Raw genomic sequence first — 115,343 nt, 5'->3', positions numbered from 1 at the left:
CGGGCACCCGGAATCCGAGCCGCCGCGCGAGCCCTCCGCAGATCACCTCCGCGACGAGCGTCTTGCGGCCCTGTCCCGCTCCGGTGAACTTCATGACATAGGGGGCGAGATCGTCGGCCTCGACGAGCCCGGGGAGCGATCCACCCTCCCTCATCGGGGTGACATAACGGGTCGCCGTGACTTCGGTGAGCATTGCCCCAGGTTAGGCGAGACATCATCGCCGTACGAAAGTCCGTCCGGTGTTGAACACTCCGGCCCCGCGGCCCGTACGGGAGTGGGCCACCCCCTCGAACCGAAGGGAAACACCAGTAATGACCGCTTCGCACGAATCCGTATCCGCCCCGACCCGCCGCACCGTCGTCGCGGCCGTGGGAGCCGCCGGCATTGCCGCCGCGCTCACCGCGTGCGGGAGCTCGGACGATTCGTCGTCCTCCGAGCCGGCGGGAAACGGGGCCAAGGCCGGCGCGGCCAAGGACGGGGCGGGCAAGGAGCTCGCCAAGACCGCCGACATCCCCGTCGGCGGCGGAAAGATCTTCGGTGACGCGGGCGTGGTGGTCACGCAGCCGAAGAAGGGCGAGTTCAAGGCCTTCACGAACATCTGCACCCACAAGCAGTGCCCGGTCACCGCGATCGAGGGCGGCACCATCAACTGCCCGTGCCACGGCAGCAAGTTCTCCATCGAGGACGGCAGCGTGAAGCACCCGCCCGCCGCGCAGCCCCTGGCCGCCAAGGAGATCACCGTCTCCGGCGACTCGATCACGCTCGCGTAGCGGCGCGGGTCAGCGGTCTCGGCGCGGGCGCTTCCAGCAGGTGAGCACATCGTGTGTGGATGTCACGGTGGCGACGAGGGCGAGCGTGTTGCGGATCATCGCGGGGGTGTAGTCGGACGGCACCCCCGCGACGGCGTCGGCGGGCACGGCGACGGTGTAGCCGCGGTTCACCGCGTCGAAGACGGCGTTCGGTATGGCGACGTTCGCCGAGACGCCGGTGACGATCAGCGTCCGGCAGCCGAGGTTGCGCAGCAGGGCGTCCACGTCGGTGCCCGCGATGGGCGAGAGGCCGTGCAGCCGGCGTACGACGATGTCCTCGTCCGCCACCTCGACGGGCGGCGCGATCCTGACCGCCTCGGTGCCGGAGATCTGCTGTACGGGCAGGCGCGCGGCGGCACGGAACAGCCGTCCGTTGTGGTTGGCGCCGCGCCCGTCGGGCCGCCGCTCCGCCACGGCGTGCAGCACCTGTACTCCGCTCTCGTGGGCGCCCGAGACGAGTCGCGCCACATTGCCTAGCGCCCCGGACGACCTGGCCTCCCGGGCGAGTTCGGGCAGGGCGCTGTCGGGGCCGACGACCCCCTGCTGGCACTCCACGGTCAGCAGCACGGTGGTGGCCGGATCGAGCAGTTCGGCGAGCTCTTCGTACGACGGCACGGGGTCCCCCTGTCGCAGGCGTCCTGAGCGGCGAGAGATTAGCCACCATTGCGCCATGGGGGAAGACACCGCATGCTTCTGATCTGACACACCGTCAGCGCGAAGCCCGCGAAGGGGAGTACGCATGGCTGCCACACAGCGCCGGGGCCGCAGGATCATGATGACACCGGCCGAGCTGGACGAGTTCCTGGCATCCCAGCGCACCTGCCGCGTCGCCACGGTCTCGTCCGACGGCTCCCCGCACGTCAGCACCCTGTGGTTCGTCTGGGACGGTACCTGTCTGTGGCTGTACTCGATCACGCGCAGCCGCCGGTGGGCCGACCTCCTCAAGGACCCGCGCATCGCTGTCGTGATCGACGCGGGCGAGGAGTACGGGGAGCTGCGCGGCGCCGAGCTGTCGGGCGCGGTGGAGTTCGTCGGGGAGAGCCCGCGCACCGGCGAGCCCGTACCCGAACTGGACGCCCCCGAGCGGCTGTTCGCCCGCAAGAACTTCGCGATGGACGAGATGGTGCACGACGGCCGGCACGCCTGGGCCCGGCTCACGCCCGACAAGATCGCTTCGTGGGACTTCAGGAAGCTGGCGTCGCTCTAGCTCTCACTTGGGGAGCCATCTCCTGGGGCGACGTCCCCGCCCAGACTCGCGCCCACGCTCCGGAGTGCCTTCACCGCCGCTCTGATCGACGGCCGCCGGTCCGCGTCGGCCCGCCACACGACGTAGACGTGCCGGCGTACGCGCCGACGCACCGGCACGGTCACCACCCCGTCCGGCACCGGATCGCGCCCGAGGAGCGGTGCCACGCACACACCGAGCCCGGCGGCGACGAGGCCGAGCTGGGTGTGGGTCTCGGCGGCGCGATGGCCGATGCGGGGCTCGACGCCCTTGGCGCGCAGCGTGAAGAGGAGCCACTCGTGGCAGAACTCGCCCTCGCCCCATGTGATCCACTCGTCGTCGGCGAAGTCCTCCAGGCCCACCTCGCGGCGACCGGCGAGGGGGTGGTCCGCCGGCATCGCGACATCGGCGGGATCGTCGAGGATCGACGCCTTGACGAGGCCGTCGGGGAGCGGCATCGGCTTGTTGTACCAGTCGAGCACGACCGCCAGGTCCAGGTCGCCGCGCACGACCCCGGCGACCCCCAGCTCGGGCTCCAGCTCCTGCGAGCGCAGCCGCAGCCCCGGGTGCTCCGCGCGCAGGGCCGCGAGGGCGCGCGGAAAGAGACCGCGGGCGGCGGTCGGGAACGCGGCGATCCGCAGCTCCCCCACGACCTGCCCGCGGTGCGCCTCCAGGTCCGACTGCGCGAGCTCGGCCTGGGACAGGATCCGTCCCGCATGCTCGGCGAGCAGCCGCCCGGCGTCGGTGAGGCGCACTCCCCTGCCGTTCTTGGCGAGAAGCTGCTGGCCGACCTCGCGTTCCAGCTTGGCCATCTGCTGCGAGACGGCGGACGTCGTGACGTGCAGCCCTGCCGCGGCGCCGCTGACGGACCCGTGGCGGGCGAGTGCGTCGAGGGTGCGCAGGCGCTCCAGGTTCAACATGTAAGCGATGCTAAGCGATACCAGGGATCAAGTCTCGCTTGTGCTAAGAGGTTGTGGGGCGGCACTCTTACGCCCATGAGCACCGTCGCCCCCTCGTCGCCCCCTGCGACTCCGGCCCCCGCGCCTTCCGGCATTCCTACGGAAACACCTGCCTCCGCACAGCCCCGCCGCGCCCTCGACTGGCGCGTCCGCTTCGGCGTCCTGTCGCTGATCTGGGGCTTCAGCTTTCTCCTCATCAAGGTCGGCACCGACGGCTACGCACCGTTCCAGGTGACGCTGGGGCGGCTCGCGTTCGGTACGGCGGTGCTCGCCGTGGCCATGGCCGTGAAGCGTGAGCGGCTGCCGAGGGGCGTGCGGACCTGGGGGCACATCGCGGTGGCGGCGCTGCTGCTCAACTCCCTGCCGTTCTCGCTGTTCGCGTTCTCCGAGCAGACGATCCCGTCGACGCTCGCCGGTATCTGCAACGCCACGTCTCCGCTGTGGGGCATGGCCCTGTCGCTGGTGGCGCTCTCCGAGGACCGGCCCACGCGCCGCCGGGTGGCGGGCCTCGGCATCGGCTTCCTCGGGGTGCTCACGGTCCTCGGCGTGTGGCAGGGCTTCCACGGCCTGGACCTGGCCGGCACGGCGATGGCGCTGCTCGCCTCGCTGAGCTACCCGGTCGGCTGGATCTATCTGCGCCGTACGCTGGCCGGGACCGGCCACTCGAACCTGTCGCTCTCCGGCGCGCAGCTCCTGATGGCCACGGTCCAGCTGGCCGTCGTCACCCCGGTGTTCACGACCCTCCCGGCCCACCTGCCGGTCGTGCCCCTGCTCGCGATCGTCGCCCTGGGCGCGCTCGGCACCGGCCTCGCCTTCCTCATCCAGTACGGCCTGGTGGCGGAGGTCGGTCCGACCACGGCGCAGATGGTCACCTATTTCATCCCGGTGATCGCGACGGCCGCGGGGGTCGCCCTGCTCGGCGAGTCCCTGACCTGGTCCACCCCGATCGGGGCGGTCATCGTGCTGGCGGGCGCGGCGCTCACACAGTCCAGGGCGCGGACCCCTCGGCGTAGCGCTCAGCCGTAACGGCGCGCGGGGGCCGGCCCGGTGGCGGACGCGACGGCGTCGGCCACCGGGCCGATGTCGTCCGCGCCGAGCGTCGACACGGTGATGCGCACCCCGGGCGCCGCCCCCATCCGGAAGCGCGCCCCGGGCGCGACGGCCCACCCGGCGTGCAGCAGCCGCGCGACCGCCCCCGTCTCGTCCGGTACGGGCACCCACACGTTCATGCCGCTGCGCCCGTGCGCCTCGACCCCGCGCTCGGCGAGGGCCGCGATGAGCGCGTCGCGGCGCTGCCCGTACGACGCGGCGACGGCGCGCGTGTCCACCACGCCTTCGGTCCACAGTCGGGCGACGGCTCGCTGAAGGATGCGGCTCACCCAGCCGGGGCCGAGGCGCTGCCGCCCCTGCACCCGGTCCACCGTGACCGCGTCGCCCGTCAGCACGGCGAGCCGTAGGTCAGGCCCATAGGCCTTGGCGGCGGAGCGGACGAACGCCCAGTGCCGCGTCACACCGGCCAGCGGATACAGCGCTAGGTCGACGATCCCGTGCCCGTGGTCGTCCTCGATGAGCAGTACGTCCTTGTGGGCCGCCAGGACTTTGCGCAGCGCACGCGCGCGTGGCGCGGTGACGGCGGCGCCGGTGGGGTTCTGGGCGCGGTCGGTGACCACCAGGGCCCGCGCCCCCGCGCTCAGGGCCCGCTCCACCTCGTCGGCCAGCGGCCCGTCGTCGTCCACGCCGACGGGCACCAGGCGCAGCCCGAGCGCCGGGACCAGGTCGAGGAGGCTGCCCCAGCCCGGGTCCTCGACGGCGACGGCGTCGCCGGGCTTGAGGTGCGCGGCGAGCACCCGCTCGATGGCGTCGAGGGAGCCCGACGCGACGGCGACGGGGCCCTCCGGGATCCCGTCCTTGTCGAAGGCCACGCGCGCGTGGCGTGCCAGTTCCGGCTCCAGGGGCCCGTCGCCGTAGAGGACGGGCGCCCTGTCACCCTGCGCGGCCGCCCAGGCGAAGGCCTCGGCGAGCGGGGGCAGCAGGGCCGTATCGGGGTTGCCGTTCGAGACGTCGCGCACCCCCGCCGGTACGTCGACGCGGATCAGCTCGCGCGCCGTCGTGGCGGGCTTGGACCGCACGCGGCTGCCGCGGCGCCCCGCGGTCTCGATCACCCCACGCTCACGGAGCGTGCGATAGGCGGCCGCGACCGTATTGGGATTGACCCCGAGATGCTGGGCCAACTCCCTCATCGGCGGCAGAAGTTGACCCGGCTGCAGGTCGCCCTCGCCCACCGCGCGCTCCACGCTGGCCGCGATCTCCGCTGCGCGCCGTCCTTTGATCGGATACTCTCCTAGCACAAATCAGATTATGCACTAGTGCAATGGAGTTCGCAATGAGCGTGGCATCCGAGCCCGGCACCGTCGCTTCCGGGGACGCCTCCGCCTCCTACCCGGCGACCGACCGCACCGTCCCGGCCCGCATGCGCGAGCGGACGCACTACGACCGCGAGCTGGTCCACTCGATACTCGACGAGGCGTACATCTGCCATCTCGGGTTCGTCCGCGACGGCTCCCCCGTCGTACTGCCGACTCTGTACGGACGCGTCGGCGAGACCCTCTACGTCCACGGTTCGACCGGAGCGCGCGTCCAGCGCATGGCGGGCGCGGCCGACCCCGGACTGCAGGTCTGCCTGACAGTGACCCACGTCGACGGTCTCGTGCTCGCGCGCTCCGCCTTCCACCACTCGCTCAACTACCGCTCCGTGGTGGTGCACGGCCTCGCCCACCAGGTGACCGACCCCGACGAGAAGCGCACGGCGCTCGACGCGCTCGTCGACCACGTGGTGCCGGGCCGTTCCCAGGACTCGCGCCCCGGGAACGACAAGGAGCTCGCGGCGACGTCCGTCCTGCGCCTCGACCTCGCGGAGGTCTCCGCGCGGGTCCGCGCCGGCGGCCCGAACGACGACGAAGAGGACCTCGCCCTGCCGTACTGGACCGGCGTCGTCCCGCTCACCAAGGGCCACGGCGCGCCGATCCCGGCCGACGACCTCGCGCCGGGCATCGCGGTGCCGGACTACCTGACGGTTCGGTAGGACGCTTCCATCACGCCTCTTGGGACGAGCCCGCCCCGGTGAGCGTCGGTACGCGCACCGGGGCGCGCCCTCGCCGGCCACCTCGCGCGCGCCTCGGCGACGGCGAGCCCGGTCACCGCGGCCGGCATCAGGAATGGCCCCGCGTCCCACGGATGGGGGCGGGGCGGGGACACGGACTGTCATCTGCGGGCAGCCTTGACCCGCTCGGGTCGTCCCGAGCCGGATCTTCGTCGGACGGGCCGCCGGAGCACGATGCTCCGGGCGGCCGCCGCCCGCGTCAAGCGGCCTGCGGCGGAAGCACGCGTGCGCGTGAATGCATGATCAACGCCTCAGTTCGCGCTGCCCCGGCCGGACAACGTCTTGTCCGGCGACTCCGGCGACGCCTCCGTTCGGGGCGGCCCTGTCCGGGGCGGCCTCGACCGCGACGGCGACGATCTCGGGCTTCGCCGGAGCCGAGGACTGCGCGATGAACGCCCCGACCAGGACGACCGCGCCGCCGACGATCTGCGGTGCCGACAGATGCTCGCCCAGGAGCACCCAGGCCAGCACGGTCGCGATGACCGCTTCCAGACAGGCCACGACTCCGGCCACCTGGGGCGAGAGCCGGCGCACCGAGAGGACTCCGGTGACGTAGGCGATGACCGTGGCGATCAGCACGATCCAGCAGAGCAGCAGCCACGCGGGCACGGAGGTGCCGTTCATCGAGGCGCTGCCGCCGAGCACCGACCAGTCCATACCCCAAGGACGCGCCACGACCGTCAGGACGAAGGCGCCGACGAGCAGCCCGTACGCGATCACGCCGAGCGGGTCCGGCGCCCGGTCCCCCGCGTCGCTGCCCTGGTCGGACAGGACGAAGTAGCCGACCTGGCAGCAGGCGGCGGCGAGGGCGAGCAGCAGGCCGATCAGGTCGACGCTGAGGCCCGCCCACACCTCGACGACACAGGCTAGGCCGCCGACGGCGAGGACCACGCCGAGCGCGGCGGCGCGCGTCACGGGCCTGCGCTGCACGAAACGCACCCAGCCGAGGACGAGCGCGGGGGCGAGGTACTCGATGAGGAGCGCGACGCCGACGGGGATACGGGAGATCGCTGCGAAGTAGCAGGCCTGCACTCCGGCGACGGCGAGCAGTCCGAAACCGGCGAGCAGCGCGGGCCGCTGCACGACCAGGGAGCGGTGCCGCCAGGCGACGGGCAGCATGACGAGCGCGGCGCCTGCGACGCGCAGCCACACCACGTGGAGCGGGTCGAGACCCGCCTCGATCAGCGGCTTCGCCGCCACACCGGAACCGCCGAAGGCGAGCGCCGAGACGAGGGCGAGCCCCAGTCCGACACCTCGCCCGCGGTTCGCCTGAATCCCCTGAGACGCATGCACCGGCACATCATGACAGCCGGCGTCATGACCGTCATCCCCGATGACCCCTGTCTCACGTGCCGGACGCGCCGGGCATGACGAACGGGGCACGGCCGCATGAGCCGCACCCCCAACAGAATCAAGCCTCGGCACGAAGCCGGACCTCAGCCCACAACCGCTCGCCTCAGCACCCGGCCTCGACATGCCGCCGCAGGCTCTCCGCATCGACCCCGGCCCGCCCCAGCACCTCGACGGCGCGGCACGCCCGGTCCGCCGCGAGCGAGGTGAGGAGGTCGACGCCGCGCGCACGCGGGTCGACGCGACGCTGGGCGCGGTCGAGCGCGGCTTCCATCGCGGCAGCCGCGGCGGGCGACCAGCCGAGCCCCGTCACGACGGGCACGGCTCCGGAGTCCTCGACCGTGCCCTGCCACTGGAGGCCGTAGCCGATGCTCCGCTGCACGAGGTAGCCGAGGAGGCGGGCGAGCTGCGGTCCGCCCTCGAAGGCCTCGCGCACCTGCGGGTCGGTCTCCAGGAGCGAGTGCAGGAGATGCGCGGTGTCGATCTGGCGGTCCCCGTCACGGACGGCTCTGCGGCGCGCGCCGGCCACCACAGACGCGAGCTCGGGACTGAGCCTGGCGTCAACATCTGCACGACTGTGGCCGCTTGCGGCGGCCTCGGACGGGGTAGGGCTTTGCACATCTCCCACCTCATCAGCCCCTGTCCGGCCGGACATCCCCGGCGGGGAGCATTTCCACGTCCGACACAAGGTGGGCACGCATGAGCGGGTTCTCCTCCTTACGGATGAGATCGCGCCTTTTACCCCGAGGGGCGCGCGCCGCCTTGCATCGCGCCCCTCACGCAACCGCAGCTGTACCGGAACTCGTCCTTCACAAGTATGAAGAGGAGGTGCTGGCTCGTGGCCCTGCCGGCGATCGACGGCAGACAGTACGTGTACCGGGTGTACGCACCTGACGACGCGCTGCTCGCCGACCTGTTCTGGGACGCCTGGCACTGCCACGACGAGGGACCGTTCCCGCGCGCCTCGGACCTCTTCGACGCCGCGGTCATCGAGAAGCTCGGCTGACCGCGGTTCCTCCCCCATCCGTTTCTGACGCTTCATCAGTATTGAATGTTCGAGGCCCTGCGGCTACTTTCCGCGACACCACGGCTGCGCCCGCCGCAGCTCTCGTCGAGAAGGGGTGGTCGCATGGCCGAAGTCAGCGCGGAAGCACGGATCGGGGCGCCCGCGGAGAAGGTCTGGGCCCAGCTCACCGACTTCACCGCGTACGGGGAGTGGAACGCCACACACACGAGCTTCCCGAAGGGCGCCCCCACGTCGCTCGAAGTGGGCGGCACCTTCGAGGAGAACATGAAGCTCATGGGCTTCCCGGCGGAGGTGACCTGGACCGTCGAGGACCTGGAGACCACCCGCACCCTCGCCATCAGGGGCAAGGGCCCGATGGGCGTCAACGTCGGCACCCGCTACACCCTGACCGCGGACGGCGACGGCACGACGGTCCGCATCGACGGCGAGTTCACCGGCGCCGCGGTGTCCCTGATGGCGGGCAAGCTCAAGGACTCGGCGACGGCCGCCCTCAACGAGTCGCTGCGCAAACTGGCCGGCCTCGTCGCCTGAGCCGGACACGCCGGCGAACACGCGAAGGCGCCCCGCACGCTCGGTGCGGGGCGCCTTCGTCTGTCGGTACGGGGCATCACCGCGAGGACGTCAGTCCTCGTCGGCGAGGATCAGGTACAGCTTCTTGCGGGCGTCGTTGATGACGGTCAGCGCCTTCTCGCGCTGCTCCTTGCTACCGGTCTTCCAGACCTGCCCGAACGCCTCCATCAGACCGAAGCCGGCCTGCCGGATCTCGTTCAGGGTGTCCCAGTCGACCCCGCGCCCGGCCTCTTCCCAGGGGGCGTCGGGTCCCTCGTCGGCCGCGGAACGGCCCGACTCGGTGAGCGCGAACAGCTTCTTGCCACCCTCGCTCTCGCTGGCGATCAGACCCTCGTCCTCCAGCAGCTGGAGGGTCGGGTACACCGAACCCGGGCTGGGCTTCCACGCCCCGCCGCTGCGCTCGGCGATCTCCTGGATCATCTCGTAGCCGTGCATCGGACGGTCCTTCAGGAGGGCCAGGATCGACGCGCGTACGTCGCCGCGCCGCGCCCTTCCACGAGGTCCGCCCCGGCCGCCGCGCCCGCCACCCCAGGGTCCCGGGCCGAAGCCCGGCCCGAAGGGGCCGAAGGCGGCGCGCCGCCCTTCGAAGCCGCCCCGACCGGGATGGCCGGGCCCGCACTGTCCATGTCCGTGTTCATGTTCGTAGCCATGGGAACGCATCGCAATCATTCCTTCCATCATTGATCGGTCGCGATGCGTCAACGATATATCGGAACTGTTCGACTGACAACCCTCTTCCGGTCCAGCTGTTCCGAATTGGCCTTGGCCTGCGCTTTCGCCGTCCCCGTAGCGTCGGCCCCATGCGCATTCGAATCGTGGACGCCTTCACCGACCGCCCCTTCGCCGGCAATCCGGCCGGCGTACTGCTCCTCGACGCCTTCCCCGACGACGCCCGGCTCCAGGACATCGCCACCGAGGTCAACCACGCCGAGACGGCCTTCGCCCACCCGCTGCCCGCCGGCGGCGGCGCCGACTGGGCGCTGCGCTGGTTCACCCCCGCCACCGAGGTCGACATGTGCGGCCACGCCACCCTGGCCACCGCGCACGTGCTGCACAGCACCGGCGCCACCCACGGCCCGGTCCGCTTCGCCACCCGCAGCGGCGTGCTCGTCGCGACCCCGCGCGAGGACGGCACGATCACGCTCGACTTCCCGACCGCGCCCCTGACCCGTATCGACAGCCCCGAAGGGGTCGCTGCAGCCCTGGGCGCCGAGCCGCTCTCGGTGCACGACACCGGCCGCCAGGTGGGCGACCTGCTCGTCGAGCTCGCGGACGAGAAGACCGTGCACGCCCTCGCACCCGACCTCAAGGCACTCGCCGCCCATTCGGAGCGCGGCGTGATCGCCACCGCCCGCGCCGCGGACCCCGACGGCGCCTACGACTTCGTCTCCCGCTGCTTCTTCCCGCGCGTCGGCATCGACGAGGACCCGGTCACCGGCAGCGCCCACACGGCCCTCGCGCCGTTCTGGTCCCCGCGCCTCGGCCGCGCCGAACTCACCGGCCTCCAGGCCTCCGCCCGCACGGGCTTCGTGCGCACCGAACTGCGCGGCGCCCGCACCCTGCTGACCGGCCGCGCCGTCACGGTCATCGAGGGCGACCTGCTCGCCTAGGGCCTTTCGCCCGATCCGAAGGAAAGGCCCTGGCACGCCGCAGGGGGCGTACGAAGATCTCGTACGCCCCCTGCCTCCGGCACCCGTCCCGGCCTCACGCCGTGGGCAGCCACCCCACCTTCCCCGCGAGCAGCGCGTATCCGACGAACGCGCCGATGTCGAGCAGCGAGTGCGCCACCACCAGCGGCCCGACCCGCCCCCACCGCCGGTACAGATACGCGAAGACCAGGCCCATCGCGAGGTTCCCGAAGAAGCCGCCGATGCCCTGGTAGAGGTGGTACGAGCCGCGCAGCACCGAGCTGGCCACGATCGCCGTGCCCGGCGTCCAGCCCAACTGCCCCAGCCTGCGCAGCAGATACCCGACGACGATCACTTCCTCGAGGACGGCGTTCTGGACCGCCGACATGATCAGGACCGGGAACTTCCACCACACGTCGGGCAGCGCCTCCGGCACCACCGTGAGGTTGAAACCGAGGCCACGGGCCGCCAGGTAGAAAGCGATGCCCGTGCTGCCGATGACCGCCGCGATCACCGCGCCGCGGGTCGCGTCGAAGAGCGGTCTCGTACGGTCGAAGCCGATCGTCCGCATCCCGACACCCTCGCGCAGCAGCAGGTGCGCGACGAGCGCGACCGGGACGAGCGCGCTCGCGATCCCGAACAACTGCCACGCCAGATCAAGCCACGGGCGCCCGGGAGCCGCCGAGGCGTTCAGGGTCGCCGCCTGGTCCTTGAGACCCCCCGGTTTGGTGACCGATCCGACAAAGCTGATCAGCGCGGACACTCCGCTCGCACCGAGCGAGAGCGCCAGGACGAGCAGTGTCTCGTTCCGAAGAATCTGTCGCGAGAGCCGCTCGTTCGGAAAAGAATCGGCCACCGCACCCGCCTCCGCCTGCACACCTGCCTCCAGTTGAGTAATCCCGCCTCATCCCCCACCTAGCCCCGCTAGGGTCTCGAATACAGGTACGAAGATCGCGCGCGACAGGCCGGGGGGACGCAGGCCGTTCTTTGGTGTACCTCTCCCTTTCCGTCGGGCCGGGACCCGAGGAAGGGCACCACCGCATGGGACGTCACAGCTTGCCCGACGAGTATGGGGCGGACGCGGTCGCCCCCCGCCGGCGCACGCGCGGCCGGACCGTCGCCATCGCCACGGCCCTCGTCCTCGTGGTCGCCGGGGGCACGGCTCTGGCGGCCAGGAGCGGCCTGCTCTCCTTCGGCGGGACCTGCGACGGCAGGACGGTCCACCTCGACATCGCCGCCTCGCCCGACATCGCCCCCGCACTGCGCGACGCCGCGGACCTCGCCCGCAAGAACCACCTGACCTCCGACGGACAGTGCCTCGACACCCGCGTGCAGGCGGGCGACTCGTACAAGATCGCCGATGCCCTGCGCAAGGGCCGGAAGGGCACCGGGGACTATGAGGCGTGGGTGCCGGATTCGAGTCTGTGGATCCAGCGCGCCGACCTCGGCGGGAACGCCACTCCGGTCACGGCGGTGGGCAACACAGCCTCCTCCCCCATCGGCATCAGCATGGTGCCGTCGGCCGCGAAGAGCATGGGCTGGCCCGCGAAGAAGTACACCTGGGCGCAGTTGACCGGCGCGGCCATGGAGGGCGACAAGCTGCGGCTCGGGACCGCGGACCCCGCGCGCAGCGCGACCGGTCTCCTCGCCCTGACCCGGCTGGGCGCCTCCGCCAAGAAGTCCGGGCCGGAGGGCGACACCCAGGCCGCCGCCATGGCCAAGGCTCTCTCGCAGCGCACCACCGACAGCGACGGCCGGCTGACCGACACCCTGGCGCGCGACTCCTCCGGCACCGAGCAGGGCAATCCGCGCCGCAATCAGGCGCTGATCATCTCCGAGCAGTCCTCGTACCGGTACAACGCGACCGCCGGCGACAAGGACGGGCTCGAACTCTTCTACCCGAAGGACGGCTCGCCGCAGCTGGACTACCCGTTCGCGCTGGTCGACGAGGGCGTCAAGTCGACGGACGAGCGACGGGCCGCGCTCCGCTTCATGACCCTGCTCGGCGAGGACGCCGGCGTCAGGATCCTGGACAAGCACGGCTTCAGGACGGACGACCAGGAGCCCTCGGACGCGCTGGTCGCCGGGGCGGGAGGCCGCAGCCCGCAGCCGTACGCGGCGTCGGAGTCCGAGCCGCCGACGGACAAGGAGCTCCAGGAGACCCTCGGCATGTGGACGATCACGGTGCAGAGCGCCCGGATCACCGTCGTCGTGGACGCCTCCGCCTCCATGGCGAACTATGTGCCGGGCCGCAACCAGTCCCGCATGGAGGTCACGAAGGCCTCGATGCTCCAGGCGCTCGCCACGTTCACGCCCGAGGACGAGATCGGCCTGTGGGAGTTCGCCACGCTCCTCGACGGGAACCGCGACTACCGCAAGCTCGTACCCACCGAGCGTCTCGGCGACCGCAAGAGCGGCGGCACTCAGCGCGACAGGCTGTCCGATGCCTTCAGCGGCCTGCAGCCCGTGCCGGGCGGCGCCACGGGTCTCTACGACACCACGCTCGCTGCCTACGAGGAGGCCACGTCCTCCTACCGGAACGGCAAGTTCAACGCCCTCGTGGTCGTGACCGACGGCGCGAACCAGGACCCCGGATCCATCTCGCGCAGCACCCTCGTCTCACGGCTGCAGAGCCTCGCCGACCCGCAGCACCCGGTGCCGCTCATCGCCATCGCGGTCGGCCCGGACGCGGACAAGGACGAGGTCGAGCAGATCGCCGGGGCCACCGGCGGCTCCGGGCACCAGGTCAGCGACCCGGCCGAGATCCACGCGGTGATCCTCAAGGCGATCGTGGAGGCGGGCGCCAAGGGCTGACCGAGCGGAACCGCCGCGCCGGTCAGCCCAGTTGCACCGCCGGCGCCGGAAGCCCCACCGGCCACGTGTGCACCGGGTCGCCCGCGTGCATCAGCTCGCAGTAGCGCCGTGTGGTCGCCGCGAGCGCCGCGTCGCGCTCCAAGCCGCTCTCCAGCGCGCTGTGGAACGTGGCCGCCTGCCACGAGGCGCCGTTGACCCGCCGCCGGCAGCGTTCCTCGATCACTCCGAGGTAGAAGTCACGGTCGGCCGCCTCGATGCCCCAGGCGTCGAGCCCGGCGGCGGCCAGCGGCAGCAGCTCGTCCCGTACGAGAGTGACGGCGGCCACCTTCTCGATCCCGCCGAAGCGGCCCCGGCGCGGCCAGTCGAGGCGCGCCTCTATCCCGTACCGGCAGGCCTCGTCGAAGTTGCGGGCCGCCGCGTCGAAGGGCAGGCGGGTCCAGACGGGGCGGGCGTCCTCGGCCAGGGCGCGTACGACGCCGTAGTAGAAGGCGACGTTCGCGATGACGTCGGTGACTGTGGGGCCCGCGGGCAGGACCCGATTCTCCACGCGCAGGTGTGGCCTGCCGTCGGCTATGCCGTACACGGGCCGGTTCCAGCGGTAGACGGTGCCGTTGTGCAGGACGAGCTCGCCGAGCGCCGGCACTCCGTCGTCGTCGATTACGCGCAGCGGCTCCTCGTCGTCGCGCAGGGGCAGCAGCGGGGGGAAGTAGCGCAGGTTCTCCTCGAAGAGGTCGTACGCGCTGCTGATCCAGCGCTCGCCGAACCAGGTGCGTGGCCGGACCCCTTGGGCCTGGAGCTCGGGCGGGCGGGTGTCGGTCGACTGCTGGAACAGGGGCGGCCGCGATTCGCGCCACAGCTCATGTCCGAACAGGAACGGCGAGTTGGCGCCGACCGCGACCTGCACGGCCGCGACGGCCTGCGCCGCGTTCCACACGTCGGCGAAGCGGGCGGGCGTGACCTGGAGGTGCAACTGCACGGAGGTGCACGCCGCTTCGGTCGCTATGGACCCCGAGCTGCAGCGCAGGTGCTCCACCCCGTCGATGTCGACCACGAAGTCCTCGCCGCGCGCGGCCACCATCTGGTCGTTGAGGAGGCTGTAGCGGTCCACGTCCGACAGGTTCGCGGAGACGAGATCATCGGGCACGAGCGTCGGGAGAATGCCGATCATCACGATCCCGGCGTCCACCTCGTTCGCTTTCCGGTGGGCATAGGCGAGGCCGGTCCTGAGCTCCTCGGCGAGCCGGTCGAGAACGCGGCCTTCCAATCGATGAGGGGCAATGTTCACTTCCAGATTGAACATTCCGAGTTCGGTCTGGAAATCACGGCTCGCGATGCGCTCGAGAACTTGCGCATTCATCATTTTCGGCATGCCGTCGGGTCCCGCGAGATTCAACTCTATCTCCAGACCCATCAGATTCCTCGGACGATCGAACCTCTCCTCCTCCAGGAGCCTCGCGAGCCCCGCCAGGCACTGCTGCAGCTTCCTGCGGTAGTGCCGCCGATCGGACAGGTCGAACGCGCCCGCCACGACCTTCTCCCCCATGGAAGCGTCCCTCCTTACATGGACGACACGGCCACCCGGCCGCTGTTTCACGGTGGATGATGCCCAGGCAATGTGATCGATAACGCCCCGCTCCCCGCCACGGGCGAGTAGGCTCGCAGCAGTTGTCACGGGGCACATTCACTAGGCATGCAGCATGTCGAAGAGTCGATTCCACCTAGCCTGGTGATAAACGCCGACGAGAATCGGCCGTCCGCTCGCCGTGAAGATTACGAGGTCACGGACCCGAGCCCGCTGGAAATCGGGAGATTCCCCTCATCTCGGCGGCCGGATAACGCCTTGCCGAGCATTTTCGCGACGGCTAGCCGAAACACTGCGTGAACACGTGTCGTATAAACTTCGCGAACGAGGCAGAGAGTTGGCGCTCGCGGTACCTGCCCCCGCCCCCTCTGGCCCGGTCAGCAGACAGCGCCGTCCGCTCGTCCCGCCACGCCCTCGATCCACCGTGCCTGTCGAATGAGAGGCGACCCACCATGCCGCTGCATGTCCCTCCGGCTCCCGCGCCCGCCCTGCGCACCGTCCTCACGGCCCTCGGTTCCCCCACCGCAGTCCGTGAGGCCCGCACCCCTTCCCTGCGCTCCGCCCAAGGACCGGCGAGCCCCGAACTCCCGTTGCCCGTCCACGTACTGGACCGGGTCACGGGCAGCGCGGGCCCCTCGCCGACCCGACTCGCCGGCTGGCGGTTCCTGATCCGGTGCGGGGAGCGCGCGGTCGCCGCCGCCGACACGATGCTGACCGCCGACGGCTGGGCGTTCTCGCGCTTCTTCGAGGGCCCGTACGTCGCGGCCACCGAACGCGCGCTGCGCCAGGCCGAGTCCATGCCCGCGGCCTACCAACCGCGCCTGCTCTCGGTCCCGGAGCTGTACATGCTCACCCTCTGGCTGCACGGGGACTGCAACGCCGACGCCTCCACGGGACATCCCGCGGCCAGTGACCTCCTGGTCCCACTCGCGCCCGCGCCGCCCGGTATCGCCGCCCATCGCCCCCACCGGGTCGCCGAACTGCTGCCCGTCCTCACCCATCGACTGACCCCCGCGCCACTTCTGGGCTCACCCGCCTGACGCGACCGGGCCGTCCGACGCGCCCGCGCCCCGCTGCCGATGCCGACCGGTCGCGGGGCGCAGCCATGCTCTCGCGGGCCCGTCCGGACTAGCCCGGTCAGGCCACCCCGAACCACCCGAAGGGACAGTGCAGTTGGGGTGAACCGTCCGCACGGGTGACGCGTCCTCATCCAGTGAGGACCGCTGCGACGAAATCCCTGCGGATTGACGCCCGTGGGGCAACACTGGGTTCCGGACCGACCGACAAACGGGGGGCGGCCATGAACAACGCTTCGAGCCGCAGGACAGACAGCGACATCGCACCCATCACCGACATCACTTCACAGGGAAAGATCCCATCCATGTGCCAGCACCAGCCACCGTGCCCGTCCGCAGACTCCGCCGACCGGGAGGCCGCGCTCCCTGTGGCCCACCACCCCGAACAGGGCTGGAGTCTGCTCTGCAACGGCGTCCTGCTCTTCGAGGACACCGGTGAGCTGCTGCCCGACGGCCAGATCATCGCTCCGCACCGCCCGGCGCACGTCATGACCGCGGCCTGAGCGCATCCGGACGCCGACGGCGTCCCCAGTACGAAAGGGCCGGCCCCGGGAAACCCCGGAACCGGCCCTGACGCATGTCAGCGTGAGTATCAGTCCTCGTACGCGTCCATGGGCGGGCACGAGCAGACGAGATTCCGGTCGCCGTACGCCTGGTCGATGCGGCGGACCGGCGGCCAGTACTTGTCGGCGGCCACGACACCGGCGGGGAAGACGGCCTCCTCGCGGCTGTACGCGTGCTCCCACTCGCCGCCGAGCGCGGCCGCGGTGTGCGGCGCGTTGCGCAGCGGGTTGTCCTCGGCGGGCCACCGGCCCGAACCCACCTTTTCGATCTCTCCGCGAATGGCGATCATCGCCTCGCAGAACCGGTCGAGCTCGGTCAGGTCCTCGCTCTCGGTCGGCTCGATCATCAGCGTCCCGGCAACCGGGAACGACATGGTCGGCGCGTGGAACCCGTAGTCGATGAGCCGCTTGGCGATGTCGTCGACGCTGACGCCGGTCGCCTTCGAGATCGGGCGCAGATCGATGATGCACTCGTGCGCGACCAGGCCGGCGGGACCCGTGTACAGCACCGGGAAGTGCGGCTCGAGCCGCTTGGCGATGTAGTTGGCGCTGAGCACCGCGACCTGCGTGGCCCGCTTGAGGCCCTCGCCGCCCATGAGACGCACGTACGCCCACGAGATCGGCAGTATGCCCGCGGAGCCCCACGGCGCCGCCGAGATCGGGCCGACGCCGGTCTCGGGTCCGGCGGCGGGCTGCATCGGGTGGTTGGGCAGGTACGGCGCGAGGTGCGCGCGGACGCCGACCGGGCCGACGCCGGGGCCGCCGCCGCCGTGCGGGATGCAGAACGTCTTGTGCAGGTTGAGGTGGGAGACGTCGCCCCCGAAGTGGCCCGGCTTGGCGAGGCCCACCAGGGCGTTCAGGTTGGCGCCGTCGACGTACACCTGACCGCCGGCGTCGTGCACCTGCGCGCAGATGTCGGCGACGTGCTCCTCGAACACACCGTGCGTGGACGGGTAGGTGATCATCAGGACGGAGAGCTCGTCGGCGTACTGCTCGATCTTGGCGCGGAGGTCCGCGACGTCGATCTCGCCGTCGTCGGCCGTCTTCACGACGACGACCTTCATACCGGCCATCACGGCGCTCGCGGCGTTCGTGCCGTGCGCGGACGACGGGATGAGGCAGACGGTGCGCTGGTCGTCGCCGTTCGCGCGGTGGTAGCCGCGGACGGCGAGCAGACCGGCCAGCTCGCCCTGCGAACCGGCGTTCGGCTGGAGCGACACGTTGTCGTAGCCGGTGACCTCCGCGAGGCGCTCCTCCAGCTCACGGATGAGCGTGAGGTAGCCCTGCGCCTGCTCGGCGGGCGCGAAGGGGTGCAGCTGGCCGAACTCGGGCCAGGTGACCGGCTCCATCTCCGTCGTCGCGTTGAGCTTCATCGTGCAGGAGCCCAGCGGGATCATGCCGCGGTCGAGCGCGTAGTCACGGTCGGCCAGCTTGCGCAGGTAGCGCAGCATCGAGGTCTCGGAGCGGTGCGCGTGGAACACGGGGTGCGTCAGGTAGTCGTCGCCGCGCAGGAGGCCCGCGGGCAGCGTGTCCACGGCCGCCGCGTCGAGCGCGTCGACATCGGCCTCGACACCGAACGCGGTCCAGACGGCGCCCAGTTGGGTACGCGTCGTGGTCTCGTCGCACGAGATCGACACATGGTCGGCGTCCACGAGGTGGAGGTTGACGCCACCTTCGCGCGCGGCGCTCACGACGTCGGCGGCCCGGCCCGCGGCCTTCACGGTCAGGGTGTCGAAGTACGCGCCGTGCACGACCTCCACGCCGCCGGCCTTGAGGCCCTCGGCGAGCAGCGTCGCGAACCGGTGCGTGCGCCGCGCGATGCCCTTGAGGCCGTCGGGCCCGTGGTAGACGGCGTACATGCCGGCCATGACGGCGAGCAGCACCTGAGCGGTGCAGATGTTGCTGGTGGCCTTCTCGCGCCGGATGTGCTGCTCACGGGTCTGCAGCGCGAGGCGGTACGCCTTGTTGCCGTCGGCGTCGACGGAGACGCCCACGAGGCGGCCGGGCAGGCTGCGCGCGAACTTCTCGCGGACGGCCATGTAGCCGGCGTGCGGACCACCGAAGCCCATGGGGACGCCGAAGCGCTGGGTCGTACCGACGGCGATGTCGGCGCCGAGCTCACCGGGCGAGGTCAGCAGCGTGAGGGCGAGCAGATCGGCGGCGACCGTGACGACGGCGCCCAGCTCGTGGGCCTGCTCGATGACGGGCTTGATGTCGCGGACGGCACCGGAGGCGCCCGGGTACTGGATCAGGACGCCGACGACACCGCGCTCGGCGACCTCGGCCGGGATGCCCTCGGACAGGTCCGCGACGACGACCTCGACACCGGTCGGCTCGGCACGCGTCTGGATGACGGCGATGGTCTGCGGCAGCGCGTCCGCGTCGACCACGAAGGCGCCGTTCTTGACCTTGCCCATGCGCCGGGACAGCGCCATGGCCTCGGCCGCGGCCGTGCCCTCGTCGAGCAGCGAGGCGCCCGAGGTGGGCAGGCCGGTGAGCTCGGCGACCATCGTCTGGAAGTTGAGCAGCGCCTCGAGCCGGCCCTGCGAAATCTCCGGCTGGTAGGGCGTGTACGCCGTGTACCAGGACGGGTTCTCCATGACGTTGCGCAGAATGACGGGCGGCGTGAACGTGCCGTAGTAGCCCAGTCCGACCATCGAGTCGAGGACCTGGTTGCGGTCGGCGAGGGAGCGGAGCTCTGCGAGCACCTCGGCCTCGGTGCGGGCCCCGGGAAGATCGAGCGCCTCGGCGCTCTTGATCACGTCCGGGACCGCGGCCGCCGTCAGCTCGTCGAGCGAGCCGTACCCGACCTGCGCGAGCATCTTGGCCTGCGCTGCTTCATCCGGACCGATATGGCGCTGCTCGAAGGGGATTCCCTGCTCCAGATGGGAGAGCGGAATACGGTTGGCGGTCATTGCGGAGGCCTCCTGGTCATTGCGACCTGCGAGGGGCACCACGGCGCGGGTGCCCGGACGGCCTCCCCCTCTGTCATCTCAACCTGAGAGTTTCACCGGCACACCCCCATCACGAGGGGCATGACGACTTTCACCGTCGGTGAGAGCGGAGGCCTGAACGCCCGCCCTGCTTTCCAGAGTGACCTCGTCCGTGCGGTACAGGGGCCTGAGAGATTCCGGGGAGGAGTTGCTCCTTCGGCGCCTCCGGTGTCATCCGGAGGACTCTCCCGCACGGGGTCGGCAGCCATCGCCAGCCTACCAGCGGCAACAACACCCCCGACCTCGAGTGGCCGCCTTCCCCAATGTGCACTTTGGTAGTGCTTACGGATGAGTTGCGAGCAGCTGGAGGGCCCCGTGCAGACCGATGTCGATCCGCGCAACCTGATCGGCCGCAAGGCGTTCGACCGCAACGGGGCCAAGATCGGGACCGTCGACGAGGTCTACCTCGACGACGCGACCGGCGTCCCCGAGTGGGCGGCGATACGCACAGGCCTCTTCAGCCGGGACGCCTTCGTCCCCCTGGAGCCGAGCGAGCTCGTGGAGGGCACCCTGCGCATCCCCTTCGAACGCTCCCTGATCAGGGACGCCCCCGACTTCGGCGTCGGCCGTCACCTCTCCCCCGAACAGGAGCTCCAGCTCTACCACCACTACGGTCTCGACATCTCGGCCCCGGACGACCCCGTGCCCCCCAAGGACCGCGACTTCGGCAAGATCGCCCGCCCTCCGTCAGACGACACCTGACCCGGCATCCGGCTCCCGCGCCGCACAGCGCCCGGCCCCGCCCTCCACCAGCGGCAGCGGCTCTGCTCCTACGAGCGCGGGGTCATCGGTCCGGAACGTGCGCACCCGCCCCGGTTCCGAGTACGGCGTCTCGAAGCGCACGGTCACCCGCCCGAGCCCGCTGCCCTGCACCCACCCGTGCCCGAACTGCTCGTGCCGCACGTCATGCCCGGCCACCCAGCGCCGGTCCGCGGCCTCGACGACCTCTCCGGCAGCCGCCTGCCCCTCGTCCCCAGCACCAGCCGCCCCTTCCGCCTCGCCCTCACGCTCCCCGTCGGCCGCGTGTGCGTCGGCCTCGGCCTGCGCGCGCGCCTGCGCGAACAGGTCCTCCTGCGTGTAGTCGGCCAGGCCTGTCACCCCCACGCCGAGCAGTCGCACCCCGCCCGTCGTATCCACGGACTCCAGGAGCCGAGCGGCCGCCTCCCGCACCACTGCGGAGTCGTCGGTGGGCCCGCGCAGCGTCTCGGATCTCGTCAGCGTGGAGAAGTCGTAGCGCCGCACCTTGAGGACCACGGTCCGCCCGGACCGCTCCGCCCCCCGCAACCGCTGCACGCACCGCTCCGCAAGTCGCTGCACCTCGGTCCGCACCCGCACCCGGTCATGGATGTCCACGTCGTACGTGTCCTCGACCGACACCGACTTGGCGTCACGCTCGGCCACCACGGGCCGGTCGTCGTGCGCGAGGGCCATGGCGTACAGCGACGCCCCGTGCGACTTCCCCAGCAGCCGCACGAGCTCGTCCTCGCCCGCCTCGGCGATCTCCTCGACCGTGGTGATCCCGGCACGTCTCAGATGGTCCCCGGTCGCCGGCCCCACGCCGGGCAGCGTGCGCACCGACATCGGCCCGAGCATGGCGCGCTCGGTGCCGGGCACGATCAGCATCAGACCGTCCGGCTTCGCCTCCTCGGAGGCGATCTTCGCCAGCATCTTCGACGCCGCGAGTCCCACCGACCCGGTCAGGCCGGTCACGGCTTTGATCTCGTCCCGCAGCCGCTCTCCGACGAGCCGCGCCGACGCGGCGTCCCAGGCCGCCTCACCGGCCTCCAGATCGACGAACGCCTCATCGAGGCTCAGCGGCTCCACGAGCGGCGACAACTCCCGCAGCAGGCCCATCACCTGCTCACTGACCTCCCGGTACAGCCGAAAGCGCGGCGCGAGATACGCGGCATTGGGCGCGAGCCTGCGCGCCTGGCCTATCGGCATCGCCGAGTGCACCCCGAACACCCGGGCCTCGTACGAGGCGGTGGCCACCACCCCACGAGGCCCGATCCCGCCCACGACCACGGCTTTCCCGCGCAGACTCGGCTTCGACGCCTGCTCCGCCGAGGCGTAGAAGGCATCCATGTCGAGATGCAGGATCGTGGGCGCGGTTCTCACATGTCCGATGCTGCCCTACGGCACTGACAATGCCCCGGCTGACGCATCGGCCCCGCTCACACCGCGCGGTGGCGCCGTCTCGCCAGCTCGTCCGCCGGGTTGTTCCCGAGGAGCGTCTCGCCGGTGTCGATGCGCTCCCCGTGCAGCTGCGACAGCGCGCTCTCGACGTCCCGCCACACCACACCGACAGCGATACCGAAGATTCCCTGACCGCCCTGGAGCAGATCGTGGACCTCCGCAGGGGAGCTGCACTCGTAGACCGTGGCGCCGTCGCTCATGAGGGTCAGCCGCTCCAGATCGCTGAAGCCGCGCTCCCGCAGATGCTGCACCGTGGTGCGGATGTTCTGCAGTGAGACACCGGTGTCCAGGAACCGCTTCACGATCTTCAGGACGACGACGTCCCGGAAGCTGTAGAGCCGCTGGGTCCCCGACCCGTGGGCCGGGCGCACACTCGGCTCGACCAGTCCGGTCCTCGCCCAGTAGTCCAGTTGCCGATACGTGATACCGGCCGCCGCGCACGCGGTGGGTCCCCGGTATCCGACCTGCTCGGGCGTCGCGTCGTCATCTCTCTGAGCGACCACCGGCAACACCGTCGGCCGACGCGGAATGTGATCGGCCGCGTGGCCGTGAAGCGAGTACGGGCCGCTCTCCGCCGGACTGTGTCCGCCGCCCCCAGCCGTACCGTCGCCGCTGCTTCTCACGCCGACCTCCTCTTTGACCTGCCTTCTCGACGGTAGGCAGTCACCAGGGGTGCGTCAACGATCGCCACACTCGGCACGCCGAGTGATAATCACCCTACGAGTGGTTTCCCGTACCTCACCGCGGGGAAAGGCTAGCCGAATGGTCCGGCCGGGCCCCCGGCGCGGCAGCGGCCGCCTGACGACGGCCGCTCGCGTCACTGACTGTTGGTCCCGAAATCCTCGGGCGAGATCTGGTCGAGGAACTCGCGGAACTTCTCCACCTCGTCCTCCTGCTCATCCGGGATCGCGATCCCGGCATCGTCGAGCACACCGTCACTGCCGTAGATCGGCGTACCGGTGCGCAGCGCGAGCGCTATGGCGTCCGACGGGCGCGCACTGACCTCGACCCCGCTCGAGAACACCAGTTCCGCGTAGAAGACGCCTTCGCGCAGGTCCGTGATGCGTACTTCCGTGAGCTCCTGCCCGACCGCTTCCAGCACGTCCTTGAAAAGGTCGTGCGTCAGCGGGCGTGCGGGGGCCATGCCCTGCTGTGCGAAGGCGATGGCCGTCGCCTCCCCCGGTCCGATCCAGATGGGGAGGTAGCGGTCGCCTCCCACTTCACGCAGGAGCACGATCGGTTGGTTGGAGGGCATTTCGACCCGGACACCTACGACGTCGAGCTCGTTCACACAGCAACCCTAGGACGTGCCCGGCAGGTTTGGGTAGTCGGGCACCCGTCGATCGCCGGACGCACACCGCGCGAGCACCCCTCGGATCAGGGCAGACGCACGCCGAGCGCGGTCTGCACAAGCGCGCCGTGAAGCTTCACCGTCAGCCCCGCCAGCTCCTTCGCGCGGGCCTGCGCATGCGCCCTGGTCTGGGGATTGCGGTGCCGTCGCAGCGGCGCGACGACCTGCTCGACCAGACCGGCCTCCCGATCGGCAGCGGCCTTCATCGCCCGCAGATGCCGCGGCTCGATCCCGAAGCGGCCCAGTTCCATGACCAGCTCGGCGACGGTGACCGCCTCAGCGTCGTATCCGCCGTCGGGCAGGGGCGCAATGAGGCCGTACGACTCCCACTCGTCGAGCTCGGGAGACCCGATGCCGGCGGCGGCAAGCAGCTCGTCACGGCCCACACGGGCCACTGTCGGCCCTTCGCCGCCCTCCGGGGCCCTGCCGTCCTCGCCGTCGCCCGACAGACCCGGAGAGGGCAGCGTGATCGCTTCTCCCCGCTCCAGGGCGTCGAGCTGCTCCTTGATGACCTTCAGCGGCAAATAGTGGTCCCGCTGCATGCGCAGTACGTGGGCAAGTCGCTCGACGTCGTCGGGACTGAACTTGCGGTACCCCGAGGGGGTGCGCTGCGGCTCGATCAGCCCCTCCGACTCCAGGAACCTGATCTTGGAGATGGTGACTTCGGGGAACTCGTCGCGCAGCACGTTCAGCACGGTGCCGATGCTCATCAGCCGACTGTCCGTGAGGGCGATGCCGTGACCGGCACCGCCCTTCGGTGTTTGAAGCATGGACCTTCCTGACAGGTCAGATGCCCCGCTGGCTCGCGTAGAAGACCAGCCGGTACTTGCCGATCTGCACCTCGTCGCCGTTCGACAGCGTGACCGCGTCGATCCGCTCCCGATTGACGTACGTGCCGTTGAGGCTGCCCACGTCGCTGACGGTGAAGGCACCGTCGGCACCGCGACGGAACTCCACGTGGCGGCGCGAAACGGTCACGTCGTCAAGGAAGATGTCGCTCTGCGGGTGCCGTCCCGCCGTGGTCAGTTCGCCGTCGAGGAGGAAGCGGCTGCCCGAGTTCGGACCGCGTCGCACCACCAGGAGCGCCGAGCCGAGCGGCAGGGCGTCGACGGCAGCCTGGGCCTCCGGGGAGAGCGCCGGCGACAGCGTCTGACCGGTGACTTCGGCGTCGTAGGCCTCAAGGCCCGAAATGGAAATCGTCGAGGTCGTCTCGGACGGACGCTCGGCCGTGGCGCGCAGAGGCGCCCCACAGTTGGAGCAGAACCGGCTCGCCTCGGCGTTGCGGTTTCCGCACCTCGTACACACCAGTGCCGACATGGACGGATCCTCCTGCCGCGGCTGCCCCGCGGGGGCATGGGACGCATACGGATCGGGGGTAAACCCTCCACCCGCACTTGAGGTTGACGGTTCCCCGAAACCTATGCGGCCGGACGCGGCAGGGTCAACAGACGACGCGCCCTGTCCGCCCGAAATGTCACCACCCTGAGAACCGACCTGATCACGGAACAGCGGACGCTCCGCGCCCTGCACCTCCGCGTCCTGGGTGCGCGGTGCACGGTGGCGGGCAGTGGCATTGGCATTGCCGCTGTCCTCACGTGCGCTCTTGCCGAACAACTTCGCAAACAACTTCACGGGCGATTCCCCTTGACCGAAACAGACCCGCCCGTGGGGCAGGACGAACCCTGATTGCACACACCGCCGTACATCGGCGACACAGACATCCTCACAACGTCCGTATCCGCCAAACAGTTTCCACCACGCACCCCACTTACGGTGCGCCGACCCCCCGCAACGTCATGCCCTGGCCTGAACGCCCCCATGTGCCCCCGCCTCACTGGGACGACGACTGAGCGTAGTCAGGCCGCTTCGCCGGTCGCAAGGCATCCACAACGATCTTCTGCGCCTGCGTCACGGTAACGGTGGCCTGCTCCTTCTCCAGAGTCTGAACCACCCCACCAGGGATGTTGAGCGCCGGCTCCAGGTCCTGCGGCTTGCCGATGACCTTGAAGACGAAAGGCTCGCCGATCTTGTGACCGTCCACACTCACCTTCCCTCCGCTCGCATCCGTCAAATAGGTGTCGGCCACGACCCGGACGTCGTTCACCTGGATCGCCTCGGCGCCCGCCGCGCGTAGCTCCTGGATCGCATCGAGCAGCATGTCCGCCTGCACCGCGCCCTTCTTGTCGGTGATCGTCAGCGTGATCCCGGGGCCCTGCGCCGCCACGGTGCCCGCCAGAATGCCGAGTTGCCGTTCCCTCTCGACCGTCTGTTTGCGGGCCTCCTCGGCCTGGTCCGAGCTGTTCTCCAGCTCGGTGCGCTGCCCCTCGAGACGCTGCTTCTCATCTCCCAGACGCTGAGTACGGTCATCCAGTTCATCGAGGATGCGTACGAGATCTTCCTGACGTGCGCCGCGCAGCGCGCTGCTGTCGCTGTTGGACCGCACCTGGATGGCCAGACCCAGACCGAGCACGAACAGCAGGACGGCGACGATGAGTTGCGCACGGGAGACCCGCGGCGGCCACAGCCCCTTGGCCAGCCGCTGGCGTCCGGTCAGTGACGGCTTCTTCGTCTCCGCGGCCGGCGTTTCTGCATCGTCTGCGCCGTCTGCGTGGCCCGCGCCGTCCGCCGCTTCGGGAGCGACTTCGTCCGGCAGTTCCTTGCGCAGGCGGTGCTGCTCGTTGTTCTTGTTCTTGTTCTCGTCCTCGGACATCGGCCTCACGCCCGGAAGATGTGCCGCCGGATGGCGGCCGCGTTGGAGAAGATGCGGATTCCGAGCACCACGACGACGCCGGTGGACAGCTGCGCGCCCACGCCCAGCTTGTCGCCCAGGAACACGATCAGGGCCGCCACGACGACGTTCGACAGGAACGACACGACGAAGACCTTGTCGTCGAAGATCCCGTCGAGCATCGCCCGCAGGCCGCCGAACACCGCGTCGAGGGCCGCCACCACGGCGATCGGAAGATAGGGCTCGACCACCGCCGGAACCTCGGGCCGGACGAACAGTCCGACCACAACTCCCACGACGAGGCCCAGTACGGCGATCACGATGTGCCCTTCTCTGTTCTCGGCTTTGCTGTACGTACGGTCACGCTCGGCGCTGCGGGCAGGCGGACGTCGTCCTGGGCGGAAATGCTGGTCCGGATCCCGAAGTTCTCCTGCAGGGCGTGCAGGTACAGGCCGTCGGGGCTGTTCTGGAACCGGGTGCTCAGCCGTTGGCCGTCCCCCACCGCGAGCACCGTGTACGGCGGCACGAGCGGTCTGTTGTCGACCAGTATCGCGTCACCCGCCGCGCGGATGGCGGACAGGGCCGTCAGCCGCTGTCCGTTGATGGCGACCGCTTCGGCACCGGACTGCCAGAGCCCGTTGACGACCCGCTGCATGTCCCGGTCGCGCACCCGCCCGGTGTCCGAGAAGCCGGCGCTCTCGCGCGGCCCCCCTCCGCCCTGGTCGGCCTCCTTGGCGTCGTCGACGACCAGCTTCACTCCCGGGCCGTGCACTGCCGTGGCACCGGAGAGCAGACCGACCAACTCGCCTTTGTCGCCGCCGTGTTTCTTCAGCGCCTCACGCTGGCGGTCGCTCACGTCGTTACGGAGCGTGTCCACCTTGCGCTCCAGCTTGTCCGCGGCCGCCGTCTCCCGGTCGATACGGGCGATGAGCTCCTCGCGCTCCTTCGCCACGACCGGCGCCGCGACCCGCGCCTGCGCCGCCCCCACCGTCACCACGAGCGCCGCGAGAACGAGGCCCGCCGCGAGGCCGAGCTTGGCCCGCAGGGTGCGCGGCATGCCTCCGCTGCCCTCGGCCTTCTTACGGGCCGCCGCCTCCGCGTATCCGTCGTCGAGGCTGTGGTCCATCACGTTCGTCAGCAGCGACATGGAGGCATCGGGACGCCTCGGGCTCACGGGGCGTGAGGGACTGCTCCGATCGGGGGGCTGCTGCGGCATGCCGCACATCGTCGCACGTGCTGGCCCCTACCTCCGAATGGCCCCACCGGCGTACCGGTCGGCGCCCGTGACAGGCGCCGACCGGCCCGTACGACGGCTCAGTGACCAGCGCTGTCCACGACGGCCGCCCACTCGTCGAGCAGCTGCTGTGCCGACGCGTCGTCGGGCCCCTCGGCCCACAGATGGGTGACGGCCTCGGCCGGGTCGGGCAGCACCATGACCCAGCGCCCGTCCGCCTCGACGACCCGCACGCCGTCGGTCGTGTCTACGGACCGGTCGCCGGCCTCCTCGACGACCCGCCGCATCACGAGCCCCTTCACCGCCCACGGAGTCGCAAGGTCCCGCTTGAGCACGTGAGCCCGCGGGATCCGCGCATCGATCTGGCTCAAGGTCAGCTGCGTCCGCGCCACGAGCCCGATCAGCCGGACAAAGGCGGCCGCGCCATCGAAGACGGAGCTGAACTCCGGAATGATGAACCCGCCGCGACCGTCACCGCCGAAGATGGTCCCCTCGTCCCGTCCGACCCGCGTGAGGTCGTCGGGCGACGTGGTCGTCCACTCCACCTGCGTCCCGTGATACGCGGCCACCTGCTCGGCGATACGCGTCGTGGTCACCGGCAGCGCGACCCGGCCGCTGCGCCGCTCGGCGGCCACCAGGTCCAGCATGACCAGCAGAGCACGGTCGTCCTCGACGATGCGGCCCTTCTCGTCGACCAGCGAGAGCCGCTCGCCGACCGGGTCGAACCGGACACCGAACGCGGCCCGCGCGGACGCCACGATCTCACCGAGGCGCACGAGCCCGGACCGGCGCGCGTCCCGCGTCTCCGTGGGCCTGGACTCGTCGAGCCCCGGATTGATCGTCAGCGAGTCGACACCGAGCCGTCCGAGCAGGCTGGGCAGCACCAGACCGGCACTGCCGTTCGACGCGTCGACAACGACCTTGAGCCCCGCCTCGGCAATCCCCGTCGTATCGACATTCCGCAGCAGGGAACCGGTGTACGAGTCGAAGACGCTCGACGGGAAGTGCAGATCGCCGATCTCTCCGGGGAACGCCCGCCGGTACTCCTGACGCGCGTACACCCGGTCCAGCTTCCGCTGACTGGCCTGCGAGAGATCCGCTCCCCGCTCGTCGAAGAACATGATGTCGACGGAGTCCGGCACCCCAGGCGTCGTACGGATCATGATCCCGCCGGCGCTACCCCGCGCGGTCTGCTGCCGCGCGACGGGCAGCGGCACGTTCTCCAGGTCGCGCACGTCGATGGCGCTCGCCTGCAATGCGGAAATGACCGCCCGCTTCAAGGCTCGCGCACCACGGGAGTGGTCACGGGCCGTGGTGACGGTGGAGCCCTTCTTGAGCGTCGTGGCGTACGCCCCCGCGAGCCGCACGGCGAGTTCCGGAGTGATCTCCACGTTGATGATGCCGGAGACGCCGCGGGCGCCGAAGAGATGCGCCTGCCCCCTGGACTCCCAGATCACCGACGTATTGACGAAGGCGCCCGCCTCGATGGTCTTGAACGGATAGACCCGGACGTTGCCCTGGATAATCGATTCCTCGCCGACGAGGCACTCGTCGCCGATGACGGCGCCGTCCTCGACGCGGGCGGCCCGCATGATGTCGGTGTTCTTGCCGATGACGCAGCCGCGGAGATTGCTGTGCTGCCCGATGTACACGTTGTCGTGGACGACGGCCTTGTGCAGAAAAGCCCCGCTCTTCACGACGACGTTCGAGCCGATCACGGTGTGCTCGCGCATCTCCACGTCGGCTTCGACCTTGGCGTAGTCGCCGATGTACAGCGGACCGCGGAGCACGGCGTCCGGATGGACCTCAGCACCTTCGGCGACCCACACTCCGGGCGAGATCTCGAATCCGTCGATCTCGACATCGACCTTGCCTTCGAGCACGTCGGCCTGCGCCTTGACGTAGCTCTCGTGTGTGCCGACGTCCTCCCAGTAGCCCTCGGCGATATAGCCGTAGACCGGCTTGCCTTCCTTCATCAGCTGCGGGAAGACATCGCCGGACCAGTCGACCGACACATCGGCCTCGACGTAGTCGAATACCTCGGGCTCCATGACGTAGATGCCCGTGTTCACGGTGTCGGAGAAAACCTGGCCCCAGGTGGGCTTCTCGAGGAAGCGCTCGACCTTGCCCTGTTCATCGACAATGGTGATACCGAATTCAAGGGGGTTGGGAACGCGTGTCAGGCAGACCGTGACGAGCGCGCCCTTTTCCTTGTGGAAATTGATGAGGTCGGTGAGGTCGAAATCGGTCAGAGCGTCACCGGAGATCACAACGAAAGCGTCGTCCTTGAGTGCTTCCTCTGCGTTCTTCACGCTGCCGGCTGTGCCGAGTGGCTTCTCCTCATTGGCATAGGTGAGCTCCATTCCGAGCTCTTCACCGTCCCCGAAGTAGTTCCTGACGAGAGATGCCAGGAACTGCACGGTGACGACGGTCTCGGTGAGCCCATGCCGCTTGAGCAACCGCAGCACATGCTCCATGATCGGCCGGTTCACAACCGGCAGGAGCGGCTTGGGCATACTCGAGGTCATGGGGCGCAGGCGCGTGCCTTCGCCTCCAGCCATTACGACGGCCTTCATGTCGGAAGCGTCCTCCTTGAAGAGACGACTGTCTAGCCGACTTCGCCCGTCCGGATGGACCCGCAGATCTCAGACTGCGGGCCGACCTGGCCTCGAATACCGCCACATGGAGAGCTCAATCGGCCGTGGAGTCCGCCCTGACCAGTCGGCGGACCTGTACTACGTAGAGGATCCCTGCCCACCAGTAGAGCGTTGTACCCCATCCTGCGAACGCCCATCCGAAAATAGCAGCGAGCGTGTTGATCCAGCCACTTCCGTCACTGAGGAGCAACAGGGGGAACGCATACATGAGGTTGAACGTGGCGGCCTTGCCGAGGAAGTTCACCTGCGGCGGCGGATAGCCGTGCCGACGGAGGATACCCACCATCACCAGGAGAACCAGTTCCCGGGCAAGCAGTACGGCCGTCAGCCAGATCGGCAGAATCTCGCGCCAGGTGAGTCCTACCAGCGTGGACAGAATGTAGAGCCGGTCGGCGGCAGGGTCGAGCAGCCGGCCGAGGTTGCTGATCTGATTCCAGCGCCGGGCGAGCTTCCCGTCGAGATAGTCGCTGACGCCGCTGAGCATCAGGACCAGGAGGGCCCAGCCATCGCTTTTGGGCCCGCCGAACTCGGGCCTGAGGATGAGCCACAGGAAGAGGGGTACGCCAAGGAGACGCGCCATGCTGAGGATGTTCGGGATGGTGAGCACCCGGTCCGTCTGGACACGGGTCTCCTGGACCTCCACCCGGGGGCCTCCTGTGGGGAAATGAGCCAACGATGCCCCCTGACCCTACCCTCAGCTCACATGAGGCCGTGCAGAGGGGTGCACAAGAATTGCCGCACAATGCTTGGCGTACAACGCAGAAAACCCCCGTAACAGGATTCTCATCCGTTACGGGGGTTTTCTTCAAAAATAGTTCGGCGGCGTCCTACTCTCCCACAGGGTCCCCCCTGCAGTACCATCGGCGCTGTGAGGCTTAGCTTCCGGGTTCGGAATGTAACCGGGCGTTTCCCTCACGCTATGACCACCGAAACACTATGAAACTGTCAACCGCACCACGCTCTGTGACAAACGTGGGGTTGTTCGTGGTTTCAGAACCAACACAGTGGACGCGAGCAACTGAGGACAAGCCCTCGGCCTATTAGTACCAGTCACCTCCACCCGTTACCGGGCTTCCAGATCTGGCCTATCAACCCAGTCGTCTACTGGGAGCCTTAACCCCTCAAGGGGGTGGGAATACTCATCTCGAAGCAGGCTTCCCGCTTAGATGCTTTCAGCGGTTATCCTTTCCGAACGTAGCCAACCAGCCATGCCCTTGGCAGGACAACTGGCACACCAGAGGTTCGTCCGTCCCGGTCCTCTCGTACTAGGGACAGCCCTTCTCAATATTCCTACGCGCGCAGCGGATAGGGACCGAACTGTCTCACGACGTTCTAAACCCAGCTCGCGTACCGCTTTAATGGGCGAACAGCCCAACCCTTGGGACCGACTCCAGCCCCAGGATGCGACGAGCCGACATCGAGGTGCCAAACCATCCCGTCGATATGGACTCTTGGGGAAGATCAGCCTGTTATCCCCGGGGTACCTTTTATCCGTTGAGCGACGGCGCTTCCACAAGCCACCGCCGGATCACTAGTCCCGACTTTCGTCCCTGCTCGACCCGTCGGTCTCACAGTCAAGCTCCCTTGTGCACTTACACTCAACACCTGATTACCAACCAGGCTGAGGGAACCTTTGGGCGCCTCCGTTACTCTTTAGGAGGCAACCGCCCCAGTTAAACTACCCATCAGACACTGTCCCTGATCCGGATCACGGACCCAGGTTAGACATCCAGCACGACCAGAGTGGTATTTCAACGACGACTCCCCCTGAACTGGCGTCCAGAGTTCAAAGTCTCCCACCTATCCTACACAAGCCGAACCGAACACCAATATCAAACTGTAGTAAAGGTCCCGGGGTCTTTCCGTCCTGCTGCGCGAAACGAGCATCTTTACTCGTAGTGCAATTTCACCGGGCCTATGGTTGAGACAGTCGAGAAGTCGTTACGCCATTCGTGCAGGTCGGAACTTACCCGACAAGGAATTTCGCTACCTTAGGATGGTTATAGTTACCACCGCCGTTTACTGGCGCTTAAGTTCTCAGCTTCGCACACCCGAAAGTGCACTAACCGGTCCCCTTAACGTTCCAGCACCGGGCAGGCGTCAGTCCGTATACATCGCCTTACGGCTTCGCACGGACCTGTGTTTTTAGTAAACAGTCGCTTCTCGCTGGTCTCTGCGGCCACCCCCAGCTCGAGGAGCAAGTCCTCTCACCAGTGATGGCCCCCCTTCTCCCGAAGTTACGGGGGCATTTTGCCGAGTTCCTTAACCATAGTTCACCCGAACGCCTCGGTATTCTCTACCTGACCACCTGAGTCGGTTTAGGGTACGGGCCGCCATGAAACTCGCTAGAGGCTTTTCTCGACAGCATAGGATCATCCACTTCACCACAATCGGCTCGGCATCAGGTCTCAGCCTTAATGTGCGACGGATTTACCTATCGCACGGCCTACACCCTTACCCCGGGACAACCACCGCCCGGGCTGGACTACCTTCCTGCGTCACCCCATCACTCACCTACTACAAGTCTGGTCCGTCGGCTCCACCACTTTCCTTTCCCCGAAGGGTCCGGAACGGCTTCACGGACTTAGCATCGCCTGATTCAATGTTTGACGCTTCACAGCGGGTACCGGAATATCAACCGGTTATCCATCGACTACGCCTGTCGGCCTCGCCTTAGGTCCCGACTTACCCTGGGCAGATCAGCTTGACCCAGGAACCCTTAGTCAATCGGCGCACACGTTTCTCACGTGTGTATCGCTACTCATGCCTGCATTCTCACTCGTGAACCGTCCACAACTCGCTTCCGCGGCTGCTTCACCCGGCACACGACGCTCCCCTACCCATCACGATCCCCGTTGGGGGTATATATCGCAATGACACGACTTCGGCGGTACGCTTGAGCCCCGCTACATTGTCGGCGCGGAATCACTAGACCAGTGAGCTATTACGCACTCTTTCAAGGGTGGCTGCTTCTAAGCCAACCTCCTGGTTGTCTGTGCGACTCCACATCCTTTCCCACTTAGCGTACGCTTAGGGGCCTTAGTCGATGCTCTGGGCTGTTTCCCTCTCGACCATGGAGCTTATCCCCCACAGTCTCACTGCCGTGCTCTCACTTACCGGCATTCGGAGTTTGGCTAAGGTCAGTAACCCGGTAGGGCCCATCGCCTATCCAGTGCTCTACCTCCGGCAAGAAACACACGACGCTGCACCTAAATGCATTTCGGGGAGAACCAGCTATCACGGAGTTTGATTGGCCTTTCACCCCTAACCACAGGTCATCCCCCAGGTTTTCAACCCTGGTGGGTTCGGTCCTCCACGAAGTCTTACCTCCGCTTCAACCTGCCCATGGCTAGATCACTCCGCTTCGGGTCTTGAGCGCGCTACTGAATCGCCCTATTCGGACTCGCTTTCGCTACGGCTTCCCCACACGGGTTAACCTCGCAACGCACCGCAAACTCGCAGGCTCATTCTTCAAAAGGCACGCAGTCACGACGCAAGGAACAAGTTCCTTGCGCGACGCTCCCACGGCTTGTAGGCACACGGTTTCAGGTACTATTTCACTCCGCTCCCGCGGTACTTTTCACCATTCCCTCACGGTACTATCCGCTATCGGTCACCAGGGAATATTTAGGCTTAGCGGGTGGTCCCGCCAGATTCACACGGGATTTCTCGGGCCCCGTGCTACTTGGGTGTCTCTCAAACGAGCCGCTGATGTTTCGACTACGGGGGTCTTACCCTCTACGCCGGACCTTTCGCATGTCCTTCGCCTACATCAACGGTTTCTGACTCGTCTCACAGCCGGCAGACTGTGAAAGAGAGATCCCACAACCCCACATGCGCAACCCCTGCCGGGTATCACACGCATATGGTTTGGCCTCATCCAGTTTCGCTCGCCACTACTCCCGGAATCACGGTTGTTTTCTCTTCCTGCGGGTACTGAGATGTTTCACTTCCCCGCGTTCCCTCCACATACCCTATGTGTTCAGGTATGGGTGACAGCCCATGACGACTGCCGGGTTTCCCCATTCGGAAACCCCCGGATCAAAGCCTGGTTGACGGCTCCCCGGGGACTATCGTGGCCTCCCACGTCCTTCATCGGTTCCTGGTGCCAAGGCATCCACCGTGCGCCCTTAAAAACTTGGCCACAGATGCTCGCGTCCACTGTGCAGTTCTCAAACAACGACCAACCACCCGTCACAACCCACCGAAGCGGATTTTTACCGGGGCCGGCACTGAAGGCGACCGATTCGGCCGTACCTTCAGACACCCAACAGCGTGCCCGACCCGGTCCCGCCCGGAGATCATGCTTTCCACGCTCCGAAGAGCAGTACTCACAGCCTCCGACCCGTGAACCCGGTCGAATAGTCAACGTTCCACCCTTGAGCAACCACCGTCGGACATTTGCCGACGAAATGGCTCTTGGACCACCAGGTGAAACCCGGCAGCCAAAGTGCTCCTTAGAAAGGAGGTGATCCAGCCGCACCTTCCGGTACGGCTACCTTGTTACGACTTCGTCCCAATCGCCAGTCCCACCTTCGACAGCTCCCTCCCCACAAGGGGGTTGGGCCACCGGCTTCGGGTGTTACCGACTTTCGTGACGTGACGGGCGGTGTGTACAAGGCCCGGGAACGTATTCACCGCAGCAATGCTGATCTGCGATTACTAGCAACTCCGACTTCATGGGGTCGAGTTGCAGACCCCAATCCGAACTGAGACAGGCTTTTTGAGATTCGCTCCGCCTCGCGGCATCGCAGCTCATTGTACCTGCCATTGTAGCACGTGTGCAGCCCAAGACATAAGGGGCATGATGACTTGACGTCGTCCCCACCTTCCTCCGAGTTGACCCCGGCAGTCTCCTGTGAGTCCCCATCACCCCGAAGGGCATGCTGGCAACACAGAACAAGGGTTGCGCTCGTTGCGGGACTTAACCCAACATCTCACGACACGAGCTGACGACAGCCATGCACCACCTGTATACCGACCACAAGGGGGGCACCATCTCTGATGCTTTCCGGTATATGTCAAGCCTTGGTAAGGTTCTTCGCGTTGCGTCGAATTAAGCCACATGCTCCGCTGCTTGTGCGGGCCCCCGTCAATTCCTTTGAGTTTTAGCCTTGCGGCCGTACTCCCCAGGCGGGGAACTTAATGCGTTAGCTGCGGCACCGACGACGTGGAATGTCGCCAACACCTAGTTCCCACCGTTTACGGCGTGGACTACCAGGGTATCTAATCCTGTTCGCTCCCCACGCTTTCGCTCCTCAGCGTCAGTAATGGCCCAGAGATCCGCCTTCGCCACCGGTGTTCCTCCTGATATCTGCGCATTTCACCGCTACACCAGGAATTCCGATCTCCCCTACCACACTCTAGCCTGCCCGTATCGACTGCAGACCCGGGGTTAAGCCCCGGGCTTTCACAACCGACGTGACAAGCCGCCTACGAGCTCTTTACGCCCAATAATTCCGGACAACGCTTGCGCCCTACGTATTACCGCGGCTGCTGGCACGTAGTTAGCCGGCGCTTCTTCTGCAGGTACCGTCACTTTCGCTTCTTCCCTGCTGAAAGAGGTTTACAACCCGAAGGCCGTCATCCCTCACGCGGCGTCGCTGCATCAGGCTTTCGCCCATTGTGCAATATTCCCCACTGCTGCCTCCCGTAGGAGTCTGGGCCGTGTCTCAGTCCCAGTGTGGCCGGTCGCCCTCTCAGGCCGGCTACCCGTCGTCGCCTTGGTGAGCTTCTACCTCACCAACAAGCTGATAGGCCGCGGGCTCATCCTGCACCGCCGGAGCTTTCAACCCCCTCCCATGCGAGAGGGGGTGTCATCCGGTATTAGACCCCGTTTCCAGGGCTTGTCCCAGAGTGCAGGGCAGATTGCCCACGTGTTACTCACCCGTTCGCCACTAATCCACCCCGAAAGGCTTCATCGTTCGACTTGCATGTGTTAAGCACGCCGCCAGCGTTCGTCCTGAGCCAGGATCAAACTCTCCGTGAATGTTTTCCCGTAATCGGGACTACACCACGAGAGCGGAACCGTCGGGAGGAATAATCCCCACGATTCACTGCATCCTCGCTAGTGCGCCTCACCCCGGTGTGGGAGTGAGGACTTTTTCAAAGGAACCTCCAACCCACCAAAGGTGGGCCGGGGTTGTCAATCTGGCGTTGACTTTTGGCACGCTGTTGAGTTCTCAAGGAACGGACGCTTCCTTTGTACTCACCCGAGAGACTCTCTCAGGCTTTCCTCCGGGCAGTTTCCCTTCGGTCTTGCGTTTCCGACTCTATCAGACTCTTTCGTGTCCGATTTCCTCGGTGCCTTTCAGGTTTCCGCTCCGGCCTTTCGGCTTTCCGCGTTTCCCTTTCCGGCGGTCCAAACACTATCAGTCATTTTCCGCTGCTCCGACCGTGAACTCCTGCGGGCATGCAGAAGTCGATCAAAGCTAGGATCTGTCGTGATAGTCGCCGCTGAGCCACCGGGCACTCGAAGGTGCCGCTTGGCCTCAAGCAGGAGTACGACAGTACATGGGGGCGAAGGGTAGGCGCAAATCGTTTGCGCGCACCCTCTACGTCAGCCAACCGGTACCTCTCATGGGGAACCGGGACTTTTTATGACTTACGCTTCTGAAACGGTACGCCGTCCAGGACAGGCAGTGACGGTGACCATCAATCTCCACCCCTGGGAGGCTTGCCATGACCAGTGTGACGTCCCCGCTCGCCGGACGCGCCATTGGGCTCACCGCCGTTCCTGACCCGGTCTTCTCCGGTGCGATGGTCGGTCCCGGCACCGCCATCGACCCGGTGCGCGAGCCCTCGGCGGCTGTCGCGCCCGTCGACGGCATCGTCGTCTCTCTTCACCCCCACGCCTATGTAGTAGTGGACGGGCAGGGGCACGGTGTCCTGACGCACCTGGGCATCGACACCGTGCAGCTCAACGGCGAGGGCTTCGAGCTGCTCGTCAACAAGGGCGACACCGTGCAGCGCGGTCAGGAGATGGTGCGCTGGGACCCGGCGGCCGTCGAAGCCGCCGGCAAGTCCCCGATCTGCCCGATCGTTGCCCTCGAGGCCACCGCCGAGTCCCTCTCCGATGTGGTCGAGGACGGCGACGTCAAGTCCGGCGACGCGCTGTTCAGCTGGAAGTGACGCGGGCCGTCGCCGGCGGCATGCAGGTCAACCACCGCGGCGGCTGGGCCCGCCGCACTATCGGAGACGGTGAGATGGAGACAACGCTGCGAGGCGTCGGCGTGAGCCACGGTGTGGCGATCGGCGAGGTTCGGCACATGGGGACGGCGGTTCTCGAGCCGCCGGCCAAGCAGATTCCGACGGAGGACGCGGAGCGCGAGCAGGGGCGCGCCCGTCAGGCCGTGGAAGCTGTGGCGGCCGATCTGATTGCACGCGGCAATCTGGCCGGTGGCGAGGCACAGCACGTGCTCGAGGCCCAGGCCATGATGGCGCAGGACCCGGAGCTCATGGCCGATGTCGACCGCCGTATCGCCGTCGGCAGCACGGCGGAGCGTGCGGTGTACGACGCCTTCGCGTCTTATCGGGCGTTGCTGGCCGGTGCCGGTGAGTACCTCGCGGGTCGCGTCGCCGACCTGGACGACGTGCGGAACCGGATCGTGGCTCGGCTGCTCGGGGTGCCTATGCCCGGTGTCCCGGACAGCGACAAGCCCTACGTGCTGATCGCGCGGGACCTGGCTCCCGCGGACACGGCGCTGCTCGACCCGACGCTCGTGCTCGGCTTCGTCACCGAGGAGGGCGGGCCGACCAGTCACAGCGCGATTCTGGCGCGGGCGCTCGGAGTGCCGGCCGTGGTCGCGCTGCCCGGGGCGGGCGAGCTGGCCGAGGGCACGGTGATCGCTGTCGACGGCAGCACCGGCGACATCTTCGTCGACCCGAGTCCGGAGAAGCGGGCCGAGCTGGAGGCCGCCTCCGCCGCGCGGAAGGCCGCGCTGGCCGCGTCGTCCGGTCCGGGTGCGACGTCCGACGGTCACAAGGTGCCGCTGCTGGCCAACGTCGGCGGTCCGGCCGACGTGCCGGCCGCGGTCGAGGCCGGTGCCGAGGGTGTCGGTCTCTTCCGTACCGAATTCCTCTTCCTTGACGACAGCAGCAGGGCTCCTTCCGAGGAGAAGCAGGTCGAGGCGTACCGGAAGGTTCTCGAGGCGTTCCCCGAGGGTCGCGTCGTGGTGCGCGTCCTCGACGCCGGTGCGGACAAGCCGCTGGACTTCCTGACGCCCGCCGACGAGCCGAACCCGGCTCTGGGTGTGCGTGGTCTGCGTTCCCTTCTCGAGCACCCCGAGGTTCTGCGTACGCAGCTGACCGCGCTGGCCAAGGCTGTTGAGGGGCTGCCGGTCTACCTCGAGGTCATGGCGCCGATGGTCGCCGACCGTGCCGACGCGAAGGCCTTCGCGGACGCGTGCCGTGAGGCGGGTCTTGAGGCGAAGTTCGGTGCGATGGTCGAGATTCCGTCGGCCGCTCTGCGGGCGCGTTCGATCCTTCAGGAGGTCGAGTTCCTTTCGCTGGGGACCAATGACCTCGCGCAGTACACGTTCGCCGCTGACCGGCAGGTCGGTGCGGTGTCCCGGCTCCAGGACCCGTGGCAGCCCGCGCTGCTGGACCTGGTCGCGCTGTCCGCGGACGCGGCGAGGGCCGAGGGCAAGAGCTGCGGTGTCTGCGGTGAGGCCGCGTCCGACCCGCTGCTCGCGTGCGTTCTGACCGGTCTGGGCGTCACCTCCCTTTCCATGGGTGCGGCGTCGATTCCTTACGTGCGGACTGCGCTCGGCAAGTACACGCTGGCTCAGTGCGAGCGTGCGGCCTCGGCCGCACGTGCTGCGGACTCTGCCGAGGAGGCCCGCAAGGCCGCTCAGGCGGTGCTGTCCGGCGAGTAGCCGGAAGCCGGTTCGTTGTCGTGGGGCGCTCCACCTTCGTGGTGGAGCGCCCCACGGTCGTTTCAGTGGGTGTGCTCGCCCTCGGGGCCGGTGTCTCCGAGGTCGGGCGCCGCGCAGTAGTCGACACCGGACTCGGGTGCGACGAGATCGCCGGACTGGGCGTCGGTGCAGTAGGCGTCGAAGACTTCCGCCGCCGTGAGGGGTTGCAGGCGTTCGTCGCGCAGGCGCCAGCCCTGGACGCGGTCGTCCCTGTCCGGCGCGGTGGTGCGCATGACCAGGCCGCCCGGGCTTGCGGTGGCGAGGCCGACGGCCAGGACCGTGGTGAACTCGAGCGCCTCCTTCTCGTCGAGTCGTGTGCTGTCCTCGGTGTAGCGGTCGACGTGGAGCACCGACAGCAGTGATTCGGCGTCTGTGGGGACGCTGCACACGAGGTGGTGTGCGCCGATGCCTGCCGTGTCGAGGACCCGCGTCAGGAGGAGCGAGGCGCGGGCGAAAGCGTCCCTTCCGATGTCCCGGCCGCAGGCGCCGCACACTCCGATCCGGGCAAGGACGGACGAGGCGTACTCCCAGGTGGCCTGTCGGACGGCTTCGTCGACCAGGTCGGGCAGGAGGTCGGCCAAGGGCTGACCTTCGTACGGGACGGTGGCGCCCATGACAGCCAGTTCGGCGGTGAACCGGGTGCGGCTGGTGGGGGTGTCCGGTTCGAGGCCGCTCTCGGCGCAGAACTCCGCGTACTCCTCGGGGTCGAAGAGGGCGACGGTGGTGTGTCCGCCCTGGGCGGCGAGGGCTTGGAGGAAGCTCTCGACCTGCTGGAGGTATGTGTCGTGGTCGTCGAAGGCGAAGGTGCGGTAACTCCGCATCGCCGTGAAGTCGCGTTCGTCGGCGAGGAGGCCGATGATGCCCGCGACTTCACGGCGCAGGACGCGTCGCATGCCGGCGTGCTGGGTGTGCTGGGTGTGCGCCATGGTTCCCCCTGTGAACTGTAGGTCAATGCTCACTCAGAGTAATCGTGGGCACTGACAACGGCGGGAACCCGGGTTCGGTCAGGGGCGGTTGCGGGCGATGTCCTCGTAGAAACGCAGGAGTTCGACGCTGTCGACCGAGCCGAGGTTGACAGCCTTTTCCAGGGGTGTGCCTTGGAGGAGGCGTTTGACGGGGACCTCGATGCGCTTGCCGGTGAGGGTGTGCGGGACGCCGGGGGCTTCGATGATGTCGTCGGGGATGTGGCGGGGGGAGAGGTTCTCGCGGATGGTCCGCTTGATGCGGGCGCGGAGGTCGTCGTCGAGTGCGGCGCCCGGTGCGAGGTGGACGAAGAGGGGCATCCAGTAGCCGCCATCGGGCTGTTCGAGGCCGATGACGAGGGACTCGCGGATCTCGGGGAGGCGTTCGACGGCCTCGTAGATGTCCGCCGATCCCATACGGACGCCCTGACGGTTCAGGGTGGAGTCCGAGCGGCCGTGGATCACGACCGAGCCGCGGGAGGTGAGGGTGATCCAGTCTCCGTGCCGCCAGACGCCGGGGTAGGTGTCGAAGTAACTGTCGTGGTAGCGGCTGCCGTCGGGGTCGTTCCAGAAGCGGATCGGCATCGAGGGCATGGGGTTGGTGACGACGAGTTCACCGACCTCGTCGATGAGCGGCTTACCCTGCGGGTCCCAGGACTGGAGGTCCGTGCCGAGGCAGGGAGCCTGGAGTTCGCCGATGTGGACGGGCAGGGTCGGGACAGCTCCGGCGAAGCAGGAGCAGACGTCCGTGCCGCCGCTGACGGAGGCGATCCAGAGGTCTTCGCGAACCTCGTCGTGCAGCCAGCGGAAGCCGTCGGGCGGGAGCGGCGAGCCGGTCGTGGCAACGCACTTGACGCGCGTGAGGTCGTGGTCGCGCGAGGGGTGGACGCCGGCCTTGCGGCAGGCCATGACGTAGGCGGCCGAGGTGCCGAAGAGGGTGGCTCCGGTGCGTTCGGCGACGGCCCATTGGGCGCCGGTGTCGGGGTAGCCGGGGCTGCCGTCGTAGACGACGATCGTGGTGCCCGTGAGGAGGCCGGAGGCGAGGAAGTTCCACATCATCCAGCCGGTGGACGTGTACCAGAAGAAGCGGTCGCCGGGGCCGAGGTCGCAGTGCAGGCCGAGCTGTTTGAGGTGCTCGATAAGGATGCCGCCCTGGGACTGGACGATCGCCTTGGGGAGTCCGGTCGTGCCTGAGGAGTACAGGACCCACAGCGGGTGGTCGAAGGGGACGGCCTCGAAGACGGGCTCGGTGTCGGCGGAGGTGAGCTCCGACCACTCGAGGGCCCCTTCGGGGGCGTCCGTGCCGAGCAGCGGGATGTGGACGACCGCGCGGAGGGTGGGCAGTTCGGCGCGGAGTTCGCTGACCGTGTCGCGGCGGTCGTGCTCCTTGCCTCCGTAGCGGTAGCCGTCGACGGTGAACAGGACGACGGGTTCGACCTGCTGGAAGCGGTCGAGGACGCTGCGGGCGCCGAAGTCTGGGGCGCAGGACGTCCAGACTCCGCCGACGGCCGCGGTCGCGAGGAGGGCGACGACGGCCTCGGGGATGTTCGGCAGGTAGCCGCTGACCCGGTCTCCCGGGCGTACGCCGATGGCCCGCAGCTCGGCGGCGAGCGAGCCGACCTGGCGGCGCAGTTCGGCCCAGGTCACGGGGCGGATTTCGTGTGTCTCGTCCACATGGAGGATGGCCGGGGTGTCCGCGCGCGCGGGATCGGTGGCCGTGCGCAGGGCGTGTTCGGCGTAGTTCAGGGAGGCGCCGGGGAACCACTCGGCTCCGGGCATGGCACGGTCGCCGAGCACGCGCGTGTAGGGGGTGGTGAACCGGATGTCGAACCAGTCGGCGACGGCCTTCCAGAACGTGTCGAGTTCGGTCACCGACCAGCGGTGCAGTGCTTCGTAACCGCCGTCGGCGGGGGCTCCGTAGTGTTCGGACGCCCAGGCCTGGAAGCGCGTGATCTGCGCCTCGGCGATGAATTCCTCGTCGGGCTTCCAGAGCGGCGTCGGATTCGCTGCTGACGGCATGGGGCGGCTCCCGGATGTACGCGTGGTGTGCGTCGGTCCCGCGCACGGGCCGGTGTGTGCGCGTGACGCGGCTGACAGGGACGATGCCATGTGATCGACTTCCGCACCAGGTTGTGCCCCACATAGTCCGTGTCGTGAAGATGTGCTGCCACCACGGATGAACGGCAGCTGAACGACTCACCTTTGCGCGCCGCGCAATGACAGGGTGAGCAGCATGAACGGTCGTGACCTGGTACGCGCGGTGAGGGCGGTCGGCTTGGTGGGTGCGGTCCAGGGTTTGCGGGCGGTGCGGTCCTCGTGGCGCAGGAGGCGGGCCGATGCGGTGGGTCTGCGGCCCAGGGGGCCGGAGCGGGCGAGGGTGCCGGGTCCGGTGACCGAGGCCGAGCCGGCGCCCGGTGGTGGCGTCGTCCGGTTCACGCGGTCCGGGCTGCGGATCACGGTGACGGTGACGGGCGCGGTCTTCTGGGGCTGGGACGGGGCGGACCCGGAGCCGTCGTACGCGCTCGCGGGTTCCTGTCCGCAGCCGGATCCGCGGGCCGTCCTGGAGCCGGACAAGGACGGCGGCTGGCGCGTGGTGTCGGAGCGGGTGACCGTCGTCGTGTCGCGGCACGGCGCTGTCTCCGTGTGCACTCCGGGTGGTGTGGTGCTGCGGCGGGATCTGCCGCCGCGCTGGTGGGAGCCCGCGGACGGGGGCGAGGCGCGGTGGGTGCAGCGGTCCGAGGTGGCCGCCGACGCGCGGTTCTTCGGTCTGGGGGGCCGGGCGTCGGGGCCTCGGCTGCGGGACGGCACGTACCGCCTGTGGAACACGGATCCGGGCGGTTCGTTCGGGCCGGGGGACGATCCGCTGTACCTGACCATGCCGGTGCAGATGGTGGTCGCCGACGCGGGCACCCATCTGGTGTTCCACGACAACTCGTGGGACGGCACGGTGACCCTGTCCGAGGGCGAGGAGGGTGCTGGTTCCGGGCACGACCGTGCGGGGACGTGCGAGGTCCGGATGGAGGGCGGTCCGCTGCGCTGCTGGGTCATGGTGGGTGCCCCCGCGCGCGTGCTACGCGCATGGGCGTCGCTGACCGGTGCTCCCGCGCTGCCGCCGGCCTGGGCGCTCGGGTATCAGCACTCGCGTTGGGGCTTCGGCGGGGAGCAGGCGGTGCGGCGGATCGTCGAGGGCTACCGGGAGCGGGGCCTCCCGCTCGACGTGGTCCATCTGGACATCGAACATCTCGACGCGTTTCAGGTGTTCACGGTCGACCGGGAGACCTATCCGGGTCTTCCGCGGCTCGCCGAGGACCTGCGCGCGGACGGTGTGCGGCTGGTGTCGATCGTCGACCCGGCGATCAAGGCGGAGGCGGGGAACGCCGTGTACGACGCGGGAGCGTCCATGGACGCCTTCGTGAAGGACGCGGCGGGGAGGGCCGTGCGGGGCGTGGTGTGGCCCGGTGAGTCGGTGTATCCCGACTTCACCGACCGGGCGGTGCGCAAGTGGTGGGGCGGTCTGTACGAGGAGCGGCTCGCCCAGGGCTTCTCGGGGTTCTGGCACGACATGAACGAGCCGGTGTCCTTCGCCGCGTTCGGTGACCCGACGCTGCCCCGCTCGGCACGGCACTCCCTGGAGGGACGGGGCGGCGACCATCGGGAGGCGCACAACGTGTACGGGCTGTGCATGGCGCGCGCCTGCTACGAGGGGCTGCGTGAACTGCGGCCCCAGGAGCGGCCGTTCCTGTTCTCGCGCTCGGGCTGGGCGGGGATGCAGCGCTACGGAGGGACCTGGTCGGGCGATGTCGCTTCGGGGTGGCCCGGGTTGCACGCTTCGTTGTCCCTGGTGCTGGGTCTCGGTCTGTGCGGTGTGCCGTACTCGGGGCCGGACGTGGGCGGGTTCGACGGGGAGCCGTCTCCTGAGCTGTATCTGCGGTGGTTCCAGCTGGGTGCGTATCTGCCGCTGTTCCGTACGCATGCGGCGCTGCGTGCGGGGCGTCGGGAGCCGTGGGAATTCGGTGACGAGGTGCTGGGGCACGCGCGCGTGGCACTCGTCGAGCGCCGGCGGCTGCTGCCGTATTTCGTGACGCTGGCCCATCTCGCGCGGCGTACGGGTGCTCCGTATGTGCGGCCTGCGTGGTGGGGTGCTCCGGAGGACAGGGCGTTGCGGGACTGCGAGGACGCGTTCTTGTTGGGTGACTCCCTGTTGGTGGCTCCGGTCCTGGAGCCGGGTGCGGACCGGCGGGCGGTGCGGCTGCCGCGCGGGCGCTGGTACGACACGGCGAGCGGGCAGGCGCATGAGGGGCCCGGCCAGGTTCTGGTGGACGCGCCGCTGTCCCGTGTTCCTGTCTTCGCGCGTGCGGGTGCGGTGATCCCGGTCCGGGGCGAGGACGGGGAGTTGTGCCTGGAGGTGTGGGCTCCGGCTCAGGGGCGTACGGGTGGCGGTGTTGTCGTACCGGACGTCGGTGACGGCTGGGAGGCGCCGGACGTCCAGCGCTACACCTCGCGGTGGAGCGGCGGCAGTGTGGTGGTGGAGCGGCAGGACGAGGGCGGGCCGGCCGAGCCCGCGTACCCGGTGCGGGTCCGCGGGCTCTGAGCGTTCAGAGGGCTGGGTGGTTCATGCGGCGGGTTGTCACACGTAGCGGCCCTCGAACCAGGCGCGGACGGCCAAGGTGTGGAGGGGGAAGGCGAGTTCGGTCGGGCGGCGCAGGAGGTGCCAGCCTTCCGTCTCGTCCGTGACGGCGGGCTCGGGCAGTTCGGCGGCCGGGCGTTCCGGGAGGAGGCCGAACAGGAGCAGGTGTCCGTCGGGTGAGCTCATCGCGTCGGCGAGGCGTACGTCGCGGCTCGCCGCCTCGATGCCCGTCTCCTCCTTGAGCTCACGGACGACGGCATCGCGCCAGTCCTCCCTGTGGTCGACGAACCCGCCGGGCAGGGCGACTCCCCCGCGCGCGGGGGCGATGGTCCGAGTGATCACGACGAGAGCGGAACCGCGGCTGTCGTAGACGGCCTGGAGGGCGACCGCGACCGGCAGAGGGTTGCGGTAGCTCACGTCGGCGCAGGCCGGGCACGTGCGCGGCCATCCCGAGACGTCGGGTCCGTAGGCGGTTCCACAACTCGAACAGTGCGAATCCGGAACGGGGTTGGTTATGTGGTGGGGTGCTGACACGCCGCGGACTGTATCCGATCGCGAAGCGCGGCTCTTCCCTGGCCACCATTGATCCTGATAGATGCAGGGTTCATGACTCGAATCGCAACTGCCGTACGCAGACTCGCCGTCACCGCCGCCGCCGCGCTCCTGTGGACGGCCACCGCTCCCGGCGCCGCCCAGGCGAAGCCCGAGCCCAAGGCTCCCCCGCAGTTCGTGGCGCTGCGGGACGTCGACCCGACGATCATCCAGGAGATCCGCTACATCACTCCGCACAACTTCGTCGGGGCGCCCGTCGACGGCTACGAGAAGCCGATGTGCATCCTCACCGAGCCTGCCGCGAAGGCGCTCCACAAGGCGCAGGCCGGGCTCCTGAAGCGGGGCTACTCACTGAAGGTGTACGACTGCTACCGGCCGCAGCGGGCGGTCGACCACTTCGTGGGCTGGGCCAAGGACCTCGACGACCAGCGGATGAAGGAGGAGTTCTATCCGCAGGTCGACAAGACGCGGCTGTTCGCGGACGGTTACATCGCGGAGAAGTCCGGGCACAGCCGCGGCTCCACGCTCGATCTGACCGTCGTGAAGCTGCCGGCGCTGCCCACGCGCGCGTACGTGCCCGGTGAGCGGCTGGCGCCCTGTTACGGGCCGAAGAAGGAACGCTTCCCCGACAACTCGGTGGACATGGGTACGGGCTTCGACTGCTTCGACACGCTCGCCCACACCGACGACCCACGGATCAAGGGGGCGCAGCGCGCGAACCGTGACCTCCTGCGGGACGCCCTGGCCGCGCAGGGGTTCGTGAACCTGCCCGAGGAGTGGTGGCACTTCACGTACAAGCCGGAGCTCTTCCCGGACACGTACTTCGACTTCCCCATCTCGCGGCGTTCCTTGAGCGGCCCGCCCATGGCACACTTCTGACGGTCCATCAGATCAGCTGGTGTTCTGGTGGCGTCGTCGGATCCAGCGCGGGAGGGGCCTTGTCGCGTACGCGCACACCTGTCGTAGCCGATTGGTTCACCGGGGAGGGAGAGGACTTCCGGCTGCTCGGCACGCGATGCTCGGCCTGCGCCTCGGTCTTCTTCCCTCGCGAGGACACCTTCTGCCGCAACCCCGGCTGCGCCGGAGGGGAGCTGCTCTCCGTGCCGCTCTCCCGGCGCGGCCGGGTCTGGTCGTACACGGACAGCCGGTACCGGCCTCCGGCACCGTACGTGTCCGATCCGGAACTTCCATGGCAGCCCTACACGTTGATCGCTGTGGAACTGGAGGCGGAACGCCTGGTGATACTCGGGCAGGCCGTTCCCGGGGTCTCCGTGCCCGACCTGGAGGTGGGCATGGAGGTGGAGATCGTTCCCGGCGTGCTCGACGAGGACGGGGACACGACCTGGACGACGTGGCACTGGCGGCCGACGGGGGTGGCGGCATGACGGACGACGTGGCGGTGCTCGGCGCGGGCATGCACCCCTGGGGCAAGTGGGGGCGGGGCTTCGTCGAGTACGGGACGGTGGCGGCGCGGGCGGCGCTCGCCGACGCGGGGGTCGACTGGCGCGACGTGGAGTCCGTCGTGGGCGCGGACACGGTGCGGGGCGGGTACCCGGGCTATGTGGCGGGCGCGACGTTCGCGAAGGCGCTCGGCTGGCAGGGCGCGCGGGTCGCGAGCGTGTACGCGGCGTGCGCCTCGGGCGCCCAGGCGGTCAACACGGCGCGTACGCAGATCCTCGCGGGGCTCGCCGACGTCGTGCTCGTGGTGGGCGCCGACGCCGCACCCAAGGGGTTCTTCCGGCCGGCGGGCGGGGACCGGCACGACGATCCGGACTGGCTGCGGTTCCGGGTGCTGGGCGCGACGAACCCCGCGTACTTCGGTCTGTACGCGCGCCGGCGCATGGCCGTGCACGGGGACACGCTGGAGGACTTCGCGCGGGTCAAGGTGAAGAACGCGGCAGCGGGTGCTCTCAATCCGAACGCCCGGTACCGCAAGACGGTGACTACCGAGGAGGTGGCCGCGTCGGCGGTCGTCGCCGACCCCCTGCGGCTCCTGGACATCTGCGCCACGTCCGACGGGGCGGCCGCGCTCGTGCTGTGCGGCATGGACTTCGCGCGCAAGCACGGGGTGCGCAACCCGGTACGGATCCGCGCGGTGTCGACGGTCACGCCGACGTATCCGAACACGGTGCTCGACCTCCCGGACATCGCCACCGACTCGGCCGCGGTCGTCGAGCCGGACGGCGTCACCTTCCGCGCCTCGATCGCGCGGGCGGCGTACGAGGAGGCCGGGATCGGACCGGAAGAACTCTCCCTCGCCGAGGTGTACGACCTGTCGACCGCGCTGGAGCTCCAGTGGTACGAGGACCTGGGGCTGTGCGGCGAGGGCGAGGCGGCGAAGCTGCTGAGGGAGGGCGCGACAGCTCACGGCGGACGCATACCCGTGAACGCCAGTGGCGGACTCGCGTCCTTCGGAGAGGCGGTGCCAGCGCAGGCGATCGCCCAGGTCTGCGAGCTGACGTGGCAGTTGCGCGGCACAGCGGGCGCCCGGCAGGTGGCGGACGCGCGCGTGGGGATCACGGCGAACCAGGGACTGTTCGGGCACGGCTCGTCCGTGGTCGCGGTCCGCTGACCGGCACCCGCCGAGGGATCCGTACGCTGCGTGTTCGGCCGAAAAGGATGCGTGAACAGCTCGTGAACTGCGCCTGGGCGCGCGCCGGGGGCGCCATCATGCTTCCGTGCCTTCCTGGACGGACGCTCTCCGTTTCGCCTTTCAGCCGGTCGTCAATCTGACGACCGGAGCCGTGGCGGCCCTGGAGATACTCGCCCGTCCGGAGGTCGGCGACGTGCTGGCGCAAGCCCGGCGCAACCCTGAACTCGACGGCCGTCTGGCCGCGTTGGCGGTGCGCTCGGCGGCGCAGCGGGAGACGCTGCTGCCGCTGCACGTCAATGTGTTCGCCGGGACGGTGGCGGATCTGGGTGGCCTCGCCGCGCTGCGGGACGCCGTCCGGGACGTGGGGCGGCTGCCCTGGGAGGTGACGGTCGACATCGGTCCCCCGTTCACCCACGTGCCGCACCGGGCGCTCCTGGAGGGGGTCACGGCCCTGCGCGACGAGGGCTTCCGGGTCTGCGCGGACGGCGTCGGTGACGGCGACCTGCCGCTGCGGCTCCTGGTCGATCTGGCGCCGGACCTCGTGAAGCTCGATTCCTCGCTGCTGTCGCGTCCCGCGTCGGTGAGTGCCATGCGGACGCTGTGCGAGGGGCTGGGCGCGCTGCTGGCCGTCGAGGGCGTGGAGACGGAGTTGCAGTGCGGCGCCGCGCGGGAGGCCGGAGCGCAGCTGGCGCAAGGTGAGCTGTTCGCGCCGCCGTCGCGGCTCCCGGCGGCCGATGTGTACGTGCCGGCGCTCACGCCCCCGGTGGCGGCTCCGCCGCCTTCGGGGCCGCCCGTGCGCCAGTTCGTGCGGCCCGCCGCGCTGCTGCCCGCTTCGGCCTCGGCGGGCAGGGTACGCGCGCTGCTCACCGGGTCGCCCGACGTGTCCGGCGTGCTCCTGGTGGACTCGGCGGGCGCACCGGTGCGTTCGGTGCAGCGGGACCGCTTCCTGTTGTCGCTCTCGGGCCGCTACGGGCACGCGCTCTACGCCGACCGGCCGGCCGCGCGCCACGGTGACCGGCCGCGCACGGTGGGCGTGGACGCCACCGCCTGGGAGGTCCTCGACGTACTCGCGGACGGCGAGCGCAGCCGTACGGCCGACGATGTCGCGGTCGTCGACAAGCGGGGGCGGTGCGTGGGGATCGTGCGACTCGCCGATCTCGTGCGCGCGCTGGCCGAAAGCCGTGTCGAGGAGGCGGCCGCGCTCAATCCCCTGACGCGGCTGCCCGGTTCGGACGCCATCACGGGCGAGGTGGACCGGCGGATCGCGCAGGGACGCGGGTTCGCCCTGAGCTGGCTGGACATCGACGGGTTCAAGCAGGTCAACGACGGGGCGGGGTTCGCCGCTGGCGATGATCTGATCCGCGAGGTGGGCAGATCCCTGGAGCGGGCCGCGTCGGGCACGACCAGGGTGGGGCACATCGGAGGCGACGACTTCCTGGTACTTGCCGATCCGGACAGGCTCGATCCGCTGGCGTCCGCGGTGCTCGACGTGCCCTGGGCGGCGGGCGGACGGCCCGTCACGCTGTCGCTCGCCACAGTGCTGTGCGCCGCGGGTAGCGTCGCTGACCACCGGCAGGCGGCGGCGTCGCTGGCGCCGCTCAAGCAGGCCGCCAAGGCGCTGCCGGGGGCGAGTTGGGTCATCGGCCGCTCGGACACTCCGGGGCACGAGGTGCGACGGGGTGTGCGTTCGGGGGCGGTCCCGGCGTCCGGGGCGCCGTGGACGGGGACCGGGCCGCGCGCGGAAGCGGAATCGGGCCGCGCAGCCGCTGGATGACGCGGGCGCGGGCCGTGCGGGCGGGCGCCGCCAACCGTTCCGGTCCGCGACCTTGACGCTCCATCACGGCCGGTGAACACTTCCGGGTGTCAGTCGGCATCGCCGCACGTCGTCCCACCGCCGCTCAGGGCCCCAGCCTGTCCGTCGGGCTCCTCCTGTCGCGTTCTGGCAGGTCAGGGCCTTCCTCCAGCGGCGAAACGAGTGATCCGACTGAGCGGGAACGCCTGTCGCGGGCGTCGGGCGGGGTGCGGGAGACCCTGCCGTCGGCCGTTGCAGCCAGAGCCGTCCGGAACCAGCCATGGAAAACGCACCCTGCACTGAGGACCGGGGCGTATCGCTCCGGGCGAGGGCTTAGGAGCCGCCATGAGCAATGGAGACATCTTCGTCGGTGAGGTCATCGGGACCGCGATCCTGATTCTGTTCGGCGCCGGCGTGTGCGCCGCGGTCACGCTCAGGCATTCCAAGGCGAGAGCCTCGGGATGGGTCGTCATCGCGTTCGGGTGGGGCTTCGGCGTGCTGGCCGGGGCGTACACCGCCGCGCCGCTGTCCGGGGGCCAGCTCAACCCGGCGGTGACGATCGGCATCGCCGTGGACACCGGCAAGTGGGACAAGGTCTGGGTCTATCTGCTCGGCCAGATGGTCGGCGCGATGCTGGGCGCCGTGCTGGCCTATCTCGTCTATCTGGCCCAGTTCAACGCCAACGTCACGTCAGGGTCCGGCGAGGACGGGGCGGACGACGACGGGCCCACTCCGACGCTCGGGATCTTCTCCACGATCCCTGAGATCAACAACCCCGTGGCCAACCTGATCACCGAGATCATCGCGACGATCGCCCTCGTGCTGCCCATCCTCGCGTTCGGGCTCACCAAGGGGCTCGGGGAGTCCGGTACGACGGCGCTCGTCGTGGCCTTCCTGGTCGTCGGGATCGGCCTCTCGCTCGGTGGGCCCACCGGGTACGCCATCAACCCTGCGCGCGACCTCGGTCCGCGCATCGTGCACTCGTTTCTGCCGATCCCCAACAAGGGCACGTCCGGCTGGGGTTACGCCATCATCCCGGTGGCCGGGCCGCTGATCGGCGGCGCGCTGTCGGGGCTCATCTACAACGCGGCGTTCTGACCGCGGCCGGGCCGCGCCACGTCGCTATCGCGTCCCCGCGCGCGGGGACCTCGGACGAAGACGAAGGGGAGTCACATGCCCGACAACAATGTGAAGTACGTCGCCGCCATCGACCAGGGCACCACGTCGAGCCGCTGCATCATCTTCAACCACGGCGGGGAGATCGTCGCCGTCGACCAGCGCGAGCACCGGCAGATCTTCCCGAAGCCCGGCTGGGTGGAGCACGACGCCACCGAGATCTGGTCCAAGGTGCAGGCCGTGGTCGCCGGCGCGCTCGCCAAGGCCGGGCTGCGGGCCGACGAGCTCAGCGCCCTCGGCATCACCAACCAGCGGGAGACGACAGTCCTTTGGGACCGGGCCACGGGCCGGCCCGTGCACAACGCGATCGTGTGGCAGGACACCCGTACGTCGGCCCTGTGCAACGAGCTGGGCGGCGCGGACGGCCAGGACCGCTTCCGTGAGCAGACCGGTCTGCCGCTCGCGAGCTACTTCTCCGGACCCAAGGCGGCCTGGCTGCTCGACAACGTGCCGGGGCTGCGCGCCCGCGCCGAGCGGGGCGAGATCGCGTTCGGCACCATCGACTCCTGGCTCATCTGGAACCTGACCGGCGGCACGGACGGCGGCGTGCACGTCACCGACGTCACCAACGCCGGTCGCACCATGCTGATGAACCTGGAGACGCTCCAGTGGGACCAGGGGATCCTGTCGGCGATGAACGTGCCGCAGGCGGTGCTTCCGGAGATCAGGTCGTCGGCCGAGGTCTACGGGACGGCCGTCGGCCAGCTCTCCGGGGTGCCGGTCGCGTCCGCGCTCGGCGACCAGCAGGCCGCCATCTTCGGGCAGGCCTGCTACGACACGGGGACGGCCAAGAACACGTACGGCACAGGCAGTTTCCTGCTGCTCAACACCGGGAACCGGCCCGTCCCCTCGAAGCACGGACTGCTCACCACGATGGGGTACAAGATCGGCTCCGAGGCGCCGGTGTACTGCCTCGAAGGGTCGATCGCGATCACCGGCGCCCTGGTGCAGTGGTTCCGCGACCAGCTCGGGATCATCCGCACGGCCGACGAGATCGAGACGCTCGCGGCGAGTGTGAGTGACAACGGCGGCGCCTACATCGTGCCGGCGTTCTCGGGTCTGTTCGCGCCGTACTGGCGCTCGGACGCGCGCGGTGTCGTCACGGGGCTGACGCGGTACGTCACCAAGGCCCATCTGGCGCGGGCCGTCCTGGAGGCGACGAGCTGGCAGACGCGCGAGGTCGTCGACGCGATGTACCAGGACTCCGGCGTGCAGATCACGACGCTGAAGGTCGACGGCGGCATGACCAAGAACAATCTCCTGATGCAGCATCAGGCAGACGTCCTCGGGGTGCCGGTGATCCGGCCGCGGGTGTCGGAGACGACGTGCCTGGGCGCAGCGTACGCGGCCGGGCTCGCGACGGGGGTGTGGAACGACCTGGACGAGCTCAAGGCGCACTGGCAGCGCGACGCGGAGTGGACGCCGGCCATGGAAGGCGCGACGCGTGAGCGCGAGTACCGCAACTGGCGCAAGGCCGTGGAGAAGAGCTTCGGCTGGCACGACGACGAGGCATGACGGCCGCCGCGCGCCTCCGGTGACTGGCGCGTGGTCCTGGTGAGGGCCACGCGTGCGTGGACGACGGTCCGCACCCCGGTCGGCGAGGGTGCGGGCCGTTCCCATGTCCTTCGTCAGCGCGCGGGCGATTCAGGTGGTGGCCGGCTGGCGGCGGCGCGCGCCCACGGCCATCGCGTGCTCGACGACGCCGATGAGGACCTCCTTGACGGTCTCCTTCTCGCGCGCGTCGCACAGCAGGACAGGCACGTCGGAGTCGAGGTCGAGGGCCTGGCGTACAGCGTCTGCCGGGTAACGGGCCGATCCGTCGAAGCAGTTGACGCCCACGACGAACGGTATGGAGCGCCGCTCGAAGTAGTCGACGGCGGCGAAGCAGTCCTCCAGGCGGCGGGTGTCGGCGAGGACGACGGCACCCAGAGCGCCCGTCGCCAGCTCGTCCCACAGGAACCAGAAACGGTCCTGCCCGGGGGTGCCGAAGAGGTAGAGCACCAGGTCCTCGCGGAGCGTGATCCGGCCGAAGTCCATGGCGACCGTGGTGGTGTGCTTGCCCTCGACGCCCCGGGTGTCGTCGAGCGGGCGGCCCGCCTCGCTGAGCAGCTCCTCGGTGCGCAGGGGCTTGATCTCGCTGACCGCGCCGACGAGAGTCGTCTTGCCCACTCCGAATCCGCCGGCCACGAGGATCTTGAGCGTGACGGGCTCCACGGGGGGCTTGCCGCGCTCAGAACGCCCGAAGATCATGGGTGTCTTCTCCTGCCTCACTGCTGTCGCTGTGGTCATTCCCGGAGGGCGGCGGACCGTATCCGCCGCCTCCGGGGGTTTCGATGACGAGTACGTCGCCGGGGAGCACGTCCGCCGAGTCGCTGCCGGCGAGCCGGTCGACCGTGCCGTCGGGGTGCTCCACGGAGTTGGCGCCCAGGGCCCCCGGCCCGCCGCCCGCCATGCCGTACGGCGGGACCCTGCGGTGCTGCGAGAGGGTGGACACAGTCATGGGTTCGAGGAAGCGGAGGCGGCGTACGGCGCCGTCGCCGCCGCGCCACCGTCCGGGGCCCCCGCTGCCTCGCCGCACGGCGAACTCCTCGAGCAGGACGGGCAGTCGCCACTCGAGGACCTCGGGGTCGGTGAGCCGCGAGTTGGTCATGTGGGTCTGCACGACGGGCGCTCCGTGGAAGCCGTCGCCGGCTCCGGAGCCCGAGGCCACGGTCTCGTAGTACTGGTGGCTCTCGTCGCCGAAGGTCACGTTGTTCATCGTCCCGGAGCCCTCGGCCTGGACGCCCAGGGCCGCGTAGAGGGCGCCGGTGATGGCCTGGGAGGTCTCCACGTTGCCGGCGACGACGGCGGCGGGCGGCTCGGGGGCGAGGAACGAGCCGGGCGGGACGACGATGCGCAAGGGGCGCAGGCAGCCGTCGTTGAGGGGGATGTCGTCGTCCACGAGGGTCCGGAAGACGTAGAGGACGGCCGCGTTGACGACGGCGAAGGGGGCGTTGAAGTTGGTGGCGAGTTGTGGCGATGTGCCGGTGAAGTCGACGGTCGCGCTGCGCTGCTCGCGGTCCACGGTGACCCGGACGCGGATCACGGCGCCCGAGTCGGTCTCGTAGGCGAACTCGCCGTCCTGTAATGCGTCGACAACGCGGCGCACAGCTTCCTCCGCGTTGTCCTGCACGTGCTTCATGTACGCCTGGACGACGTCGAGCCCGAAGTGGTCGATCATGCGGGCGACTTCGTCGACGCCCTTCTGGTTGGCGGCGATCTGGGCGCGCAGGTCGGCGAGGTTGGTGCGCGGGTTGCGCGACGGATACGGGCCGCCGGTGAGCAGGCCCAGGGTCTCCGTCTCGCGGAAGCGGCCCCCTTCGACGAGCAGCCAGTTGTCGAAGAGGATGCCTTCCTCTTCGATGGTGCGGCTGCCCGCGGGCATGGAGCCGGGGGCGATGCCGCCGATCTCCGCGTGGTGGCCGCGCGAGGCGACGTAGAACAGGATCCGCTCACCCTCCGTGTCGAAGACCGGGGTGATGACGGTGACGTCGGGGAGGTGGGTACCCCCGTGGTAAGGGTCGTTGACCGCGTACGTGTCCCCCGGCCGCATGCGCGTGCCGCGCCGGCGGATGACCTCCTTGACGCTGGTGCCCATGGATCCCAGGTGGACGGGGATGTGGGGGGCGTTCGCGACGAGGCTGCCGTCAGGGTCGAAGAGCGCGCAGGAGAAGTCGAGGCGCTCCTTGATGTTGACCGACTGGGAGGTGGACTCCAGTCGGGCGCCCATCTGTTCGGCGATCGACATGAAGAGGTTGTTGAAGACTTCGAGGAGTACGGGGTCGGCTGCCGTGCCGATGTCGGAACTCTCCGTGATCGCCGCGCGTTCCATGATCAGGTGGCCGTCGTCCGTCAAGGCCGCTCGCCAGCCGTCGTCCACGACCGTCGTGGACCCGGACTCGGCGATGATCGCGGGTCCGGTGACGCTTTCGCTGGGCGGCAGTCGGTCGCGTCGGTGCAGGGGCACGTCGCGCCAGGTGCCGCCGGTGTGGAGGCTGACGGTTTCCGGGGCGGCGGTCGGGGCCGAGCGGGATGCGAGGGCGGACAGATCGGGGGGTGCGGTGAGGCCGGTCGCTTCGACGGAGAGTGCTTCGACGACGAGAGGGCGGTCGAGGGTGAAGGAGTAGGTGGCGCGATGGCGTCCTTCGAAGGCGGCGCGCATCGTGTCGGGCTCCGTGAGTTCCACGGTGAGCGTGGTGTCGGTGCCGTCGTAGCGCAGTTGGGCCCGGCGGGTGACGCGGATACGGTCCTCGGGCACATCCTCGGCGAGGAGTTCGGCGCGGGCCGCGCCCTCCAGGTCGTCGGCGGTCTTGTGGACGTGCGGCATGGCGGACGGTTCGAGCGGTGCCTCGACGGACTGCTCGCGCATGGCGGTCGTGTCGGCGAGACCGATGCCGAGCGCGGACAGGAGTCCGGCCATGGGCGGTACGAGGACGGTGCGGATGCCGAGCGAGTCGGCGACGCGGCATGCGTGCTGGCCGCCCGCCCCACCAAAGGTGGTGAGGGCGTAACGGGTGACGTCGTGGCCCTTCTGGACGGAGATCCGCTTCACGGCGTTCGCGATGTTGGCGACGGCGATCTGCAGATAGGCCTCGGCGACCTGTTCCGGACTGCGGTCGTCGCCGGTGCGGTCGCGGATCTCGCGGGCCAGCGCGGCGAAGCGGTCCCGTACGAGGGTGTGGTCCAGGGGCTGGTCCCCGTCGGGGCCGAACACTGCGGGGAAATGGGCGGGTTGGATCCGCCCGAGGGCCACGTTCGCGTCGGTGACGGTGAGCGGGCCGCCGCCGCGGTAGCAGGCGGGTCCCGGGTCGGCGCCCGCGGAGTCGGGGCCCACGCGGTAGCGGCTGCCGTCGAAGTGGAGGACGGACCCGCCGCCGGCCGCGACGGTGTGGATGTCGAGCATGGGGGCGCGCAGGCGCACGCCGGCGATCTGCGTGGTGAAGACGCGCTCGTACTCCCCCGCGTAGTGCGACACGTCCGTGGACGTGCCGCCCATGTCGAAGCCGATGACACGGTCGAAGCCGGCGAGGCGGGAGACCCGGGCCATGCCGACGATGCCGCCGGCGGGTCCCGACAGGATGGCGTCCTTGCCGCGGAACTGTCCGGCCTCGGTGAGCCCGCCGTTGGACTGCATGAACATCAGGTGTACGCCCGCGAGTTGGTCCGCCACCTGTTGGACGTAGCGGCGAAGGACCGGCGACAGGTAGGCGTCGACGACCGTCGTGTCGCCGCGCGGGACGAGCTTCATCAGGGGGCTGACCTCGCTGGAGAGCGAGATCTGCGGGAAGCCGATCCGGGCCGCGAGGGCGCCGATCCGCCGCTCGTGGTCGGGGTACAGATGGCTGTGCATGCAGACGACGGCGAGGGCCCTGATTCCGTCGTCGTACGCCTGGCGCAGCGACACTTCGAGTGCGTCCGTGTCGAGGGGGGTGAGAACGGCGCCGTGGGCGTCGACGCGCTCGTCGGCTTCGATGACCCGTTCGTGGAGCAGTTCGGGCAGTTCGATGCGGCGCGCGAAGATGCGGGGCCTGTTCTGGTACGCGATGGGCAGGGCGTCGCGAAAGCCTCGGGTGACCACGAGGGCGGTGCGTTCGCCCTTGCGTTCCAGGAGGGCGTTGGTGGCGACGGTGGTGCCCATGCGGACGGAGTCGACGCAGGTGTGCCCCGGCTCGCCCTCGTCGTCGAGGAGTTCGCGGATCGCGGCGACGGCGGGGTCGCGGTAGCGGGCGGGGTTGTCGGACAGGAGCTTGTGGGTGAGCAGGCGTCCGTCGGGGTGCCGCGCGACGACATCGGTGAACGTGCCGCCTCGGTCGATCCAGAACTGCCAGCCTGTCACGTGCGTCTCCGTTGTTCGCCCCGCTGCTCGCCTGGTCCCCACCCCCGTGTGTGGCCTCGGTGTACGCGTGGGTCAGAGCGCCCTGAGACCGTTGATCACGTCGCGCAGAATACTCTCGTCCGGGAGCTCGGCAGGGGGTACGGGCCGGGTCACATGGACCAGTTCCTCGTCGACGAGATCGCCGATGAGGACGCGTACGACGCCGATCGGAAGGTCGAGTTCCGCGGCGAGTTCGGCCACCGACTGAGGGCTGTCGCGGCACAGCCCGACGATGTCCACGTGCTCCGGGGACAGCGTCTGGTCGGCGGCGGGGTCGCCGGTGCGGTGTTCCGCGACGACGACCGCGATCAGGTCGAGCCGATGCTGGGCCGCGCTGGTGGTGCGGCCGCGTGTCATGGCGTACGGACGAACCACCGGTCCGGCGTCGTCGTCGAACCAGTGGTGCGTCTCCTGCGTCCCCTCCCCGTCAGGGCTCATACCGGCCCACTACCCGCCGGCGGACAGATCGGTGCGCGGAGCAGTCCCGAGATGCACGCCGACCCGCTTGACCAGCAAGGTCATCTCGTACGCGACGAGACCGACGTCGGAGTCCGCGTCCGACAGGACGGCGAGGCAGCTGCCGTCGCCGGCGGCCGTGACGAAGAGGAAGGCGTCGTCCAGCTCCACGACGGTCTGGCGGACGCTGCCCGCCTCGAAGTGCCGGCCGACCCCCTTGGCCAGGCTGTGGAAGCCGGAGGCGACGGCGGCGAGGTGCTCGCTGTCCTCCCGGGTGAGGTCCTTGGAGACCCCGGTCGGGAGGCCGTCCCCGGACAGCACGAGCGCCTTGCGGATACTGGCGACGCGCTCCACCAGGTCGTCCAGGAGCCAGTTCAGCTCCCCGGAACCGCCGTTCGCGGTGGTGTGTGCGGCGGCCTTCGGTGCGGTCATCGACCGTCCCCCTCAGATGTCGTTCCCTGTGCTGTGCCGTCGGAGGCGTCGTCGCCTGCGGCGTTCTCCTCGCGGCCGCGGCGCCAGCCTCGCTGGAGCGAGGCCATCCTGTTGCGGACCTCGTCGGCGTCGCGCTCGGCGGGGCTGTCCGAGTGGTTGGGCCCCTCCCGGTCTGCGACGCGGTCGGCGCGCAGATCGGGTCCTTCCTTGAGCTGCGGGGCGAGATTGGCCTGCCGAACGCGGCGGGGCAGACCACTCGGCGTGCTCGGCGCGGGGGCGTCGGCGGCCGGTTCCGGCGCGGGGTCGCGCACCGGCTCCGGGCGACGTGCGGGAGTCGCGTCCTCCGGGGCCTCGGCGCGGGCGCGCCTGCGCGGCAGGTCCGGCGCGGACGCCGACGTGAGACGGCGCTCGCGGGGTCCCTCCGGGGCTTCCGGACGGTACGTGTCCCCAGGACTGTCCGGGATCGGGGCCGTGAGCTCGGGTGGGACGCCGACCGGGGTCTCGGGCGCGTCCGTTCGTCGGTTGTCCGGTTCCGACTCTCCGGGCCTCGTGTGGGTGACGGGCCTGCCGTGCGAGCTGACGAGCTTGGGCGCCCTGCGGCGCGGCAGCGGCACGGGCGCTTCATCGGCGTCGGGGCCCGCGGGTCCACCGGCGCGGTGGGTCGGATCGGGCCGGTTCTCGAACTCGTCGCGCGCGTGCTGGTGCTGCTCTCCGGGGAGCCCGGTGGGGCGGCGGCGCGGCCGGAAGAGCCCGCCTCGTTCGCTGTCCTCGTCGTCGAGAGCACCGGGGAAGGGCGCGAGGTCCGACGCTGCCAGAGGCGCCTCCAGCTCCACGGGCCCGTCCAGGAGAGAGGCGGGAAGGCCCGGGAGCGGGCTGCCCGCCGTGGAGAGCTTCGGGGAGCGCACGCCGGGGCCCTCGCCGCGCCGGGGGCTGTTCGGACGGTCGAGACGGAAGCCGGCGCCCTCGGTGTCGGGGGCGTCGGTGAGCAGGGTGTCCGGGATGAAGACGACCGCGGTCGTGCCGCCGTACGGAGACGGCTGGAGCGAGACGCGGACGTTCTGGCGCTGGGCGAGCCGGCTGACCACGAAGAGGCCGAGCCGGTCGGTGTCGGAGAGTTCGAACTCGGGCGTCTCGGCCAGCCGCAGATTGGCGTCGAGGAGCGCGTCGGCCGCCATGCCGAGGCCCCGGTCGTGGATCTCCAGGGTGAAGCCGTTCGCGACACGCTCGCCGATGACGTGCACGGCGGTGTGCGGCGGCGAGAACACCGTGGCGTTCTCCAGGAGTTCGGCCACGAGGTGGGTGAGGTCGGCGACGGCGGGGCCGGTGACCGCGATGCGCGGCAGGCGCCGGACCTCGATGCGCTCGTAGTCCTCCACCTCGGCGACGGAGGCCCGGACGATGTCCATGAGCTGGACGGGCCTGCGCCACTGCCGGGAGGGGGCGGCCCCGGAGAGGATCACCAGGCCCTCCGCGTGGCGCCGCATGCGCGTGGTCAGATGGTCGAGGCGGAACAGGTCGGCGAGTTCGTCGGTGTCCTCGGTCCTGCGCTCCATCGTGTCCAGCAGGGTGAGCTGCTTGTGGAGGAGCACCTGGCTGCGCCGGGCGAGGTTGACGAAGACCTCGGAGACACCGTGGCGCAGTTCGGCCTGTTTCACGGCCGCCTCGACGGCGGAGCGCTGAAGGGTGTTGAGCGCCTGACCGACCTGCCCGATCTCGTTCTTGTCGTACTCCAGGCGAGGGGCCTCGGTCTCCACGTCGACGCGTTCGCCGGCCGCGAGGCGGCGCATCACGCTGGGCAGCCGGACACCGGAGGCCTCGTGGGCCTCCAGGCGCAGCCGCCGCAGGTCGCGGACGAGGCCGCGGCCGATGCGTACGGACAGGAACAGCGAGAGCAGCACCGCGAGCAGGCCGAGCACACCGGCCGCTCCGGCCTGCAGGAAGACATTGATCGCGACGGGGCGCGCCCGGTCCTGGTAGCGCTCCGTGGCGGCGGTGTCGCGCTTGACCAGCTCGTCGAGCACCTGGCCCGAAGCATCGTTCCAGGCGCGTGCGGTGACGCCCCTGGGGGTGCCGGCCGGGGAGTCGGCGAGTGTGTTCTCCGCCGTGCGCAGGGCCGCCGTGTCGGCGCTCTTCCAGTAGCGCTCGAACTCGGCACGGTCGTCGTCGGGGAGCAGCGCGAGGCTGGTGTCGTACAGGATGCCGCGCTGGGCGACGAGGTCGGACACCTGACGCAGTTCCTTGTGCGTGATCCTGCGGGCGACGAGCGCCGAGCCGACCAACGCATCCTCACGGGACAGCAGTTCACGCGCGCGCAGCACGCCGATGACGGCGCGGCCCTGGCGGTCCATCGTCGAGTTGTCGAAGGAGCTGAGCGTGAGCAGGAAGTCGTACGTCGGGTCGATGAGGCGGTTGTAGAAGTCGAGGGCCTGTTCGCGGGTGACGGTTCCTTCGTCGACGTTGCGGCGCAGGGACTCGATGCCGTCGAATCCCTCGACGACGGTGGAGATTCGGCGCCGGGAATCGTCGCTCATGTCATCGCGGATCCCGGAGTTCTCGGATTTCGCCTTGATCTGGGCCATCGCCTCGTCGGAGGCGCTGCGGCGGCTGCGCAGCTTGGAGAGGGCGTCGGAGGCCCGGGGATCAGCCAGATAGACAAGGGTCTGGCGGCGCTCTTCCTGAAGGGTCCGGCCGGCGTCGGCGATCGGGTAGCCGATCTCGTCCGCGACCCTCCCCGACGACAGCAGTTGCGTCGCGGCGCGGCCCGTGATCACCGTGGAGAAAGCCCAGATGGCGGTCAGGGATACCAGCGGCACCAGGAGCAACGCCACGATCTTCCGGCGGATGGACTTCCCGCGAAAGCGCATGGCCTCCCCCAGATCGACCCCTGCGGTCAGGGGTACACATGTGCGGCAACAAACGGCGCGAGCCTACTACTGACGCAGGAGCAACTCGAAGGGCTGTCCGGATGCTGTCCGGTGGCAGGTGGAGTGGGACATCAGCATGTGTCCGGGCATTGCGGGAGATTGCATCCCGCAAAGCGGCGCTCGGAATCCGGCATCATCCGGCCTGACACGGGCGGGAGTTGGCCGGAATCGATCGATCTTCGGCGGGGCGGAAGTGACCGCCGCAATCCGGGGGAATCTTTCGACGCCGCCGTACGTCCTTCCTTACGGGGCATACGTGATGAGGTCCGTACGAGATGAGCGGGCAGCGTAAAGCGGCGCAATCCGGGCAGCCATCGAAGAGCCCCGGTGCGGGAGCAAGCAGGGCAGCGGGCTGTGACGGCGGGGGGAGTGACGAACTGATGGGCACGGCAGAGCGGAGCGGGGAGTTGTGGGTAGAGGAGCCGGCGGGCCGGCGCCGGATGCCTGATCCGGTGCGGACGGCGGCGGTACGGGCGGTGCTCATAGTCGCACTGACCCTGATGCAGGCGGTGATCGCGTTCCTGTGCACAGTCGCCGACTCATGGCTGGCGTTCCCGATGGTGCTGAGCAGCGTGGGGAGCACAGTCGTGGCGACCTGGGGCGTGCTGGACGTCTGGGTGACCCGACAGGTGTGGAACCAGCGCAACGGCGTGGTGTCCGCGCCCAACAGCTCAGCACGACAGTTGCGCAGAGAGCGTCGCCAGGCCCGCCGGCAGGCACGCGCACAGGGCCGTCCGGCCCCGGAACGCATACGGAGGCGTGGCAGGGCCGGACAGTTGACGCATACGTAGGTGCGGGTCGATGGGCGCGCAGCAGTCAGGTGCGTCCGCGTAGGTGGGTGGGAGTGGGATCGGTGGCGGTGGCCTGGCGCCGGGACAGGTGTCGGCTACCTACACGCGCCCGAGGCGAGAGCCGCTGTCACAGCGCCACCGGCTCCGCGACGTTCCGCACGACCGGTCGCGCCTCGCCGCGCGCCAGCTCCCGGCGCACGCGTGTGAACGGTCGCGGCCGGTCCACCGCGAGCGCGGCCGTGGTCACTCCGGCGCGCTCGTAGAGTGCGAGGAAACTCCCGTCCTCCACGGCGCCTTCGACGACACGGACCAGGTCGCCGTCCTTCCTGCGCCCGGCGAACTGGATGCGCGAGCCGTACTGGTCCGACCAGAAGTACGGCAGCGGCCGCACGGTCTCGACGGCGCGGCCCGCCAGCAGATTGCGTACGGCGACCCGCGGCTGGGCCGTGGCACTCGTCCAGTGCTCGGCCCGCGCCCCGCCCACGCGAGCCACATCGCCCACCGCCACGACCTGGGGCAGCGCCGTGACACAGCCGTCGTCGCAGAGCACGCCGTCGTGCAGCGCGAGCGTCGAACCGGCGAGCCAGCCCGTGTTGGGCACGGCACCGATGCCGACGACGACCACGTCGGCGGGCAGCACGCGCCCGTCGGCCAGCTCCACGCCGTGGACAGCGCTGTCGCCGTGCAGTGCCGCGACCCCGACGCCCGTGGCCAGTTCCACCCCGCCGCGTGCGTGGAGCCCCGCGCACACCGCGGCCATCTCCGGACCGAGTTGGGGCAGGAGCGGCAGCGGCGCCGCCTCCACGACGGTCACGGAGTGGCCCAGTGCGGCGCAGGAAGACGCCGTCTCGGCGCCGATGAACCCACCGCCGATCACGACCACGCGCCGCGGCCCGCGCAGCAGTTCGGCACGCAGGGAGCGCGCGTCGTCCAGGGTCCTGAGCGTGTGCACGCCGGTGAGGGCGGGGCCGGGCAGCCGGCGGGCGCTCGCCCCGGTGGCGATGACGACCCCGTCCGTGGACACCGTGCGGCCGTTCTCCAGGAGGACGGTGCGACCGCGCGCGTCGAGCCCGCGGGCCCGCACGCCGAACATCCACTCGGCGCCCAGTTCCAGCGTCTCGTCGACGTCGGACAGGGCAAGCTGGTCCTCGCCGGCCTTCCCGAGGAGGAAGTCCTTGGACAGCGGCGGGCGGTCGTACGGACGGTGCGGCTCCTCGCCCACGATGACGAGCCGCCCGTCGAAGCCCTGGGCCCGCAGCTCACGGGCGGCGTACAGCCCGGCGAGCGAGGCGCCCACCACGGTCACGGTCCTCATGCCGGATCCCGTGCTCATTCCGTTGACAGTGCTCATGCGGCGGTGCCTTCCTCGGCGGCAGGATGGACGTGGACCACGCCGTCGTCGACGGTCACCCGGTGGGTGCGTACGGGGCGGCGGGCGGGCAGGCAGGTCGGCCGCCCGGTGCGGAGATCGAATGAAGCCTCGTGGAGCGGGCATTCGACCAGACAGCCCTCCAGCCAGCCCTCCGACAGGGAGGCGTCCTGGTGGGTGCAGGTGTCGTCGATGGCGTACAGCTCACCGTCAGCATGGAAGACGGCGATGGGCGGTGCTGTGTCGATGCGGACGGATCCGCCCTCGGGGAGGTCTTCAAGGCGGCAGACGGGTATCACGGGCCCCCCTCTTGGTCCAGGGCTGTCTGACTCAGGACTGTTCGGTAACATGGCGTTCCGCATGGCGCACGAGGGAGCGCTATGCGCAACAGAATCCGGTCGAGGTGCCCGCCGCGTCAAGGGCTTCTCGAAGATGCGACCCGCCAAGGGGTCGCAAGGTGGTGAGAGTTGAGTGATGACCCGCAAGGAATCGCAGGCTGAACCAGGCACGACGACACCGGAGAAGACCTCGAAGGGCGCGGCCGCCTCCGTCCAGTCCGTGGACCGCGCGGTGAGCGTCCTCGAGATCCTCGCCCAGCACGGCGAGGCGGGCGTCACCGAGATCGCCGACGAGCTGGACGTACACAAGTCCACCGCCTTCCGACTGCTCGGAGTGCTGGAGAACCGGGGCCTGGTCGGGCAGGCCAAGGACCGCGGCAAGTACTACCTGGGGGCAGGTGTACTGCACCTCGCGGGGGCGGCGGCAGTGCGCCTGGACATCTCGCAGGAGGGCGTGCCCGTCTGCCGTGAACTGGCCGACGAGCTGGGCGAGACGGTCAACATCGCGATCCTCGACGACGATGTCGCCGTCAACATCATGCAGGCGCGCGGCTCGGCCTCCGTCACGGCGCAGAACTGGCTGGGCAGACGCACTCCCCTGCACGCCACATCGAGCGGCAAGGTACTGCTCGCCCATCTGCCGTCCGCGCTGCGCGAGGGCCTGCTCGCCCGCCCGCTGGCGCGCTTCACCCCGCACACGGCGACCGGGACGGCGTCACTGCGGGCCGAGCTGGAGGCCGTGCTCGACCAGGGGTACGCCGTCGCCGTGGAGGAGCTGGAGGTCGGCCTCGCCGCGGTCGCGGCCCCCGTGTTCGCCCACGACGGAAAGGTCATCGGTGCGATCAGCGCGTCGGGTCCCGTGTACCGGCTGACCGAGGAACACCTCCCCGAGCTGGCCAAACGCACCGTCGCGGCTTCGACCGAACTGTCGCGCCGGATGGGATACGGCTTCTAGCAGGACGTTCCGCAGCACGGTTACTGAACGCGGGGTCAGGGAAACCTGGCCCCGCGTTCTGCGTGTGTCGACGACGTTTCGATGCGGCCGATCGTTTTGCCAAGCATTAACTCCCACCCCTTGACGGGGCCTTGATGGCGTTTCCAAGATGTTCCTCATCGCGCAACTGAGCGTGCACTGCGCAACAGCAGAGGAGTTTGGTCGTGCCACATGAGGTCCGCGCCGTCGTCGCTGTGAAGAAGGGCGCACCCGTCGAGGTGCAGACGATCGTCGTGCCCGATCCCGGCCCGGGCGAGGTTCTGGTCAAGGTGCAGGCGTGCGGGGTCTGCCACACGGATCTGCACTACCGGGAGGGCGCCATCAACGACGACTTCCCGTTCCTGCTCGGCCACGAGGCGGCCGGCACCGTCGAGTCCGTCGGCGACGGGGTCACCGACCTCACCCCCGGCGACTACGTGGTGCTCGCCTGGCGCGCCCCCTGCGGCAACTGCCGTTCCTGTCGCCGCGGCCGCCCCTGGTACTGCTTCGACTCGCGCAACGCGACGCAGCCCATGACGCTGCTCGACGGAACGCCGCTGAGCCCCGCGCTCGGCATCGGCGCGTTCGCCGAGAAGACCCTGGTCGCGGCAGGACAGGCGATCAAGGTCGACCCTGCGGCGCGTCCCGAGGCCGCGGGCCTGATCGGCTGCGGCGTGATGGCCGGCTACGGCGCGGCCGTGAACACGGGCAACGTCCAACGCGGCGACACCGTCGCCGTGATCGGCTGCGGCGGCGTCGGCAACGCGGCCATCGCGGGCGCCTGCCTCAACGGCGCGCGCCGCGTCATCGCCGTCGACATCGACGACAAGAAACTCGACCAGGCCGAGAAGTTCGGCGCCACACACACGGTCAACTCCCGCGGCACGGACGCGATCGAGGCGGTGCGCGCGCTCACCGGCGGGTTCGGCGTCGACATCGCCATCGACGCGGTCGGCCGCCCCGAGACGTACAAGCAGGCGTTCTACATGCGGGACCACGCGGGCGTGCTGGTGCAGGTCGGGGTGCCCGAGCCGGACATGACGCTGGACATTCCGCTCATCGACCTGTTCTCGCGCGGCGGCGCCCTCAAGTCCTCCTGGTACGGGGACTGCCTGCCGAGCCGTGATTTCCCGGTCCTCATCGACCAGTACCTCTACGGGCTCCTCGACCTGAACGGGTTCGTGACCGAGACGATCGCCCTCGACCAGGTGGAGGAGGCGTTCGCGAAGATGCACCGCGGCGACGTGCTGCGCTCGGTGGTGGTCCTGTGAACCCCGCGGCCCGCGCCGAACGCGTCGTCACCTCCGGCACGTTCAGCCTGGACGGCGAGACGTTCGACGTCGACAACAACGTGTGGCTGATCGGCGACGACGAGGAGGTCCTGATCGTAGACGCGGCGCACGACGCGGGGCCGATCACTGCCGCCGTCGCCGGGCGCCGAGTCACCGCGATCGTCTGCACCCACGGGCACGACGACCACATCGGCGCCGCGGCCGATCTGGCCGAGGCGACCGGCGCCCCCGTTCTCCTGCATCCCGCCGAGCGAGAGCTGTGGGAGGCGGTGCACCCGGACCGCAAGCCCGACGCGGAGCTCACCGACGGGCTGCTCCTGACCGTCGCCGGGGTCGACGTCCAGGTCCTGCACACCCCCGGTCACTCCTGGGGCAGTTGCAGCCTCTACGTGCCGTTCCTCGACGCCGTGTTCACCGGCGACACCCTCTTCCACGGCGGCCCGGGGGCTACCGGCCGCTCGTACTCCGACGCCCCGACGATCGCGGCGTCCATCCGCGGCCGGCTCCTCACCCTGCCGGGCGGCACGGTTGTCCACACCGGCCACGGCCAGGACACGACCATCGCCGCGGAGCGCGCCAACATACCTGCCGCATAAGGCCATTCCATCCCCACCAGCATGAGGAGGGGCATGTCCAGCACGCCCGAAAAGCCCGGAACATCCAGCCCTCGCGTCGTCATCATCGGCGCCGGAATCGTCGGCTGCTCCCTCGCCGACGAACTCACGGCCCGCGGCTGGACCGACGTCACCGTCCTCGAACAGGGCCCGCTGCCGGCCCCCGGCGGCTCCACCTCGCACGCGCCGGGACTGGTCTTCCAGACGGGTCCGTCCAAGACCCTCACGGAGTTCGCCCGGTACACGGTGGAGAAGTTCAACACCCTTGAAGTGGACGGACTTTCCTGCTTCAACCCGGTGGGCGGCCTGGAGCTGGCGACCACCCCCGAACGCTGGGCCGACCTGCACCGCAAGGCCGGCTACGCCGCCTCCTGGGGCGTGCGCGGGGAACTCGTCAGCGCCGCCCGGTGCAAGGAACTGTGGCCCCTCATCGACCAGTCGGTCGTACTCGGCGGCTTCCACACCCCCGACGACGGCCTGGCCCGTGCCCTGCTCGCCTCCCGCGCCCAGATGGAACGCGCCCGCGAGCGCGGCGCCACGTTCCTCGACCGGCACACGGTCACCGGCATCGAGCAGGAGGACGGCCGGGTCACGGCGGTGGTCACCGACCGCGGCAGCTTCCCCGCCGACCACGTCGTCTCCGCCGCCGGATTCTGGGGCCCGGTGATCGGCCGCATGGCGGGCGTGGAGGTCCCGCTCCTGCCCCTCGCGCACCAGTACGCGAAGACCAGGCCCATGGCGGAGCTCGAAGGAGCCGACGACCCCCGCGCGGAAGCCTCGAAGCCGATCCTCCGATTCCAGGACCGCGATCTGTACTTCCGTGAGCACACCGACCGCATCGGCATCGGCAGTTACGCCCACAAGCCGCTGCCCGTCGATCCGTTCAAGGTCCTCGACTACGACGAGGCGCGGGCGAGTGAGCTGGACATGCCGTCGTCGCTGCCTTTCACCGAGGAGGACTGGGCGCCCAGCTGGAAGGACTGCCGTTGGCTGATCCCCGCGCTGCGCGGGACGGAGATCGAGGAGGGCTTCAACGGCGTCTTCTCCTTCACGCCCGACGGGATGCCGGTCCTCGGCGAGACCCGTGCGCTGCGCGGATTCTGGCTGGCCGAGGCAGTGTGGGTGACCCATTCGGCGGGCGTCGCCAAGGCGGTCGCCGAGTGGATGGTCGACGGGCGCCCCTCCGTCGACGTGCACGAGTGCGACCTCACCCGCTTCGAGGACGCCCAACGCTCCCCCGCCTATGTGCACGACCGCGGGGCGCAGCAGTTCGTCGAGGTCTATGACGTCCTGCACCCGCTCCAGCCGGCGGAGCAGCCGCGCCCGCTGCGGGTGAGCCCCTTCCACGCCCGCCAGGAGCAGCTCGGCGCGTACTTCCTGGAGGGCGGCGGCTGGGAGCGTCCGCACTGGTACGAGGCGAACGCGGACCTGCCCACCGGTGACGTGCCCGAGCGCGACACCTGGTCGGCCCGCTACTGGTCGCCCATCGCGGCCGCCGAGGCGAAGGCCACCCGCGAGAAGGTCGCCCTCTACGACATGACGCCGCTGCGCCGCCTGGAGGTCACGGGTCCGGGCGCCCTCGACTTCCTCCAGCGCATGACGTCGAACAATCTCGCGAAGAAGCCGGGCGCGGTCACGTACACGCTCCTCCTGAACGAGGCGGGCGGCATCCGGTCCGACCTGACCGTCGCCCGTCTCGCGCCGGACCTGTTCCAGATCGGCGCGAACTCCCCCGCCGACCTGGACTGGCTCACGCGTCACGCGCCCGGTGACGTACAGATCCGGGACATCACCTCCGGGACCTGCTGCATCGGCGTCTGGGGCCCGCTGGCCCGCGACCTCGTCCAGCCGCTGACCCGCGACGACTTCTCGCACGAGGGCTTCGGCTACTTCCGCGCCAAGCAGACCTACCTCGGCCACGTGCCCGTCACCGCGATGCGCCTGTCATACGTCGGTGAGCTGGGCTGGGAGCTGTACACCACCGCCGACCTGGGGCTGCGCCTGTGGGACACGCTGTGGGAGGCGGGGCGGGAGCACGGCGTGATCGCGGCCGGGCGCTCGGCCTTCAACAGCCTGCGCCTGGAGAAGGGTTACCGCTCCTGGGGCCACGACATGACCGAGGAGCACGACCCGTACGAGGCGGGCGTCGGATTCGCCGTACGCATGGACCGCGGTGAGTTCCTCGGCAAGGCCGCACTGGAGCGGAAGGGCGGGCAACCGGCCCGCAGGCTCACGCCGCTCCTCCTGGACGACCCCGCGGCCGTCGTCCTCGGCAAGGAGCCCGTGCACGTCGAAGGGGGCTCCGTCGGTTACGTCACCAGCGCGTCGTACGGCTACACGCTGGGCCGCTGTGTGGCGTACGCGTGGCTGCCGCCGCTCGCCGCCGGTACCGGCGTCCACATCGAGTACTTCGGCGAGAAGCTCCCCGCGACCGTCGCCGACGAGCCCTTGTTCGACCCGAAGATGACCCGCATCCGCCGCTGACCGCACGGAGGTTCGGACATGTCACCCACCTACGACGTGATCGTGATCGGCCTCGGCGGCATGGGCAGCGCCGCCGCCCACCATCTGTCCGCCCGGGGCGCGCGCGTGCTCGGCCTGGAGAAGTTCGGCCCGGTGCACAACCGCGGCTCCAGCCACGGCGGTTCGCGCATCACCCGGCAGTCCTACTTCGAGGACCCTGCGTACGTGCCGCTGCTGCTGCGCTCGTACGAGCTCTACGCGGATCTGGAGCGGGCCACCGGGCGCGAGGTCGCCACCCTGTGCGGCGGCGTCATGCTCGGCCGCGCCGACTCACGCACCGTCTCCGGCTCCCTGCTGTCCGCCCTGCAGTGGGACCTGCCGCACGAGATGCTCGACGCCCGCGAGATCCGCCGCCGCTTCCCGACGCTCACCCCGAAGGACGACGAGGTGGCGCTGTACGAGGAGCGGGCCGGTCTGGTGCGTCCCGAGAACACCGTCGCAGCGCACCTCCAGCTCGCCACCCGCCAGGAGGCCGACCTGCACTTCGAGGAGCCGATGACGCGCTGGGAGCCGTACAAGGACGGAGTGCGCGTCCACACGGCCGAGAACACCTACACGGCGGACCGGTTGGTGATCTGCCCGGGAGCGTGGGCGCCGGATCTGCTGACCGATCTCGGGGTGCCGTTCTCGATCGAACGACAGGTCATGTACTGGTTCCGGCCGAGCGCGGGAACCGCCCCGTTCCTCCCCGAGAACCACCCCGTCTACATCTGGGAGGACGAGGCCGGCGTCCAGGTCTACGGGTTCCCGGCCATCGACGGCCCCGACCTCGGCGCCAAGGTCGCCTTCTTCCGCAAGGGCGTCGAGTGCACCCCGGAGACCATCGACCGCACGGTCCACGACCACGAGGTCACGGCCATGGCGGAGCACCTGGCGGGCCAGCTCCCGAGCCTGCCCGGGACCTTCCTCAAGGCCGCCACCTGCATGTACTCCAACACGCCTGACGAGCACTTCGTGATCGCCCGGCACCCAGCCCACCCCGAGTCCGTCACCGTGGCCGCCGGGTTCTCCGGCCACGGCTTCAAGTTCGTGCCCGTCGTCGGCGAGATCGTCGCCGACCTCGCGCTCACCGGCACGACCGCGCACCCCATCGACCTCTTCGACCCCAGCCGCCTCGCCGCCGCGCCCGCCTGAGGAGTCCGCACGTGACGACGACCCCCATTGCCCCCAGCCTGATGGCCACGCTGCCCGGGCACTACTACACCGATCCGGAGATCTTCCGGCAGGAGCAGGAACGCATCTTCGAGTCGATGTGGTTCTGCGCCGTGCGGTCCGCCGACCTCGACAAGCCGGGCGCGTTCCGCACGGTCCAGGTCGGCCGCGAGAACGTCCTGATCACCCGGTCCCGCACCGGCGAACTCCGGGCCTTCCTCAACGTCTGCCGCCACCGCGGCGCCCGCCTGTGCACCGAGGAGTCGGGCCAGGTCCGCCGCAACCTCCAGTGCCCGTACCACGCGTGGACGTACGACCTCGACGGCAAGCTCATCGCTGCGCCGAACCTCGTGCAGATGCCGGACGTCGACCGCACCCAGTACGGTCTCGTCAAGGTCGCCCTGCGCGAGTGGCTCGGCTACGCCTGGGTCTGCCTGGCCGAGGAGCCGCCCTCCTTCGAGGAGACGGTGATCGGCGCGGCCGTCGAACGGCTCGGCGACACGGCATCGATCGAGCGCTACCACACCCAGGATCTCGACCTCGGCAAGCGCATCTCGTACGACGTGAAGGCCAACTGGAAGCTGATCGTCGAGAACTTCATGGAGTGCTACCACTGCGCGACGATCCACCCCGAACTGACCGACGTGCTGCCGGAGTTCGCGGACGGTTACGCCGCCCAGTACTACGTGGGCCACGGCGCCGAGTTCGGGGACGACGTGAAGGGCTTCACCGTCGACGGCAGCGAGGGCTTCGGCCGGCTGCCCCAGGTCGCCGACGACCAGGACCGCCGCTACTACGCGATCACCGTGAAACCGACGGTCTTCATCAACCTCGTCCCCGACCATGTGATCCTGCACCGGATGTTCCCGCTGGCCGAGGACCGTACGGTCGTCGAGTGCGACTGGCTCTACGCGCCCGAGGTCGTCGCGTCGGGCGCCGATGTCTCCAAGTCCGTGGAGCTGTTCCACCGGGTCAACGCCCAGGACTTCGAGGCCTGCGAGCGGACGCAGCCGGCGATGGGCTCCCGTGCCTACCGGCGCGGCGGCGTGCTCGTCCCGACCGAGCACCACATCGCGATCTTCCATGAATGGCTGACGTCGGAGCTGGGCGGTGCCCATGCCTGACCTGTTCATCGGCGGAGTGTGGACCACCGCCCGGGACGAGCGGACCCGAGAGATCCGCTGCCCCGCGGACGGCTCGCTCGTCGCCGTGGTCGACGAGGCGGGGGCCAAGGACACCGCCGACGCGATCGCCGCGGCCCGCCACGCCTTCGACGAAGGCCCGTGGCCCCGGATGACGGCGACCGAGCACGGCGACCTCCTCGTGCGTGTCGCGGACCTGCTCGTGCGCGACAAGGACGCACTGGCCCGTGCCGAGTCCCTGGACACCGGGAAGCGGCTGGTCGAGAGCGCGTACGACATCGACGACATCGCGAACTGCTTCCGCTACTTCGGGCGGCTCGCGGCCGCCGACACCGGGCGCGTCGTGGAGACCGGGACGGAGGGCGCGGAGAGCCGCGTCGTGTACGAGCCGGTCGGGGTGTGCGCCCTGATCACCCCGTGGAACTACCCGCTCCTGCAGACCGCGTGGAAGGTCGCCCCGGCCCTCGCCGCCGGCAACACCTTCGTCCTGAAGCCGAGCGAGCTCACCCCGCACACGGCGATCCATCTGATGCGGCTGCTCGACGAGGCGGGGCTGCCCGCGGGCGTCGCCAACCTGGTCCTCGGCGCGGGCCCGGAGGCGGGCGCGCCGCTCGGCGACCATCCGGACGTTGACCTCGTGTCGTTCACGGGCGGTCTGCGGACGGGACGGCTGCTCATGGCCGCCGCGGCGGGCTCCGTCAAGAAGGTCGCCCTCGAACTCGGCGGCAAGAACCCGAACATCGTGTTCGCGGACGCCGACTTCGACGCGGCCGTCGACATGGCGCTCACCGCGGTGTTCCTGCACTCGGGGCAGGTGTGTTCGGCCGGCGCGCGGCTCCTCGTGGAGGACTCGCTGCACGACCGCTTCGTCGACGAGGTCGTACGGCGCGCCGAACTCATCAGACTGGGCGGCCCGTTCGACGAGGACGCGCAGACGGGGCCGCTGATCTCGGCCGCGCACCGCGCCAAGGTCGAGGCGTATGTCGCACGGGGCATCGAGGAGGGGGCCGTGCTGCGTTGCGGCGGCACACGGCCTGAGTCGGCCGCGTACGAGCAGGGCTTCTACTATCTGCCGACGGTCCTCGACGCGTGCACGAGCGGCATGTCCGTCGTGCAGGACGAGTCCTTCGGCCCGGTCCTGACCGTCGAGCGGTTCACCGACGAGGAGGAGGCGGTGCGGCTCGCGAACGACTCGATCTACGGGCTCGCGGGCGCCGTCTGGACCAGCGACGAGGGGAAGGCCGCGCGGGTCGCGGCCGGCCTGCGCCTCGGCACGGTCTGGATCAACGACTACCACCCGTATCTCCCCCAGGCGGAGTGGGGCGGCTACAAGCAGTCAGGCACCGGGCGCGAACTCGGCCCCTCGGGGCTCGCCGAGTACCGCGAGACCAAGCACATCTGGCGCAATACGCGGCCCGTCGCGCAGGGCTGGTTCGGCGCGCCGCCGGTGTGTCCCCAGGACGGTGACCGGTCATGAGCCAGGAGCACAGCACACAGGAGAGCCGGAGCGGGGACGACGCCGAGCTCGCCGAGTTCGGCTACCGGCCCGAACTCAAGCGCACGCTCGGCAACTTCCACACCTTCGCCGCGGGTATCAGCTACATCTCCATTCTCACCGGCACCTTCCAGCTCTTCTACTTCGGATTCGCGAACGGCGGCCCCGCCTACTGGTGGTCCTGGCCGATGGTTTTCGGCGGCCAGTTCACGGTCGCCCTGTGCTTCGCCGAACTGGCCGCCCGTTACCCCGTCGCGGGTTCGGTCTACAACTGGGCGAAGAAGGTGGGCAATCCGCACATCGGCTGGCTCGCCGGGTGGATGATGCTGCTCGCCTCGGTCGTGTCGATCGCGGCCGTCGCGCTCGCCTACCAGCTGACGCTGCCGCAGATCTCGTCGTCCTTCCAGTTCGTCGGGGACGGCACCGGCCCGTACGACGTCGCGACCAACGCCGTCGCCCTGGCCGCCGTACTGATCCTCTTCACCACACTCGTCAACGCCTTCGGCGTGAAGCTGATGGCGACCATCAACACGGCCGGCGTCTTCCTCGAACTGATCGCGACCGTCGTCCTGATCGTCCTGTTCGCGGTGCACATCGTGCGCGGCCCGCAGGTCGTGACGCACACGGCGGGGGCGGGCCACGGCCAGCCCTTCGGCTACCTGAGCGCGTTCCTCGTCGCGTCGCTGGCCTCCGCGTACGTCATGTACGGCTTCGACACGGCGGCCTCGCTCGGCGAGGAGTCCCTCGACCCGACGCGAGGCGCGCCGCGCGCCATCGTCCGCGCGATCGTCGCCTCGTTCGTCCTCGGCGGGCTGATCCTGCTGCTCGCCCTGATGAGCGTGTCGAGCCTGACCGGCAAGAAGCTGTCGACGGACGGCCTGCAGTACGTCGTCCTCGACGTACTCGGCCCGACGGCCGGCAAGGCGATGCTGTGGTGCGTCCTGATCGCGGTCACGGTGTGCGCGCTCGCCGTGCACACGGCGGCGATCCGCCTCGCCTTCGCGATGTCGCGCGACAACAACCTGCCGGCGTCGTCGGTCCTCGGCCGGGTCAGCCCGCGCTTCAGGACACCGGTCGTCCCGGCCGTCGTCATCGGCGTCCTGGCGCTCGCGATCCTGGTCGTCAACATCCGCCAGCCGCAGATCTTCACCGTGGTCACCAGCATCGGCATCATCATGATCTACCTCGCCTATCTGCTGGTCACCGGCCCCATGCTGGTGGCCCGCCTGCGCGGCAAGTGGCAGCCGGCGGGCGACGGGAAGTTCTCCCTCGGCCGCTGGGGACTGCCCGTCAACATCATCGCCGTGCTGTGGGGCGGCGCCATGACCGTCAACCTGATCTGGCCGCGCGCGGCCGTCTACAACGCCGCCGCCCCCTACCACTGGTACCTGCGCTGGGGCGCCGTCCTGTTCATCGGAGTGATCGCGGGCGGCGGCTTCGCCTACTACTGGTTCGTCCAGCGGCACCGCACCGGCGTCCTCGCCGAGCACGCGGCCCAGCCTGCCCCGTCCGATGATTCCGTTGCCCTGGAGGAGGTCACCACCCCGTGAACCAGCCCGTGAACTCTGATGTCTTCGACTACGTCGTCGTCGGCGGAGGCACCGCCGGAAACGTCGTCGCGGCACGCCTGTCCGAAGACCCGTCCGTCACCGTGTGCGTCCTGGAGGCCGGACCGAGCGACATCGGCGACGACAACGTCCTCCAACTGGACCGCTGGATGGCCCTGTTGGATTCCGGATACGACTGGGACTACCCGGTCGAGCCGCAGGCCAGCGGCAACAGCTTCATGCGGCACGCGCGCGCCAAGGTCCTCGGCGGCTGCTCGTCCCACAACTCGTGCATCGCCTTCTGGGCGCCGGCCGAGGACCTGGACGACTGGGCGGCGGCGGGCTGCACGGGATGGAGCGCCGCGGATGTCTTCCCGCTGTACAAGCGCCTGGAGAACAACGACGCTCCCGGGGACCACCACGGCCGCTCCGGCCCGGTGAAGCTGCGCACCCTCAAGGGCGCGGACCCGTGCGGCAGCGCGCTGCTCGCGGCCTGCGCCGAGGCGGGCATCCCGACCACGGCGTTCAACTCGGGCAGCACGGTGCTGCGCGGCGCCAACTGGTTCCAGATCAACTCCGACGAGAACAACATCCGCCAGTCGTCCTCGGTCGCCTATCTGCACCCGGTCATGGGCAAGCGGCCCAACCTGACGGTGCGGACCGGGGTACGGGCCAAGCGGCTCGTCTTCGAGGGCCGGCGCTGCGTGGGCGCCGACTACCTCGACCCCGATCTCATCCACACCAGGACGGTGCGGGCCCGCCGCGAGGTGATCATCTCCTGCGGCTCCATCGACTCGCCCAAGCTCCTCATGCTGTCCGGGATAGGCCCGGCCGGCCATCTGCGCGACATGGGCGTGGACGTGCTCGTGGACTCCCCCGGGGTCGGCGAGAACCTCCAGGACCACCCCGAGGGCGTGATCATGTGGGAGGCGAAGCAGCCGATGACCACCACGTCCAGCCAGTGGTGGGAAGCAGGCATCTTCTACGACACCGAGCCCGGCCTCGACCGGCCCGACCTCATGTTCCACTACGGCTCCGTGCCCTTCGACATGAACACCGCGCGGTACGGCTATCCGACGTCGGAGAACGCCTTCTGCCTCACGCCCAACGTGACGCGCGCGAAGTCACGCGGCACCGTGCGGCTGCGCACCCGCGACTACCGGGACAAGCCGCTGGTGGACCCGCGGTACTTCACGCACGAGCACGACGCGCGCGTGATGACGTACGGGCTGAAGCTGGCACGGCGCATCGCGGAGCAGCCCGCGCTCGGCGGCTGGGCGGGCGCGGAGCTGGCTCCCGGACGGGATGTGCGCACGGATGACGAGCTGCTCGACTACATCCACAAGACCCACAACACCGTCTACCACCCGGCGTGCACGGTGAAGATGGGCGCGGACGACGACTCCTCGGCCCCGCTCGACGCGCGGCTGCGCGTGAAGGGGACCGAGGGCCTGCGCGTCGCCGACGGCTCCGTGATGCCGGACCTCGTCACGGTCAACCCCTGCATCACGACGATGATGATCGGCGAGAAGTGCGCCGATCTGCTGCGGGCCGACGCCTAGGGTCCGGACGAGAGGCCCTGGCCGTCCGGTTCCGGGTCGGCCGGCTCTGACGCGGCCGGCTCTAACTCGGCCGGCTCGCGGGGCGCTTGTACATGCGCGTCGCCGTGATCTCCCCGTGCACGGTCTCCTCGGCCCGGTCCTGTGGCGGCAGGCCCGGCCGCAGGTGCTCCTCGACACTGATGTACTTCAGCCCGGCCCTGAGGTCCGCGTCGTTGCGCAACCTGATGACCAGCGGGAACTCGGCGAGTGCCGTCGTGTCGAACAGGCCGGTGGTGTACAGGAGCTGCACGCCGAGCGCGTCCGACACGGCCCGCTGGAGTTCGAGCAGGTACGTGGCGTTGGCGCGGCCGATCGGGTTGTCGAGGAACAGCGTGCCCGCGTGCCGGTGCTTGTCGCGGCCCCGGTCGTTCGAGCGCAGGGCGGCCATCGTGCAGTACAGGGCGATGGCCGCGGTGAGCAGCTGGCCGCCGGAGAACACGTCGCCCATCTGTCCGACGGGGACCCGCTCGGCGCGCAGCACGGCGTCCGGCTTGAGGATCTCGACGGCGATGCCCTTGGGCTGGAGCGCGGCGGCGACGCCGCGCAGGAGCAGGGACATGCCGTCGCGGCGCAGGTCGGAGTTCTTCTTGAGGGCGGCGCGGGTCGCCTCGTCGACGACCTCGCCGAGCCGCTCCACGAGGGTCGCCTGGTCGGGCTCCTCGAAGCGGATGCGCACGAACTCCTGGCCCGACCACTCGCCGAGCCCCTCCGGGAGACGGGACAGGCGCTGGGCGGAGCGCAGCGTGGCGAGCGCAGACTCGACGAGTCCGCGCAGCCGGTCCACGATCGAGTCGCGGTTGCGCTCCAGCTGCTCCAGCTCGTCGGTCAGGACGCGCAGCCGGGGCGCGAACGCATCGGCCCACTTCTGCGCGTGCTCCGGCAGCGACGAGGCGGGCAGCTCGCGGATCTGCTGCCGGGCGGGCGTACGCACCTGCTCGTAGCGCGTGGCGTTCGCATGCCGTACGAGGATGTCGCTCGCGTCGCGCACGGAGGCCTCGGCGGCTGACAGGTCGGCGGCGCACCCGCGCAGGGAGCGCCTGGCCTCGGCCGCTGCTTGCCGGGCCTCTTCGAGGGTGCCGGGGTAGGGCTCGGGCTCGTCCTGCTCGGACTCGTGCCGGTCGGGGTGTTCGCGCAGCAGGTCCTTGAGGAGTGCGGCGGTCTCCTCGAAGCCACCGGTCGCGTCTTCGGCAGCGCGGTGGGCGTCGAGGAGTTCGGTGTGGGCGGCGCGCGCCACGGTCAACGCATCGGTGCGCGCGGCCAGTTCGCCCGTGGCGGTGCGCAGGAGCGTCTGGGCGTGCTCGGCACCGGTGGGGACGAGGTCGTCGGGCAGCTCGGTGTGGGCGTCGTCGCCGTCCCCGGGCGCGTGCCGCTCGGCCTCGCCGCGCAGGCGTCCGAGCTGCTCGCTCGCCGTGGAGACGCGGGCCTCCAGGATCTGGACCAGCTCGTCGGCGCGCGCCGCGGCGGCCTGCCGTGACGGCCCGTCGGAACCGTCGGGGGACTCCAGGAGCTGGGCGGCGCGGGTGCGGACCTTGTTGCTGAGCCGGTCGAGCTCGGCGAGCGCGGCGCTCTCGTCGCTCTCCGCGCGTGCCTGCTCGGCGCGCAGGTCGGCGCCGACACCGACCTTCTCGTAGACCTGGGACGCCGCGCGGTACGCCTCGCGCAGGGCGGGCAGCGACGGCTTCGGCGTGGCGCTCTCCGGAGCGGGCTGCTCCGGGTCCGCCGGTACGTCGTCGGGGGCGCCGGCGATCTCCGCGCGCTCGGCACGCAGGGCGCGGGCGGTACGGCGGGCGTCGTCGGCGGCGCGCTGGGCGGCCCTGCGGTCCTCGTCGGCGGAGCGGGCGCGCTCCAGGCACGTCTGGGCGCGTGCCTCCGACTCGACGGCCTCGTCGGCGAGTTCGCGCAGCTTGACCTGCCAGCCGGCGCGCTCGCGCAGCCGGAAGGCGAGGCCCGCGAGGGCGTCGGCGACGCGCCGCGCGCGCTGGGCCGCGTCCTGCCGCTCGTCCCGTACGCGGGTCGCCTCGACCGAGGTCTCGTCGGCCTCGGCGCGGACCGTGCGGGCCTCGGCGAGTTCGGCCTCGGCCTCGTCGGCGAAGGCGCGCGCCTCCTGTGCGACGGCGGTCAGTTCGGCAAGGCGTCCGGCCGGGCAGCCGGTGCGCCACGAGCCGATCCGGGCGGCGAGCTCCCGGTCCTTGGAGAGCCGGGCGGCCAGGGCGCGGATCTCCTCGTCGCGCTCCGTCGCGCGCGTGCGCAGCGCCTGCCGCTCCTCGTCGGCGGCGTGCTCGTCGTGCATCGCCGGGTTCGGCGGCACGAGGAAGACGCCGCTGTCGCCGGTCTCCTCGTGGGGTGTCGGGGCGAGCAGGGCGGCCGCCGTGCCCACGGCCACGGCGGAGCGGGGCAGCAGGGCGGCGCCGCCGAGGGCTTCGCGGGCCCGGGCGTGCGTGTCGGGGTCGGTGATGACGACGCCGTCGACGAGCTCGGGGCGTGCGGCGAGCACGCGCGCGTGGTCCGCGGGGTCGACGGCCTGGGCGAGGTAGCGCCAGCCGGGCAGGGCGGGGATGCCGTGCTCGCCGAGGAACTCGACGGTGGCGAGGACGTCGGGTCCCGGCGGCAGGAGCCCGCCGTCGCCGAGCGCGCCCAGGATGCGGGCGTCGTCGGCCGCGGCCGTGCGCAGGTCGAAGAGTTGGCGTTCGGCGGAGGCGACGCCGTCGTCGAGGAGTGCCTTGAGGTCGTCGGCCGCGCGGTCCAACTCCTCGGCCGTGAGCGGGGTTTCGGTGAGGTCGCGGGGGGCGGTCGCCGCGCGGGCGTGCCCGGTCGCACCTCCGTCGGCCGCCGCGCCCCGGGGTGCGGGCACCCCCACGGCGGGGATCCCCGGCGCACCGGACAGTCCGAGCAGCTCGGCGACGCGCTCCTCGCGCGCGAGGGCACCGGCGGCGCGGTGCTCGGCCCCGTACGCGTGCTCGGCGGCCGTGGCGGCGTCCGCGGCGCGGGCCGCGGTGAGTTCGGCGCGGGCCTCGGCTCCCGCCGCCTCCCGGGCGTGCTCGCTCGCGCGCCGTGCGGCGTCACGCGCCGTGTCCCAGGCGGCGACCGTGGTCTTCTCCGCGTCGCTCGCGGCGAGCGCCGCGCGCGCGGGGTCGGCGTCGGGCGCCGTGTCGTCGAGCCAGCCGGCTCGTACCGCCTCGGCGGTCTCCTGCTCGACCTCGGAGAGCCGCTGCCGCAGGTGTCCGACCTCGCTGCGGGCGCGCTGCGCCTCCGTCGCGGCGACGGTCGCGTCACGGTGAGCGGTCTCGCCCGCCTCCTGGAGCGCGGCGGAACGTTCCTCGCCCTCGTTGGCCAGCTGCTCGGCGCTCTCGGCCGCTCCGTGCAGGGCGCGTACGAGGTCGGCGGCGGCCTTGGCGCGGGCGGCGAGGGCCGGGGCGGCGTCCCGCTCGGCCTCGCGGATGGCGACGGCCACGCGCGCGGAGCGGTCGGCGGCCGCGCGGTGGCGCAGGACGGCCTCGGCGGCCTGCCAGGCCGCGTGCAGGGTGCGCGCGTCGGCCAGCTCGCGCTTCTGTGCGGCGGCGGCCTTCTCTGCTCCGGCGAGCGCCAACGAGGCGTGCCGGTAGGCCAGTTCGGAGGCGATGAGGGCGCTGCGGCCGCGGGCCTGCTCCGCCTCGCCGACGGTGTGCGCGGCGGCGGTGACCTGCTGGGCGAGGTCGGCGGCGCGGCCGCGCTCCAGGGCTGCGCGGGCGGCGAGCCTGCGGGCCAGGGTGCGGGTGCGGCGCTCGGCCCCGGCGTGCACGTCGCGCGCGCGTGCCCGGGTGTCCGCGGCGTCCACGATGCGGCCGAGGAGATCCACGGAGCCGGCGGTGAACTCGCGTTCGGCGATCAGCTCGGCGCGCCGCCCCAACTTGTTTCCGAACCCGCTGACCAAGTCGGCGAGCCCGTCCGTGTCCCGGGTGTCGGTGACGGCGCGCAGGAGCAGGTCGGTGAAGTCGGAGTCCTTCTTGACGGCGAAGAGACCGGCGGCCTCACCCTCGTCCGCGTTCATCTCGCGCTGGTAGCGGAAGAGTTCGGGGTCGAGGCCGAGGTCGCCCAGGTGCTCGTTCCACCGGTCGTGGATCTCTTCCCAGTGCACTTCGAGGTGCGGGTACGCCTTGCCCGCGTCCGTGAGTGCGTCCCGGAAGCCCTTCATGGTGCGCCGCCGCCCCTGCGCGCCCGAGACGCCCTCGCCCGAGGCCCGCACGGCGGAGGACTCGGCGACGGGCAGCGAGTCCAGGCTCATGCCGGGCCCGGGCCGCAGTGAGTACCAGGCCTCGGCGAACTTCCGCGGGTCGTTCGAGACCTGCCGCCCCCGCCACTCACTGACCTTGCCGACGACTACGCACTCGCCCGTGAGGGTGTGCTGCCACTCCAGGGCCACGTGCCCGCAGTCGTCGGCGAGCAGGAACTTGCGCAGGACACCGGAGCTGGCGCCGCCGAGCGTGTTCCGGTGGCCCGGCAGCATGACGGAGAAGATCAGCTTGAGGAGGACCGACTTGCCGCCGCCGTTCTCCAGGAAGAGCACGCCGGCGGGCGCGGGACGGCGCGGCGGCCCGACGGGCTCGTCCTCGAAGAATTCCGCCTGGGTGGGCGCGGGGTCGGGCACGGGCTCGCCGACGCCCCGCAGGTCCAGGACGGTGTCGGCGTAGCGCGCACCGGCGGGCCCGATGGAGTAGAGGCGAATCCGGGACAGCTCGTACATGGCGGCGGACTCTCGTCGTAGTAAGTCGGTAAGGCGGTACGTCGTGGGGCGGTGGTGCGTGGCCGGTCAGGAGTGGAAGGGGAGTCCTGCGTCGGCCACGAGCTCCCCGTCGTCCTCGTCCGCGGGCGGCAGGAGGCTCGCGGAGCCGTCCGTGACGGGCACGATGCCGAGGTCCGCCAGCTCGGAGAGGGCTGCGGTGCCGGCCAGGTCGCGGACCTGGAGCTGGTAGCGGGCCGTGGTGCGGTAGGTGCCGCCCGAGTCGTCGCCGGTTCTCTGCAGGAACCCGGAGTCGGTGAGGAACGCGACGGCCTTGGCGACGATGCCGGTGGTGGATCCGGCGAGGCGGCGCGCGTCCTTCGTGGCGCCGGTCGAGCTGCGCCGGGCCCAGATGCGCCACGCGGCCTCGAGGCCCGGGGCGTCGGAGGCCGGGTCGGTGTTCTCGCCCTGCTCCTCGGCGCGCTCCTCCAGGCGGCGGCAGGCCTGGCGGACGAAGGCGTCCACGCCGTTGACCGTGACGCGGCCGATGTACCCGTCGTCGGCGAGGTCCTCGGGGCGCGGGAACGCCATGGCGGCGACGGCGAGGTGCGCGAGGCCGTGCAGGAAGCGGTCGGTTCCGTCGGCGGAGGTGCGGCGCGCGTAGTCGCCCATCCGGACGGCGAAGACGGAGTCCTCGGCAGCGGTCACGGCCATCCCCGCGCGCGTGGAGACCTCCAGGACGACGAGGCCGAGCCCGGCGGCGACGGCGTCGGCGAGCCGCGCGAACGGCGGGTCCTCGCGGTAGCGCCGCAGCAACTCGGCGTACTCCTGGTCGCGGGCGGGCTGCAGCTTGGGCTGGAGGCCGAAGGCCACGAGCCGGGCCGCGTCGGCGGCGTCGGCCGGGGTGACGGGCGCGCCGGCCGCCGGAGTCCCGGAGGGCTCCGGCTCGCCCCACGCGGCGTGCTCTGCGGGGTGGTCGGTCACGGCTGGTGCTCCTTGGTCAGGTCTGCTGCGAGGCTCGGGTGCAGGTCGGTGGAAGCGCGCGGCGCGGAGGCCCGGTGCGCTGTGATCGGCACTACGCGGCCTCCGTCCGGTCGGCCGCCATGCCCGCGGCGTCCAGCAGGGCCGTGCCGACGATGAGGTCGGCGCCGCCGAACTCGGGGTCGTCTAGCTCGGTGCCGTCGTCCACGGCGAACAGCAGCTTCTCCTCGCCCTGCCGGTAGGCCGTACCGACCGGCGGACTGGCCGCGTGGACGGACAGCAGGGCGACCAGATAAGGCAGTTCGGGGTCACGGCGACGTGCCTCGGCGAGCAGTCCGGAGAGCCTGCGCGGCGCGTCGGAGGGGAGGTCGAGCAACTCCATGGCGCTCGCGAGCTGCTCCTCGCTGAAGCGGCTGTCGTCCGGCGTCGCGATCAGGTCGGGCTCGGGCATTTCGACGCCGAGGTGCTCCCGCTCCTGGGGCGGCGTAAGCAGTATGTCGATGAGGTCCCCCACCCGTACGGACACGGGCGTCCGCATGCCCGTGCCGCGCGCGAAGAACGCGTCGGTGACGCGGCTCGCCTGCTCGACGGGCAGCGGCAGCAGGGGCGCGACGAGCTGCCCGTACAGGTCGAGGCCCGCGCGCGCGGACGGCGCGGCGAAGGCCTGCCGGTCCTGCTCGGCGCGGAACAGCGGGCCCGCTTCGAGGAGGCGGGACTGGAGCTGCGTGTGGCGGCGGATGCAGTCCTTGACGATGTCGACGAGCTCGGCGGCCCGCCGCTTGTGCTCGGGGTCCTCGGACTCGTCGCGGGCCTTGCGGATGTTCGTGAGGATCGCGTTCTCGTGGCGGTACCGGTCGGCGACGTGGTCGAGCGCCTCAGCGATCATGTCCGGGACGGCGTTCAGCCAGTCCACCGCGCGGACGTTCCTCCGGGTCGCGTCCAGGGCCCTTCGGAGGGTCTCGGAGTACTGCACGGTCCGGTACCTGGCCTGCTCGGCGGCGAGCTGGGCGTCGGCGAGACGGCCGCGGCTGATCAGCACCTCCAGCTTCACCTCGGCGGCGATCTGAGCGCTGGTGACGTCGGTGTCGAGGGCGCCCACCAGGACGTTGACCGCTTCGTCCGTGGTGCGGAGGTAGACGCTGCCCCCGTAGCCGGGGACCTCCTCGATCAGCTTGAAGTCGTAGTCCCTGCGGACATAGGAGCCGTCGGGCGCGAACGTGCCGTACACAGCGCGGAAGCCGCGGTCGACGCTGCCGACGTTGATCAGGTTCTCCAGGACCCAGCGGGCCACGCGCTCGTGCTCGGCGACGGGGCGCTGCGGGGCCTGTGCGCCGACGCGTGGGATGAGCCTGGCCACTATCTGCTCGTGGTCGGCGCCCGTGTCGAAGTCCATGTTGAGTGTGACGAGGTCGATGGCGGAGAGCGCCACCTCGGCCATGCCGTAGCCGGAGTACTCGCCCGCGAGATTGGCCTTGCGCACGTCGAGGTCGTGCAGCGGCGCGGTGCAGGCGAGCGCGCGAAGGCGGCGCGCGAGCCCTTCGTCGGCGGCCGGGCCCGGTGCGGGCCGCGGCCCCGCGCTGAGCTGGGGCGGAACGGATTCCGTGGTGGCAGGCGAAGTCACGGAGCACAGACTAGGTCCTAGGTCTGACAACGGTCGAAACGGCGCAGAAGCGACCGCCCGCACCGCAGGCCCCGCACCGCCGGGTGCGGAGCGCTCCGCCGGCCGTCAGCCGTCCAGCTGTTCGCCCTCGGCGACCCGTCGGCCGTACACGTCGACCAGACCCTCGCGGGAGTCGTCGAGGTACTGGGCGAGCAGCCGCTCGGCGTCGTCGCGGCGCCCCGCCTCCAGGGTCTCGAGGAGCTGCTGGTTGCGGGCGAGATAGGGCTCGTGCAGGCGGCGGGGGTCGTCCACGACGTGGAACGCGAGGCGCAGTTCGGCGAAGACGCTGCGCATCAGCTCGTCGGTCCGCGCGCTGCCCGCGAGCGCCACGAGCTCCCGGTGGAAGTGGATGTTGGCGGTGGAGACGCCCTTCCACTCCCGTGCCTTTGCGGCTCGGAGCCCGTCGGCGACCGCGTCGGCCACCGCACCGAGGTCGTACGGGGGCGGGCCGAGGCCGCGTACGACGGCGCACTCGACGAGGCGGCGCGTGAGGTAGATGTCCTCGACGTCCTCGACGGTGAGTACGCGCACGAAGACGCCCCGGTTGAGCTGGTGGACCAGGAGCCGCTCGTGGGTGAGCAGCCTGAACGCCTCGCGCAGCGTGTTGCGCGAGACGCCGAGTGCGCCGCCGATGCTGTCCTCCGACAGCCGCGCCCCGGGCGGGAAGTAACCCTCCGCGATGCGGCTCCTGAGGATGTCCGCGACCCGCTCGGCAGTGCTGGTGCGCCCAAGGAGCGCGCGGTCGTCCGCCAGTCCGTTCAGTTCCGCCACGCCCGAATTCAAGCGCAGATACCAGAACGAAACAACATGGGTATTGAGGGATCGTTCAACGATCATCTACTTTGGCGGGCAGACGCGGATTCCCCACGTTCCGCGTCCATCGGTTCAGCCCACTCAGGAAGCCCCCGCATCCGTCCTGCGAGGTGCCCATGAGCACTACCCCACCGCTCGACGCGGCAGTGACCACATCTCCCGCGCGCCCTGGTGAACTCCCGCTCTCCGAGGGCGCGTTCGGCTGGCTACGCGATCTCGGCCCGCGCGGCCGACGCGCCTTCGGGGGCGCCTTCGGGGGCTATGCGCTCGACCCCGCAGCGGCACAGGTGCCCCCGGGCACGCCGGTCCGTTTCGTCCCGGCGGCGGGCCGCTGACGGGAGTCCCCACAGCGACCACCGCCCCTCCCCCGGGGACCCGCCCACCACCACGTCACCTCACGCGCCGTCCGCCCCTCACGCCGCGTCCGCCTGTTCCACGGCCGCCAGCGCCGCGAGCGCCGAGACCACCGAGCTGGACGCCCGCAGGTCCAGGCGGGCGCTGGTGCCACGCGCCCGGTGGCGCAGCTCGTCCGCGGCGAGGGTGAGAAGCTGGGGAAGCAGGTCGGTGCACCGCCTCGCGACCCAGCCCGTGCCCGCCGTGGCGAGCCACACCAGGCTCGCCGAGCGCGTGGGCTCGGGCCGTTCGGGCTGCGGCGACGGCGGCGTTCCCTGGGCGCGCCCGTCGGCCGCGAGCAGGGCGTGGAACCGCGCGGCGAGTATCCGGTGCCCCCGTTCGCCGGGGTGCAGCCGGTCCGCGCTCCACATGGAGCGGTCGGCGACCCATGCCCCCTCGGCCGCGTGCAGATGCACGGCGCCGTAACGCTCGGACAGGGCGTGGACGACCGAGTTCACCGCCTGCTGGCGCCTCGCGAGAGGCCTGCCGAGCAGGCCGGGGAGCCCCAGCATCGTGCCGGGGTCGGGCAGGCACGCCGTGAGCAGGACCGCGCCCTGTTCCGTGAACGCCGCGTACACGTGGTCGAGGCGGGCGGCCACGGCGTGGATGTCGAACGTGCGGCGCAGGGTGTCGTTGACGCCGACGAGGACGGAGGCGATGTCGGGCCGCAGGGCGAGCGCCTGGGGCATCTGCCGGGCGAGGACATCAGATGTCTGGGCGCCGCTCGCCGCGAAGTTGTGGAACTCCACGGGTGTGCCGTCCGGGGCGAGCCCGGCGGAGAGCAGTTCGGCCCAGCCGCGCCAGGCGCCGCCCACCGGGTCGCCGACCCCTTCGGTGAGTGAGTCCCCGAGAGCGACGAACCGCAGAACCTCGGTCATACGGCATCCCGCCCGGTCACCCGTATCGGCACGTCGACCGTCCCCCTGAGAGGCACCTCGGCCGCCCCTCGGAGAGCCACGTCAGCTGTCCCCCGGAGAGGCACGTCGGCCGCCCCCTGGAGAGGAACGTCGGCCGCCCCTCGGAGAGGCACCTCGGCCCTCACCCGTACCGCGTCGTGCGCGTGCAAGAAGGCGTCCACCGCGGCGCCCCACCCGAAGCACTCCGCACGCGCGCGTGCCGCCTCGCGGCGTTCGTCCCGGGGTCGTGCGACGAGCTCCGTCACCGCGACGGCGAACGCCTCACCGGTGTCCTGTGCGACTCCCCCGGCGGGACCCACGACCTCGGGCAGCGCCGACGACGCGCTGGCGACGACGGGTGTGCCGCAGGCCATCGCCTCGAGCGCGGCGAGTCCGAACGTCTCCGCGGGTCCCGGCGCCAGGCACACGTCGGCGGCGGCCTGCAACGCCGCAAGCTGCGCGCGGTCCGCGACGTACCCGAGGAACCTCACCGGCAACCTCTGCGCGCGAGCCTGCTGTTCGAGCCGCGCCCGCAACGGCCCGTCCCCGGCGACGACGAGTACCGCCTGCGTCCCCCGGCGACGGAGGGCGGCCAGCGCGTCGAGTGCGGTCCCGGGCCGCTTCTCCACCGACAGACGCGAGCACATGACGAGCAGCACCTCGCCCACGCGCGCGTACCGCTGCCGCACGGCGGGGTCCCGCAGGGCCGGGTGGCAGCCTTCCAGATCGACACCGAGCGGGGCGCGTACGACGTTGCGCGCCCCGATGCGGATGAACTCGCGTTCGGCGTACTCGGTCGTGCACACCACGCGCGCGTAGGCGTGCGCGGTGCGGGAGTTGAGCGCGTCGGCGGCGCGCAGGGCGACCTTCTCGGGCAGGCCCCAGGTCCGCAGGACGCCGTCGGCCGTCTCGTGGGACACCATCACGGCGGGCACCCGGGCACGCCGCGCCCACTCACCCGTCCACCTCAGGGTCGTACGGTCGGACACCTCGATCCGGTCCGGGGCGAGACGCCCGAGCAGCTCGGCCACGCGCCGCCGGTCGGTGAGGACGCGGTAGCCGCCGGTGCCGGGAAGCAGCGTCCCCGGCAGCGTGATGACGCGTCCCTGCTCGCTCTCGTGCTCGCCGGCCCGCTCCCCCGGCACGATCAGGACGGGCTCGTGCCCGGCGGCGCGGTAACCGGCCCCCAACTCCCGCAGGGCGGTTCGCAGTCCGCCCGATGCGGGTGCGACGAAGTTGGCGAGACGCACGATCCGCAGCCCGCTCATGCCGCCACCGCCGTCCGCGCGTCGAGGACCTCTTCGTAGTGGCCGACGAGCTGTTCGCCGACGGCCTCCCAGGTCCGTCCTTCGACCGTGCTGCGGCCGGCTGCCCCGTAGGCCAGGCGGCGCAGCGGGTCCTCGGCGAGCGACCAGACGGCGTCGCGTACGGCGGCCGCGTCGCCGGGTGTGACGAGGAGCCCGGTGCGGCCGTGTGCGACGAGGTCCAGCGGCCCGCCGGCGGCGGGCGCGATCACCGGCACGCCGCTGGCCATGGCCTCCTGCACGGTCTGGCAGAACGTCTCGTAGGGGCCCGTGTGGGCGAAGATGTCCAACGAGGCGAAGATGCGGGCGAGTTCGGCACCGGTGCGGCGGCCGAGGAAGACGGCGCCAGGGAGTGCCTCGCGCAGGCCGGGCTCGCTGGGGCCGTCACCGACGACGACCACGCGCACGCCGTCGAGAGCGCACGCACCGGCCAACAATTCGACTTGTTTCTCCGGGGCGAGCCGGCCCACGTAGCCGACGATCAGTTCGCCGTTGGGGGCGAGTTCGCGCCGCAGGGCTTCGTCGCGCAGGTCGGGCCGGAAGCGGACGGTGTCCACCCCGCGCGGCCAGAGTCGCACGCGCGGCACCCCGTGCACCTCCAGGTCGCGCACCGCGGCGCTGGACGGGGCGAGGGTGCGGTCGGCGGCGCCGTGGACGCTGCGGATCCGCCGCCACGCGGTGGCCTCACCGGCCCCCATGTAGGTACGCGCGTAACCGGCGAGGTCGGTCTGGTAGACGGCGACGGCGGGGATCCGCAGCCGTGACGCGGCGGCCATGCCGCGCACGCCGAGGATGAACGGGCTGGCCAGATGGACGAGCTCGGCGCCGTGCGCGGCCACGGCGGCGGCGACCCGGCGGCTCGGCAGCGCCACCCTGACCTGCGGGTAGCCCGGCAGGGGCAGGGAGGGCACCCGTATGACGGGGCAGGGGGCGTCGGTGTCGGTGTCAGGGCCCGGCGCGGTGGCCGGGGCGATGACGAGGGGGTCGTGACCGCGGGCGGCGAGGTGCCGGGCGGTCTGCAGGGCGCAGTGAGCCACACCGTTGATGTCGGGGGGAAAGGACTCGGTGACGATGACGACACGCATACCGGTGTTGTCGCCGCGTCGAGCGTGGCCACGTCAACGTGGATCTTTCCTGGCGAGGAACGTCCCATGAGCGTTGGCCCTCGCCCGCCGGCGGCCGGGAGGCAGCGTCCTTCGAGCGTTGCCTCCCGGAAAGCCACCGGTCACAACGCCGTCGCGTCCGGTCCTATTCTGCTGCGCACCGCGGTCTGTACCTCGGCCTCCTCGGCCGGGTCGGCGGCGAGTCTGCGGAGCTGGTCCACGACGCGCGCGTCACCCGTCTCCGCGTGGCGCGCGGCGACCTCGCGGGTCGATTCCTCGCAGTCCCACAGGCATTCGACGGCGAATCCGGCGGCGAAGGAAGGGTCGGTGGCGGCCAGGGCCTTGGCGGCGTGGCCGCGCAGATGGGACGAGGCGGTCTCTCTGTAGACGTGGCGCAGGACGGGGGCGGCACAGGCGATACCGAGGCGTCCGGCCCCGTCGACCAGGGGCCACAGTGTCGGTGCGTCGGCGCCTTCGCCGCGCACCGCCTCGCGCAGTGCCGCCAGGACCAGTTCGGTGTCCTGGGCGCCGCCGCGGCAGGCGAGCATGCGTCCCGCGGCGGCGCCGAGGGCGTCGGGCCTTGGGGCCCAGCGGCGGGCGCGCTCCAGGGAGGCGACCGTCCGCATGCGTTCGAACGCGTCGAGGGCGGCGTCCACGACAGCGTGCGAAGGGCTCTCCACGGCGGCCTCGATCAGATCGAGTACGTCGGGATCATGGGTGTCGGCGAGATAGCGCAGCGCCGTGCTGCGGGCGCCGTCGTGCCCGGTGAGCGCGGCCTGGACGATCTCGGCCCTGTCGCCGGGTCCGGCGACGGCGGTCAGGCAGCGCGCGGCGGGCACATACAGGACGGCTCCCCGTTCGAGGCCTTCCTGGGCCCAGTCGAAGACAGCCCGCACGCTCCACCCGGGGCGTGGCCCGGAGGGGCGCATCTGGCGCTGCCACTGGTCGAAGGAGCCGCGTTCCTGGGCCGCGCGCACGCGGGCGCCGATGGCTTCCCTGGGGTCGTCTGCCCACAGCCGCCAGGGGCGCGGTTCGTAGGCGTCGCGCACGGCGGCGGCGAGTTCGGCGTCGCCCTCGGCGTCCTCGGGGAATCTGTCGAGGATGGGGGCGGCGAGCACGCGCAGCCCCGCGTCGTCGTCGCGCAGGGCCAGCTCGTCGAGCGCCCAGGCCCAGCTGGACCCGAAGGCGGCGTAGCGGCGCAGCAGCTCCAGGGCGTCGCGCCTGCCGTACGAGGCGAGGTGGCCGAGGACCGCGAGCGCGAGGCCCGTGCGTGACTCGTCCGTATTGAGGACGTCGTCGGGGTCGAAGAGGTGGCGCTCGATCTCCCCGAGCTCTCCGTGGAGGTCGAGGTAGAGACGGGCGTAGTAGAGCGAGCGGTTCTCCACCTGCCAGTCGTGGCGGGGGTCGCTCAGCACACAGTGATTGAGAGCCGCGAGCGCTTCGGCGCGCGGCGCCGTCAGCGCGTGCAGGGTGCCGTCGCCGCGGCCCCTCTGCAGCAGGCCGAGCAGCGTACCGCTGGGCGCTATGACCGGATCGAACATGGGAAACAGCCTCACATCAAGCGTCGACGCAACCGGGGGAACTGCACTACCTGGCCGCGCGACAACACTGCGGGGCGCCCGCCGTCTCTTGCTTGCTGTAGACCATCTTCCTCTGCCTCTCGTCTGTGGCCCGAATCGGACCGTTCACGGCCCACGCGGTGTGGCACCATCTGCCCCGCCGTCGCGTCCGTAAATCACGTCGTCATGATGACCCAGCGGTTCTTCCCGCCGCGACCACATTTCCTGCTCCCCCGTTCTGGCTGGTCAAAGCCGGTGTCTCAGGAAGTGCCGAAGAGCCCCAGAAGCTCCGCCTTGCCGAACATCCGGGCGGTGTCGACCGCCGACGGGGTCCCCGCCGCCGGGTCGGCGCCGCCGTCGAGCAGTGCCCGGATCACTTCGTTCTCGCCCTTGAAGACGGCGCCCGCGAGCGGGGTCTGGCCCCGGTCGTTGGCGCGGTCGGCGTCGGCGCCGCGCGCGAGGAGCGCGCGGACCGCTTCGGCGTGCCCGTGATAGGCGGCGAGCATCACGAGGGAGTCGCCACGGTCGTTCGTGAGGTTCGCCGATACGCCCGCGTCGACGTAGGAGGCGAGCTGTTCGCTCTCGCCCCGGCGCGCAAGATCGAAGATCTTGGTCGCCAGTTCCACGACTTCGGGGTCGGGGACTTCGCTCATCGGAACAGACCGCCTTTGCGTGTACGGAGTGCTACGACCGTGCGGCCGTACGAGTGAATCGACAGAGTACTGCCCGGTTCGGCACATGAGCAGCGCCGGCCGAGGCAAAGATCACGAAGAGCCCTGACGGCGGTACAGCACGCGCTCAGAAGGCTCATCGGACGCCTGCCGAACGGGTGAAATCAAGAATATTCCACCCATTTGCACCTTTTATCGTATGGATACATGCTGTGAGCCTGGAAGAACTCATGGTGACTGTCCCCATCGACCAGGAGAACTCAAATGATCCTGTCCATCTCAGGCGTGGTGCTGCTCGGAGTCATCGCCTTCCTCTTCTTCCGCAAAGACGGACTCAAGGCATCGCACGGCCTGACCTGCGCCCTCTTCGGGTTCTACCTCTCGGGCACCGCCATCGCCCCGAGCATCAAGGCCGGAGGCGCGAGCCTGGCCGGCCTGCTCGGCGGGATCAAGTTCTGACCCCCTCCCCCCTCGCACGCACCATCAGGAGACAGAAGTGGCTCGGCGCCCCCTCCCCCGCATTCTGAGCAACGGCAGCGCCCCCATCGCCCGGAGCCGGGAACTGGCACGGACGGCAGCCGACGGGGCCACCGACGTACTCCATCCCCTGATCACGATCACCAAGGGCCTGGGCCGCCTGGCATCCGCCGGGCGGCACAAGTGGGCCGACACCCCGAAGGACCGACGCGGACCGCTGTTGTTCCTGGTGGCGGCCTTGTTCCTGGTCGTGGTGCTGATTCCGTACGGGCCGCTGCTGTCGCTCATCACCCTGATGGCAGCGGCCGCGTGGAAGGGCCGGGACCTCACCCCGCCGGCGCCGACCGGCCCCGACGAGTCCCAGGTCGAGCGGCTCACCGCGCTCTACGAGGCGCTCGTCCCGTACTTCTCCGTCCCAGAGGACCCGAGCCCGCTCTTCGCCCACGGCGGCGAGTGGGAGAAGGCCTTCGAGTCGTACGACTTCGACGACGACGGGCGCGTCTCACGCATCGTGGTGCGCTACCCGGCGTACTTCACGGACGGCGAGGCCGACTCCCGCGCCCGCATCGAACAGCTCCTGCACGCCAAGTCGGGCCGGGGCCGCGAGTACCACTTCGAGTGGGACGAGGAGGGCAACCGGCTGGCGGTCACCGTCCTGCCCCCGCTGCCCACCGACATCGCCGCCCAGCGCTTCGTCACGGCACCGGGCGAAACGGTCCTCGGCTTCACCGACGAGAGCGGCACCCAGCGGACCCTCCCCCTCGGTGACGGCGACGAGCAGCGCGATGTGCCGCCCGTCGTCTGGCGTACGGGCATGCGCTCCACCGAGCCGCATCTCCTCGCCGTCGGCCACCCCGGCAGCGGGACCACCTCACTCCTGCGCTCGATCGCTCTCCAGGCCCTCCAGCACGGTGACGTCCTCATCGTGGAGGGCAACGGAACGGGCGACTACGCGTGCCTGACCGGACGCAGCGGTGTCCTGGCCGTCGAGTGCGGGCTCGCCGGCGCGCTGGCCAGCCTGGAATGGGCGGCCCACGAGACGGAGCGGCGCCTGATCACCGCGAACCGGGCGCGCCAGGCCGGCCACCCCGCGCCCGAAGACACCCGGCGCCCCCTGTGGATCCTGTTCGACCGACCCAGCGTCCTCGGTCATCTGGCCGCGGCCGACGGACGCAAGGACCCGCAGACCCTGCTCCAGGTCCCTCTGCGGCACGGGCGCGCGGCCAACGTCACGGTCGTCGTGGCCGACCAGTTCGACAGCCTCGACTCCCTGACCGACGCCGTCTGTCAGCACACACGCGCGCGCGTGGTGCTCGGCCCGGCCACGTACGACCAGATCGAGGACGTCCTCGGGGTCGCGCCCCACACGACGCCCACCCCGGACGTCCCGCCGGGACGGGGCTACGCGCGCCTCGGCGCGGGGGCAGTCCACCGCCTCCAGGTACCGGCCACCCCCGACCCCTACGACGACGCGACGAGTGACGCGGACCGGCAGGCGGTGCTCGCACTGCTCCCGCAGCGGACGTCACCGGCCGACGACAGCCCGGAGGCCGAACCGGTCGTCGAAGCGGCCGAGCCGGTCGAAGCCGTGGAAGCCGTGGAAGCGGTCGAAGTGGTGGGTACGGTGCGGACGGTCGCCGCCGAGGGGTGACGGCCGGGCCCCACTCGGCCCTATGCGATGAGCGTCCGCGGCGGCTCCGCCCCGGACGCTCCGCCTTCCCGCACGAGCCGCGCCGCCGCCGCGAGCCGCACCGCCGCCTCGTCGGCGACCGCCCCGGAAACCGTGAACGGCAGCCGCACATAACCCTCGAAGGCGCCGTCCACCCCGAAGCGAGGCCCCGAGGGCACCCGTACGCCGACGCGTTCGCCGACCTCCGCGAGCCGGGACCCCGACAGGCCTCCGGCGCGCACCCACAGCGTCAGCCCGCCGACCGGCACGTCGAACTCCCAGTCGGGCACCTCTCGGCGCAGCGCGGCGACCAGCGCGGCACTGTTGTCCCTCGCCTGACTGCGGCGCAGCGCCACGGCCTCCTCCCAACCGCCCGTGCTGAGCAGCCAGTTCACGGCCAGCTGCTCCAGGACCGGCGTGCCGAGGTCGGCGTAGGCGCGCGCGGCCACGAGGCTGCGGATCACATCGGGCGCCGCCCGCACCCAGCCGATGCGCATGCCCGCCCAGAACGCCTTGCTCGCCGAGCCGACGGTGATGACGGTGGAGCCCGCCGGGTCGAAGGCGCAGACGCGACGGGGCATGTCCAGGTCGGGGTCGAAGTGGAGTTCGGTCATGGTCTCGTCGACGACGAGCACCGTGCCGGCCGAGCGCGCCGCCTCGACGAGCTGCCTGCGCTGGTCCTCGTCGGCGAGCGCCCCGGTGGGGTTGTGGAAGTCGGCGACGACGTAGGCGAGGCGGGGCGCCGCGTCGCGCAGGACCTGCCGCCAGCGGTCGAGGTCCCATCCCGCGAGCCCCTCTGCCATGGCGACCGGGACGAGCCGGGCGCCCTCCTCCCGCATGAGCTGGAGGATGTTGGCGTACGAGGGCGACTCGACGGCGATGCGCTCGCCTCGGCCCGCGAACAGATGACAGATCGCGTCGATCGCGCCCATCGCGCCGGTGGTCACCATGATCTGCTCGGGCATGGTCGGAATGCCGCGGGCGGTGTAGCGCTCGGCGAGCGTCTCGCGCAGCGCGGGCAGGCCCGCCGGGTAGTCGCCGTGAGTGTGCGCGTAGGGCGGGAGTTCACCGAGCGCGCCCTGGACGGCGCGGGTCAGCCAGGGCTCGGGGGCGGGCAGGGCCGCGGTGCCGAGGTCGATCATCGAGCCGAGGGCCTCGGGCGGCAGGGGCTCGAGGCCGCGCGCGGGCAGCGGGTTCCCGGCGGGCACGGCCGTCCAGCTGCCCGCTCCCCGGCGTGATTCGAGGAACCCCTCGCCGCGCAGCGCCTCGTAGGCGGCGGCGACGGTCGTGCGGCTGACGGCCAGGGAGACGGCGAGCTCGCGTTCGGCGGGCAGGCGCGCCGCGACGGGCACGCGCCCTTCGAGGACTAGGAGGCGGATGCCGTCGGCCAGAGCGCGGTAGGCGGGCGGACGGCGGTTCCCGGGGCCCGGAGGGCGCGTCTGCTGGGAGGTGAGCAGCCGGGCAAGCTGAGCAGCGCCGACCGCCGAAGTCCACTGAGCCATGGAGTCCAGTCCACCTTCCCCGAATTGGCCATGGTTGGCCTGCGTTCCCAAGCCACAGAGTGTCATGCGACAGGCCACTACCACCACAGGGGGCTCCACTTGTCCGCGTCGTCCACGCCACCCGGCCCGCGTCTCACCCGGCGCCTTCTCCAGCTCTACGTCGGCCTGGCGCTGTACGGCGCGAGCTCCGCCCTCCTCGTGAAGGCCGGGCTCGGCCTGGAGCCGTGGAACGTGCTCCACCAGGGCCTCGCCGAACTCACGGGGCTCTCCATCGGCGTCGTGTCGATCATCGTGGGCGCCCTGGTGCTGCTCCTGTGGATCCCGATCAAGCAACGCCCCGGCCTCGGCACCGTCTCCAACGTCTTCGTGGTCGGCATCGCGATGGACGGCACGCTGGCCGTCATGCCCGACGTGCACGCCCTCGGGATCCGCATCCCGCTGATGGCGGCGGCGATCGTCCTGAACGGCGTGGCGACGGGCCTCTACATCGCCGCCTCCTTCGGGCCCGGCCCGCGCGACGGCCTGATGACGGGACTGCACCGGCGTACCGGCCGCTCGCTCCGGCTGGTGCGCACGACCATCGAGATCGCGGTGGTCGTGACGGGCTTCGTCCTCGGCGGCACCATCGGCGTCGGCACCGTCCTGTACGCCGTGGCGATCGGCCCGCTGGCCCAGGTGTTCCTGAAGGTCTTCGCCGCGCCCGCGCCGCCCGAGGCACCCGCTTCGGTTGCCGGCGCGTCACCCGAAGGGGCGATACTTCCGCGGTGACCACGCGCGTACGCCATCCGTATCTCGACCGTTCCGGACCGCTGGCCTTCGCCCATCGCGGCGGGACGGCCGACGGCCTGGAGAACACGATGGCGGCGTTCCGGCGCTCCGTGGACCTCGGCTACCGCTACATCGAGACCGATGTGCACGCCACGTCCGACGGCACGCTCGTGGCCTTCCACGACGCGACGCTCGACCGGGTCACCGACGCGGCGGGCCGGATAGCGGACCTCCCTTGGAACGATGTGCGCCACGCGCGCGTGGCGGGCCGCGAACCGGTGCCGCTCTTCGAGGAACTCCTGGAGACCTTCCCCGACGTTCACTGGAACGTGGACGTCAAGGCCGAACCCGCGCTGCTCCCGCTGCTTGATCTGATCGGCCGCCTGGACGCGTGGGACCGGGTCTGCGTCGGCTCGTTCTCGGAGGCCAGGGTCGCCAGGGCGCAGTCCCTCGCGGGCCCCCGCCTCGCCACGTCGTACGGCACGCGTGGCGTGCTCGGCCTGCGGCTGCGGTCCCTCGGGCTGCCCGCGGCGCTGCGCCCTTCTGCGGTGTGCGCCCAAGTGCCCGTGGCCCAGTCGGGGATACGCGTCGTCGACCGGCGCTTCGTCCGCGCCGCCCACGCGCGCGGGCTCCAGGTCCACGTGTGGACGGTCAACGACCGCGCACAGATGGGTGAACTCCTCGACCTCGGCGTGGATGGCATCATGACCGATCACATCGAGACGCTGCGTGACGTGCTCAAGGACCGGGGAGCCTGGACCTGACCGCCCGCCGGCCGCGTCCGGACACGGGGACAGCGAGGGGGCGCGGGTGGGCAGCGACACCGTGCGGGCGGAGCCGGCGGACGACGAGGCGGCGCAGCGGCGCCGGGAGCAGCGCGGCTGGTACTTCTACGACTGGGCGTGCTCGGTCTACTCGACGAGCGTGCTCACGGTGTTCCTCGGGCCGTATCTGACGGCGGTCGCCAAGTCGGCGGCGGACGCGGACGGCTTCGTGCACCCGCTGGGGATACCCGTCCGGGCCGGCGCGTTCTTCGCGTACACCGTCTCCGCTTCGGTGATCATCTCGATCCTGGTGATGCCGCTCGCGGGGGCGGCCGCCGACCGTACGGGCCGCAAGAAGCCGCTGCTCGCGGTCTCGGCGTATCTGGGGGCAGCGGCGACCGCCGGGATGTTCTTCCTGGACGGGGACCGCTATCTGCTGGGCGGGTTCCTGCTCGTCGTCGCCAATGCCTCGCTCGCGGTGTCGATGGTCCTCTACAACTCGTATCTGCCCCAGATCGCGCCCCCCGAGGAACGCGACGCGGTCTCCTCGCGCGGCTGGGCGTTCGGCTACGCGTCCGGGGCGCTCGTCCTCGTGGCGAACCTCGTCCTGTACTCCGGCCACGACTCCTTCGGCGTGTCCGAGTCGACGGCGGTACGGATCTGCCTGGCCTCCGCGGGCGTGTGGTGGGGCGCGTTCACGCTCGTACCGCTACGGCGCCTGCGGGACAGGCGCACGGCACCCGCAGGTGACGAAGCGGCCACCGTGCCCGGCTGGCGTCAACTGGCGTCGACCGTGCGCGACATGCGCCGCCGCCCGCTGACGCTCTCGTTCCTGCTCGCCTATCTGGTCTACAACGACGGCATCCAGACGGTGATCTCGCAGGCATCCGTGTACGGCTCGGAGGAGCTCGGACTCGACCAGTCGACGCTGATCGTGGCGGTACTGCTGGTCCAGGTCCTCGCCGTGGCGGGCGCGCTCGCGATGGGGCGCCTCGCCCGTACGTACGGCGCGAAGAACACGATCCTCGGCTCGCTGATCGCCTGGACGGTCACGATCGGGGCTGGTTACTTCCTGCCGTCGGGGGCGCCGGTGTGGTTCTTCGTGCTGGCGGCCGGGATCGGGCTCGTGCTGGGCGGCACGCAGGCGCTGTCCCGTTCCCTTTTCTCGCACCTGGTGCCGGCCGGCAAGGAGGCCGAGTACTACTCCGCATACGAGATGAGCGACCGGGGAATGAGCTGGCTCGGACCGCTCGTTTTCGGCCTCGCGTACCAGCTGACCGGCAGTTATAGGGACGCCATCGTGTCCCTGGTGGCGTTCTTCATGATCGGCTTTGTGCTGCTTGCCCGGGTTCCGGTGAGGCAGGCGGTGCGCGACGCGGGAAATCCCGTACCGACCCGGATTTAGCACCTGAAGCCAAAGGCCGGTAGTGTACGCGTTTGGCCTGCCAGGCGTACCGTTACTGCACGTCAAGAACGCAAACCGCAGGGTGACATCTGCTGGCAGATGTGACAAACCGGGCGCCGGTGGGTACAACAAGGGGCGGCTACGACGGCGACGCATGACCCGGAACGGGAATCTTTACCGCCGACCGGACGTTGACCGGATGACGACGACAGCGACACCTGTCCTGTGGGCGACAAGCCCGGGAGGCACGATTCATGAGTGAGCGAGCTCTTCGCGGCACACGCCTCGTAGTGACCAGCTACGAGACGGACCGCGGCATCGACTTGGCTCCGCGCCAGGCCGTGGAGTACGCATGCGAGAAGGGACATCGTTTTGAGATGCCCTTCTCGGTGGAGGCCGAGATTCCGTCGGAGTGGGAGTGCAAGGTCTGCGGGGCCCAGGCACTCCTTGTCGACGGTGACGGCCCTGAGGAGAAGAAGGCCAAGCCCGCGCGTACACATTGGGACATGCTGATGGAGCGGCGCACCCGCGAGGAGCTCGAAGAGGTCCTCGAGGAGCGGCTCGCCGTTCTCCGATCGGGCGCCATGAACATCGCGGTGCATCCGCGCGACAGCCGCAAGTCCGCCTGACCCCTCGGGAGCAGCGGGAGCGCGACTGACAAAGCCGTGGGCCGGACACACTTCAGGTGTGTTCGGCCCACGGCTTTTCGCGTGTGTCCGGCGCCGGTCTTCGCCCCATCCGGCGCCGGACGGGGCTCAGTGAGCTTCTGAGCCCCGCGCGGGCTCAGGGAGCGATCGGGGGGCGCGGACCGGCGTCGCGTCGCTGTGCGGGCCGCTCATCGTCCTTGATCACCTCGCCCTGGATGACCGTGCCGTCGGGCCGGTGGATCCGGGCCTGCTGGAAGGCGTCGCCGAGGGTCCCGGGGCCGGCCGACTGCATCTTCCGCTCGATGGTCCGCTCCGTGTAGCGGCTCAGGGCCGAGCGGACGGGCGGGACGAGCAGGAGAAGGCCCAGGGCGTCGGAGATGAGGCCGGGGATCATCAGGAGCAGGCCGGCCAGCATGAGCAGACCGTTGCCCCCGGAGCGCTGCTCGCCGGCCGGGACCGCGCCGCTCTGCTGCTGTTGCAGCGTCTCGCTCAGATTCTTGAAGGCCCGGCGCCCGGCGCGCTTGATCACGACGGCGCCGAGCACGATCCCGGCGAGCAGCAGCAGGAAGACGGTGAACCCGCCGGCCGCGCCCGCCACCACGGTCAGCAGCCAGATCTCCAGGACCAGCCATGCGGCGATACCGAGCGGCAGGAACGTGCGGACCCGGGAGCGCCGGGGCGCGGCGGTGCGCGAAGGGGGCGGTGTGCCTGTGGTCATGCCCCCAGTGTGCCTGGGCCTCGACACGAGTGGCGTAAGGGTGAGATCAAGATCGACGGAGGCTCCGGCTCAGGGCCGCTTACGGCCGATCACACGCCCCATGCGCTCCCCCACGCCCCATGCGGTGACCCGCCACAGTGCCTCGACGACGATGTCACGGCTCATCTTGGAGTCGCCGAGCTCGCGCTCGACGAACGTGATGGGCACCTCGACGACGTGATAACCGGCCCTGACCGCACGTCGCGCGAGGTCGACCTGGAAGCAGTAGCCCTGGGAGGAGACCTCGCCGAGCCCGAGGCCTTCGAGGGTCTCGCGGCGGAAGGCGCGGAAGCCGCCGGTGACGTCCCGGATCGGTACATCGAGCAGCAGCCGCGAGTACGTGCTGCCGCCGCGGGAGAGGAACTCGCGCGACTTGGGCCAGTTGACGACCCGTCCGCCCGGCACCCAGCGCGAGCCGAGCACGAGGTCGGAGCCCTTCAGCGCGGTCAGCAGCCGGGGCAGCTCCTCGGGCTGATGGGAGCCGTCGGCGTCCATCTCCACCAGGACGCCGTAGCCGTGCTCCAAGCCCCAGCGGAAACCCGCGAGATAGGCCGCGCCGAGACCCTCCTTGCCCTGTCGGTGCAGGACCTGGACCTGGTCGTCGGCCGAGGCGAGCTCGTCGGCGAGCTTTCCCGTGCCGTCGGGGCTGTTGTCGTCGGCGACGAGGACGTGCGCCTCGGGCACGGACGCGCGCACCCGGCCGACGATCGACTTGATGTTCTCCGCCTCGTTATAGGTCGGGATGATCACCAGCGCCGTACCGAGAGGACCGAACTGCCGCCCACCGCCGTCGTTCACAGCTTCCCCTTAAGACTCCTGTACGAGGGGACCACCATAGCGAGGCCGCTTGTCGGCGCAGGTAAGGCGCCCTGCACGAAGCTGCGGGATCGGGGCCCGGTGCCCTTCGGGCCGACCTGGGACCCGCTGGCTGCGGGTCTACCGAGAGCCGTTGTCTACTGAGCTTCCGGGCCCCACCCGGGTCGCACCGTCCCCCGTGCTCCCGCGGAGCAGGGAGGGACCGCCATCCGGCCGGAACGTTCCAGCGCCCCATGGCGCGGGTGCTGGGCCTGGCTCCCAGTGGCGGTGCGCCGGTGCGGCACACCGCCCCATGACCCAGCGGCGTTCATCGACTGCGCGGAGGTTCCCCGGTCGGACGTCCAGTGGTGGACCCGGCAGAACCTACCCGTCGACCGCGCCCAGCTGTCAACACCCGTTTGAGCTGCGGTGATTGGGGAAACCGCCTGGTCAGTGCCGAGGATCCGCAGGTCGCGCGAACCTGCGGCGGACCGCGATCGGCGGTACGGCGACCGCCGACATCACTCGTCCGGCCCTACGTACACGGTCCGCCCGCCGACCACCGTGCGCAGGCAGAGCGGCAGTTGGGCCCCTGGCGTGAGATCCGGGAGGCCCGGGGTCCCCGAGCGCGGGTCGGTCGACCAGCGCGAGACGCGGTCGTCCGGCGCCTGGACGACGAGCTCCTCGGTGCGCCACACGGCGTAGTCCGCCGGGGCGCCCGGGACCAGGATGCCCGCGTCGTCCCGGCCGACGGCGCGCCAGCCGCCGCGGGTGTGCGCGGTGAACGCGGCCCGCACGGACACCCGGTGCTCGGGCGTGCGGTGGAAGGCCGCGGCACGGAGCGTGCCCCACGGATCGAGCGGGGTGACCGGGCTGTCGGAGCCGAAGGCCAGCGGAACCCCGGCACGCAGGAGGGCGGCGAACGGGTTGAGGGCACGGGCCCGTTCAACGCCGAGGCGATCGGCGTACATGCCGTCCTCGCCGCCCCACAGGGCGTCGAAGGCGGGCTGCACGGACGCGGTGAGGCCGAACTCGGCGAAGGAGGCGATGGTCTCCGGCGACAGCATCTCGGCATGCTCGACGCGGTGCCGTGCCGCTCTGACGCGGGCGAGGCCGACCTTCTCGGCGGCGGCACGCACGCCGTCCACCACGGCGGTGACCGCGGCGTCCCCGATGGCGTGGAATCCCGCCTGGAGCCCCGCCTCGGTGCAGGCGACGACGTGGGCGGCGACGGCGTGGGCGTCCAGGTAGGAGGTCCCGGTGTGCCCGGGGGCCGCGTCCGCGTACGGCTCGTGCAGGCAGGCCGTGTGGGAGCCGAGGGCGCCGTCCACGAAGAGGTCACCGGCGGCGCCGACGGCGCCCAGCGCGCGGGCCCGCTCGATGTCCAGGTCGGCCCAGTAGCCGACGACCCGGGGGCCGGGCTCCTCGGCGGCCAGGCGCAGCAGGCCCGTGAAGTCGTCCTCGGAGGAGATTTCGGGGCCGCCGCACTCGTGCACGGAGCCGATCCCCAGGGAGGCCGCGTGGCGCAGGGCCGCGCGCTGGGCCTCCGTGCGCTGCTGCGGAGTGACGGCGGCGTGGGCGGCGGCGCGCACGGCGTGGTGGGCGTCGCGGGTGAGCGGCCCGTCGGGGGTGAATCCGGGGCAGTCCGCGATGCCGGGGACGAGGTCGAGCAGGGCCGTGGTGACGGCGGCCGAGTGGACGTCGATTCGGGAGAGGTAGAGCGGGCGGGCGCCGGTTGCCTCGTCGAGCTCGGCGCGCGTGAGGGGCTCGCCGTCGGGCCAGCGGGCGGCGTCCCAGCCGTGGCCGAGGAGGATCCGGTCCATGGGGCGGGCGGCCGCGTGGGCGCGGACGAGGGCGAGCGCCTCGCCCCGGTCACGGGCCGTGGAGAGGTCGAGGCCGGTCAGGGCGAGCCCCGTCGATGTGGTGTGGACGTGGGCGTCGGTGAACGCGGGAGTGACGAGGGCGCCTTCGAGGTCGACGACCTCGTCGACCCCCTCGGCGAACGCGTCGGCCGCGCCTTCGGAGCCGACCCAGGCGACATGCCCCCGCTCGACGACCATGGCCGTGGCGAAGGGGTCGGCGGGGCTGTGGACGTCGCCACCGCGCAGAAGGACGGTGGGGGACTCTGCCGGTACGGGCGTGGGGGTCGTACTCATGGAGACAGTTTCCCGCGTTTGTACCCCCGAGCCGCACCCGGGGGCACAAAGCGGTCGGACCCGTGCCGGTCAGACGCGGGGCGGCCGCGCCTCGTACGGGGTGGAGAGGACCACGGTCGTGCGGGTGGAGACGCCGGCCAGGGAGCGCACCCGCGCGAGAAGGTTCTCCAGGTCGTGCGGGGTCTCCACGCGGACCTTGAGGATGTAGTTCTCGTCGCCGGCGACGCTGTGGCAGGCCTCGATCTCGGGCACGCCGGCCAGGCGTTCCGCGATGTCGTCGGGGGCGCTGGGGTCGAACGGTTTCACCGAGATGAAGGCGGTGAGCGACAGGCCGACCGCCTCGGGGTCGACAACTGCGGCATAGCCGCGGATGACGCCACGCTGTTCGAGGCGGCGCACGCGCTGGTGCACCGCGGACGTGGACAGGCCGGTGGCCTTGCCCAGGTCGGTGTAGCTCATCCGCCCGTCCTTGACGAGCAGCTGCACGATCTGTCGGTCGAGCTCCTCCATGGCGCAGAACCTACAGGGCCCTTGATCCCCGCGGATACCCGAGCGGACCACGGGGGCGGACACGCCTACCTGCCGCCGGGCATCCGCAATCGTCATGTGACGAAGACCACACCTGTCGAACCGTGTCCAGGCGCGTGCCACGATTACCCCCACGACGGGACGGGAAGTGCTTGCTGTGGTCGAGGCCGCAGCGCCTTGTCGGCCCACCCGAGGGGGAGAGTCCCATGCAGAATGTGAAGCGTCCCGGTCGTCCTGCCCGTAGTCGGCAGCAGCCGGCGATCGAGCCCGAGCCGGAGGGTGTCGAACCGGAGGACACCGGAATCGACGCGTTCGACGCGTACGACACCTTCGAGATGTACCGGGTGTTCTGCCCGGACTGCGCGCAGCCGATCGCGCTGCTCGCCGACGAGGACGTGCTGCCCGAGCACGCGCTGTGCGCCTCGCCGTGGAACCCGTTCGGTCTCACGGTCTGTGCCGGTACGGGCCGCGCGGCGGCCGACGCCCGGCCCGCCGACGATTCGACGGAGGCTCAGGAGCAGGACGCCGCACTCCTGTTGACGCTCCCTCAGGGGCTTGACTGGCGGATGCAGCCCTTCTCGCACGTGGCCGGCCCGGGTTCGCGCCCGCTGCGCATCCCCGAGCAGGTTCGCCGCACGGCCGCCTGACGACGTCTCAACTCCCGTAACTGCCCTGCACCATGGCCCGCAGACTGGCGTGGTGCAGGATCAGTGTGTCCGGATCGTCCGGCACGGCCACCTCCTTGAAGTACACCTGCCGGTAGGCGACGCGCAGCATCACGATGGCGTGGCGCAGGGCGGCGTACAGGGTGTGGAAGTCCATGTCGCGCGGTGTGTGGCCGGTGAGTTGGGCGTAGCGCCGCTCGATGTCCGCGCGGCGCAGGAAACCGGGCAGGCCGGCCTGGCCGAAGCTCTCCGTCAGGTCCTGGAAGAAGCGGTGCAGGTACACGGTCCAGCCGAGGTCGACCTCGCGCGGTGCCAGGGCCGCCATTTCCCAGTCGAGCACGGCGGCCGGTTCGAAGCCGTCGTAGATGATGTTCCCGATGCGGGCGTCGCCCCAGTTGAGGACGGGTTCGCCCTCGTCGGCGGGCCAGAGTTCGGCGAGCCGGTCGAAGGCGCTCTCGATGAGCGGCGAGGGCGGCAGTCCGTCCACCACCCAGGCGTAGTAGGCGCGTTGCGCCTCGACGTGGCGGCGCAGGGCGCTTCCCTGGCCGGGTGCGGCGAGGAACTCGGCCTCAGACGCCGGGACTCCGTCGTGCAGGCGGGCGATGAGGCCCACGGTCGCGTCCTGGAGCCGCGCGCGCTCGGCGTCCGTCGCGGAGTGCAGCCAGTTGCCTTCGTACGTGTAGGGCATGACGTCCGGCGGTACGCGGCCCTCGACGCGCTCCATCACGAAGAACGGGGCACCCAGGGGCCCGGGGTCCTCCTCTAGCCACAGAACCCGCGGCACCGGCAGCCCGGTGCGCTCGGCGGCGAGCCGCATCGTGCGGTACTGCCGCGGCATGTCGTACTCGGGGAAGATCGTGTACGCGGACGGGTCGGCGGCCAGTCTCAACGCGCACGCGCGGACCGGGGGTTCGGGATGTTCGATGTCGAAGAGCAGGGTCTCGCTGGACATGCCGTTGGACTCGGGGACGCTCACGTTCACCGCTTCGGCGCCCGGCAGACGGACGGCCAGCCACGAGGTGAGCCTCCGGGCCACCTCCTCCGGGTCTCGGGTGCTGGTGCGCGGTCGGGGTGCTGTCGCCATCGCAGGCTCCTTTCAGGGCGCCACGGAGTCGTAGCCGGTGAAGCCGCTCGGGTCGTGCCTGCCGAAGCTGCCGTGCTCGAAGATGCCGTGGCCGACCTGACCGCCCAGGGTGAAGCGCGCCGCGTGGTCGATGACGCCGTAGGCGGCCAGTGGATGGGCGGCGGGGTCGGAGAGGTCGTAGCTGCGGCGGTCGGTCCAGTCGCGGCCGCGCCAGGTGCCGTGCTGCCAGTCGTCCGCGGGCGGGTACCCGGCGCCGACGGCGAGCGGCGATGAGGCGAGGATCTCGACGCCGAGTTCCAGGGGCTTGCGGGAGAGCGGGTCGGTGAGGTGGACGACGGCGCTCTCGGGGTGGCGGGTGCCGGTCCGGTAGGTGATGTCGGCCTGGGGCCAGCCGAGTTGGAGGTCCGGGTGGCCGTCCCGGACGAGGGTGGCGTCGTTGAGGGTGCGGTAGCCGTCCGCGTCCTCCTGGACGATCACCATCAGGAAGCGGTCGTCGAAGCGGACCGGCGACCAGATCCAGTGGAAGCCCTCCGTCCTGTTCTCCTCGGCGAGCCGGCCGCCCTCCTCGCCGGGGACCGGGCGCACGCCCCAACTGCGGTCGCGGGTGCCGGTCCAGCCGTCGAGGGACACCTCGCGCCCGCCGATGCGGAGCCGGCCGCCACAGTGCCCGGCCTGCACGAAGCGCCTGCCCTCAAGGGTGAGGCGGCCGCCGCGCCGCTGCGTGTGGTGGGGCTCCCAGAGAGCCGGAAAGGCCGCCGACCAGTCGATCTCGTACGAGAGTCCGCCGGGGTCGTCCGGGTCGGCCTCGCAGGTCAGGACGAAGTCCTTCAGGGGACGTTCCACCTGGATCCGGAGCGGGCCGACGGCGAGTTCCATGCGGGTGTCATCGCGCAGGGCGTCGGAGGCGCGGACCGCGTGGAGGGTGTCGCCGACGCGCAGGGTCGCGTACGCGTCGATGACGCCGAGGTTCGGATAGACGCCGAGGCCGAGGATGAGCAGGAACTCCCCGGTGGGGTCGACGAGATGGAAGATGCAGCGGTCGTAGGCGTTGCGGTCACCGGTCGCGACGTGCTTCATGGACAGCGGGACCTGATGGACCGGGTATTCGTCGAGCGCGACGGGGCGGTCGTCTGCCACGCGTTTCCTCCCTGGGCGTACGGCGGTTGACGTCGCCCGGAGGGGTGCGGCCCCCGGCGGCGGAGTTGACGGTACGTCAGCTGAGCCGCCGGAGCCAGATGCGTGCGCCGGCCCGGATGCGGTGACGGCCGGATCAGGCCGGGCCCGCGGGGCCGCTGATCCGGCCCGGTCCGAACGGGGGCCCTAGAACGCACGCCCCCATGCCCCGAAGGGTGACCTGCCCGCCTCGGGCGCGTTGGCCTGGGCATGACCCTTACACAGACCGCCACCGGCCACCGCAGGCGCCTCCTGGTCCCCACCACCGCAGAATCGGTTCCGCAGCCGCCGCCCCCAGAGCGCCCCGCGCCCCAGGACCCGCCGATCTACCACGCTCTGGTCAGCCACTGGGCCGACCGCGGTAAGACTCTGCCGGGACGCCACGATCCGGAGTGGGCCCGGCTGGTGGCGTCTCCGGTCAGAACCGGGCAGTTCAGCGGGTTTCAGGACCGGCGAGGTGCCGCGCGATGACCATGCGCTGGATCTGGTTGGTGCCCTCCACGATCTGCAGCACCTTGGCCTCGCGCATGTAGCGCTCGGCCGGGAAGTCGGCCGTGTAGCCGTACCCCCCGAGCACCTGGACGGCGTCCGTGGTGACCTTCATCGCCGCGTCCGTGCACATCAGCTTGGCCATGGCCGCCTGCTTGGAGAAGGGCCGGCCCGCGTCGCGCAGGCGCGCCGCCGTCAGATAGAGCGCACGACCGGCCTCTATCTGCGTGGCCATGTCGGCGAGCATGAAGCGCAGGCCCTGGAAGTCGGCGACGGGCCGCCCGAATTGCTCGCGCCCCGTGGCGTACGAGACGGCCTCGTCGAGGGCCGCCTGGGCCACACCGATCGCACAGGCGGCGATGCCGAGCCGGCCCGAATCGAGAGCGGAGAGCGCGATCGCGAAGCCCTGCCCCTCGTCCCCGATCCGGCGCGCGTCGCTCACACGCACCCCGTCGAAGTGGACCTGCGCCGTGGGCGAGCCCTTCATCCCCATCTTCTTCTCGGGCGCCGCCGCACTCAGCCCCTCGGCGTCACCCGGGACCAGGAACGCGGTGATGCCACGCGCCCCCTCGCCGCCGGTGCGCGCCAGGACCGTGTAGAAGTCGGCGACGCCGCCGTGCGTGATCCAGGCCTTGGTGCCGGTGATCACCCAGTCGTCGCCTTCACGGACCGCCTTGGTCCGCAGGGACGCGGCGTCCGATCCCGAGGACGGCTCGGAGAGGCAGTACGCGCCGAGCAGGCCGCCGCCGAGCATGGCGGGCAGATGCTCGGTCCGCTGCTCCTTGGTGCCGAAATTGGCCAGTGCGTGGCAGGCCAGCGAGTGAACGCTGACGCCGAGGCCGACGGTGAGCCGGGCGGCGGCGAGCTCCTCCAGCACCTGGAGGTAGACCTCGTACGGCTGGTCGCCGCCGCCGAAGTCGGAGTCATAGGGGAGGCCGAGCAGACCCGACTCGGAGAGCAGTGAGAACGTCCCGCGCGGGAAGCGTCCGGCGTCCTCCTCCTCGGCCGCGCTCGGGGCGATCTCGCGCTGCACGAGCTCACGTACGAGCGAGAACAGATCCCGGGCCTCGTCCGTGGGCAGTTGACGGTCCACCGGCTGCGGGGCGCGGTCGGGCATATCGACGCTCTCCTCCCTGTCGGGCGCTGCGGCGGTCGCGCGCGGGGTGGTGCGGCGACGCCGTGTTCGAGCCGCCGCCGAGGGCTCCCCTCCGGGTCTCGGACGGGTGCTGACCAGCGGCTGCGGCCCGTTGAGTATGCCTGTTCGACGGCGGCCAGTCACCAGTTAACGACCGCTTACTTCAAAGATACCGAAAAGACGGCGGAGAGGCCGCCGGGAGCTGCCCGGAGCCCTCGCGAAGCCGCAGGAGCCCCGCCCCGAAGCCGCCGCCCGCCGGAACCGAGAGCCGTCGAGCCCCGAGCGCATTGGTCCGCACCATTGACCCCACTGGTCTAGTCCTCCTAAGGTTCCCTGCAACGTCTTAACGCGTTCATGCCAAAGACTCATGGCGCGGATCGCGTGCCGACGCCCACGAGGTCCACAGCAAATCCCCCCACGCTCCCCTCCCCCACGAGGAGACACGATGCTCAGACCGCACCGTCCACGCGCCTCCTTCCGGGCGCTCCTGTCCGCCGCGTGTTGCGCTGTTCTCGGCGCCGGACTGCTCGCCTCCGCGGGCACCGCCGCGGCACAGAACGACGTCGGCCCCCAGGAAGCCGCAGCCGGCTCGAAGGTCGTCGGCTACTTCACCGAATGGGGTGTCTACGACCGGAACTACCACGTCAAGAACATCGAGACGTCCGGCTCGGCCGACAAGCTCACGCACATCAACTACGCCTTCGGCAACGTCACCGGCGGCAAGTGCGCGATGGGCGACTCGTACGCCGCCACCGACAAGGCGTACACCGCCGACCAGGCGGTGGACGGCGTCGCGGACACCTGGGACCAGCCGCTGCGCGGCAACTTCAACCAGCTGCTCAAGCTGAAGAAGCTGCACCCGAACCTCAAGATCCTCTGGTCCTTCGGCGGCTGGACCTGGTCGGGCGGGTTCACCGACGCCGCCAAGGACCCGGCCGGGTTCGCGCAGTCCTGCTACGACCTGGTCGAGAACTCCAAGTGGGCCGACGTCTTCGACGGCATCGACATCGACTGGGAGTACCCCAACGCCTGCGGCCTGTCCTGCGACACGAGCGGGCGCGACGCCTACAAGAACCTGATGAGCGCGCTGCGTTCGAAATTCGGCTCCAGCGCGCTGATCACGTCCGCGATCCCGGCCGACGCCTCCGACGGCGGCAAGATCGACGCCACCGACTACGCCGGCGCCGCCCAGTACGTCGACTGGTACAACCCGATGACGTACGACTACTTCGGGGCCTGGGACGCGCAGGGGCCGACCGCCCCGCACTCGCCCCTGACCTCGTACAGCGGCATCCCCAAGGCGGGCTACAACACCGACGCCACCATCACCAAGCTCAAGGGCCTCGGCGTCCCGGCGTCGAAGCTGCTGCTCGGCATCGGCTTCTACGGGCGCGGCTGGACCGGCGTCACGCAGTCCGCACCCGGCGGCACGGCAACGGGCCCGGCGGCCGGCAAGTACGAGCAGGGCATCGACGACTACAAGGAGCTCAAGTCGAAGTGCCCGGCGACGGGCACGGTCGGCGGCACTGCCTACGCGTACTGCGGCAACAACTGGTGGAGCTACGACACCCCGGCCACGATCGCCGGGAAGATGGACTACAAGAACCAGCAGGGCCTCGGAGGCACCTTCCTCTGGGAGCTCAGCGGTGACACGACGAACGGCGAGCTGATCAAGGCGATCAACTAGTCGCTCGGGTACGACACTTGGGGCGGGGGATGCGCGGCGTCCCCCGCCCCTTCGCATCGCGTCGGGGCCTCGCGGGCGCCGGACGGTCCGGCCCGAACCGCTCGATCACCCACAGGGTCTCGCGATGGCTCCACGGGCTCGTGGGGCTCCCGGACCGGCACGGGCGCGTCGAACCCGGCGCAGGGAGCACCGGGTCACATCAGGCCGGCCTGCGTGACGAACATGGCGAGGACCACGACGAAGGTCCAGCCGAGGACGTGCTCAAGGATCTTGGGGCCGTTGTCCTTGGGGCCGCCGGTGCGGGTCCGGGCGGCGCGGTTCGTGACGGTGGTCGCGGTCATGGCATCTCGCTGAGGTCGTCCGGCAGTGGCATCCCCCCACTGACCCGTCCACCATGCCACCGCCGCGGCCGGTTGTGGGCGAGAGCTTGCTCACGCACAACTACCCTGCGGCGCCGTGCGGCTCACGTCTGTGACACACCTGCGGAAAGACCGCCGGCACCGCTGCCGGGCCACCCGGACGGGGGCGTGGATCCGGTCCCGAGCCGATCCGCTCGTGGAGTCGTCGCGGGCATGCCGCGGCCCCTCCCGGTCGCGTCGGGAGGGGCCGTGGCGCGTGCCTCAGCGGACGCCGACCGCCTCGAGCGCGCGGCGCTGCTTCGAGGTCGGGTGGGCCGGGAAGTACAGGTAGCAGACGCCGCCGGTGCCGGACACGACCTTGCCGGTGGCGTTGTACCGCTTGGTCCTGAGCCAGATTTTTTCCCACTCGGCCCGCTTGTAGACGCGGCGCACGGCCGTGTCACTGGGCGACGCCGGGTCGTTGGCGATCACGTCACCGTCCGCGGTGAAGCCGATCACCGTCATGAGGTGTCCGGACGTCCCGTATCCCGCCCCCGTCAGCTCCTCCTTGAGGAACGACTGCGACGTTATGGCCGGGATCCCCGCCGCGATCAGGGTCTCCAGATCGCTGAGCGAGCCGAGCCGCGTGACGACTCCCTGGAGGTCCTTGTACGTCGCCGCGTAGGCCGCGTTGAAGGGCCAGTTGCCGCAGCCCTCGTACTGGTAGTCGTACGTGAAGCGGGCCGCGTGGCAGACCTCCGGGTCCGCGTAGTCCGGGTTGACCCAGGACAGGTCGTCCGCGGAGGGCTTGCGGCCCCAGTACTCGATGATCATCTGCGAGGAGGTGGGGCTGCACCAGGCCTCGCCGCCGTTGTCGTACTCGGGGTACTGGCCCGCGTGGACGTTCTGCGAGAAGCGCGGAACGGACAGCTCCTTGGCGAGCCCCGGCTGCGAGGCCGGGACCGAGAAGCGGTCCGGGACGTCGGAGCCCATGGCCCCGAGCCGCCACACGAGGGGCGAGGCCTTGGAGTCCGGCGCGCGGTACAGGGTCAGCCGCAGGCGGTACGAGACGAGGCGCAGACCCGAGGCCGCGTCGTCGATCGAGAAGGTGTCCGTCCAGATACTGGACTTGCCGTCCGACTGGTCGTCGACGGAGGTCCGCCGGATGTCCTGGTCTCCCGCCGCCCAGCGGCCCATCACGTACCAGGGGGTCGCCGCGCCGTCGGAGTACGTGCCCTGGAGTTCGATCTGGATCCAGGTACCGGCCGGGGTGCGCGCGTTCCAGGAGGCGATGACCTCGGTGGCGGGCACCGACAGACGGTGGGCCGGGGAGGTCCACCGGCCGTACTCCCAGGTGGCGGTCTTGCCCGTGTGCGGATCCGTGTAGTCGGTGCGGCCCTCGGGGGTCGCGAGCGTCAGGCCGGGGCGGGATCCGGCGACCGCGCGGGTGCCGGCCGCCGTTCCGGAGCGCCAGTCCGAGTGCGAGGTCCAGGCGTGGTTGTCCACGAGGCGCGGGACCGCGTGGGCGGGGGCCGGTGCGCCGGTGCCGGCGACGGCGGTGCCCGCGGTCGTGGCGAGCGCCGCTGCGCCCGCGGTGGCCGCGGCGGCGGTGAGCAGGGTTCTGCGGGACAGAGGTTCGGGTCGGGTCATGAGCGGGGCTCCCCCAGTCGACGAGGTATCCGTAAAGGGGCGGGTGAGGTGCACGACAGTGCGCCAACTATGGCCGGTACCCGCTGACTTCCACCAGCGTTTCCGGCCTGTCGTGGTTACCAATATTGGCCTGTACCACTGGCATGACCTGCGGCGGCGCGCGGGAAACCGGCCGGGCGCCTCCCGTACCCTTGCGGGCGATGACCTTCCAGCACATGCCGCTCCCCCGGCTCGCCGCGACCCTGCGCGCCCTGCCGCCCTCCTGCGGACCGGTCCGGCTGATCGCCGTCGACGGCCACGCCGGCTCCGGCAAGTCGACGTTCGCCGCCAAGCTCGCCGAGGCCCTCGGTCAGGCGCCTGTCCTGCACCTCGACGATCTCGCCAGCCACGACGCCCTCTTCGGCTGGACGGCGCGGCTGCGCGAGCAGGTCATCGATCCGCTCTCCCGCGGCGAGAGCGCCCGGTACGAGCCGTACGACTGGAACGCCCGGCGCTTCTGCCCGCCGCGCGCCCTGACGCCCGCGCCGGTGGTCCTGATGGAGGGCGTGGGCGCCGGCCGGCGCGCCGTGCGGCCTTTCCTGGCGCGGCTGTTCTGGATGGACACGCCGGAGGAGGTGTCCTGGGAACGGGGGCGGCGACGGGACGGACCGGCGCAGAGCGGGTTCTGGGACGGCTGGATCCGTGCGGAGCGCGCGCACTTCGCCGATGACCCCTCGCGCCCCTTCGCCCAGACATTGGTACGTGAGTGTCCTGAGGGCTACGAGGCACGTCAGATGCCTCCCGGGACCGGACTTCCGACGCCTTCCGTCACTCAGCGTGAAGGGCCGTCGGCAGCGCGCTGACCCCACCAGAAGCGCCTTCCGCCAGTTTCCGCGAGTGCCTCAACTCGGCTTGACCGAGGGGTCGTACAGGACTTACGTTCTGAATGTGCGGCCTTTCGGGGCCGCCGGCAGACGCGAAGCCCCCGATTGTTCCCCCGTGATCGGGGGCTTCGTTCTGCCCTGTTCACCCCACCGGGGGTGCGGTGAGCCTTGATTCGTTCACCCTCGGTCACCGTCCGGCCCCCTCCCCACCTGCGCCGTCCGCCTCGGATCCGGCCCTGCGGCGCCCTCGGCCGACGACTGCTGCGCAGGTACGATGCCTCTCGGTGCGGCTTACGGACGGCTCGCGGTCCGCACCATGACAACTCCCGTCCACAGCACATCGGTTCGGCGCAGGAGCCGACGGGCACCGGCCCGACGGCGTACCACGGGGGCACGGTTTGTGGGGGACGTGATGGACTTCGGCACACAGGGCTCGCCCGGCCCGGCCGACCTCGCCTGGGTGCGTGGCGTGGACGCCTACACCATGGGCGCCTATCCGCAGGCCGAGGAGGAGTTCCGGGACGCCGTCCGGATGGACCCCGGCATGGCCGACGGCTGGCTGGGGCTGCACGCGTTACGCATCGACACGACGACGGCGCTGCTGCGCATGTTCCGGCACCGCGACCGGTTCGGCGAGCAGCGCACCCGGCACCGGCGCACCCTGAACTCCTGGTACTGGCTCGGCTGGTGGGTGCAGCCCGTGCTGGAGCGGCCGCGCGATCTGCTGCTCGCCCACGCGTCGCACTGGCTCGACGGGCGCCATGTCCCGGACCTGGACGGGGCGTTGGCGACGCTGCCGCGGGTGGACGCCGATCCGCAGGTGCGGTTCCTGCACGCCTGCCGCGCCTACCTCGTCAAGGACTGGGAGCAGCTGGTCCGGCACACGGACCCGCTGCTCGACGACGGGCTCCTCGGCATCGAGGCCGGGCTCTTCGGCGGGATGGCCCGCGTGCGCCTGGAGATGTACGGGCAGGCCGAACCGCTCCTGTCCGCCGCGCTGATGCGCTGCCGGAGCGAGCAGCCCCAGCGCAAGGAGCTGCGCTACTGGCTGGCCCGCGCGCACGAGGGCACCGGCCGCTCCGCCGCCGCGCTCCCCCTGTACCGGGCCGTGCACCGCGTGGACCCCGCCTTCATGGACACCTCGGCCCGCCTCGCGGCCATCGCCGAGAGCGACGGCTACGGCGACTTCGGCGACGGCACGGACCTCAGTCCCCTCACCATGACCGGGCTCGGCCAGGACATGCTGGACGGCTCCGAGTCGATGGACCCGCTGTACGAGGGCGACGGCCGGAACCTGAAGGTGAGCGAGCCCGATCTGCCGCCGCCCGGCGCCGTGTCCGCCGAGACCGACGCGGTCCGCGAGAAGGCCGTCGTGCCGATCACGCCGCAACTGCCCGCCGGCCCCGCCGACCCCGCACTGCTCGAGGAGGCCCTCGCCGAGCTGGAGCGGATGGTCGGCCTGGAACCCGTGAAGCGGCAGGTGAAGGCTCTCTCGGCCCAGCTGAACATGGCGCGCCTGCGCGCCGGGCAGGGCCTTCCCGTGCAGCCGCCGAAACGGCACTTCGTCTTCTCGGGCCCCTCCGGCACCGGCAAGACCACCGTGGCCCGCATCCTCGGCCGCGTCTTCTACGCGCTCGGGCTGCTCGGCGGCGACCATCTCGTGGAGGCCCAGCGGGCCGACCTGGTCGGCGAGTATCTGGGCCAGACGGCCGTGAAGGCGAACGAGCTGATCGACTCGGCGATCGGCGGCGTCCTGTTCGTCGACGAGGCGTACGCCCTGTCGAACTCGGGCTACGGCAAGGGCGACGCGTACGGCGACGAGGCGCTGCAGGTCCTCCTGAAGCGCGCCGAGGACAACAGGGACCACCTCGTGGTGATCCTCGCCGGCTACCCGGAGGGCATGGACCGTCTCCTCGCGGCGAACCCCGGACTGTCCTCGCGCTTCACGACGCGGGTCGACTTCCCCTCGTACCGGCCCCTCGAACTCACCTCGATCGGTGAGGTGCTCGCCGCGGAGAACGGGGACGTGTGGGACGAGGAGGCGCTCGACGAGCTGCGCTCCGTCAGCGGACACGTCGTCGACCAGGGCTGGATCGACGAGCTCGGCAACGGAAGGTTCCTGCGGACGCTGTACGAGAAGTCGTGCGCCTACCGGGACCTGCGGCTGACGGGGTACACGACGACTCCGACGCGGGACGACCTGTCGACGCTGCGGCTGCCCGATCTGATGCAGGCGTACGGCGAGGTGCTCTCGGGGCGCGGGCCCCACGATCCGTCCGCGATGTGACATGACGAAGGGGCGGGCCCGATCCGGGACCCGCCCCTTCGCCGTGTGCGCCTGTCAGCCGGCCAGCGCCTCCTCCGGCGCCTCGGCCCGCGGCTCCGCCACCCGCGCCCCGGGCGCGGGAGCGTCCCGGTGCGCGGGGTCACGGACCTCGCCGACGAGCATCTCCAGGACGTCCTCCAGGGCGACCAGGCCGAGGACCCTGCCCGAGGCGTCGGCGACCTGTGCGAGGTGCGTCGCGGCGCGGCGCATCACCGTCAGGGCGTCGTCGAGCGGGAGTTCGGCGCGCAGCGTCGTCATGGGACGCCAGATCTGCTGCGGCACCGCGCGGTCGTGGTCGGCTGAGTCGATCAGGTCAAGGACGTCCTTCACGTGCAGATAGCCCATGAAGGCGCCCCCCTCCGCGCAGACCGGGAAGCGGGAGTAGCCCGTACGGCCGGTCAGCTCGATGACCTGGCCGGGGGTGACCGAGGGACCGACCGTGACCAGGGACGCCCGGTCGAGCAGGACGTCGGTGACCGGGCGCGAGCCCAGCTCCAGGGCGTCCTCCAGGCGTTCCTGCGCCTCGGGTTCGAGCAGCCCCGCCTGTCCGGAGTCCTCGACGAGGCGGCCGAGCTGCACGCTGGTGAAGACCGCCTCGACCTCGTCCCTCGGCTCGACCCCGAACAGCTTCAGCACGAGCCGGGCACAGGCACCCAGGGCGACGGTGACCGGCCGGCACAGCCGGGCGAAGGCGACGAGGCCGGGGCTGAACCAGAGGGCGGTCTTCTCCGGCGCCGCCATCGCGAGGTTCTTCGGGATCATCTCGCCGATGACGAGGTGGAGGCTGACGACGGCCGCGAGCGCGATGACGTAGCCGAGGGGGTGGATCATCCCGTCGGGCAGGTGCATCGCCTCGAAGAGCGGCTCCAGCAGATGGGCGACCGTCGGCTCGGCGACCGCGCCGAGCGTCAAGGAGCAGACGGTGATGCCGAACTGGGCCGCCGCCATCATCTGCGGCAGGTGCTCCAGGCCGTACAGGACCTGGCGGGCCCGCTTGGTGTCCAGGGGCTCGATCTGACTGCGGCGCACGGAGACGAGGGCGAACTCGGCGCCCACGAAGAAACCGTTGGCCAGCACGAGGAGAAGGGCGAAGAACAGTTGGAGCGCGCTCATCGGGCGGCCTCCGCCAGCTGGGCGGCGTCCACGGTCCGTACGATCCGGACGCGCTCCGCGCGGTAGTGGTCGACCTGACGCACCGCGAGCCGCCAGCCGGGCAGCTCCGCCCGGTCACCGGGCGCGGGGATCCGCCCCAGCAGATCGGCGACGAGACCTGCGACGGTCTCGTACGGGCCTTCCGGTACGTCGAGTCCTATGCGGCGCAGGATGTCGACCCGGCAGCTGCCGTCGGCGTCCCACGCGGGGCGGCCGTCCTCGGCCGGGGCGACCGCGAGCTCGGGCAGGTCGAGGCGGTCGTGCTCGTCGCGGACCTCGCCGACGAGCTCCTCGACGATGTCCTCCAGGGTGACGACCCCGGCCGTGCCGCCGTACTCGTCGACGACGACGGCTATGGGCTGCTCGCTGCGCAGACGCTCCAGGAGGGGCTGCACCGGCAGCGTCTCCGGGACGAGCAGCGGGGCCTGGGCGATGCGGCTCGCGGGAGTGCGCAGCCGCTCGTGCGCGGGCACCGCCAGGGCGTCCTTGAGATGCACCATGCCGACGATCTCGTCGATCCGCTCGCGGTAGACCGGGAAGCGGGAGAGGCCGGTGGCGCGCGTGAGGTTGACGACGTCCTCGGCGGTCGCCGAGGACTGGAGCGCGCTGACCTTCACGCGCGGCGTCATGACGTGCTGGGCGGTGAGCTCACCGAGGGACAGGGTGCGGACGAACAGGTCCGCCGTGTCCTGCTCCAGGGTGCCCGCCTGCGCGGAGTGCCTGGCCAGGGAGACGAGTTCACCGGGGGTGCGGGCCGAGGCCAGCTCGTCGGCGGGCTCGACGCCCAGGGCGCGCACGGCGCGGTTGGCCACGGCGTTGAGCAGCGCGATCACGGGCCTGAAGAGACGCGAGAACACGTGCTGGGGGCCCGCGACGAACCGTGCGACCTGAAGCGGCTTGGACACCGCCCAGTTCTTCGGCACGAGCTCGCCGATCACCATCTGAACGGCGGAGGCCAGGAGCATGCCGAAGACGACGGAGACGCCGCCGACGGCGCCTTCAGGTACACCGACGGCGGTGAAGGGCCCCGCGAGCAGCGTCGCGAGCGCTGGTTCGGCGAGCATGCCGACGACCAGTGAGGTGATGGTGATGCCGAGTTGGGTGCCGGAGAGCTGGAAGGACAGCTCCTTGAGGGCGCTCACGACGGTACGGGCCCGTCGGTCGCCGTCGGCCGCGGCCTTCTCGGCGTCGGCGCGCTCCACCGTGACGAGGCCGAACTCGGCCGCCACGAAGAAGCCGTTGGCAAGGATCAGCAGGAATGCCGCTCCGAGGAGCAACAAGGGGATGGTCATGCCACCGCCTCCGCGCACACAACGCGCCATTCGGTCGCGCTATGTCGGGAGGGGGCGGCGCATGTACTGCAGGACGAACCGTCCATCGCCGGAGGGAGTCACTCCTCGGTTAGCAGGAAACCCCCGGGGCCCTGGCGGACCCGTAGTCGGGAGCGGGGCGGCGATGTGCGCGCGCCCCGCCACCAGATTAATCAAGACAGGGGTGGAAGCGTCAGGGCGTGCGGCCCTGAGTCAGCCCTGAAGTTCCCCGGATCGCCCGGAAACTACGGAACGGGCCTCGGTGAGGGCGCGCAGGGCACGCGCGTCGGCGAGGGCACGCTCCTTGGCCATGGCGGGCTGGATGCCCATGGCGGCCAGGCTCGTGCCGTCGCTGAGGTTGAGGAACACCCAGGGGTCGCCGGGCCGCAGGGTGACCTGGACGATCTCCGCCCAGGCCAGGCGGCGGCTGCGGGCGATGTTCACCACAGTGACGCCCTCGTCGTCCGCCACGATCTTGGGCCGGGCGAGCAGGACGAGCCCGCCGAAGAGGAGCGCCCCGGTGAAGATGAAGGTGAGCCGGTCGCCCGGGTTGAGGCCGCCCAGCATGAGGGCGATGGCGGTGAGAGTGACGAACATCGCGCCGCCGAGGCCGAGCAGGACGGCCCGGGTGCGGGCCGGCCGGAAGGTGACGGGCAGCGTGGGCACTTCGGACATGAGTGCGGTCCTCAGAGGCGGCAGGCGTGGATGGCCGTGGTCAGGATGGCCCGCGCGCCGAGCTCGTACAGGTCGTCCATGATGCGCTGGGCGCCCTTGGCGGGGACCATCGCGCGGACGGCGACCCAGCCCTCGTTGTGCAGGGGCGAG

Annotated in this window: 94 protein-coding genes, 3 rRNA genes and 1 riboswitch (2 of these 98 running past the window's edge); of the genes, 41 read left to right on the top strand and 56 right to left on the bottom strand. The window is 70.6% G+C overall.

Features of this window, described 5'->3' with window-relative positions; genetic code table 11:
- A protein-coding gene (locus OG758_RS38510; RefSeq protein WP_326714094.1) for a HipA family kinase crosses the window boundary here: on the bottom strand, positions 1-193 show its start. 635 nt of this gene lie to the left of the window's left edge; the window shows 193 of its 828 coding nt (coding positions 1-193); it begins with the start codon at positions 191-193; its stop codon lies off the left edge, out of view.
- A gap of 118 nt (positions 194-311) precedes the next feature.
- Between OG758_RS38510 and OG758_RS38505 the strand changes: the two genes are divergently transcribed.
- Positions 312-770, top strand: a complete 459-nt coding sequence (locus tag OG758_RS38505; RefSeq protein ID WP_326714093.1) for a Rieske (2Fe-2S) protein — start codon at positions 312-314, stop codon at positions 768-770.
- A 9-nt stretch (positions 771-779) separates the two neighbouring features.
- On the opposite strand, the gene OG758_RS38500 is transcribed toward OG758_RS38505, so the two are convergent.
- A complete protein-coding gene (locus OG758_RS38500; protein ID WP_326714092.1) occupies positions 780-1,424 on the bottom strand; it encodes a cysteine hydrolase in 645 nt (214 codons plus the stop codon).
- A 124-nt stretch (positions 1,425-1,548) separates the two neighbouring features.
- Between OG758_RS38500 and OG758_RS38495 the strand changes: the two genes are divergently transcribed.
- Positions 1,549-2,016, top strand: coding sequence for a pyridoxamine 5'-phosphate oxidase family protein (locus OG758_RS38495; RefSeq protein WP_326714091.1), 468 nt, complete (start codon positions 1,549-1,551; stop codon positions 2,014-2,016).
- Here OG758_RS38495 and OG758_RS38490 read toward each other — a convergent pair.
- Positions 2,013-2,954: a LysR family transcriptional regulator gene (locus OG758_RS38490; RefSeq protein WP_326714090.1), complete on the bottom strand. Its 942-nt coding sequence runs from the start codon at positions 2,952-2,954 to the stop codon at positions 2,013-2,015. The genes OG758_RS38495 and OG758_RS38490 overlap by 4 nt on opposite strands.
- A gap of 75 nt (positions 2,955-3,029) precedes the next feature.
- Between OG758_RS38490 and OG758_RS38485 the strand changes: the two genes are divergently transcribed.
- Entirely contained in the window at positions 3,030-4,019 is a 990-nt protein-coding gene (locus tag OG758_RS38485; protein ID WP_326714089.1) for a DMT family transporter, read from the top strand.
- Here the strand turns inward: OG758_RS38485 and OG758_RS38480 are convergent.
- The gene (locus OG758_RS38480; RefSeq protein WP_326714088.1) at positions 4,010-5,341 is read right to left on the bottom strand and encodes an aminotransferase class I/II-fold pyridoxal phosphate-dependent enzyme; all 1,332 of its coding nucleotides are present in this window, start codon (positions 5,339-5,341) and stop codon (positions 4,010-4,012) included. The genes OG758_RS38485 and OG758_RS38480 overlap by 10 nt on opposite strands.
- Positions 5,342-5,376: 35 nt before the next feature.
- Between OG758_RS38480 and OG758_RS38475 the strand changes: the two genes are divergently transcribed.
- A complete protein-coding gene (locus tag OG758_RS38475; RefSeq protein ID WP_326714087.1) occupies positions 5,377-6,075 on the top strand; it encodes a pyridoxamine 5'-phosphate oxidase family protein in 699 nt (232 codons plus the stop codon).
- Between the two features lie 321 nt (positions 6,076-6,396).
- On the opposite strand, the gene OG758_RS38470 is transcribed toward OG758_RS38475, so the two are convergent.
- Positions 6,397-7,452: an EamA family transporter gene (locus OG758_RS38470; RefSeq protein WP_326714086.1), complete on the bottom strand. Its 1,056-nt coding sequence runs from the start codon at positions 7,450-7,452 to the stop codon at positions 6,397-6,399.
- 157 nt (positions 7,453-7,609) lie between these two features.
- The gene (locus tag OG758_RS38465; RefSeq protein WP_442810376.1) at positions 7,610-8,158 is read right to left on the bottom strand and encodes a Clp protease N-terminal domain-containing protein; all 549 of its coding nucleotides are present in this window, start codon (positions 8,156-8,158) and stop codon (positions 7,610-7,612) included.
- A 183-nt stretch (positions 8,159-8,341) separates the two neighbouring features.
- Between OG758_RS38465 and OG758_RS38460 the strand changes: the two genes are divergently transcribed.
- Together OG758_RS38460 and OG758_RS38455 are read left to right on the top strand one after the other, a co-directional pair.
- A complete protein-coding gene (locus tag OG758_RS38460) occupies positions 8,342-8,509 on the top strand; it encodes a hypothetical protein (RefSeq protein ID WP_165914282.1) in 168 nt (55 codons plus the stop codon).
- A gap of 123 nt (positions 8,510-8,632) precedes the next feature.
- Positions 8,633-9,061: a type II toxin-antitoxin system Rv0910 family toxin gene (locus OG758_RS38455; protein WP_266566793.1), complete on the top strand. Its 429-nt coding sequence runs from the start codon at positions 8,633-8,635 to the stop codon at positions 9,059-9,061.
- Between the two features lie 90 nt (positions 9,062-9,151).
- Here the strand turns inward: OG758_RS38455 and OG758_RS38450 are convergent, their stop codons facing one another.
- Positions 9,152-9,760, bottom strand: a complete 609-nt coding sequence (locus OG758_RS38450; RefSeq protein WP_326714084.1) for a PadR family transcriptional regulator — start codon at positions 9,758-9,760, stop codon at positions 9,152-9,154.
- 140 nt (positions 9,761-9,900) lie between these two features.
- Here OG758_RS38450 and OG758_RS38445 point away from each other — a divergent pair, with 140 nt between their 5' ends.
- The gene (locus OG758_RS38445) at positions 9,901-10,710 is read left to right on the top strand and encodes a PhzF family phenazine biosynthesis protein (RefSeq protein WP_326714083.1); all 810 of its coding nucleotides are present in this window, start codon (positions 9,901-9,903) and stop codon (positions 10,708-10,710) included.
- A gap of 94 nt (positions 10,711-10,804) precedes the next feature.
- Here OG758_RS38445 and OG758_RS38440 read toward each other — a convergent pair whose 3' ends face one another.
- Entirely contained in the window at positions 10,805-11,605 is an 801-nt protein-coding gene (locus OG758_RS38440; protein WP_326714082.1) for a CPBP family intramembrane glutamic endopeptidase, read from the bottom strand.
- A gap of 164 nt (positions 11,606-11,769) precedes the next feature.
- Between OG758_RS38440 and OG758_RS38435 the strand changes: the two genes are divergently transcribed.
- Positions 11,770-13,542 carry a substrate-binding and VWA domain-containing protein gene (locus OG758_RS38435; protein ID WP_326714081.1) on the top strand — a complete coding sequence of 591 codons (1,773 nt, stop codon included), beginning with the start codon at positions 11,770-11,772 and terminating at the stop codon, positions 13,540-13,542.
- 22 nt (positions 13,543-13,564) lie between these two features.
- Here OG758_RS38435 and OG758_RS38430 read toward each other — a convergent pair whose 3' ends face one another.
- Positions 13,565-15,085: a glutamate-cysteine ligase family protein gene (locus OG758_RS38430; protein ID WP_326714080.1), complete on the bottom strand. Its 1,521-nt coding sequence runs from the start codon at positions 15,083-15,085 to the stop codon at positions 13,565-13,567.
- 491 nt (positions 15,086-15,576) lie between these two features.
- Here OG758_RS38430 and OG758_RS38425 point away from each other — a divergent pair, with 491 nt between their 5' ends.
- Positions 15,577-16,164: a hypothetical protein gene (locus OG758_RS38425; RefSeq protein WP_326714079.1), complete on the top strand. Its 588-nt coding sequence runs from the start codon at positions 15,577-15,579 to the stop codon at positions 16,162-16,164.
- Between the two features lie 341 nt (positions 16,165-16,505).
- Positions 16,506-16,703: a DUF5999 family protein gene (locus OG758_RS38420; RefSeq protein WP_326716172.1), complete on the top strand. Its 198-nt coding sequence runs from the start codon at positions 16,506-16,508 to the stop codon at positions 16,701-16,703.
- 89 nt (positions 16,704-16,792) lie between these two features.
- Here the strand turns inward: OG758_RS38420 and gcvP are convergent, their stop codons facing one another.
- Entirely contained in the window at positions 16,793-19,678 is a 2,886-nt protein-coding gene (gcvP, locus tag OG758_RS38415) for an aminomethyl-transferring glycine dehydrogenase (RefSeq protein WP_326714078.1), read from the bottom strand.
- A 183-nt stretch (positions 19,679-19,861) separates the two neighbouring features.
- Positions 19,862-19,957: riboswitch (glycine riboswitch) on the bottom strand.
- Positions 19,958-20,071: 114 nt separating this feature from the next.
- Between gcvP and OG758_RS38410 the strand changes: the two genes are divergently transcribed.
- Positions 20,072-20,458 carry a PRC-barrel domain-containing protein gene (locus OG758_RS38410; RefSeq protein WP_326714077.1) on the top strand — a complete coding sequence of 129 codons (387 nt, stop codon included), beginning with the start codon at positions 20,072-20,074 and terminating at the stop codon, positions 20,456-20,458.
- Here the strand turns inward: OG758_RS38410 and OG758_RS38405 are convergent.
- From OG758_RS38405 to OG758_RS38345, 13 genes are all read right to left on the bottom strand, one after another.
- Entirely contained in the window at positions 20,444-21,874 is a 1,431-nt protein-coding gene (locus OG758_RS38405; RefSeq protein WP_326714076.1) for a DNA polymerase IV, read from the bottom strand. The genes OG758_RS38410 and OG758_RS38405 overlap by 15 nt on opposite strands.
- A 56-nt stretch (positions 21,875-21,930) precedes the next feature.
- Positions 21,931-22,575: a MerR family transcriptional regulator gene (locus tag OG758_RS38400; protein ID WP_326714075.1), complete on the bottom strand. Its 645-nt coding sequence runs from the start codon at positions 22,573-22,575 to the stop codon at positions 21,931-21,933.
- A gap of 194 nt (positions 22,576-22,769) precedes the next feature.
- Positions 22,770-23,243, bottom strand: coding sequence for a bifunctional nuclease family protein (locus tag OG758_RS38395; protein ID WP_100597640.1), 474 nt, complete (start codon positions 23,241-23,243; stop codon positions 22,770-22,772).
- An 86-nt stretch (positions 23,244-23,329) separates the two neighbouring features.
- Positions 23,330-24,073 carry a transcriptional regulator FtsR gene (gene ftsR, locus OG758_RS38390; protein WP_326714074.1) on the bottom strand — a complete coding sequence of 248 codons (744 nt, stop codon included), beginning with the start codon at positions 24,071-24,073 and terminating at the stop codon, positions 23,330-23,332.
- Between the two features lie 16 nt (positions 24,074-24,089).
- Positions 24,090-24,935, bottom strand: coding sequence for an FHA domain-containing protein (locus tag OG758_RS38385; protein WP_326714073.1), 846 nt, complete (start codon positions 24,933-24,935; stop codon positions 24,090-24,092).
- A 199-nt stretch (positions 24,936-25,134) separates the two neighbouring features.
- The gene (locus OG758_RS38380; protein ID WP_326714072.1) at positions 25,135-26,013 is read right to left on the bottom strand and encodes a DUF881 domain-containing protein; all 879 of its coding nucleotides are present in this window, start codon (positions 26,011-26,013) and stop codon (positions 25,135-25,137) included.
- Positions 26,014-26,018: 5 nt separating this feature from the next.
- Positions 26,019-26,351 carry a small basic family protein gene (locus tag OG758_RS38375; protein WP_100597644.1) on the bottom strand — a complete coding sequence of 111 codons (333 nt, stop codon included), beginning with the start codon at positions 26,349-26,351 and terminating at the stop codon, positions 26,019-26,021.
- Complete coding sequence (locus OG758_RS38370) at positions 26,348-27,256, bottom strand: DUF881 domain-containing protein (RefSeq protein ID WP_326714071.1); 909 nt, start codon at positions 27,254-27,256, stop codon at positions 26,348-26,350. Before OG758_RS38370 ends, OG758_RS38375 begins: the two co-directional genes overlap by 4 nt.
- A gap of 89 nt (positions 27,257-27,345) precedes the next feature.
- A complete protein-coding gene (locus OG758_RS38365) occupies positions 27,346-29,841 on the bottom strand; it encodes a mannose-1-phosphate guanyltransferase (protein ID WP_266566763.1) in 2,496 nt (831 codons plus the stop codon).
- A gap of 115 nt (positions 29,842-29,956) precedes the next feature.
- Entirely contained in the window at positions 29,957-30,565 is a 609-nt protein-coding gene (locus tag OG758_RS38360) for a CDP-alcohol phosphatidyltransferase family protein (protein WP_227293547.1), read from the bottom strand.
- A gap of 171 nt (positions 30,566-30,736) precedes the next feature.
- Positions 30,737-30,853 (bottom strand): 5S ribosomal RNA (rrf, locus tag OG758_RS38355).
- Positions 30,854-30,942: 89 nt separating this feature from the next.
- A 23S ribosomal RNA gene (locus OG758_RS38350) occupies positions 30,943-34,066 on the bottom strand.
- Positions 34,067-34,383: 317 nt separating this feature from the next.
- Positions 34,384-35,911 (bottom strand): 16S ribosomal RNA (locus OG758_RS38345).
- Together the 16S, 23S and 5S rRNA genes form the textbook arrangement of a ribosomal RNA operon.
- Before the next feature lie 692 nt (positions 35,912-36,603).
- On the opposite strand from OG758_RS38345, the gene OG758_RS38340 reads away from it, so the two are divergent.
- A complete protein-coding gene (locus OG758_RS38340) occupies positions 36,604-37,053 on the top strand; it encodes a PTS sugar transporter subunit IIA (RefSeq protein WP_266929785.1) in 450 nt (149 codons plus the stop codon).
- 74 nt (positions 37,054-37,127) lie between these two features.
- Entirely contained in the window at positions 37,128-38,798 is a 1,671-nt protein-coding gene (gene ptsP, locus OG758_RS38335) for a phosphoenolpyruvate--protein phosphotransferase (RefSeq protein WP_326716171.1), read from the top strand.
- A 62-nt stretch (positions 38,799-38,860) separates the two neighbouring features.
- Here ptsP and OG758_RS38330 read toward each other — a convergent pair whose 3' ends face one another.
- Both OG758_RS38330 and OG758_RS38325 read right to left on the bottom strand, forming a co-directional pair.
- Positions 38,861-39,763 carry a hypothetical protein gene (locus tag OG758_RS38330; protein WP_326714070.1) on the bottom strand — a complete coding sequence of 301 codons (903 nt, stop codon included), beginning with the start codon at positions 39,761-39,763 and terminating at the stop codon, positions 38,861-38,863.
- Between the two features lie 78 nt (positions 39,764-39,841).
- Positions 39,842-41,818 carry an acetoacetate--CoA ligase gene (locus OG758_RS38325; protein WP_326714069.1) on the bottom strand — a complete coding sequence of 659 codons (1,977 nt, stop codon included), beginning with the start codon at positions 41,816-41,818 and terminating at the stop codon, positions 39,842-39,844.
- Between the two features lie 214 nt (positions 41,819-42,032).
- Here OG758_RS38325 and OG758_RS38320 point away from each other — a divergent pair, with 214 nt between their 5' ends.
- Complete coding sequence (locus tag OG758_RS38320; protein ID WP_326714068.1) at positions 42,033-44,390, top strand: glycoside hydrolase family 31 protein; 2,358 nt, start codon at positions 42,033-42,035, stop codon at positions 44,388-44,390.
- A 36-nt stretch (positions 44,391-44,426) separates the two neighbouring features.
- Here the strand turns inward: OG758_RS38320 and OG758_RS38315 are convergent, their stop codons facing one another.
- Positions 44,427-44,960 (bottom strand): NUDIX domain-containing protein, encoded by a 534-nt coding sequence (locus OG758_RS38315; protein WP_227293553.1) that lies wholly within the window; start codon positions 44,958-44,960, stop codon positions 44,427-44,429.
- A 72-nt stretch (positions 44,961-45,032) separates the two neighbouring features.
- Here OG758_RS38315 and OG758_RS38310 point away from each other — a divergent pair, with 72 nt between their 5' ends.
- The 6 genes from OG758_RS38310 (at position 45,033) to glpK (ending at position 52,054) form a co-directional block, all read left to right on the top strand.
- Positions 45,033-45,857 (top strand): M15 family metallopeptidase, encoded by an 825-nt coding sequence (locus OG758_RS38310; RefSeq protein WP_326714067.1) that lies wholly within the window; start codon positions 45,033-45,035, stop codon positions 45,855-45,857.
- Positions 45,858-45,916: 59 nt separating this feature from the next.
- Positions 45,917-46,363: a Zn-ribbon domain-containing OB-fold protein gene (locus tag OG758_RS38305; protein WP_326714066.1), complete on the top strand. Its 447-nt coding sequence runs from the start codon at positions 45,917-45,919 to the stop codon at positions 46,361-46,363.
- Positions 46,360-47,550 carry a lipid-transfer protein gene (locus OG758_RS38300; protein ID WP_326714065.1) on the top strand — a complete coding sequence of 397 codons (1,191 nt, stop codon included), beginning with the start codon at positions 46,360-46,362 and terminating at the stop codon, positions 47,548-47,550. The genes OG758_RS38305 and OG758_RS38300 overlap by 4 nt, the downstream gene beginning before the upstream one ends.
- Before the next feature lie 106 nt (positions 47,551-47,656).
- The gene (locus OG758_RS38295; protein ID WP_326714064.1) at positions 47,657-49,345 is read left to right on the top strand and encodes a GGDEF domain-containing protein; all 1,689 of its coding nucleotides are present in this window, start codon (positions 47,657-47,659) and stop codon (positions 49,343-49,345) included.
- A gap of 363 nt (positions 49,346-49,708) precedes the next feature.
- Complete coding sequence (locus OG758_RS38290; protein ID WP_326714063.1) at positions 49,709-50,461, top strand: MIP/aquaporin family protein; 753 nt, start codon at positions 49,709-49,711, stop codon at positions 50,459-50,461.
- Between the two features lie 75 nt (positions 50,462-50,536).
- The gene (gene glpK, locus OG758_RS38285; protein WP_326714062.1) at positions 50,537-52,054 is read left to right on the top strand and encodes a glycerol kinase GlpK; all 1,518 of its coding nucleotides are present in this window, start codon (positions 50,537-50,539) and stop codon (positions 52,052-52,054) included.
- Positions 52,055-52,183: 129 nt separating this feature from the next.
- Here glpK and OG758_RS38280 read toward each other — a convergent pair whose 3' ends face one another.
- The 5 genes from OG758_RS38280 to OG758_RS38260 form a co-directional block, all read right to left on the bottom strand.
- The gene (locus OG758_RS38280; protein WP_326714061.1) at positions 52,184-52,789 is read right to left on the bottom strand and encodes a GTP-binding protein; all 606 of its coding nucleotides are present in this window, start codon (positions 52,787-52,789) and stop codon (positions 52,184-52,186) included.
- Positions 52,770-56,414, bottom strand: a complete 3,645-nt coding sequence (locus OG758_RS38275) for a hydantoinase B/oxoprolinase family protein (RefSeq protein ID WP_326714060.1) — start codon at positions 56,412-56,414, stop codon at positions 52,770-52,772. The genes OG758_RS38280 and OG758_RS38275 overlap by 20 nt, the downstream gene beginning before the upstream one ends.
- Before the next feature lie 72 nt (positions 56,415-56,486).
- Entirely contained in the window at positions 56,487-56,891 is a 405-nt protein-coding gene (locus tag OG758_RS38270; RefSeq protein WP_266566735.1) for a DUF742 domain-containing protein, read from the bottom strand.
- A 9-nt stretch (positions 56,892-56,900) separates the two neighbouring features.
- On the bottom strand, positions 56,901-57,341 hold the full coding sequence (locus OG758_RS38265) for a roadblock/LC7 domain-containing protein (protein ID WP_100597501.1): 441 nt from the start codon (positions 57,339-57,341) through the stop codon (positions 56,901-56,903).
- Positions 57,338-60,205, bottom strand: a complete 2,868-nt coding sequence (locus tag OG758_RS38260) for a sensor histidine kinase (protein WP_326714059.1) — start codon at positions 60,203-60,205, stop codon at positions 57,338-57,340. Before OG758_RS38260 ends, OG758_RS38265 begins: the two co-directional genes overlap by 4 nt.
- A 335-nt stretch (positions 60,206-60,540) precedes the next feature.
- Between OG758_RS38260 and OG758_RS38255 the strand changes: the two genes are divergently transcribed.
- Positions 60,541-61,056: a hypothetical protein gene (locus OG758_RS38255; RefSeq protein ID WP_326714058.1), complete on the top strand. Its 516-nt coding sequence runs from the start codon at positions 60,541-60,543 to the stop codon at positions 61,054-61,056.
- Between the two features lie 127 nt (positions 61,057-61,183).
- On the opposite strand, the gene OG758_RS38250 is transcribed toward OG758_RS38255, so the two are convergent.
- Together OG758_RS38250 and OG758_RS38245 are read right to left on the bottom strand one after the other, a co-directional pair.
- The gene (locus OG758_RS38250; protein ID WP_326716170.1) at positions 61,184-62,371 is read right to left on the bottom strand and encodes an NAD(P)/FAD-dependent oxidoreductase; all 1,188 of its coding nucleotides are present in this window, start codon (positions 62,369-62,371) and stop codon (positions 61,184-61,186) included.
- Positions 62,372-62,403: 32 nt separating this feature from the next.
- On the bottom strand, positions 62,404-62,724 hold the full coding sequence (locus OG758_RS38245; protein WP_266566724.1) for a bifunctional 3-phenylpropionate/cinnamic acid dioxygenase ferredoxin subunit: 321 nt from the start codon (positions 62,722-62,724) through the stop codon (positions 62,404-62,406).
- 175 nt (positions 62,725-62,899) lie between these two features.
- Here OG758_RS38245 and OG758_RS38240 point away from each other — a divergent pair, with 175 nt between their 5' ends.
- From OG758_RS38240 to OG758_RS38200, 9 genes are all read left to right on the top strand, one after another.
- Positions 62,900-63,718, top strand: a complete 819-nt coding sequence (locus OG758_RS38240; protein ID WP_326714057.1) for an IclR family transcriptional regulator — start codon at positions 62,900-62,902, stop codon at positions 63,716-63,718.
- Positions 63,719-63,921: 203 nt separating this feature from the next.
- Positions 63,922-65,007 (top strand): S-(hydroxymethyl)mycothiol dehydrogenase, encoded by a 1,086-nt coding sequence (locus OG758_RS38235; RefSeq protein ID WP_266668250.1) that lies wholly within the window; start codon positions 63,922-63,924, stop codon positions 65,005-65,007.
- Positions 65,004-65,624, top strand: a complete 621-nt coding sequence (locus tag OG758_RS38230) for an MBL fold metallo-hydrolase (protein WP_326714056.1) — start codon at positions 65,004-65,006, stop codon at positions 65,622-65,624. The genes OG758_RS38235 and OG758_RS38230 overlap by 4 nt, the downstream gene beginning before the upstream one ends.
- 33 nt (positions 65,625-65,657) lie before the next feature.
- Positions 65,658-68,126, top strand: a complete 2,469-nt coding sequence (locus OG758_RS38225; RefSeq protein ID WP_326714055.1) for a GcvT family protein — start codon at positions 65,658-65,660, stop codon at positions 68,124-68,126.
- 18 nt (positions 68,127-68,144) lie between these two features.
- Complete coding sequence (solA, locus tag OG758_RS38220) at positions 68,145-69,299, top strand: N-methyl-L-tryptophan oxidase (protein ID WP_326714054.1); 1,155 nt, start codon at positions 68,145-68,147, stop codon at positions 69,297-69,299.
- Between the two features lie 41 nt (positions 69,300-69,340).
- Positions 69,341-70,441, top strand: coding sequence for an aromatic ring-hydroxylating oxygenase subunit alpha (locus OG758_RS38215; RefSeq protein WP_442810434.1), 1,101 nt, complete (start codon positions 69,341-69,343; stop codon positions 70,439-70,441).
- Positions 70,434-71,936 (top strand): aldehyde dehydrogenase family protein, encoded by a 1,503-nt coding sequence (locus OG758_RS38210; RefSeq protein WP_326714052.1) that lies wholly within the window; start codon positions 70,434-70,436, stop codon positions 71,934-71,936. Before OG758_RS38215 ends, OG758_RS38210 begins: the two co-directional genes overlap by 8 nt.
- Entirely contained in the window at positions 71,933-73,504 is a 1,572-nt protein-coding gene (locus OG758_RS38205; RefSeq protein ID WP_326714051.1) for an APC family permease, read from the top strand. Before OG758_RS38210 ends, OG758_RS38205 begins: the two co-directional genes overlap by 4 nt.
- An 8-nt stretch (positions 73,505-73,512) precedes the next feature.
- Entirely contained in the window at positions 73,513-75,063 is a 1,551-nt protein-coding gene (locus OG758_RS38200; protein WP_326716169.1) for a GMC family oxidoreductase, read from the top strand.
- 61 nt (positions 75,064-75,124) lie between these two features.
- Here the strand turns inward: OG758_RS38200 and OG758_RS38195 are convergent, their stop codons facing one another.
- The 4 genes from OG758_RS38195 to OG758_RS38180 form a co-directional block, all read right to left on the bottom strand.
- Positions 75,125-79,822, bottom strand: a complete 4,698-nt coding sequence (locus OG758_RS38195) for a hypothetical protein (protein WP_326714050.1) — start codon at positions 79,820-79,822, stop codon at positions 75,125-75,127.
- 66 nt (positions 79,823-79,888) lie between these two features.
- Positions 79,889-80,782 carry a hypothetical protein gene (locus OG758_RS38190; RefSeq protein ID WP_326714049.1) on the bottom strand — a complete coding sequence of 298 codons (894 nt, stop codon included), beginning with the start codon at positions 80,780-80,782 and terminating at the stop codon, positions 79,889-79,891.
- A 91-nt stretch (positions 80,783-80,873) separates the two neighbouring features.
- Complete coding sequence (locus tag OG758_RS38185; protein WP_326714048.1) at positions 80,874-82,400, bottom strand: hypothetical protein; 1,527 nt, start codon at positions 82,398-82,400, stop codon at positions 80,874-80,876.
- Between the two features lie 105 nt (positions 82,401-82,505).
- Positions 82,506-83,210 (bottom strand): GntR family transcriptional regulator, encoded by a 705-nt coding sequence (locus OG758_RS38180; RefSeq protein WP_326714047.1) that lies wholly within the window; start codon positions 83,208-83,210, stop codon positions 82,506-82,508.
- Positions 83,211-83,368: 158 nt separating this feature from the next.
- On the opposite strand from OG758_RS38180, the gene OG758_RS38175 reads away from it, so the two are divergent.
- Positions 83,369-83,587 (top strand): hypothetical protein, encoded by a 219-nt coding sequence (locus tag OG758_RS38175; protein ID WP_326714046.1) that lies wholly within the window; start codon positions 83,369-83,371, stop codon positions 83,585-83,587.
- A 78-nt stretch (positions 83,588-83,665) separates the two neighbouring features.
- Here the strand turns inward: OG758_RS38175 and OG758_RS38170 are convergent, their stop codons facing one another.
- The 5 genes from OG758_RS38170 to OG758_RS38150 form a co-directional block, all read right to left on the bottom strand.
- Complete coding sequence (locus OG758_RS38170; protein WP_326714045.1) at positions 83,666-84,523, bottom strand: SGNH/GDSL hydrolase family protein; 858 nt, start codon at positions 84,521-84,523, stop codon at positions 83,666-83,668.
- On the bottom strand, positions 84,520-85,809 hold the full coding sequence (locus OG758_RS38165; RefSeq protein ID WP_326714044.1) for a glycosyltransferase: 1,290 nt from the start codon (positions 85,807-85,809) through the stop codon (positions 84,520-84,522). Before OG758_RS38165 ends, OG758_RS38170 begins: the two co-directional genes overlap by 4 nt.
- Complete coding sequence (locus tag OG758_RS38160; RefSeq protein WP_326714043.1) at positions 85,806-86,930, bottom strand: glycosyltransferase family 4 protein; 1,125 nt, start codon at positions 86,928-86,930, stop codon at positions 85,806-85,808. Before OG758_RS38160 ends, OG758_RS38165 begins: the two co-directional genes overlap by 4 nt.
- Positions 86,931-87,070: 140 nt before the next feature.
- Complete coding sequence (locus tag OG758_RS38155; protein WP_326714042.1) at positions 87,071-88,489, bottom strand: HEAT repeat domain-containing protein; 1,419 nt, start codon at positions 88,487-88,489, stop codon at positions 87,071-87,073.
- 278 nt (positions 88,490-88,767) lie between these two features.
- Positions 88,768-89,160: an ankyrin repeat domain-containing protein gene (locus tag OG758_RS38150; RefSeq protein ID WP_326714041.1), complete on the bottom strand. Its 393-nt coding sequence runs from the start codon at positions 89,158-89,160 to the stop codon at positions 88,768-88,770.
- 282 nt (positions 89,161-89,442) lie between these two features.
- Between OG758_RS38150 and OG758_RS38145 the strand changes: the two genes are divergently transcribed.
- Both OG758_RS38145 and OG758_RS38140 read left to right on the top strand, forming a co-directional pair.
- Positions 89,443-89,637 (top strand): hypothetical protein, encoded by a 195-nt coding sequence (locus tag OG758_RS38145; RefSeq protein WP_266566686.1) that lies wholly within the window; start codon positions 89,443-89,445, stop codon positions 89,635-89,637.
- Between the two features lie 37 nt (positions 89,638-89,674).
- Positions 89,675-91,306 (top strand): hypothetical protein, encoded by a 1,632-nt coding sequence (locus tag OG758_RS38140; protein WP_326714040.1) that lies wholly within the window; start codon positions 89,675-89,677, stop codon positions 91,304-91,306.
- Between the two features lie 20 nt (positions 91,307-91,326).
- Here OG758_RS38140 and OG758_RS38135 read toward each other — a convergent pair whose 3' ends face one another.
- Positions 91,327-92,826 carry an SCO1417 family MocR-like transcription factor gene (locus tag OG758_RS38135; protein ID WP_326714039.1) on the bottom strand — a complete coding sequence of 500 codons (1,500 nt, stop codon included), beginning with the start codon at positions 92,824-92,826 and terminating at the stop codon, positions 91,327-91,329.
- Positions 92,827-92,925: 99 nt separating this feature from the next.
- On the opposite strand from OG758_RS38135, the gene yczE reads away from it, so the two are divergent.
- The 4 genes from yczE (at position 92,926) to OG758_RS38115 (ending at position 96,392) form a co-directional block, all read left to right on the top strand.
- Positions 92,926-93,594: a membrane protein YczE gene (gene yczE / locus OG758_RS38130; RefSeq protein WP_326714038.1), complete on the top strand. Its 669-nt coding sequence runs from the start codon at positions 92,926-92,928 to the stop codon at positions 93,592-93,594.
- Positions 93,591-94,358, top strand: coding sequence for a glycerophosphodiester phosphodiesterase (locus tag OG758_RS38125; RefSeq protein WP_326714037.1), 768 nt, complete (start codon positions 93,591-93,593; stop codon positions 94,356-94,358). The genes yczE and OG758_RS38125 overlap by 4 nt, the downstream gene beginning before the upstream one ends.
- 46 nt (positions 94,359-94,404) lie before the next feature.
- Positions 94,405-95,763 (top strand): MFS transporter, encoded by a 1,359-nt coding sequence (locus tag OG758_RS38120; RefSeq protein ID WP_326714036.1) that lies wholly within the window; start codon positions 94,405-94,407, stop codon positions 95,761-95,763.
- A 254-nt stretch (positions 95,764-96,017) separates the two neighbouring features.
- Positions 96,018-96,392: an RNA polymerase-binding protein RbpA gene (locus OG758_RS38115; RefSeq protein ID WP_164314920.1), complete on the top strand. Its 375-nt coding sequence runs from the start codon at positions 96,018-96,020 to the stop codon at positions 96,390-96,392.
- A 154-nt stretch (positions 96,393-96,546) separates the two neighbouring features.
- Here the strand turns inward: OG758_RS38115 and fxsA are convergent, their stop codons facing one another.
- The 4 genes from fxsA to OG758_RS38095 form a co-directional block, all read right to left on the bottom strand.
- Positions 96,547-97,128, bottom strand: a complete 582-nt coding sequence (fxsA, locus tag OG758_RS38110) for an FxsA family membrane protein (RefSeq protein WP_326714035.1) — start codon at positions 97,126-97,128, stop codon at positions 96,547-96,549.
- Positions 97,129-97,197: 69 nt separating this feature from the next.
- Positions 97,198-97,965 (bottom strand): polyprenol monophosphomannose synthase, encoded by a 768-nt coding sequence (locus OG758_RS38105; RefSeq protein WP_326714034.1) that lies wholly within the window; start codon positions 97,963-97,965, stop codon positions 97,198-97,200.
- Positions 97,966-98,483: 518 nt separating this feature from the next.
- Positions 98,484-100,118, bottom strand: a complete 1,635-nt coding sequence (locus OG758_RS38100; RefSeq protein ID WP_326714033.1) for an amidohydrolase — start codon at positions 100,116-100,118, stop codon at positions 98,484-98,486.
- A 69-nt stretch (positions 100,119-100,187) separates the two neighbouring features.
- Positions 100,188-100,628, bottom strand: a complete 441-nt coding sequence (locus tag OG758_RS38095) for an Lrp/AsnC family transcriptional regulator (protein ID WP_100597468.1) — start codon at positions 100,626-100,628, stop codon at positions 100,188-100,190.
- A 224-nt stretch (positions 100,629-100,852) separates the two neighbouring features.
- On the opposite strand from OG758_RS38095, the gene OG758_RS38090 reads away from it, so the two are divergent.
- Positions 100,853-101,293, top strand: coding sequence for a hypothetical protein (locus tag OG758_RS38090; protein WP_266566669.1), 441 nt, complete (start codon positions 100,853-100,855; stop codon positions 101,291-101,293).
- 7 nt (positions 101,294-101,300) lie between these two features.
- On the opposite strand, the gene OG758_RS38085 is transcribed toward OG758_RS38090, so the two are convergent.
- The 3 genes from OG758_RS38085 to OG758_RS38075 all read right to left on the bottom strand — a co-directional run bounded on the left by OG758_RS38085 (position 101,301) and on the right by OG758_RS38075 (position 105,174).
- A complete protein-coding gene (locus OG758_RS38085; RefSeq protein ID WP_326714032.1) occupies positions 101,301-102,395 on the bottom strand; it encodes a phosphotransferase family protein in 1,095 nt (364 codons plus the stop codon).
- A gap of 12 nt (positions 102,396-102,407) precedes the next feature.
- Positions 102,408-103,532, bottom strand: a complete 1,125-nt coding sequence (locus tag OG758_RS38080) for a hypothetical protein (RefSeq protein ID WP_326714031.1) — start codon at positions 103,530-103,532, stop codon at positions 102,408-102,410.
- Between the two features lie 469 nt (positions 103,533-104,001).
- Positions 104,002-105,174 (bottom strand): acyl-CoA dehydrogenase family protein, encoded by a 1,173-nt coding sequence (locus OG758_RS38075; protein ID WP_326714030.1) that lies wholly within the window; start codon positions 105,172-105,174, stop codon positions 104,002-104,004.
- A 463-nt stretch (positions 105,175-105,637) separates the two neighbouring features.
- Here OG758_RS38075 and OG758_RS38070 point away from each other — a divergent pair, with 463 nt between their 5' ends.
- Positions 105,638-106,879: a glycoside hydrolase family 18 protein gene (locus OG758_RS38070; protein WP_326714029.1), complete on the top strand. Its 1,242-nt coding sequence runs from the start codon at positions 105,638-105,640 to the stop codon at positions 106,877-106,879.
- 194 nt (positions 106,880-107,073) lie between these two features.
- Here OG758_RS38070 and OG758_RS38065 read toward each other — a convergent pair whose 3' ends face one another.
- On the bottom strand, positions 107,074-107,220 hold the full coding sequence (locus OG758_RS38065) for an SCO1431 family membrane protein (RefSeq protein WP_116503494.1): 147 nt from the start codon (positions 107,218-107,220) through the stop codon (positions 107,074-107,076).
- Positions 107,221-107,499: 279 nt separating this feature from the next.
- Positions 107,500-108,867, bottom strand: a complete 1,368-nt coding sequence (locus OG758_RS38060; protein WP_326714028.1) for a peptidase C39 family protein — start codon at positions 108,865-108,867, stop codon at positions 107,500-107,502.
- A 200-nt stretch (positions 108,868-109,067) separates the two neighbouring features.
- On the opposite strand from OG758_RS38060, the gene OG758_RS38055 reads away from it, so the two are divergent.
- Entirely contained in the window at positions 109,068-109,709 is a 642-nt protein-coding gene (locus tag OG758_RS38055) for a uridine kinase family protein (RefSeq protein WP_326714027.1), read from the top strand.
- Positions 109,710-110,142: 433 nt separating this feature from the next.
- Positions 110,143-112,017 carry an AAA family ATPase gene (locus tag OG758_RS38050; protein WP_326714026.1) on the top strand — a complete coding sequence of 625 codons (1,875 nt, stop codon included), beginning with the start codon at positions 110,143-110,145 and terminating at the stop codon, positions 112,015-112,017.
- Positions 112,018-112,071: 54 nt separating this feature from the next.
- On the opposite strand, the gene OG758_RS38045 is transcribed toward OG758_RS38050, so the two are convergent.
- The 4 genes from OG758_RS38045 to hisG form a co-directional block, all read right to left on the bottom strand.
- Positions 112,072-113,169, bottom strand: a complete 1,098-nt coding sequence (locus OG758_RS38045) for a hemolysin family protein (RefSeq protein WP_326714025.1) — start codon at positions 113,167-113,169, stop codon at positions 112,072-112,074.
- Positions 113,166-114,500 carry a hemolysin family protein gene (locus OG758_RS38040; protein WP_326714024.1) on the bottom strand — a complete coding sequence of 445 codons (1,335 nt, stop codon included), beginning with the start codon at positions 114,498-114,500 and terminating at the stop codon, positions 113,166-113,168. The genes OG758_RS38045 and OG758_RS38040 overlap by 4 nt, the downstream gene beginning before the upstream one ends.
- Before the next feature lie 231 nt (positions 114,501-114,731).
- Complete coding sequence (locus tag OG758_RS38035) at positions 114,732-115,193, bottom strand: PH domain-containing protein (protein ID WP_326714023.1); 462 nt, start codon at positions 115,191-115,193, stop codon at positions 114,732-114,734.
- Positions 115,194-115,204: 11 nt separating this feature from the next.
- Positions 115,205-115,343 carry the 3' end of an ATP phosphoribosyltransferase gene (gene hisG, locus OG758_RS38030; RefSeq protein ID WP_266566648.1) on the bottom strand. The gene runs 710 nt beyond the window's last position, so 139 of the gene's 849 nt are visible here — the last part of the coding sequence; its start codon lies off the right edge, out of view; it ends in the stop codon at positions 115,205-115,207.

The sequence above is a fragment of the Streptomyces sp. NBC_01474 genome (genome assembly GCF_035918215.1).
In the GTDB taxonomy this organism is placed as follows: Bacteria; Actinomycetota; Actinomycetes; order Streptomycetales; family Streptomycetaceae; genus Streptomyces; species Streptomyces aureus.
This window is presented reverse-complemented; position numbering and strand designations above follow the sequence as displayed.

Excerpts from the sequence above, each read along its gene's own strand:
- OG758_RS38505 (WP_326714093.1), top strand. The coding sequence starts at position 312 with ATGACCGCTTCGCACGAATCCGTATCCGCCCCGACCCGCCGCACCGTC.
- OG758_RS38495 (WP_326714091.1), top strand. The coding sequence starts at position 1,549 with ATGGCTGCCACACAGCGCCGGGGCCGCAGGATCATGATGACACCGGCC.
- OG758_RS38490 (WP_326714090.1), bottom strand. The coding sequence starts at position 2,954 with ATGTTGAACCTGGAGCGCCTGCGCACCCTCGACGCACTCGCCCGCCAC.
- OG758_RS38485 (WP_326714089.1), top strand. The coding sequence starts at position 3,030 with ATGAGCACCGTCGCCCCCTCGTCGCCCCCTGCGACTCCGGCCCCCGCG.
- OG758_RS38475 (WP_326714087.1), top strand. The coding sequence starts at position 5,377 with ATGAGCGTGGCATCCGAGCCCGGCACCGTCGCTTCCGGGGACGCCTCC.
- OG758_RS38465 (WP_442810376.1), bottom strand. The coding sequence starts at position 8,158 with ATGTCCGGCCGGACAGGGGCTGATGAGGTGGGAGATGTGCAAAGCCCT.
- OG758_RS38455 (WP_266566793.1), top strand. The coding sequence starts at position 8,633 with ATGGCCGAAGTCAGCGCGGAAGCACGGATCGGGGCGCCCGCGGAGAAG.
- OG758_RS38450 (WP_326714084.1), bottom strand. The coding sequence starts at position 9,760 with ATGCGTTCCCATGGCTACGAACATGAACACGGACATGGACAGTGCGGG.
- OG758_RS38445 (WP_326714083.1), top strand. The coding sequence starts at position 9,901 with ATGCGCATTCGAATCGTGGACGCCTTCACCGACCGCCCCTTCGCCGGC.
- OG758_RS38435 (WP_326714081.1), top strand. The coding sequence starts at position 11,770 with ATGGGACGTCACAGCTTGCCCGACGAGTATGGGGCGGACGCGGTCGCC.
- OG758_RS38430 (WP_326714080.1), bottom strand. The coding sequence starts at position 15,085 with ATGGGGGAGAAGGTCGTGGCGGGCGCGTTCGACCTGTCCGATCGGCGG.
- OG758_RS38425 (WP_326714079.1), top strand. The coding sequence starts at position 15,577 with ATGCCGCTGCATGTCCCTCCGGCTCCCGCGCCCGCCCTGCGCACCGTC.
- OG758_RS38420 (WP_326716172.1), top strand. The coding sequence starts at position 16,506 with ATGTGCCAGCACCAGCCACCGTGCCCGTCCGCAGACTCCGCCGACCGG.
- gcvP (WP_326714078.1), bottom strand. The coding sequence starts at position 19,678 with ATGACCGCCAACCGTATTCCGCTCTCCCATCTGGAGCAGGGAATCCCC.
- ftsR (WP_326714074.1), bottom strand. The coding sequence starts at position 24,073 with ATGCTTCAAACACCGAAGGGCGGTGCCGGTCACGGCATCGCCCTCACG.
- OG758_RS38380 (WP_326714072.1), bottom strand. The coding sequence starts at position 26,013 with ATGTCCGAGGACGAGAACAAGAACAAGAACAACGAGCAGCACCGCCTG.
- OG758_RS38370 (WP_326714071.1), bottom strand. The coding sequence starts at position 27,256 with ATGTGCGGCATGCCGCAGCAGCCCCCCGATCGGAGCAGTCCCTCACGC.
- OG758_RS38365 (WP_266566763.1), bottom strand. The coding sequence starts at position 29,841 with ATGAAGGCCGTCGTAATGGCTGGAGGCGAAGGCACGCGCCTGCGCCCC.
- OG758_RS38340 (WP_266929785.1), top strand. The coding sequence starts at position 36,604 with ATGACCAGTGTGACGTCCCCGCTCGCCGGACGCGCCATTGGGCTCACC.
- ptsP (WP_326716171.1), top strand. The coding sequence starts at position 37,128 with ATGGAGACAACGCTGCGAGGCGTCGGCGTGAGCCACGGTGTGGCGATC.
- OG758_RS38330 (WP_326714070.1), bottom strand. The coding sequence starts at position 39,763 with ATGGCGCACACCCAGCACACCCAGCACGCCGGCATGCGACGCGTCCTG.
- OG758_RS38325 (WP_326714069.1), bottom strand. The coding sequence starts at position 41,818 with ATGCCGTCAGCAGCGAATCCGACGCCGCTCTGGAAGCCCGACGAGGAA.
- OG758_RS38320 (WP_326714068.1), top strand. The coding sequence starts at position 42,033 with ATGAACGGTCGTGACCTGGTACGCGCGGTGAGGGCGGTCGGCTTGGTG.
- OG758_RS38310 (WP_326714067.1), top strand. The coding sequence starts at position 45,033 with ATGACTCGAATCGCAACTGCCGTACGCAGACTCGCCGTCACCGCCGCC.
- OG758_RS38300 (WP_326714065.1), top strand. The coding sequence starts at position 46,360 with ATGACGGACGACGTGGCGGTGCTCGGCGCGGGCATGCACCCCTGGGGC.
- OG758_RS38290 (WP_326714063.1), top strand. The coding sequence starts at position 49,709 with ATGAGCAATGGAGACATCTTCGTCGGTGAGGTCATCGGGACCGCGATC.
- glpK (WP_326714062.1), top strand. The coding sequence starts at position 50,537 with ATGCCCGACAACAATGTGAAGTACGTCGCCGCCATCGACCAGGGCACC.
- OG758_RS38280 (WP_326714061.1), bottom strand. The coding sequence starts at position 52,789 with ATGATCTTCGGGCGTTCTGAGCGCGGCAAGCCCCCCGTGGAGCCCGTC.
- OG758_RS38270 (WP_266566735.1), bottom strand. The coding sequence starts at position 56,891 with ATGAGCCCTGACGGGGAGGGGACGCAGGAGACGCACCACTGGTTCGAC.
- OG758_RS38265 (WP_100597501.1), bottom strand. The coding sequence starts at position 57,341 with ATGACCGCACCGAAGGCCGCCGCACACACCACCGCGAACGGCGGTTCC.
- OG758_RS38260 (WP_326714059.1), bottom strand. The coding sequence starts at position 60,205 with ATGCGCTTTCGCGGGAAGTCCATCCGCCGGAAGATCGTGGCGTTGCTC.
- OG758_RS38255 (WP_326714058.1), top strand. The coding sequence starts at position 60,541 with ATGAGCGGGCAGCGTAAAGCGGCGCAATCCGGGCAGCCATCGAAGAGC.
- OG758_RS38250 (WP_326716170.1), bottom strand. The coding sequence starts at position 62,371 with ATGAGGACCGTGACCGTGGTGGGCGCCTCGCTCGCCGGGCTGTACGCC.
- OG758_RS38240 (WP_326714057.1), top strand. The coding sequence starts at position 62,900 with ATGACCCGCAAGGAATCGCAGGCTGAACCAGGCACGACGACACCGGAG.
- OG758_RS38225 (WP_326714055.1), top strand. The coding sequence starts at position 65,658 with ATGTCCAGCACGCCCGAAAAGCCCGGAACATCCAGCCCTCGCGTCGTC.
- solA (WP_326714054.1), top strand. The coding sequence starts at position 68,145 with ATGTCACCCACCTACGACGTGATCGTGATCGGCCTCGGCGGCATGGGC.
- OG758_RS38215 (WP_442810434.1), top strand. The coding sequence starts at position 69,341 with ATGGCCACGCTGCCCGGGCACTACTACACCGATCCGGAGATCTTCCGG.
- OG758_RS38210 (WP_326714052.1), top strand. The coding sequence starts at position 70,434 with ATGCCTGACCTGTTCATCGGCGGAGTGTGGACCACCGCCCGGGACGAG.
- OG758_RS38205 (WP_326714051.1), top strand. The coding sequence starts at position 71,933 with ATGAGCCAGGAGCACAGCACACAGGAGAGCCGGAGCGGGGACGACGCC.
- OG758_RS38195 (WP_326714050.1), bottom strand. The coding sequence starts at position 79,822 with ATGTACGAGCTGTCCCGGATTCGCCTCTACTCCATCGGGCCCGCCGGT.
- OG758_RS38175 (WP_326714046.1), top strand. The coding sequence starts at position 83,369 with ATGAGCACTACCCCACCGCTCGACGCGGCAGTGACCACATCTCCCGCG.
- OG758_RS38170 (WP_326714045.1), bottom strand. The coding sequence starts at position 84,523 with ATGACCGAGGTTCTGCGGTTCGTCGCTCTCGGGGACTCACTCACCGAA.
- OG758_RS38165 (WP_326714044.1), bottom strand. The coding sequence starts at position 85,809 with ATGAGCGGGCTGCGGATCGTGCGTCTCGCCAACTTCGTCGCACCCGCA.
- OG758_RS38160 (WP_326714043.1), bottom strand. The coding sequence starts at position 86,930 with ATGCGTGTCGTCATCGTCACCGAGTCCTTTCCCCCCGACATCAACGGT.
- OG758_RS38155 (WP_326714042.1), bottom strand. The coding sequence starts at position 88,489 with ATGTTCGATCCGGTCATAGCGCCCAGCGGTACGCTGCTCGGCCTGCTG.
- OG758_RS38150 (WP_326714041.1), bottom strand. The coding sequence starts at position 89,160 with ATGAGCGAAGTCCCCGACCCCGAAGTCGTGGAACTGGCGACCAAGATC.
- OG758_RS38145 (WP_266566686.1), top strand. The coding sequence starts at position 89,443 with ATGATCCTGTCCATCTCAGGCGTGGTGCTGCTCGGAGTCATCGCCTTC.
- OG758_RS38135 (WP_326714039.1), bottom strand. The coding sequence starts at position 92,826 with ATGGCTCAGTGGACTTCGGCGGTCGGCGCTGCTCAGCTTGCCCGGCTG.
- OG758_RS38115 (WP_164314920.1), top strand. The coding sequence starts at position 96,018 with ATGAGTGAGCGAGCTCTTCGCGGCACACGCCTCGTAGTGACCAGCTAC.
- fxsA (WP_326714035.1), bottom strand. The coding sequence starts at position 97,128 with ATGACCACAGGCACACCGCCCCCTTCGCGCACCGCCGCGCCCCGGCGC.
- OG758_RS38100 (WP_326714033.1), bottom strand. The coding sequence starts at position 100,118 with ATGAGTACGACCCCCACGCCCGTACCGGCAGAGTCCCCCACCGTCCTT.
- OG758_RS38095 (WP_100597468.1), bottom strand. The coding sequence starts at position 100,628 with ATGGAGGAGCTCGACCGACAGATCGTGCAGCTGCTCGTCAAGGACGGG.
- OG758_RS38090 (WP_266566669.1), top strand. The coding sequence starts at position 100,853 with ATGCAGAATGTGAAGCGTCCCGGTCGTCCTGCCCGTAGTCGGCAGCAG.
- OG758_RS38085 (WP_326714032.1), bottom strand. The coding sequence starts at position 102,395 with ATGGCGACAGCACCCCGACCGCGCACCAGCACCCGAGACCCGGAGGAG.
- OG758_RS38075 (WP_326714030.1), bottom strand. The coding sequence starts at position 105,174 with ATGCCCGACCGCGCCCCGCAGCCGGTGGACCGTCAACTGCCCACGGAC.
- OG758_RS38070 (WP_326714029.1), top strand. The coding sequence starts at position 105,638 with ATGCTCAGACCGCACCGTCCACGCGCCTCCTTCCGGGCGCTCCTGTCC.
- OG758_RS38065 (WP_116503494.1), bottom strand. The coding sequence starts at position 107,220 with ATGACCGCGACCACCGTCACGAACCGCGCCGCCCGGACCCGCACCGGC.
- OG758_RS38060 (WP_326714028.1), bottom strand. The coding sequence starts at position 108,867 with ATGACCCGACCCGAACCTCTGTCCCGCAGAACCCTGCTCACCGCCGCC.
- OG758_RS38055 (WP_326714027.1), top strand. The coding sequence starts at position 109,068 with ATGACCTTCCAGCACATGCCGCTCCCCCGGCTCGCCGCGACCCTGCGC.
- OG758_RS38050 (WP_326714026.1), top strand. The coding sequence starts at position 110,143 with ATGGACTTCGGCACACAGGGCTCGCCCGGCCCGGCCGACCTCGCCTGG.
- OG758_RS38045 (WP_326714025.1), bottom strand. The coding sequence starts at position 113,169 with ATGAGCGCGCTCCAACTGTTCTTCGCCCTTCTCCTCGTGCTGGCCAAC.
- OG758_RS38040 (WP_326714024.1), bottom strand. The coding sequence starts at position 114,500 with ATGACCATCCCCTTGTTGCTCCTCGGAGCGGCATTCCTGCTGATCCTT.
- OG758_RS38035 (WP_326714023.1), bottom strand. The coding sequence starts at position 115,193 with ATGTCCGAAGTGCCCACGCTGCCCGTCACCTTCCGGCCGGCCCGCACC.